The following is an 81,171-nucleotide window of genomic DNA, read 5'->3' as shown; positions in this document are numbered from 1 at the left end:
TCTGAATCGCCTCTAAGGCAATTTTCTCACTGCTTACTCCTTCTTTTTCTAGGTGATGACTTTTCACTTCACCCTCTAGAATATGCTCTGCGGTAATCGCTTTTTCTGCTATTTTGGAACTTGTTACCGAATGCTCCTCTAGCTTTTCTGTTGATATCGAATGATTTTGGATATGCCTGCTCTGAATCGCATCTGGAGCTATTTTCTCACTAGTGACCCCTTCTGGTTCAAGATGATTGTTTTTTACTTCTCCCTTTTGAATATGAGTAGCGGAAATCGATTCAGGATGAATATGCTCCGATCGGATCGCTTGATCTGCAATTATTCTGCTCGTGATAGATTGGTCCATCAATTTTTCTGAGGAGATAGCTTGATCAGCTATTTTGTCTGTTGTAATCGCTTGGTCTGCTAGTTTCTTTTCTGTTAAACATCCATCCTGCACTTGTTCACTGCCAACGGCTCCTTGCGCTAGCTTGGCTGTTGTGACGATTCCATCTGATAAATGCTCAGTAATCAGAGATTTTGGTTCAAGATGTTCAGTTTTAATGGCATGTTTCTTCACTTTTTCACTGGTAATCGACTGATCTATGAATAGGTCTGTTGTAAGGGATTCTAGAGCTATTTTGGAGGCATCAACAGAACGCTCAGCTATTTTCTCATTGGTAATGGATGCTTCTTGGATATGAGAGCTCTTGATGGAATCTGGAGCTATTTTTTCACTGGATACAGCACCGTTTGCCAATTTCTCATTCGTCACACTGTGCTCTTCTAAATGCTCCGTCTTGACCTGCTCTACTTGAATATGATCAGAATGAATGGCGGCTTGAGCAATCTTTTGGCTCGTAATAGCCCCAGGACTAATGTGGTGGGGGGTGATGACGCTTTTTCCAATATGCTGCGGATAAATAGAGGAATCCATTAGATGATCCTTTGAAATAGATTCAGGAGCGATATGCATCGGTTTAATCGCAGCCTTCTTGATTTTCTCTGAACTGATGCCTTGATCTGCAATTTTCTCTGAGCTTACAGAGCCATCGGCAAGCTTTTCCATTGTAACACTTTCATCAGCGAGCTTTCCTGTGGTCACCGCTCCTTCTTGTAAACGATCGGTTGTAATAGCTTGTTTAGCAATTTTCACTGTATTTACAGCATAATCAGCTAATTTTTCTCCTGTTAGGGTTTCATTAAGAATATGCTTACCACCTATTGTATGAGGAGCTAGCTTATCTGAAGTTACACTTTGATCTGCTAGAACGGAATTTGTTACCGATTCCTTCGCTAGCTTTTCTGTCGTTACTGCTTGGTTTGCCAGTTTTCTCGTTGTAATGGACTGATCTACTAGTTTTTCCGTGGTGATGCCACGATCGATTAGATGGTCTGTTTGGATCGCCTGTTGTTGGATATGTCTAGCATGAATCTGCCCTCTGCCATTTTGTCTGTTGTAATAGAGCCAGGTGCTAAGTGGCGGTTATGAATGGCTTCTGTGGCAATGCGATCGGCATCTACACTTCGCTCCTCTAGCAGTTCTGTTTTTATTGCTCCTGGAGCTAGAAGCTCTGTTGTGATGGAACGTTTCGCCATTTTATCTGTTGTAATCGATTCGGAAGCAATGTGTTGATTTTCAATCGCTGCTGGTTTAATTTTTTTAGAGTCCACAGAATATTCCGCTATATTTTCTGCATGAACAGAGCCGCGTGCTAATTTCTCTGTTGTCACTGATTGATCCGCTATTTTATCTGTTGTGATAGAAGAGGGAGCTATATGCTCTTCGGTGATCGAGTGTTTTGCCATTTTAGCAGATGAAATGGAATGATTCGCCAATTGTTTTCCTGTAAGAGATTCATCCTGGATATGCTTATGGCTGAGTGATTTTAAAGCTACTTTTTCTGGTGTCACTCCTCCATTTAGGAGATGTTCAGTAGTAATCGCTCCATGCTGTATATGTTTTGAATGAATAAGCCCATCGGCTATTTTATCTGTCGTGATCGCTCCAGCTGCTAAATGCTGATTCTGTACAGCATCCTGTGCCAGCTTCTCTGAAGTCACACTTTGATCCGAGAGCTTATTCGTTGTAATGGAGCGATCGGCTATTTTAGATGTAGTAATATCTCCCTCCTTGATATGCCTCGTACTCACGACCTGATCCGCTATTTTTTCACTAGTGATCGCTGCATCTGAAAGCTTATTGGTTGAAATCGCTTCAGGGGCAATTTTTGAGGCTGTCACTGCGTGGTCAGATAAATGATGGGTAAGGATGATTTCTTGTTTTAAATGCATTTCGTCAATCGATTTCTCTTGAATATGTTTTGAAGCAATTGATCGCTCAGCCAGCTTTTCAGATGTTACAGCTTCTTTCATCAGCTTTGCCGAACTAATGATATTATTGGCTAGGTCATTAAGCTGAATGGAGCCATTACGAATTTTTTCTGATGTAATAGACTGATCTTCAATATGCTCGGTATGAATTAATAGCTCTTTAAAATGCTTAGCCTCTATCGCTCCTTCGGCAATTTTCATCGAATCGATGGTTCTGTCAACAATCTTGTCTGAAGTTATGCTATTGTCTTGGAGCTTCTCTCCAGAAATAGATCTGTTAATCAATTTATCTCCAGAAATCGAACGATCGGCTAGATGATTCTGATCGATTGAACGAGGAGCAATTTTCGTGCTGGTTACACTATTCTTAGCTAGCTTTGATTGAGTGATAATAAAGTCATTGAGGTGATCCGTATCGATGCTCCCTTTTTTTATTTTGGCTCCATCTACAGCTCCTTTGGCAATTTTTTCATTCGTAATGGCTTCATCAATCAGGTCATCAGTAAAAAGAATCGGATCTTTTGGATCACTTTGTTTTTCCTTTAACGTTTCAACAGGGGCTTGTGTCAAGGGTCTTTCAATGATGTCAACACGCTTTCGCTTTCTTTCTTCTTCCTTTACTTTAAGAGCTTCTACCCTTAACTTGGGTTCTTCTTCCTTTACTTTAGGTTCTTCTACCCTTAACTTAGGTGCTTCTTCCTTTAACTTAGGTGCTTCTTCAAAGAAGGGGAAATCATCTATTTCTTCTAAAATTAATAAATCATTATCAATCTCCTGTGGATCTGGTTCTTCATTATTTTGCCAAGAAGCATGATCCTCATATAAAGTGGGATTCTGGATTTTTCGTTTCATACTTACGCTTCTTTTTTTTCTGCTCATTGATCTTACCTACTCCTTTCTTTCTAATCTAATGTCTACTATCATGCTACTTGCAGAATATGCCCCTACATAGTCACTAGTCACAAGAAAGCTTAAATTAGGTTATAACACAAAACCCAATTAAAATTGACAGAATCTTTTCAAAAAACAATTGACAAATTCACACAATGAAACTATTATAAAAAATATAACATCATATGATGTTATATTTTTTGGAGGTGTAAAAATGAATCAAGAACATGTCAATCAAATTACAGAAGCAGTAAATGCCGTGAAAACAATGGAAGTGAAGAACGTTTATTTTGTTGCTTGCGGAGGATCAATGGCTGCACTTGCTACAGGAGATTATTTCTTTGATCGGGAAACTTCGATTCCAAGCAGAGTCTTTACCTCAAATGAATTTGTCCATTCTTCTCCACAAGGACTTGGTAAAAACAGTGTTGTTATTCTTCGTTCTCATTCTGGAACTACGCCTGAAACGGTTGAAGCAGCGAAATTAGCCAGAGAAAAAGGAGCCTTAACCATTGCCATCTCGATGGAGGTAGACTCTCCTCTGTGTCAAGCCGCAGAGTACACTGTTCACTACAACTACAAAGACGGCTCTCACGCGATAGAGGGTGAAGTCGGGATGTATTATCGCCTTATTTTTGGACTTCTACATGCTTTATTCCCTAACGAAAAATATGAACGAATCTTACGTCAGTTGATCCATTTGGAAGATCTCTTTGAAACAAACAAAAAACAAACTTTTGAAAAGGCTTTTAAGTTTGGCAGTGACCATAAAAGAGAAAAAATCATCTATACGATGGGAAGTGGCGCTTACTATCATCAAGCCTATTCATTTACAAGCTGTCTCTTAATGGAGATGCTCTGGATTCATTCCAATGCCATTCATTCGGGAGAGTTTTTCCATGGACCTTTTGAAATCACGGATTATGACGTTCCTTTCTTGATTATTAAGGGGGAAGGAGCAACTAGAGCTTTAGACGAAAGAGCCATTGATTTTGCTAAAAAGTTTAGTCAAAAAGTAGAGGTTGTGGATGTAGCACAGCTAGATTATACGGGTATTGATGATGATCTTAGAGAGTATTATGGACCTGCCATTGTTGGAGCTGTACTCAGACAATATGCTGATGGCTTAGCTGAGCATACTGGGCATCCTTTATCTGTTCGACGTTATATGTGGAAAATGGAATATTAAAATCCAATGAAAAAGGAGCGATCTCAATGAAAAGAACCCTTGCATTCATCGTAACGGTACTGTTTCTTTTTTCTACACTCGGCGCTTGTTCTTCCTCTGACTCTACTTCTTCTCCTGAAACCGATTCAGAAGGAATCGTGGAGATTAACTTCTTTCATAGATGGCCTAATGAGCCAAGAAAATCTTTTTATGAGCAAAAAGCAGCAGAATTTATGGAGGCAAATCCACATGTCAAGATCAACGTCGATGCTGTATTGAATGATTCCTACAAAGAAAAAATTAGAGTGCTCGTGTCCAATGATCATCTCCCAGATATTTTCACCTCTTGGTCAGACTCATTTGCTCTAAATCTCGTATCTTCCGAAAGAATTAAACCATTAAATGATATTCTAGAAGAAGACAAAGAGTGGTCTGGAAATATTATGGAGAGTCAGTTTGGTGGCTTTACCTTTGACGATGTGACCTACGGAGTTCCTTTTACGATTGATGGAAAAGTGTTCTTTTACAATAAGGATATTTTTGAAGAGAATCATATCCAAGTTCCTCAAACATATGACGAGTTTATTCGGGTACTAAATCAACTTCAAGCCGCGGGCTATGAAACGCCTTTAGTTGAAGGCTTGACAAATACATGGGCGATCTCACATTACATGGGAACGATTTTTCAAAGACTCTTAGATCCTAATGTGACCGCTCTAGACTATGATGTGAAAAGAAGTGAGTTTACGGACCCAGGGTATCTCAGAGGATTAGAGGTATTCAAAGAGCTAACAACTTATATGGGAGAGTTGTCCACAGCGATTGATCATGAAACTGCTAGAAATATGTTTGGTAAGGGTGAAATCCCGATTGTTTATATGCAGTTTGCAGAAATCAAATTAGTCGAGGATTTAGGAGGCGTACAATTTGGATTTTTCAACTTCCCTGCCTTTGCTGAGGGGAAAGGAGATCCTGATGCGCTAACGGGAGCACCAGAAGGTTGGATGCTAAGTAAGAATGCACCACCAGAAGCCATTGATTTCTTGAAGTTTTTGACTTCTGTTGAAACCGCTTACGAATTTACCAAAACAGATGGACAATTAAATGCCATAAAAGGAGCTGTTGATGAGAACAATACTTCACCGGCAAGTATGGAAGCTTATAAGCTGCTTCTAAATGCCTCTGCCCCCTCCCCATGGTTTGATAATGCCGTCAATATTAATATTGCAGACATTTTCATGAAAGGGGGACAATCCCTAGCCATAGGTCAAACCTCGCCTGAAGAGATCATGAGTGAGGTCCAAAAACGAGCAGAACGATTAAAGAATGAATAAAGATTATCTTCCCCTTTTTCTAAGGTTCAGAGGTGAGTATCTGAACCTTAGAAATCATAACTCTTGATTAATTCTATTAGAAAGGGGTGAACGCATGTCCACGTTCAGAAAGAATGCCATGTCCTTCTTGTTCTTGCTTCCCAGTCTTGTCATCTTAGCTGTCTTTGTTTTTTTGCCTCTCTTACAAAATTTTTATAACAGTTTCTATTCTTTCTCCGTCTTTTCACAAACCAAAACGTTTGTTGGCTGGGAAAATATCAGACTGTTTTGGCATGACAAGGTGATCGGAGTGGCTCTGACAAATAATATGAAGTATGCTGTGATTTCAGTTATTTTTCAGGTTGCCTTTGCCTTAGTCTTAGCTTATATTCTTGAAGATAAGGTATTTAGGAGAGTCGCTCCCTTTTTCAGAGTGGTTTATTTCATGCCTGTTATGATCTCTATCTCTGTAATCGCCTTGCTTTTCGGCTTTATTTATAACCCACAGATGGGACTTCTCAATAGCTTTCTTGCCTTGGTCGAACTCGAACAGCTGGCAAAGCCCTGGCTAGGAAGTTCTACTACTGCGATCTATGCAGTTATCGCTATGTCTCAATGGCAAAGTATCGGGTTTATCATGATCCTGTTTATCGTTTCAATTCAGAAAATTCCAAAAGAATTATATGAGGCAGCTGAAATGGACGGAGCCGGTAAAATAAGAAGATTCTTTAGCATCACAATCCCTCAAGTAAAAGAGAGTATTTTTGTCAACACCCTGATCACTATTACAGGCTCAATGCTTGTTTTTAATGAACCTTACATTCTAACAAACGGGGGACCTGGTTTTAGTTCCACCACCATGTCTGTTCATATGTATCAGGAAGGCTTTGTCAAAGACAATATGGGCTATGCCTCAGCATTAGCTGTGTTGATTTTTTTACTGACTGCTATCCTGGCTCTTATTCAACTCCGATTGTCTCGTACAGGAAAGGATGAATGAAAAATGAGAAATGCCATCACATCCTCAGCTGCACTAAGAAAATGGACTCTAGGTGAATTCATCACTTTGGTGGGCTTGATCATTGGAGCAATAATCATCCTCTATCCTCTGTTTTGGATGGTTGTGTCCTCTATGAAAAGCTACGATGAAATCTATCATGACGTTTGGGGACTGCCTAGCACTTGGCTTGTTCATAACTATGCAGAGGCATGGTCCAAGGGAATTTCGAGCTATTTTTTTAATAGTGTTATAGTCACAGTCATAACGGTTATAGCTGTCTTGCTTTTTGCCTCTATGGCTGCCTTTGCCTTAGCCAAGTACCGCTCACGCTTTATTGACTATGCGCTAATTTTTATCATGGCTGGAATGATGATCAATCCGCAAGTTGCCATGATTCCCCTGTTTGGTATCTTAACCTCATTAGAATTAATGAATACTCGTTGGGCGCTAATCTTACCTTATATCGCTTTTCGATTGCCTATTTCTATTCTCTTGCTTCGAGCTTATTTCTTAAGTATTCCCCGAGAACTAGAAGAATCGGCGATCATTGATGGCTGTAGTGAGTTTGGAATCTATTCGAAAATCTACCTCCCTATAGCTCGTCCTATTTTGATTACAACTGTTGTTTTAACCTCTTTTTTTGCCTGGAATGAATTTCTTTTTGCCACTGTTTTCATCGATTCAAATTCGTTGAAAACCATTCCTTCCGGGTTAATGAATTTTAGAGATGCACTTAGAACAGATTGGGGTGTCCTCTTAGCAGGAATGGTAATCTCCTCCCTCCCCATGATTGCTCTCCTCCTCGTTCTTCAAAAGCATTTAGTAAGAGGACTGTCAGAAGGATCAGTAAAAGGATAAAAGAAAGGAAGATACGATGAAGATCATAGCCATTGGTGACAACGTTGTTGACTGTTATTTAGACCAAGGGATGTATTATCCCGGCGGTAATTGTGTAAATGTTGCCGTGAATTGTAAGCGCTTAGGTTCTGTGGAGGTAGCCTATATTGGAGTTTTTGGAACAGATGATAAGGCAGCTCACCTTAAAGAAGTGTTAGCTAGAGAAGGCATTGATTCTCATCGCTCCAGAATCATGGAGGGTATTTCAGGACAGCCGCAAGTTAATCTTACAGCAAGCGGAGAACGTGTTTTTGTAGGAGGTCCAAGAGATACAGTCCAGCATTTGGTGAAATTAAAACTTACTCCTCAGGATTATGAGTATATTACGAGATTTGATCTTTGCCATTCTAGCTGTTACTCATCTCTGGAAGAAGAGCTTTCTACTCTAGCGAAGTATATTCCTATTTCATATGATTTTTCGGATAAAGTAGAAAAAGAGGATTTAGAGAAGGTATGTCCCTATATCTCATATGGCTTTTTTTCCGGCTCTGATTTGAGTGAAGATCAGTTGGAAAAATTGATACAGCAGGTCATGAAATACAATCTTGAGGTCATTGGCATTACAAGAGGGGGAGCGAATCCCGCTGTCTTTATCTACAAAGGAGAAAGATACTACCAGAAGCCCTTGGCTACTGAGGTTGTGGATACAATGGGAGCAGGAGATAGTTTCATTAGTGGATTCTTAACTTCGTTTCTTACTGATCAGGACATGAATAAGGCTTTGCAATTGGCAGCAGAACAAGCAAGCCGTACGTGTACCTTCTATGGAGGATTTGGCTATCCTAAAAAAATAGAGCGCTAGATTAGAGGGCGAAACAGTTCTCTGGCGATGGTACTTCTTGCAAAGTAAAATGGGGTATCCCCCTTTTCCTTTGTTACGAGGTCCTCTTTTTCTTTTGTCATAATGAATTAGCGTTTTTTATACCGCCTATCTAGGGTATAATAAAGGAGGTATTCATTCTTTTTTATCGAGGTACATTATGACAAAGAAAAAATCCGTAGGTTCAGATAATCCAGTCTTTCTATATGAACATGTGAAAATGAGAATAAAAGAAATGATCGCAAACGAGGAATTTGTCCCCAGTGAAAAGCTTCCTAATGAGAGCGAGCTTTGCCAGCTTTTTTCTACGAGTAGAATCACGATTCGAAGAGCTTTAAAGGAGCTAGCCAGTGAAGGAGTGATCGAAATCTTGCATGGCAAAGGGACATTTGTCAAGCAAACCAAGCAACAGATCCATATCCTCAATCTTAAGGGATTCACCGAGGGAATGAAGATTGGTCACAACAATATCACAAAAAAAGTTCTGAGCAGTGAAGTCGAAATGGCGGATCAGACGATCATGAAGATTTTCGAGCGATCAGAACCCTTTAAAGTCTTAAAATTGGTTCGATTAATCAAAGATTCAAATGATGTATTCAGCATTGACTATGCCTATTTGCCACTCGATATTTACCCGGGGATTGCAGAAAAAATTAAGGATGATGTTTCAACCTTTCAAATTATTCACCATGATTATCAGGTTCGTTTTAAGAAAGCAAGAAAAGAGATGGAAATTATCCAACCCTCGATGGAGATTCTTACTCTTCTCGAAGCCTCTAGATTGGAACCCGTCGTACAAATAAAAAAGGTGATTGCAGATGAAACAAATACCCCTGTTCATTATTCAACCTATTATCATCTTGCTCATAGAGTAAAGTTTCATATTGATATTGAGATGGATGACGAAGCCTAAAGAGAGTAGATTACTCTTCTTAGGCTTTTTCATTTCATTATTTTTCATCTCGAATTTGATATACATTTCTAAGTGGATAGCAGAAATATCTTTTCATAACACTCTTTGAGAAGTTCTGAGGATAAGTGATTCACTTTCTCATACTTTTCTCGATACATCTCTCTGATAATATCTCTTACCTTTTGTTCCGTTAATGGTGGCTGGTTCGTCTTGATTAAAAGATGTAGGGGAACGGCTTCTCCTTCAGGATGTAAAGGAGGCTGCACGTATTTAACACTACTAATATTTACATACTGATTCTTCTCAAAAAATAAGTTTCGTTTCGCACATTGAGCTCTTTCTTCCTCCGAATGGACAAACTCTTCCTTCTCTGTTTCTAGGATGATCCCATCTAGAGTAACAAAACCTGCTTGCTGTGCATCGTAAGTTAGTAGTTCCTCCACTTTTTCTAGGGTCTTCGATCCTACTCCTATCCCCCGAGCTAGCGGATTTGTCACAATATACACAATAAATCCAACGTTGACCTTAGATAAATAGTGCGCGGTAGCGAAGGAACATATTTTATTGTCATAAAATCCGACTACTAGCCTAAATGAATTGGGAAAACAACTCTTCTGGTATTGCAGACTCTGATAAAAAACTTCATGGGGTTCACGCACTTCATGCGGAAAAGCTTGATCATACATGTTTAGAATAGATTGAAGCAATTCTGTGTCTTGTAAGGTGATTTCTTGCCAAGTAATATTCATTTTAGCTCCTTTATATTAGATAGTGTGATTGAAAAGAGAAGGTTTTAATAATCCTAAAAACGACAAGAAAATTGTATCACAAAAAAACATTTTTTATTATTTTGGTATTTTAAAAATGATATATTTACCCAACATTAATCAATTCTAAATATTTCTATTGAACAAAAAAATGAAATTTTCCGAAAATACAAGAAAGAAGTTAAATGATTTCCGGTTTACTGAAAGTAACTCAACATGTGATTACTGGAAAAGATGAAATAAGGAGGTGACTGTATGCCTAAATGGAGAAACATCAAAATCTCTAAGCGAATGACGATTTTATTTTTACTCAATGCACTGGTCCCTGTTATTATTATTAGTTTAATTAGCTTTACTTACTCATCCAGAGCATTAGAGTCAGCAGTTAATAACCAATTGCTTTCAATTGCTCAAGTGAAAAAAGGAAATATTGAGAATTTCTTTAATGAGAAACAGAATGATATTCGAGTATTATCCACGATTTCGGATGTCAAAGAAAGCCTGCCTTTATTTACAGAAGCCTTTAAAGCAGAAGGTCACAAGGGTGAAAATTATAAGAGGATCGAACATAGATATCAGTCCATCTTTGATAATTACATCACTCTATATGATTATTATGACCTATTCTTAATCGATCTAGAAGGGAATATTGTATATACCGTTGTAAAAGAAGCTGATCTGGGCACCAATTTAAATCATGGTCCATATAAATCTACTGGTTTAGCAGAAGCGTTTCGTCAGGGGCTTACTAAGTATACCATCGCAGACTATGAATATTATGAACCCTCTAATGAACCAGCAGCCTTTATGGGATACCCTGTCGTAAATGAACATAATGTTAAAATTGGGGTTGTTGCTTTACAAATTTCAGATGGAGCGATTAATTCGATTATGAAAAATGTAGCTGGTCTTGGAGAATCAGGTGAAACCTATCTCGTGGGACCTAATCAATTAATGAGATCGGATTCTCGTTTTGTCGAAGAAAGCACGATTGGAAAGCTTAAGATAGATACCATAGCTACTCGAGAGGCATTGGCTGGTATCTCTGATACGAAAACTATAGATGATTATCGTGGAGTACCCGTATTAAGTTCCTACGCGCCGCTTCAAATTGAAGGTTTACAGTGGGCGATTATGGCTGAAATGGACGAGGCAGAAGCTTTCCAAAGTGTTTATGCTCAACAGATAACAATAGCTGGTGTTGTTATTATTGCCATTATTCTGGTGATTATTGCTTCTATCCTTTTTGCAAAGAATCTTGTTAGACCGATCAACTTGCTAAGGAGAGAACTCAATGAATTGGCTGAACGTGGCGGAGATTTAACCAAAGAGATTCAAATCGATACGAAGGATGAAATTGGTGAGCTTGCTGCAGCAACAAATAAGTTCCTAGGGAATGTTCGCTCCATCATTACAGATGTGATGCAAAGTGCGAAACAACTAAGTGCCTCTTCAGAGGAATTAACGGAAGGTGCTCAAGAAACAAGCATGGCGACAAATGTAATCAGAGAATCCATTCAAGATATTGCTAACGGAGTAGAGATCCAAGCAAAGAGTACAGAAGAAAGCGCTAGAGCTATGGAAGAAATGACTCTGGGAATCCAAAGAGTAGCTGAAACTTCATCCAGCATTAATGAGTCTTCCGTAGCGTTACAAGAAAAGGCTCAGGATGGAAGTGAGATTGTAACTACCGCGGTAACTCAAATAAACAAAATACAAGAAGAAACCATTAATACAACTCACATTGTAGAGCTGTTAAAGAAAGATTCGGAAGAAATCGAAGAAATTGTTCAAATTATTTCTGGCATATCTGCCCAAACCAACTTACTAGCTCTTAATGCAGCTATTGAAGCGGCAAGAGCAGGAGAAGCAGGGAAAGGCTTTGCTGTTGTAGCAGATGAAATTCGTAAGCTAGCTGATCAAACATCTCAATCCACTACGAAAATCAATGATTTAATTAAAGAGATGCAGAACAATACGCAAAGTGTGGTTACATCTATCAATACTGGAAAAGCGGAAGTGGATGAAGGAATTACAAGCATTAGGGAAGTAGGAAACGTGTTTCAAGTTATGTTAACGTCGATTAAAGAAATTAGCGGGCAAATCGAAGAAATGTCAGCTATCGCTGAAGAAATGTCAGCAACCTCTGAGCAAGTAACGGCATCATTTGAGGAAATAGCGAGTACAGCACAAGAATCCTCTCAAAATGCACAAAGTGTTGCTTCATCATCAGAAGAGCAGATGGCCATTGTGGAAGAAATTACAGCTTCTGCAGAATCCTTAGCCCAAATGGCCTCTGAGCTAGAGCGAAGTGTGAACAGATTTAAGGTGTAATGGATTACCAGTTAAATTGATTATAAGTAAAACCCCAACGATTGATGAACTCTCTCTACAGAGGGTAAATGCAAACGTTTTGGGGTTTTTCTATGTTATTCTATCTTACTAAGCTATCTTATATATCCACCTGATGGTTAAGCGCCCTTTAGCCCAAGCAAATATTTTGGTATTTTAAAAATGACATACTTCCCTGTCCACATTTCACTCTCAACAATGATTACTGAATTGCCTTTTTCAAAAAAATACCCTGAACCTTGTTGTTCCTTAAAAATCCAGCCTCTATCCATCATTAGCTTTTTTATATGTTCATATGCTTGACCCTGATTCATTTTCGAAATATACCATTCATAGTTTTTTTCATCTGTTAGTTTAACTATACTATCTGCTGATTCGCTAATCTTGTTAAGAGTGGCTCTTTTGGAAATAGAGTCTACTGGTAATGGAGGATAATAAAACTTAGTATAAGCGGATATTAAAAATAAACCAATGAACGACAATAAAACAAAGATGATGAATCGTTTCTTTTTCATAGTACACTCCCTCTTAACTATAAGATGTCGTCAAGGATTTTTGGATAAGCTCATACAAACATGCAGTAAAAATAGCACTACTGCTAGTTATAGTTTACTCGACAAAGTCAATAGACTCTGCGATTTTAAACATTTCTTCTTGACTAAGCATTTCTGAAAAAATAGCAAATCCATAATCTTCAGTAATAATGTATAGTGATTTTTTTCCGCTTTCATACTCATGATAAATCGCTGGATGATTTGAAATCTCTAATTCTTTGAGAGTTCCTTCCGTAAAGAAGTTGTTTACAATGTTTTTATAGACTTCGCCTTGTGGTTTAACTAGTTTTTCTTGGGCATACTTATACACTTTGTCTTCAGTCCACATCACAATGTCAACTATCTGTCCTGAGTGTGGAGCATCCAAGACTCTGGAACTAAAAGACTCAGCATTAGCAGTATAATTAGGTAATTGAATTTGGAAGTCATTTTTTAAATCGACTTGGACATTTTGATAAATCTCTTTATTCAATTGATTGCTATTATCTTTATCCATAGCCACTTCATTAGCTTCATTAGTACTATTGCTCTCATTAGTTGCTTCTACATTTAAACTCCCCTTCTCACTCTCAGAAGCTAAAGCCATCCCAACTGAACAAAGGCTAATGAATAGTAATACAAGAAAAACCCTGATTTTTTTATTCATCTCTAATTTCTCCTAACTTTCTTAACATTATCGTATATCATATTTACCCTAACAAAAATTCATATTTTTGGGCATGGGTAAAATTAACTGTTTTTACCATGATTTTTTATAAACTTTTGCACTACTAACTAATTGGCATTTTATGCTCCTCAAAACCTTTATATGATGAAGTAAAGTTAAAGGGAAAAGTAAATAATTTCTATTTCCAATCAGTCTTTTTCATGGTAAAATATAAATAAACAGAATATTATAAAAATTTTAACCAGAGTACTGAGTAAGGGTTATTCTTTCGGAAGAGTTATGCATCAAGTCGTTCACTCCAAACTAGAGAAGCCTTCTTTATTAGTACTCTTTTTTTCACCCTATTGATAGGATGGTATGAGGCAATCCAGTTCTTCAGAATACCAAAGGAGGGATTCTTATGAGTCTAATGGACAAGCTTTCAAAGTATCGTGCTGAAGAGGGAAGGTTGAAGTGGGAAGGGACATTTTTGGACTATCTAGAGCTCGTTAAACAGAATCCACTCATTGCTCAACATGCTCATGCCAGAATCTATCATATGATTCAGCAAGCAGGATTTGAAAAACAAGGAGCTAGTAAGAAATATACCTTTTTCTCAGAGGAACTATATGGTTTAGAGGAATCGACTCAGAAGCTGGTTGAGGAGTACTTCCTGCCCGCTGCCAAGCGCTTGGACGTTCGTAAAAGGTTGCTACTCTTAATGGGACCTGTTAGTGGGGGAAAATCGACTCTCGTTACTCTCTTGAAAAAAGGATTAGAAAGATATTCTCGAACAGATCAAGGAGCATTGTACGGAATTAAGGGATGCCCGATGCATGAAGAACCCATGCACCTGATACCAGAGGTTCTGCGTCCAGAATTTGAAAAAGAATATGGTGTCACGATTGAAGGAAACCTCTGCCCTGTCTGTCGCCTCAGACTGGAGGAAGAATACCAAGGCGAAATTGAAAAAATGCCTGTCGAAAGAATTGTACTCTCCGAAGAAAGCCGAGTGGGAATCGGAACCTTTGCTCCTTCTGATCCAAAATCTCAGGATATTGCTGACTTAACGGGAAGCATTGACTTCTCCACCATTTCTCAGTTCGGCTCCGAATCCGACCCGCGTGCCTATCGCTTTGATGGAGAACTAAATAAAGCCAATCGAGGGCTCATGGAGTTTCAAGAAATGCTTAAATGTGATGAAAAATTCTTGTGGAACCTCCTCTCTCTCACTCAGGAAGGTAATTTTAAAGCAGGAAGATTTGCCTTAATCTCTGCCGATGAACTAATCGTGGCACATACCAACGAAACAGAGTATCGCAATTTTATCAGCAATAAAAAGAACGAAGCTCTTCACTCCAGAATCATCGTCATGAAAGTCCCCTATAATCTAAAGGTAAGCGAAGAAGAAAAAATCTACTCAAAACTAATTTCCAGAAGTGACATGCAGCATATCCACATCGCGCCAAATGCCCTACAAACCGCAGCTATTTTCTCCATTCTCACTAGGTTAGAGCCTTCTAAGAAAAATGGCATCGACTTATTGAAAAAAATGTATCTCTATGATGGACAAAATGTTGAGGGCTACATGGATAAAGATGTGCAAGAATTAAAAGAAGAAGCCTTCAACGAGGGAATGTTCGGGATCGATCCACGTTATGTCATCAACCGAATCTCAAGTGCTCTCATCAATGAAGAGAAAACCTGCATCAATGCCCTCGATATTCTAAAATCCTTGAAGGAAGGTCTTGGACAGCATGCCTCTATTACGAAGGATGAGAAAGAAAGAATGCTTGGCTTCATCACAACCGCTCGACAAGAATATGACACCCTAGCAAAAAATGAAGTGCAGAGAGCCTTCGTCTATTCTTTCGAGGAATCCGCTAAAGCCCTTCTGGACAACTACCTAGACAATGTAGAGGCTTACTGTCATGGACACCGGATGAAGGACCCTATTACGGGAGAGGAAATGGACCCAGATGAGAGATTAATGCGCTCGATTGAAGAGCAAATTGGGATAACTGAAAACTCTAAACGCGCTTTCAGAGAAGAGATTCTGATTCGTATCTCCCTCTATGCGAGAAAAGGGAAAAAGTTCGAGTATCATACACATGAGCGCCTAAAAGAAGCCATTGAGAAAAAACTTTTTACAGACTTAAAGGATGTGGTCAAGATCACCACAACCTCCAAATTACCTGATGAGAATCAATTAAAGCGAAGCAATGAAGTCATCAAACGCTTAGTCGAAAATCATGGTTATTGCTCAGTATGTTCCAATGAGTTGCTCAAGTATGTTGGTAGCCTGCTAAATCGATAGGAGTGATTCATATGCAATATCCACTTTTTGTACTTTCAAGAGAGGACTGGTCCTTACATCGTAAGGGCCAGAGGGATCAAGAGCGTCATCAGGAAAAGGTAAAAGAAGCCATCAAGGATCATCTAGCAGAGATCGTCAGTGAAGAAGCCATTATCATGTCGGATGGCAGAGAAAAGATCAAGGTTCCTATTCGTTCGATCCAACAATATAAATTCCGCTATTCATACAATAATCAGGAGCAAGTGGGACAAGGAGCTGGCGATTCACAAGTGGGGGACATTCTGGGTCAGGGACAAGGACAACCAGCAGGACCAGGGCAAGGACAGCAGGCAGGAGATCAGCCAGGGGAAGATTATTATGAGGCAGAGATTAGCATCGACGAGCTAGCGGAGATCATCTTTGAAGATCTTCAGCTTCCAAACTTAAAAAACAAGCAGAAACAAGAAATGACGAATACAGAAGTACAATTTAACAACCTTCGCAAAAAAGGCATTATGGGTAATATCGATAAACGCCGTACCATTCTTGAAAGCATGAAACGCCAAGCCAGAAGTTTGTCGCCTATGGCAGGCTTGCACATTGCGGATGAAGATCTGCGGTTTAAAACGTGGGATGAGATTGAAAAGCCTACAACAAATGCGGTTATTCTAGCTATGATGGATACCTCTGGATCGATGGGCTCCTTCGAAAAATATATTGCTCGCAGCTTCTACTTTTGGATGGTACGCTTCCTCAGAACTTGTTATCAGAATGTAGACATTCGTTTTCTCGCTCATGATACACAGGCGAAAGAAGTATCGGAGGAGCATTTTTTCACCAAGGGCGAAAGTGGAGGAACCATGTGTTCCTCCGTCTATAAGCTAGCTCTTCAGTTGATAGAAGAAAGCTATCCTCCAGACCATTATAATATCTATGCTTTTCATTTCTCAGACGGAGATAACTATTCCAGTGATAACCAGCAAACCGTTCAATTCGTGAATGAACTTCTAGAGAAATGCAATCGAGTCGGATATGGTGAAATTAATCGCTACTCCCGTTCCACTACTTTAATGGCGGCAATGAACCAAATCAATCATCCCCACTTTGTCTATCATGTGATGAAACAAGAAACCGATGTCTACCAAGCACTCCAAGCCTTCTTTCAAGAACAATGGGAAGCCCTACAGTAAGTCTAAGCTATAGGAGTGAAGCCAATGAGAGAACATGAATATGTACAGTTAGAAGAAAGCATTGCAGAACTCACCCAACGAGCGCAGGATATGGGTCTTGATTTCTTTCAGATGAGATATGAAATATGCCCTGCTGATATTCTCTATTCGATAGGAGCGTATGGGATGCCCACTCGCTTCTCTCACTGGAGCTTCGGGAAAGCCTTTCATCGTATGAAAATGGACTATGATTTTAATTTAAGTAAAATCTATGAGCTTGTGATTAATTCTGATCCATGCTATGCCTATCTTCTAGAAAATAATTCTCTCTTGCAGAACAAATTAATTGTGGCACATGTGTTAGGGCATAGCGATTTTTTCAAAAACAATGCCTACTTTGGAACCACCAATCGGAAAATGATCGATAGCATGTACGTTCATGCCACCCAAATTCGAGAAATAGAATATGAGCATGGTCAAGCTAAGGTAGAAGCTTTTGTCGACTCCGTTCTAGCTATTCAAGAGCATATTGATCCGCGCCATCACGTTAGAAACAAAGAAGAGAACAAAGACCTCCTGCTCTTTATCGCTCAGCATAGCCGCCACTTAGAGCCTTGGCAACAGCATATTCTCTACATGATGCGTGATGAAATGCTTTATTTCTGGCCTCAAATCGAAACCAAAATCATGAATGAGGGCTGGGCTACCTATTGGCATCTCAGACTAATGAGAGAGCTTGATTTAACAGAAGCAGAAACCCTGGACTTTGCCAAAATGCATGCAGGAGTTATCCAGCCCTCTCGAACAGGAGTCAACCCATATCTCTTAGGGCTCTATATGTTTGAAGCTTTGGATAAAAAGTATGGACAAGAATTTATCTTCGAAGTCAGAGAAATGGAGAATGATATCTCCTTTCTGCGCAACTACCTGACCAAGGAGCTGGTCCAAGAAATGGATTTCTATTTGTACGGAAAGAAAGGGGAAGCCTATCTCATTACGAATAAAGAGTGGGAAGAAATTAAGGACAAGATGATACAAAGCAAAACAAATGGAGGCTTCCCTTACCTCATCATCAAGGACGGTGATTACAATCGGAATGGAGAACTATATCTTCAGCATCAATTTGATGGACTAGAGCTAGACCAAAAATATGTCCAAAAGACCTTACCCCATGTTTCCTCCCTCTGGGGACGCCCTGTTCATCTGGAAACCAGAGTTCAAGGAAAAGAAAAACTCTATTCCTGTCACAATGGAAAGGATGTAAAGTACCAGTAAAATAAGGATCATGTGAGGTCATCACGTGATCCTTTTTTGTGAATATGATAGACTCGCTCCGGTCTTCCTACTACGCCATAGGAAAGATCAGCAAATACTTCCCCTGTCGACACTAAGTACTCTAGATATCTTCTCGCGGTCGAACGGCTTGCTCCGATCTCCTGTCCTATCGCTTCAGCGCTCAAGCCCTCCTGCGAGTCGTGCAGAACCACATAAACCTTCTCTAAGGTAAGACGATCGATCCCCTTGGGCAAGTGATTGGAACGAATGGGTCCAGACTCTCCCTTCACTGATCCGCGTAGAATTTCATCTACATCGCTTTGGTTTACCTGCTCCTTTTCCAAACTCTGTAGCCGCTCATGAACAAGCTGGTATTGAAGGAGGGTTTCTTTGAAGCGATCAAAAACGACTGGCTTGACGATAAAATCAAAAACACCTCCATGTAACGCTTCCTTCAATGTTCTCACTTCTTTAGCTGCCGTAATCATAATCACATCGATATCGCTATACTCCTGTCGTATATAACGAAGCAGTTCTAATCCGTTTGTATCAGGAAAATAAACATCAAGCAAGACCAAATGTGGACGAAGGAGCTCCAGATGCTCTTTCGCTTCCTGTTCATCTAAGGCGATGCCTAACACTTGAAAACCAGGTACTTTTTCCACGAATCTGCGATTGATCTCTGCAATTCTGCTATCATCTTCAATGATCAACACGTCGATCATAACGCCTTCCCTACCTTTTCTCCTATTTTTTTCGGAATATCAACAGTAAATACGGTTCCTCCGCCTTCATGGCTAGAAAAGGTAATATGACCGTGTAATTGTTGAACGGCTTGCTGCACTAAGCCTAAGCCATACCCTCGATGCTGAGAAGCCTTTGTCGAGTAACCGATGCGAAAGATCCGCTCTCTTTCCTCCTCCGCAATCCCTGTTCCAGTATCTTCCACTTCAATAATCAGATCTTCCCCCAAGTCAGTGAAAAAAATCTTTACCTTTTTATCTGTCGCACTTGGATCTAGGACAGCTTCCATCGCATTATCTAGTAAATTACCAATGATCGTCACCAGTAGACTACGATCAATGGAGGCTGGCACATCACGAAAGGAGCTTTCTCGATCAATGTCTAGTTCTACCTTCCATTCACTTGCTTGATTAAACTTCCCTATAAGCAGACCGCCAATCATGGGATCAGGAATTTCTTTCATAATGAAGTGAATTAGATTTTGTTGAACATTAGACTCTAAAGCAATCATCTCTAAGGCTTCCTGATAAGATTCTAGCTGTAGAAGCCCAGATATCGCATATAATTTATTGGAAAACTCATGAGTCTGAGCCTCAATGCCTCAGCATAGCGCTTTACTTCCGAAAGCTCCTCTGTAATACGCGAGAGCTCTGATTTATTTCGGAAGCTTGATACCGCCCCAATAACCTCCTGATTTTTATTCATTATAGGAATCCGATTGGCAATGACCACATGCTCGCCAATCATCACTTCTTGATCATATTCCGCTTCACCTGAGTGAACAATGTCCATCAGCCGCGAATATGGGAGAACTTCTAGTAAGTTTTTTCTTAAGACCTGCTCCTCTTTCGTCAGACCTAGCATCTTTAGCGCTACTTGATTGACCATCGTAATAACTCCATGACGATCCACAGCAATAATCCCTTCTCTAATCGTTTCTAGAATCACTCTTTTTTCTTCATACAGACTTGAAATCTCCTGAGGTTCAAGTCCGAAAATAACCCGTTTCACTTCCTTGGCAATCAACAATGCCCCGGCAATTCCAATAGAGAGAACAACCAAGGTAAGGAGGATCACCTCAAAGGCATGTTCTTTCGTGATTCGATTCACGTCTTCAAGCAGAAAACCTACCGAAACAATCCCGACCACCTTATTCTCATGATCATAGATCAGGGTCTTTCCTCGAAGAGAAGGACCTAAGCTGCCGATCGCCTCAGAAATAATCGATCCTTCTTCAATCACTCGAATATTATCTCCACCTACCATATACTGACCAATTCGATCTGGAATAGGGTGGGAATAGCGAATGCCATTCAGGTTCCCGACAACAATAAATTCAGCACCCGTCCTTCTTCTTGCTTCTTCGGCAATGGGTTGAATAATTGTTGAGGTTCAGGATGAGAGAAAGCGGCACGAATTTCATGATCAGCTGCCATGGCTTTGGCTAGAATCAAAGCTTTTTCACCCATTTGTTCCTTCAATGTCGCCGTCATCAATTGTTGAAATAAATAGCCTACTAGAAATAGAATCAAAATCAGTAAGGAACTAATTAATAAGATCAGCTTCGATTGTAGCCTCATGACGTGCAACCCCTTCTCCTCATACTGCCTTCGCCTATCCTCTGTCATCTGCTTTCTTAATCTCTTTCCTTTGCCCTCCTCAGCTTCCTATCTTATGGCAGGTCTTTTTAGCACTTTCGACAGCAAGGGAGATGTCAAGGCTAAAAGAGCAAGAATGAGAAGGAAAAGCGAAATCGGTTTATGAATAAAAATGCTCCAATCTCCATTCGAAATGGTTAGAGCTTGACGCATGGCTTGTTCCATCATTCCTCCTAAAATAAAGGCTAGGATCATTGGCGCAACTGGAAACCCATTCTGTCTCATAATATACCCCAACAGCCCAAAGCCGATCAACATGAACAAATCAAACACGCTAAAGCTCACACCATATACACCAATGAAACAAAAAACAATAATCAAACTGATCAGCAAAGCTCGGGGAACCTCTAAAATCTTAGCGAAATACGGAATCAAGGGTAAATTAAGAAGCAGCAAAAAGATATTGCCAATATACATACTGCTTACAAAACCCCAAAACACATCGGGACGCTCCTGAAACATAAGAGGACCAGGCTGAACACCAAGTATTAATAAGGCTCCCATTAGAACTGCTGTTGAACCACTTCCCGGTATTCCTAAGGTTAACAACGGTACAAATGACCCTCCGCACGCAGCATTATTCGCCGCTTCCGGTGCGGCTACCCCTTCCTCTGCTCCCTTACCAAAGTTCTTTTTATTTTTATTAATCTTCCTTTCCATTGTATAACTTAATAGACTGGCAATGGTAGCCCCTGCTCCCGGTAATACTCCTACAAAAAAACCTAAAATAGATCCTCTCGCAATAGGAGGCGCAATTCTTTTTGCCTCATCCTTGCTTAATCTTAATGTCCCAATGGCTCCATGCTGTTGTTTCGCATTACTCACCCTTTGAGCAATCACCGCTAGGATCTCCGCCATCGCAAATATTCCTAATGTAATCACTAAAAAGTCGATGCCATCCATTAATTTTCCACTACCAAAGGTAAATCTAGACGTCCCTGTTTGAGCATCGATTCCAATGGTCGCTACCATGAGTCCTAACAAAGTTGAAATAAGAGCCTTCACCATTGACTTATCTGCTAAGCTTGTCACAGCGGAAAGCCCTAGCACCATAAGAGCAAAATATTCAGCCGGTCCAAAGCTTATTGCAAACTGGGCTAGTAGTGGGGCGATTAGCATCAGAGCAATGACGCTCACTGTTCCTCCAATAAACGAAGCATAGGCAGCAATCGCTAGCGCCTTCCCCGCTTTCCCTTGCCGAGCCATGGGGTAGCCATCAAAGGAGGTGGCTACAGTCCCTGCCACACCTGGAGCATTTAATAGAATACTAGAGGTAGAGCCCCCAAATATCGCACCGTAATAGACACCCGCCATTAAGATTAACGCACTGGCTGGGTTCATGCCAAATGTCAGCGGAATCATGAGCGCCAAGGCACTGATGGGTCCTAACCCAGGCAGCATACCAATAATGGTTCCGGCGAGTACACCCAGAAACACAAATACTATATTTTCCAACGAAAGGGCGACCTGAAAACCATAGAGCATATTTGTTAAAGTATCCATGACAGCACCCCTTTCGGTAAATTCATCTGTAATCCTTGGGTAAAAATATAAAACATCCCTAGCGAGAAGATAATCGCTACCATTCCATTAATCAAATGACGCCGATAACCTAAATAACGAGAAACACCAAATAAAAATACCATCGTGACAACGACAAAACCTAAAATTTCAATGAGTCCAGCATAAAGCATCATGGCGACCAAGATGACCCAAAATTGGGTGCGTGGTCTTGCCAGAACGTCTTTTCTTCTTTATTTATGGTTTCAGTTATTGGCTGTGCTGTTTCTTCAGTTTGCACAGAGTCGGCTTGCTTTGTCCTCTTGCCTTGCCAAAACAAAAGAAGGGACAGGATGAACAACAAAGTACCTAACAAGGTAGGAAATACATCGGAGTCAATCGGTACTGGAAATGGGTAGCTGGGTATTTGATACGCATGAAAAAGATACAAGCTACTAAAAATAAAGAGCCCGATAGCAAACTTCTGATCCTTACTCATAATTTATTCACCTCTTTCTTATGCCCCCCTAGTACGATACAAAGGTGTGATATGATCACACCTTTGGCACAACCTGCGTATTAATTTGCGAGTCCAACTCGCTTCATAATTTCATAAATCTCTTCATATTGTTGATCTAAAAACTCTCCAAATTGCTGACCTGTCAAGAAGTTATCATGCCATCCAAGGTTTTCTCTTGCTTCAATCCATTTTGGATTCTCGCTCATTTCTTTAAAGGCATTCTCATAATATTGCACCGCATCTGGCTCATGTCCTTATGTCCCATCACCCCACGCCAGATGGTAAATTCAAAATCAATCCCTTGTTCTTTGACAGTAGGGAAATCTGCCGCATCTCCAGCTAGACGTTCTGGAGAAGTAATAGCAAGGACACGTACATTTCCGGCACGATATTGTTCAATCGCATCCCCTACATCACTGGATAATACTGTGACATGCCCTCCTAATAATTGAGCCATTCCCTCAGCTCCTTGGAAGCTGACATAGCGTACCTTAGCTACATCCACACCGTATTTATCCGCAGTAAGAAGGAATTGCATATGATCCATTGAACCTGGTGAACTTGTACCTGCCACACTTACTTTATCTGGGCTTGATTTTAATTCATTCATTAGATCCTCCAATGTTTGATACGGAGAATCTGCCCTCACAATAAAAGCAGCGTAATCAGCGGTTAAAGCAGCAATTGGTGTGAAATCCTGATGATTCAAATCGGATTGCCCATTCAACGGAACGAAGATAATCGGTGGAGAAGTGACGAATAACGTATGGTTGACATCCTCGCCCTTTTTATCGTCTACATACTTCCAACCGATAGCTCCTCCTCCACCTGGTTTATTCACAACGGCTAAAGATTGACCTATAATTTTATCTTCCTCTAATACTTTGGCTGTTGTACGTGCTGTCGTATCCCAGCCTCCACCTGCCCCAGCAGGAGCAATGTACTCAATCGCTTTTGTTGGCTTCCATGCCTCTGCTGCCACCGTCGGTTCGGATGATGGTGTTGAAGCCGGATCACTTGTTTGTGTCTGTGCTCCACAGGCTGTTAGAAATAACGTCGCCGCTAAAGTAATGGATGCAGCCTTGGTCAATAATGTACGCATATTCATTTCCCCCTCATGGATCTTTTTTTTTCTATTTCATGACTTGTTAAAAATTTAACACAGAATATTCAAAATGATAACGTTTTCATTCATAAGGGATATAAGTTGCTTTAACTTCATTTTGTTCATTTTGTTCATTTGAGATAAAGTAAGTGGAGTCCTTCATAAATAAAAGAGCACTTCAATCATTCGATCGGAATGAAGTGCTCTTTTTACTTTTACTTATTTTTCGTTGTTCTTAATTTAAAACGGGTAACTCTTTTTTATGTTGCAAACGAAAGAAAAGATAGGTTCCGATCATCATCATGCCTATATAGATACTGAGAACCGCTACATTGCTCCACATAAAGGCGAGATCTCCACCCGAAATGACCTCCTTAAAGCCAAAAACAGAATAGGTCATCGGTAACCAGTGGTTAAATACTTGCAATGAGGAAGGTAACAGCTCTAGAGGAAATGTTCCTGCACTGGTTGTTAGCTGTAGGATCAAAATGACGATGGCAATGAATCGCCCTGGATCTCCTAACGTGGTGACTAAAAACTGAATAAGAGCCATAAATGTGATGCTTGTGATAACCGCAAAGAGGAAGAAGTAAGGCACATTCACTACCTCGATGCCCAAGCCGTAGAGTAACGCAACGCAAGCAATGAGCGCCTGCCCTGTTCCAATCAAGGCAATCGTTACAAATTTTCCTATAAACCAATGTAAGGCTGAAGCTGGTTTGACTGCTGGTTCTCTAAGAGGAAAGACAATGGATAGGAGTAAGGCACCTACAAATAACCCTAGCGAAAGAAAATAAGGGGCAAAACCTGTGCCGTAATTAGGAACATCTGCTCGTTTTTCATGCTTAATCTCGATAGGAGAGGCAAACATCGAATAGTTTTCTGGTCCGCTATGAAGGGTAGACGTTTCTTCCGCTCCTTCTGCCAGCTTCGAATATAACTCCTCAGTACCATCGACCAGCGGTCCATCGCTTCCGCTAATGTACCCGTTCCTTGATCTAAGGAATGAGCCCCCATAGAAAATTGAGTCATTCCTTCTTTTAGCTGACTTAGTCCTGTTTTTAGTTCCTGACTTCCATTGAGCAGCTTCTCTTCTCCCTGTTGTAACAAACCGATATGAGTGATAAGGGAACCCCATCCATGGGAAAATTCCTCTAAGCCCGCTTGAAGCTGAGAGCTTCCATGAACCAGCGCACGACTTCCATTCGTCGCTTTTTCCACTCCTACACCGTAGGTTTTCATTCCTGACAATAATTCTTCCTGTCCTTGCTTGATTTGAGAGGCGGCTGTAGATAAGCTTTTCTGCCCCTCTGTTAATTGTTTAACTCCACTTTGAAGTCCTTCTGCGTAGAGCATCATTTCTTGAAAATCTAGATCATTGAGCGCTTGAGGATGAGCTTCCGTATATTGCTTCATTCGTTTTTCTAGCGCTGCTGCCGCTTGTTTGGTCTGCTCAAATCCCTCCAGAGAGTTCTGAAGCCCCTTATCCAATTGACCTAGGGCTTGATTCGATTTAGACGTTCCCGTTACTAACGGATTAAATCCTTCATTTAATTGCTCAAGACCATGATTCAGCTCCTGTACTCCCTGCTCAAGCAGCATCGAGCCTTGAGTTAATTTGTTCACTTGCGGTGCTTTCTCTTCCAGACCAGCTAATAATTGATTGGTTCCTCCATGAAGCTCAAATAATCCTTTATATAGCTGGGTCATTCCCATCTCCGCTTGGGTGGTCCCTTTTTTTAGTTGAATGGAGCTAGTAGAAAGCTTGCCCAGATTTTCATGAACTGTGACGATTCCTTCCTCTACTTTTTTGGTTCCATCGGATACTTTTTCTGCACCCTCACTTGCTGATTGCAGTCCCTCTGAGAGAGTGGATACATTCTCAAATACAATCTCTGTATACTTCTCTGTGAGTGTAGTAGATATTTTTTCTTTTAATTTTTCTACTGCGGTTTCTCCAATTTGAGCAGAAAGAAAATTATAGCTTTCATTGGGGATATAAATCAATTCTAATGGTTCGGGCTGATCATCCATGACTGTTGTTGCATTTTTAGAAAAATCATGAGGAATGAGGATCGCCATATAATAATGCCGTTGTGCTAATCCTTCTTCTGCCTGTTCTAGATTAACAAATTCCCACTTAAATTGATCATTTTCCTTGAGCTTATCTATTAACTCTTCGCCCATATTGATCGATTCTTCCTTGAACATATCTCCTTCATCCATATTGACAATCGCCACTGGCAATTCACCTAGCTTTTCATAGGGGTCCCAAAAAGCCCATAAAAACATCGCACTATACAATAAGGGAATCATCATCACTGCTAAGACAGCCACCCGTAGCTTGCGGTTCGTCATAATATTTTCAAATTCTTTTTTTATCATCATTCTCTCTTTCCTCCCTACCTACATAAGACAATATGACCATATCGTTCATTTAGTCATTTATAGTAAAATAAAGAGATTAGTCTAAGGCTAATCCTTTTAGTAAATAAAGCTTGAACATTTCAGCTATTTTTTCCTCTGATAATGCCTCATGATTCCTTTCCCAATCAAAGACCAGAGCGATATATAGCTTCAACATCACAAATGCGGTCAGCTCTGGATCACATTCTTTGATTTTTCCTTTTTGAAGTAAGACCTCAATATAATGTCTAATGTATGAAAGAATCGTTTCTTCTACTTTTTTCAACGCCTGAACGGCTTCGTGGGTTCCTAGCTCCATCACTTCTTGAGATAATTTAATCGTGAGCTGGTGCTCCTTACGAAAGGCAAGAACCCCATAGAGAACCGAGTGCAAGTTAGCAAAAAGGGATGCATTTGAATCAATTGCTTTGTCAGCCACCTGCTTCATTTCATCTAATAGACGTTGTAAAATCTCATCAAATAACTCTTCCTTATTGGTAAAATACGTATAGATGGTTCCCTTTCCTACATTCGCAATTTTAGATACCTGATCCATGGTTGTCGCTTTGTAGCCAAACATAGAAAACGAATTGGTGGCAGCCTCAATAATTTTCTTCTTCCGGTCTAAACTCAACAAATTTCACCTCCCTTAATCACAAAATGACCAATTGAACGATTTGGTCATTTTGTTCATGTGTGAATAATATCACACTTTTGGATTGATGACAATCCTTATTCTTTTGTCTTTAATAACCGAAGACTGTTTAAGGTTACCAGCAGTGTAGCTCCCATATCAGCGAAGATCGCCATCCATAGAGTTAACCAGCCTGGTACAATAAGTAAGAGCGCTAAAATCTTAATTCCTAGAGAAAATGTGATATTTTGCTTAATTATTTGCAGGGTTCGTCGACTTAAGCGAATCGTAAATGGAAGCTTATGCAGATCATCTGCCATGAGCGCAATATCTGCTGTTTCTAAGGCGGTATCGGTCCCTGCACCCCCCATAGCTATTCCTACTGTAGAAGCCGCTAGAGCAGGAGCATCATTCACCCCATCACCGACCATCGCCACATGACTGCCATCTTTTCTCAGACTCTTAATATACTCTAATTTATTTTGTGGCAGAAGCTCTGATTTAATTTCTTTTATTCCAAGAGATTCTCCAATCGCTTGAGCGGTGGCGTGATTATCTCCTGTCAGCATGATGGTTTTCTTAATCCCGATCTTATGCAGCTCTTGAAGAACAGCCTTACTGCTCTTTCTTACTTCATCTGCTACGGCAATCAATAAGAGGAGCTGAGAGGTGGTTCCCAAGACCATAACGGTCTTGCCTTGCTTTTGCCATTTGTCAATTTGACTTTCGATCTCCTGATTCATTTCGAGCGGTAGAAGCTCCTTCAGATAAGAAGGACTGCCAATGAAAAACTCTTCCCCTTGAACCTTGGCTCGAATTCCTTTCCCGATCACCGAAGTGAAATCATCTACTTGAATCTGCTTATAGTCTATTCCTTCTTGTTCTACTTTTCGCAGGATGGAGGAGGCAAGTGGGTGCTGAGAGCCTTTTTCAAGAGCGGCTGCTATTCGCAATACTTCTTCTTGATTCTGTTCATGAAGAACAAGATAATCGGTCACTTCGGGAACCCCTCTGGTTAATGTCCCTGTTTTGTCAAAAGCGATGACCGATAAAGCTCCCGCCTGCTCTAGATGGATACCTCCCTTGATCAGGACTCCCTTTCGAGCGGCACTACCGATCGCTGTTACGATAGAGATAGGCGTTGAAATGACTAAGGCACATGGACATCCGACAACCAAGAGCGCTAATCCACGGTAAATCCATTCACTCCACTCTCCTTGAAAAAAGAGAGGGGGTACAACCACAATACATAAAGCAAGAAGCATGATGGCAGGTGTGTAATATTTAGCAAAACGATCCACGAAGGCTTGAGAAGGAGCTTTTTCTGCTTGAGCTTCCTCCACGAGGTAAATGATTTTGGCAAGGGTCGTATCCTCTACTGTTCTGGTAACCCTGACTTCAAGCAAGCCCTCTTCATTTAGAGTTCCGGCGAAAACCTCATCGTTAACCGACTTTGTGACAGGGACTGATTCTCCAGTAATTGCGGATTGGTTGATAGCTGAAGTACCCTTAATGACTACACCATCCATAGCTAGCTTTTGCCCCGGTTTGACAATCATCACATCTCCAATTTGAATCTCTTCTACCGGAACCAGCGTTTCTTCTTGTCCTCTTCTTATCAAGCTTCACGAGGAGCAATATCCATTAAGGCTCGAATCGATTGCCGTGCCTTTTCCATGGAGTAGGTTTCGAGTGCTTCGCTAATCGCAAAGAGAATCACTACGACTGCCCCCTCACCCCATTCACCGATCGCCGCAGCTCCAAGAACAGCTACCGTCATCAGTGTCTTCATATCAAATTGTAAGCGGAATAAATTCATAAATCCCGCTCTAAATAAGCGATAACCACCAATGAGAATGGAGGAAACATAGAAAATAACCGCGATGTTCTCCTCTCCCCAGCCATGACCAGTGATCCAACCTGTTAATAAAAGAAGAGCCGAAACAAAAATTCTCCAGTTACGTTGCAGAAATGGTTCTTTTTTCACCTCCAGAAGCTGCTTTTCTGGAGTCAGCTTTAGATTCTCAAAGGAACCTGCTTTTTCTAATTCAGCGATGGATATATCTCCATAGACTGTTAGCTTAGAAGCTCCAAAGTTCACCTTTGCCTCTTGGACTCCAGCCAACTCCTTCACATTCTTTTCAAACTTAGCGGCACACCCTGAACAAGTAAATCCTTGGACACGAAATTGTCTTTTCTCACTATTTTGGTTCATTGGCTTCGAACACCTCCTTACTATGAATGAAGGCAAGTTCAATAAGCTGTTTCACGTGATCATCGTCTAATGAATAGAAGACCAACTTCCCTTCTTTTCTATACTTAGCCAGTCCCATATTGCGTAATAGACGCAGGTGGTGAGAGGCTGTCGCCATCGTACTCCCCACAATATTCGCTACATCACAGACACACAGCTCATCTTCCTGTGACAAGGCATAAGCAATCTTGACTCGTGTATCATCTGCTAGCGCTTTGAATATTTTTGCTACAGACATGGTATCTTGAAGATGTAGCTTTTCTTTTCCTCTATCTACCTTCTCTTCATCAAAGCAAAATATCTCACAAACATCATCGTGATTCTTCTTCATATTAATCACCTCATATTCAAACTATCATTTGATTATTAGTATATGCTCTTTTGTTTCAATAGTCAAACGAATATTTGATTATTCAATACACAGACCTCCCCTATGCTTCGATCAGTCATACATCATGATGTAATTATTAGCTCATTTTGTTGCTTGCTGGTTTTTGTTATCTGTCCGTTTCTGTTAAGATGTAATTACATATGCTTGGCACTATGGAGTGGTGACAAAAATAGTGGGACCACCTATTTTGAAAAAAAAACTAAAAAATTTGAAGAGAAAAGAGGGATCAATGATGGGCGAATGTAACCTGGATCATTCACTAGAGGATGTCTTAAAAAAGCTAGAGGATCAAAAGGCGTATTTACCTGCTGACCTAGCGGAAGCCATGCAGGCTTTTCTTCAACAGCAAAGTGTCGATCAAGCAACACTAAATCATGCTTTTCATCTACTTAAGAAATATGATTTAGCCACAAAAGAGGAGCAGGATGAAAGAAATGAGTCGATAAAAAAGATGCTTAAGCTCTAGGCTAAGCATCTTTTTTAGATTGATTATAATTTCCTGAGAAATGATTAGTAATAGTAAGGATGGAAAATTGGAGTTTCTGTCACTTCTGCTCTCTTCTGAAGGTAACGGTAGAATACAGTTGCAGCTTCAGCTCGAGTCATTGCCTTCTCCGGCAAGAATTGCTCATTTTGGGCAGACATAATGCCAAGATGAGTGACGATCGCCACATGCCCCTTGTTTTGAATATCCTTCACATCTTTTACATCGAGATTAAACATATCACTATATTTAGCAATCTTGTTATAGCCTAGCGCTTTGGCAACAAGAACTGCCATCTCTTCACGCGTTAATATTTCGTCAGGATTAAAGTTAGAGCTAGACTTACGATCTAAAAGATTCATATCTACAGCGGCTTCAACGTATTGGAAATACTCTGATTTATGTCCTACATCCGCAAATGATGCTGAACGTTCTTTGCCATAATATCCATAGAAACGCCCTTGATTCACAGCCAAAATTAACATCTTGATCATTTCTCCACGTTTGATTTTGGCATTTGGCTCAAGCTTTCCATTCTCATCTGTGTCGATAGCTCTGTAATTATACATTAACATTAAAGCATCTTTCGCCCAATGCTTCTCAATATCCGTTGGGGCAACACGATCTAATCTGATCATTTCTCCACTGTGTTGAGAATGCCACTCACCTGTTTTGGCATTTAAGAATACAGGCTCTTGATAGGCTGGTGGACGTAATTGATAGACAAGCTTTGCAGCAACTGTGCTATTTTCTGTCTTAGGTTTATCGTAGAAATACTCAGGATACACCGCTTGATATTGAAGAACCACTTGATACTGACTGAAGATCTTTTCTAAGGCATCTTCTTTTGAAATCACGTTATCTGTTGATGGATATTTCTTGTTGGAATTTGTATATTGGTAGAATCCGACAATGTCTCCCGTTTCTCTGTCAATCACAATGGAAGCGTTAAAGCTCGTATCAATCACACCGTTGACTAGACGAGTAAAAGAGAAATAAGCTACTTTGCTGTTTTCAATATAGTGCATAGGCTCCATGGTTTTAATCATCACAGCTTCATGAGCCGTATTAGGACTAAACTTTTTAAATCCTTCTTTTGCTTTCTTCACTAGCTCCTCATTCGTAAAAGAGCTTTTCACTTCTTTTTCGCTTCTTTCGTAATATCTATAATCTTCATTGGAGAACTCCGTAAATTGACCTGTTAACGCATCAATATTAACATGCAGCCTTCTATATTCTCCCTCTTTATTTACCTTAGGAGCATAAGAAAAACTCCATGAATTACGTCCATCCTCCCCAGAATAAAAACTAGAATGTTCAAGGACAAAGTCATCTGCTTTTAGCCCTGTGATTTTCCATAAATGCTCTTGGGCTTCTTTCTCCGTTAATTCTGTGCTTCGGTTCTTGAAATGAGGATCTAGCTTCGTTTCAGAAACTTTATCAAATTCAGTTTTGGAAGAAGTCACTTCCTCCAAACTATAATTTAATAGCTTTCCACTAATCGCATCAACAAAGGCAGCCCCATTGCTAACATAATGATTCCATTGGTAAGCAAGAAACATTTCTTCGTGTAAGCTATTCCAAGGATTAATGTACTCTAGATTGATTTGGTTCTTTCCGATCTCCCTAAAGCTATCTGTTGCTTCCTGGAAGGAAACCTGTACCTTCTCCTTCGGGAAAACCACATTCTCACTCCAGTTTAGATGGAAACTAGAAACTTTTCCTTCTGTCGTCACCTCGACATAGATTCCATTATTAGCAAAGGGAATTCCATTATGAGAACGAACGAAATGGAAGTAATAATTCTGTCTTGAATCAATAATCGGTAGCTCTGATTCTGCTATTGTTGGATCAAGCATCACATGCTTTGCCTTTTCTGATGCCATCTTCTCTATAAAAGCTTGAGCGATCTTTTGAGCATCTTCCTTCGCTACTTTTGGAGGAAACTCAGGCTCTTTCTCACTGTAATCATAGGATGAGTATTGCATCAACTCTCCTGTCTTGGCATTAATCGTATAGCTAGTGGTGCCAAGCCACTCCTGTCCTTCTTTCTTCACATACTCAAGACGCCAGCTTCCTAGCGGCTCCCAATACGTTGACTTGCTATAGTAGACGCTTTCTAATTTGTACCCTTTTGGCACTGGTATCAAAGATTCAGCTAGCTTAATCGCTTCTTCTTTTTGCAACGCGCCTTCTTCAACAGGTACTTCTTCTTCTATCGGTTTTGGCATAGGCACAGGTTCTGCCACTACGGAATTAGCCAAAGCAAAAGGAGAAGAAAGGAATAATAGTAATAAAGATAGAGTACTAGCGACCAATCTTCTAGTAAAATGTCCTTGCATCAAGATTTCCCCTCTCAATATTATACATATTTTTTGTTACTATTTACTTAGACGAGGAAATGTTTGCCTAAGTTGCAGTCAATTATACCACATTACAAACTTTTATTTCGTCAAAAAACGACAAAAACAGGGTATTTCGACCTACTATCCTGCTTTCATAGCTTTCTTCTAGTACGAGGCGCTATACTGTTTCTCAATCTGGTATATACTTCCTTTTACTTTTCCCTCAATAACACCCGTATAGCCAAGAGCTTTCATCACCCCAGGTAAAAACCATAAACGAAATTCTGTCTGGATATTTGCCTTGATATAGGTGGGGATCTGAGATAAATCTTTGCCTGTGTCATACTCTGTCAATGCTTGCATACGTGAAAGCGTATGAGTATGTTGATGTAATAGTAACACAATTCGTAAATGATCGATGCTATCCATCTGCATGCTAGGAAGATATTTAGAAGCTTCCACCGCCTGTCCTGCTTTTAACCTTTCGATCTGTTCTGCCGTCTTTTCGCTCCCTGTTGCCATGACACATTCGTATACAGTGAGTGGTTCTTCCTCTGGCAAGCAAAGCGTTACAGCATCCATCATATTCACCGCTAAGCGCAGCATAGCTATTTTAGATAACGCCGCCTTCTGATTCTCCTCTGACCGCTCTAAACCATACATAATGTATTCAGGAACTGAAAATCGCTCTAATAGATATTCGTTAACTAGAATTTGATCTCGTTCCGTTTCCAAACGTTCAGCCACACTTAAGAATAGTAGACTCATCTTTTGCAAGGCTTCTACTGTCATGTCGAAAGGATGAGGATTCCACTCTAGAGGTGCAATCGGCTGGTGACTTAGGGAGTTTAGCTGCTGATACTTTTTCGCTGTTTTTTCTATTTCTTTAAAAGGCAGAGGTTGATCTTTCCAAGGCTGATCGAAGGTTTCCAAAGCCTGACCTATTTTGCGAAACCCAAGCGTTATAGCTTGTTCAAATTGCCTTTGTTTCTGTTTCTTTCCGTGACTCGTCATACCGCTATTTAACTGGTCTAGCTGTTCCTCCAGCAACGCCAGGCTCTGCTCCAAAAAACTCATAATATACCCATGATTTTCTTCCGCAAAGCCGTCCCCTGTTCTAGCTCCATCCATTAGACTTTCTTCTTCAGCTTGCCATGCTAGAATCATGGCTTTCTGCTGATCCAATCGCTCTTCAAGCAAGGAAAAGAAACGATCTTCAAGAATCTTTTGCTCCCAATTTTGCAGCATGCTGCGAATCGCTTCCCTGTCCTCTATTGGAACAGTATGTGGAGAAGCATGGGGGAAAACAACGGAAGCAACATCAGCCACATCGTTCTCAAATTGAACTTTTAGCTTCTGTTGCTCCTGTTGTCCTTGCCGAAGGTGCTCAGCCATCAAGCTATTTTCTCTCTTCGCCTGCACAAACATCTGCCTCACGTATTCCATCATGGACAGCGTTTCTTCTAGACTATGTTCTGCTATGTATGTCCCTTCCGAAAGGAACCGTTGTTGAGCCTGTTCCATCCGTTGATAAATGTATTGTACTTTCTCTTCTCCTCTTTCTAGATAAGCTTCGCGCTGCAAGAAATGTGGTTTGATCTCTGATATCGCCTCAATGGCTATGCTTGTTTCCCTTGTTGCTTGACTAATAGGTTCTAGTCGTTCGACTACCCCAAGGGTATACTCAATGGGTGCTCGATATTTCATCTCTTCAAGTATCTGCTGCTTGTATACCTCATGCTTTCCTAAAAAATGATCCGCTTTCACTAAAATAGAAGAGGAATCAAGCTGTTGATCTACTAAACGAAACGTTTCTGGCAGCAGGAGCAAATTCTGCTCGACGACATGATGAAAAATAGCTTCCGTTTCAGCCCCTGCTATGCTAAGTCCAAAAATTCCGTACTCTGCTTGAAGATCGTGATCGTAAGAGGAAAGAACCGATCTTACCCCTGTTTTAAGTGCAGTATCTGCCTGCTTATTCGCCGCCATAATCCGGGCATAATCAATCAATACGGCATGAAAAAGAAAAATAGCTAGGACGATAATCAGTAGAAAGATAGAAACAGAACCACGTTCAGATTGGTATAAATTCTTCACAAAGGCCTCCAACCGAGCATTTTTCTATATTATACCAATCTCCCTCTACTGATTTTGTCGAAATAACAGAGAAACTCTTCTTTTTTTAGCGAATGGTTAAACAAATATGTTCCCCGTTATTTAAACACTTAATGGTGGAGCCGTAGGAGAAGCCAGGGTAGTTTTTCATGACATACTGGATAGAAGATTCAATGCTGTCCGCCTGAAAAATAAGTCCCATATTTGCTAACCTCTCATTCTTTAGTTCAAAGCTTAATTTAGTATCAATCATTTGTCATCTTCCTTTCTTTTCTTTTACTTTCTTGTTAAAAAGGGATTATTTTCATCAACTGTATATATATTTATTATCGTAATCAAGGAATCAAATGTTTATACCTTTTAACACAATATTTAACTTTTTTTCTTAGATTCCACTCGAATAGAAAAAAGCCTAGAATCGTGATCTCACCTTCTAGGCTCTGCTCTACCTAGCCATCGTAATAATAAATTGAATAATAGCGGGTCCCAACAAGACGATGAATAGACTAGGAAAAATGAAGAGAACCAATGGGAACAACATCTTAATCGGTGCCTTCATGGCCTCTTCTTCTGCTCGTTGCTTACGTTGCTCACGTACTTCCTGCGACTGCACACGCATGACCTGAACCATCCCAATACCCAGCTTTTCCGCTTGAAGGATGCTGCTAATAAGAACTTTGATTTCATCAACAACGAGGCGATCCTTCACTCCTGTTAAGGCTTCTCGGCGTGTTTTCCCCAGCCTTATCTCTTCTAGACAGCGATGAAATTCAGAGGCGAGAATCCCTTCTTTTTTCGAGATCAACTTACTAAGAGCCGAATCAAATCCTAGCCCAGCCTCTAAGCTGACCGTCAGCAGGTCCAATACATCTGGCAGCTCACGTAGAGCCAGTCTGCTCCTCTGCTGAATCTTCTTCTTAATGTAAAAAGGAGGAATAAAAACAGCCGCTCCAATCCCCACCAAACCAGCTAAAATAATGACAGGGAGTCCCCCTTTTAACAGGATGGCATAGCTTCCAAAAAGAAGAGGGAGGAGAAGAAATAGTGCGATTTGAAAGAGACGATATTCGACTGGAGTCATTCCGAAGGGAGAACCTGCCTGAAGCAAGAGCATCTCAATTTTCGCCACTTTCTCCCCCGGCATCCTCCGCTTAAAGCTTCGTTTAAATTCCTTCCAGACAGGGGCAAATAAGCGTTGAAAAACATTGCCCTCCGTTACACTGACTGTAACCGTTTCAGTCCCTTCTTCCTGATCAATAAAAGTAGACATCCTTCTTCTAATATGTTTCTTACGATCTTCTTGAAAGGCAAATAATGAATAAATCGTCAGAGTCACCGCACAAAAGAAAGAAATATATATCATCTGCTACACCTCAATTGTTGTCATCTTACGAATCGCTATAAAACCAATAATCCCGAAAAAGGTCCCTAAGATCATCATTCCAATGCCTAATGGATGGGTAAAAAGAGTCCCGATATAATTCGGTTCAATGAGGTAGAGAACAAGGCATAATACAACAGGAAGTGCTCCAATTACGATTCCAGAAAGACGCCCTTGAGCCGTAAGGGTCAAAACCTGACGTTGAATCTTATTGCGATCTCGAATGGTACTTACAATGGTGTCTAGGATCGTGGCTAGATTTCCTCCTACTTGTTTTTGAATCAGGATGGCTTGAATCATCAGATCAAGATCCTCACTCGGCATTCGCAGCTTCAATTCCTCTAAAGCATCATCTAAGGTCGCTCCGTATTGCATTTCTTTTAAGACCCATTCAATCTCTTCTTTCACAGGGGAATCCGCTTCCTCTGCCACCGTTTTCAATGCTTGCGGAAAACTGAAACCAGCCCGCAACGAGCCCACAATGGTTGTGATCATATCAGGGAGAAAGTCATTGAATTTAAGAATACGATCCTTTTTCTTTTTGACTAACCACCATTTTGGCAGCATATAGCCTATAAAGATACCCAGGATAGCAAAGACTATATTCCCGGTAAAAAAGAAGAATAACCCTCCACCAATCATGGTAGACATCCAGCGAAACATCACAAATTCCTCTGACTTCAAGGGAACCCCTGATTGATTGAGCAACCTTTCCAGCTTATTATCCCTGCTGTTTTTTTGCAGATTATGCCTCAGCTTCTGCTTATAGAGCTGAAGTTGTACAAATATATTAAAAGAACGACGATCAAAGGTTTTCTCCGTCGTATCTAGATAGCGTTTCATCCTCTTTTCCATTCGTTTATTGGAGAAGAAAACCATTTGGAGAATCGAGATAAAAAAGAGAAAGGAAGTGAATAAGACCATGAGTATAAGATACCATTTCATCAGCTCCAATCCTCCTCATCGACAAAGACTGAAGCGGGAATGTGGATACCTGAAGATTCCAGTCTGTCATAGAATTTTGGGCGCACCCCTGTAGGCAGCAAACGACCGATCATTTTCCCTTGGGTGTCAATTCCCTCCTGCTTGAAAACAAAGATATCCTGTAATACAATCACATCTCCTTCTAATCCCTGAACCTCCGTAATATTTATGATTTTTCGGCTTCCGTCCTTGAGCCTAGACTGTTGGATTATCACATCAACTGCTCCAGCAATCTGTTCCCGAATCGCTCTGACAGGCAGTTCAATTCCAGCCATTAAGACCATCGTTTCTAAGCGAGAGATCATATCTCGTGGACTATTCGAGTGACCTGTTGCAAGTGAACCGTCATGTCCTGTGTTCATCGCTTGAAGCATGTCTAAGGCTTCTCCGCCACGAACCTCTCCGATAACAATTCGTTCTGGCCTCATCCGTAAAGAATTTCGAACTAGATCGCGAATACTAATGCCACCCTTTCCCTCAATATTGGGTGGTCGTGTTTCTAAGGAAACGACATGCTCTTGTCCTAATTGAAGTTCCGCAGCATCTTCAATTGTAATAATCCGCTCATCATCAGGAATGAAGGAGGAGAGTACATTCAGGGTCGTTGTTTTTCCTGAACCCGTTCCACCACTGACAAATATATTCAACTTCGCCTTAACACAGGCTTCTAAGAAAGTCGCCATTTCTCTGGTCATTGTCCCAAATTGAAGGAGATTATCTACGGTAAAAGGGTCTTTCGAAAACTTTCGAATCGTGATCGTCGGACCATTTAATGCAAGTGGCGGAATAATAGCATTAACACGCGAACCATCTGGTAGACGCGCATCGACCATGGGACTGCTTTCATCAATTCGCCTTCCAATAGGAGCGACTATCTTCTCAATTACATTCATCACATGCTCATCGTCCCGAAATTGAACATAGCTGAGCTCGATTTTCCCCTTTTTCTCAACATAGACCTGTCGGGGTCCATTAACCATAACCTCTGTGACTTCAGGATCTAATAGCAGGGGATTAATGGGACCAAATCCCGTTAAATCATTTACGATTTCCTCTACGACCTTTTTCCGATCAATACTCCCTCGAAATGCCTCATCTTCCTTGATAATTTCAATAGCCATTGCATCAAGCTTAGGAATGATATTCTCAATTTCTTCATCCTTCATTTCATTCATAATCTGCTTATGAAGTCGATTCTTCAATTCTTGATGCTTGGTCACATGGGCAGGTGGAGCTTTGGGAGAAGCATCCGGACGTTTTCCTTCTCGAAACGAAGAGAACAAATCCTTTTTGGCTGCTTTCGGTTGAGGAATCAGATCCACGCTCTCTGTTTCTGAAGAGATAGGACCCTCTGGTTGTCTTTCTTGAGCTTTGGCTTGAATCCTATTAAGTAGACTCACTCTGATCTCTCCTTTACCCGAGTGGTTTTCGTAAATAATTTTTGGAGCAATGATGGCTCTTTCGTCTTAATAAAGCTGATCTCTCTTCTGGATGAAATTTGTTCAGCCATTTTAAAAATCGCTTTTGCCACTTCCGTTTTCCCATGCTTGAGTACGAAAGGAATCCCGATATTCAGAGATTGAGAAACAAGCTGGAAATCATTAGGGATAAAAATAGGCGTTTCTTCATCCAAGATCTCCGGTACATCAGCCGCTTGAATCACACTTTCCATGGTTGAACGATTGATCACCACCTGCACCTTGTTTTTCAGTCCTAGTACCTCCAGCGTTTCTAACATTAATTTCGTGTTTTTGAGGGTTGCCATTTCTAAGTTGGTTACAATCAGAATTTGATCTGCCTTCTCTACAAACTGTAGGGAGTTATCATGGAAGCCAACTCCTGTATCGACAACCACATAATCATTTTGCTTTAACAATAGATTGATCACCTTTTCCGTCACAGCAGGGGTAACTAAATCGGCATATTCTGGACGATCTGGTGCACTTAAGACCTTCACTCCACTTTCATGCCTGCTTAGGTAGCTAGCCATGCTATATTCATCTAAGGTATCTAAGCCTTCAACGATATCCTTGATGGTGAAGGTGGAATGTAAATCCATAGCAAGAGTCACATCCCCAAATTGATAATCGCCATCTAACACGCTGACCTGAATGTTTTTCTTAGACAATGCCACAGCTAAATTGACACTTAAGACTGTTTTGCCCACTCCTCCTTTGGCACTACAGACAACAATCATTTCCCCACGATGATGTTTTTTGTTTTCCTCTGGATTAGTTTGTTGTCTTGTCATGGGCTGCTGCCTCCCCAGATTCAATCACTCGCTGATACAAGGTTAATTGAATCGTTCCTTTTTCTGCTGCATTCACCAGCCTCACAGCATCCGTAGCCGTTAGCTCCAAGGTAACGGAACTATATTCGACATACTCCTCATCCTCTTGTGGCTCCAGCATTTTTCTCCCCACTGCCAGAACTCTTACTCTCGGTAAAAGAAGCTGCGTCAGCACTTCCTTCTGGTCTCCGCTGCCCTTGACCTCTGTCGCAATCACATCCACATCATCCTCTGGCTCAATAAGCGTGGAAACCGATTGAACAAAATTCACTCCAACAGATACAGCCCGATAGCCCTCTTTCACCTTGCGAGAGACATAGAGATTCTCTTCCATCTCACTTTTTACCCGATGCTGTAACAGAGGTTCTCCCGCTTCAATCGCTGCCGTCGTATATTTCCCCACCACCTCATGCAATTCACGAATGGTTTGTTCATGCAGAGCGGCTTCTGGGACCTCCTTTAATTCAAGCATCTCTGAGGTGACTCGTTGATTTCCCTTGATGCTTTGTTTTGCTACAACTACATTGACCATACTCTCATTCTTGATTGTTTCGACATCAAATTGCTTCAAATAGTGATAGAATAAATAGGTTGTCACTAAGCCCATGACGATGGCTAATGTAAGTAATAGCTTTGTCTTCATTTCATCACCTACTCCGTTAGTCTAATACTATATGCGCCTTTATCTACCAAGCTTGGGTCCACAAACCCAACTCCTGCACGTTGAATGAACATTCCCTTAATTGTCTTGTCGTTTCCATTCATAGGGTCTAGGATATAGAAATACGCAAATCCCTTCACCTTAATTTCCTTCATTTGATTTTGATTATGATTATGCGGCTGATAAACCGGGATCAGAATCACTCTCGGACAATCTCGATAATGCGTTTCCCCCTTAAGGTAAGGACAGGCTGTAATCCGCGCATTGACTCCTACTCTTGTTTTTCCTGCAATATTTCCTGTCTGTGTCGGGATAATGTCGTTAACCTTCACCTCATTTTGGTAGCCATGAATCAAATTATCTTCATAGGTTTTAGCTCCCCCACCTCCGAGTGCCAACACCCCAAAATTACCCGTGTCTACACCTGTTTCATCTACTTTTAGTTCATAGTTTTTGTAAAACTCAAGCTGAATCGACTCATCTATCCCTAGGGGTGCCGCTCCATGAGCTCGTCCCATTGTCCCTATCTCAGCTGTGGCTGAAACCCTGACAGGTGTAGAGGACCAGCCAAAAATACTCATAAACGTCAACGGTATTTCTTTTTCTAAGCGAACATTCACCCGATTGCGCATGGTGATATTTACTTCACGTAAGCTCTCTTGCTCCCTGTGGTCATTAACGATTCGTTGCACCACATTTCTGACAGCCGTTTCGCTATTGGTCAGCTCCTGTGCACCTGAAAGAGCCGCAGCATTGGCTGTCTTCTGTAAATGGCTCTTCATCATATACAAGCTTCCTCCATCAATCGCCAGTCCGGCAATCGCTAGTAAACCAAGCATGGAAAGGATGGTGAGCAGCGTCGCACTTCCTCTTTGTTCATAGACAAGATGTTTCTTCGTCCTGCAATCTGGCTTCCACACTCTAGCTCCTCCTTACTCAACTCGAATCGTCGAATCTGTTTTTATCATAAGAGGGGAAGGAAGAATCCGTGAAAGCATTGGTGTTACATAATTCACGGGATATTCAAGCGTAACGGTGACATACCCCCCTGATCTTCTTGTACTGTCTGAAGGAGAAACCGTTACCTTTAATTGATTCGAATTTCCGAGATGGTTCAGTTGCCGAGCAAAGGCAGTCATCTCAGCATCTGTTCTTCCCAATCCACCTAGTCGAACCGTTTCTTGAGCTGTAATATGCAAATGCATGTAAGAATAAATGATTCTGCCAAAGTCAAAGATTCCAACTAGTAAAAGCAAAAGCAGGGGCAGAACCAAAGCAAATTCAATTAGGGATTGACCCTTTTCCTCTTTTACCATAGGACATTCATCCCTTCTAAAAATAAGCTCATGATCGCCCCTCCTGCAATTGCTACTCCATACGGATAGGTAGCAGAAAGCTTGCCTTGGCGAAAGCTAGTCATTGGCAGCTTGATTCCATGTCTCATACCATAGCAGAAGTATACAAGCTCTTTCACTCGTCGAATCACCTGAGGATGGAAAAGCAGAATCACCACAGCCATCAAAGCCCCGATCAATGCCATATAAAATGCGGTTTCCAAAACAAAGTGACTCCCCTTCAACGCTCCAATTAAAGCGAGGAGCTTCACATCACCAGCTCCCATTCCTCCTAATAAATAAGGAATCAATAGGATGCCGAGCCCGATCATAAACCCAACCATCGCTGTACCTAACCCAGCCCAGCCGTGTAGTAGTACTTGAGAAAAAAGAGCAATGAGAAGTCCGGGAAAAATCACTTTATTGTAGATTTTTCTGCTTTTTAAATCCGTGATAACACAAATGACTAAAATCGTTACTAGTACAACATCAAACCACATAACGATTCCCTCACTTCCTTGTTTTTGAAAAGAGCCCTACTTAACGTAGGACTCTTTTCCTGTTTTTCATTTTAGATTAAAAAGATATATAAGGGCAGAATGTAAGGGGTCTATTAGCTAGGGCGACCCGTTACAAGTGTTACAACATCCTCGAACATTTCAATGATCTGTGCTCTCAGTGCAACCATCGCTGCTACGGCAGCTACGGCAATAATTCCTAGAACCAAACCATACTCAGTCATCCCTTGTCCTTGCTCTTCTACTACTAATCCTTTTAATTTGTTTAACATTGAAATCGCTCCTTTTTCATGTTTGTTTTTGTCAATGGTCATGCTGTGCTTATCGCCTATTCTTTTACGAATAGAAGTTCATCTTCAACCTCTAAACCATAATGTTGTATACTTCCTGCTGTCAGCTCTACTACCGAAATAGCTTCTGGGCACTGCTTACCAAACTTCCGTGGTGCAACATGTTCTTCAGTGTATACAATTCTCCATTGTTCATTTAGATAGAGTACATCAATGCTGTAGTTCATGAAAAATGTGTGAATCGAACGGCAGGGTGTAAGATGAAGGGCATGGCCTTGAGGTAATTCTCTGGTAAACATCAGCCCCTTTAGTCTTTTGAAAAACGTTTGAGCTATGCTTACCTGTTGTGCAATTACTTGGCCTGTCCCTACATGAATGAGCTTCAACAATGTCACCTCCTGTACGTGAAATAACCCTGCCTTTACCGAAAGGAGGGTATAGAAAAAACGCCTCATATCTTTCGGTAACTGGCTGGCTTAGTGTCCCGTTTTGAGAACACCTTAGCCCCTGTAGCTTTGCGTCACTAACTTTCGTTAGTTTTGCCTTTATCGAGATTCTGCAACGTTTGTTGTCCGAATCTGATTTGATAGTCTTAGTATAAGATTATTCGACAAAAAATGACACTGACCGATCGAACCATTTATTTTCAGAAAATTCCGCATGAATATAGTCCTATTTTTTTCTTCACTCCATTACAAAAGTATCTTCTTCTGATCAAATTTTTTGAAAAATTGTTACTATCTAAGTAAATAGACCCATGAATGACCTTTTTTTTAAAAAAATGAATCATTTTTTGACCGTGTCTTATTTCCTTTTTATCAGAGAACATGTACAATAGGTGAGAGAAGTTCTCAGTATGTCTTTTTAAGGGTGATGTCTATGAGTATCATTTTATCATGTATTGCTGCCTTTTCAGCCGGTCTATCCATTTTCTACAGTGCTAAAACAAGGCAGTATCGAAAACAAAGAAATTATAACGTCATGAAATTTTATAGTGCCAAGGTGAATATCTCAATGGGAACCATGCTTCTGGCTCTTGGGTCCATACAGCTTTTCACCTTCGGCATAGAGCTTTCAGGCTGGAGAATCTTTGTCGGTCTTCTCTTTCTAGGGCTTGGATTGTTTAACCTCTTGATGGGTATTCGAAATTACAAGGCTTCTTTGCCACACTTATCAGAGAAGTAACCAATACACCAAGGATACGGTCAAAGAAATTGAAAACTTAGAACATAAAAAAGCAAGAATAACAGGAAGTAAGTTCGTCACCTGTTACTTTTGCTTTTTTTGCTTGATCCTATTTCTATTCACTTTTGTATTCTCGCTTCTAACTATGACCGGTCAATCAACTGAGCACTCATCATTCCCTTGGCTACTAGCTGCCCTTCATGAAACACCTCTATATCAAGCTTTCCAAACTTTCGACTTAATTCAATAACATGGGGTCTAATTTCAATTTCCGTTTCAATCTGGACAGGCTTAAGATAATAGATCGAAAGATTCTCTGCTACTAGATCTCCCTTTTTCTGACGACGCAAGGCTCGATTGCCGGCTTCTTGAAGCAATGTGGTTAGGATTCCGCTTGACAGAGTTCCTAAATGATTGGTCATCTGTGGTGAGATAAAGCCTTTGAAGATCAGATTCTTTCCATCTACAATTTCTTCAAAAGAGGAAGTAATTAAATCCTCAAATGTTTCACCAATCTGAGGTTGATTCTGAATATATTGCATCGCCTTCAATACATCCTGACGACTAATAATCCCCAGAAGCCTTCGATGTGAATCAACGACTGGCAGCAGTTCAATGCCTTCCCAGACCATAATATGAGCGGCTGAAGCCACAGATGTTTTCGGTGATACGACAATCGGTTGTTTGGTCATGACCCTCTCTAGACTGGTATTCGGAGGATTGCCAATAATATCTTTGGCTGTCACAATTCCTTGTACCTTCAGGTGTTCATCCACAACAGGATAACGCCCGTGTCTCGTTTCTTCACTCATCTTATACCACGCTTCGATGGGATCAGAGGTCATCAAATAATGGGTTAGCTCAAGAGGTGTTAAGATATCCTCAATCAGCATAATTTCCTTCTTGATCAGTCGATCATAAATGGCTCTGTTAATCATCGAAGCGACCGTAAATGTGTCATAGGATGAAGAAATAATCGGTAACTCAAGCTGATCAGCTAAGTTCTTCACTTCTTCTGTCGTATCGAAGCCACCTGTAATGAGAACGGCAGCTCCTTGCTCAATAGAAAGCTTATGAGACTTGCGACGGTTCCCCACAATTAATAAGCTTCCTGCATTGATGTACTTCATCATAGCTTCAAGCTCCATGGCACCGATCACAAATTTACTTAGGGTTTTATGAAGACCTTCTTTCCCACCAATAACGGTTCCATCTACAATATTTACAATTTCAGCAAAAGTCAGCTTTTCAATGTTTTGCTTTTTCTTTTTTTCAATCCTTATCGTTCCCACTCTACCGATCGTACTGACATAGCCTTGAGTTTCTGCATCCTTGATCGCACGATATGCCGTTCCTTCACTTACATCTAAGTCCTTCGCAATTTGCCTAACGGATATTTTACTTCCAACCTCTAAGGATTGGATATGATGAATAATCTGTTCATGTTTTGTTGTCATAAGGCTGCACCTTGCTTTCCACGGTCTCTACTTCTTCTGTATTACTTGTTTTCGATCATCTGTACTATTCCTGTTTACCTTGTATTATACAGAGTTTCATAGAGGGAAAGCAACTGTTCATCCTTAACTTGTCTTATTTTTATTCATTATTTTTCATCTTTCTTCATGGTTATTATCTGGAGGGTACTCTCCTTCTCTTGTAGCGTTGAATCCTTCTCATCGCTTCACGCTGTTCCTTAGATAACGCTGGTTTATCTACAACCTCTCCACGTCCCAATCTCAACAGAGCATGAAGATTCGCTCCAATCACCAGCAAGCAAAAAGCTAACCAAAGAATACTGAAGCCAAATTCAACCTTGCTCCCATAGACAGGCAATCGCGGAATCGCAACCCACAATAAAGCCAGAGCCACTACCAGAGAAATAAATAGTCTACTTCTTACTTTCATCCTGTTTTCCCCCACTCTCTCCTAGATTGCTACATTATATGTACAAGTTCCCCCAGACATACATACAGTTTCTTAAGAGTATGATAGTATTAGATGAAACGTATTAGAAAAAAGACCACAGGCTGATGCTAACAGCTGTGGTCCTGTACAGTAGCTCCCCAGCAAAAGGGGTTGACCCAGGTTATAGTTTTTGAAATAGACCGCGGAGTTGTCAGCTCAAGGCGGTCTATTTTTTTACTTTAAAAGCAAACGTTATTCAGAGGCACTCTTAATTACCTTTATTTCTATCGCTTCAAGGAATTCATCAGCTACAATAACTTTGAATTCTACTGCACTACCTATTTCAACATCTGTAGGGACAATTTCCGAATCATTTTCATCGTAGATTTTTGTATTGTCTGTGATGTCTATGATCCTTTCAATGGTATTTTGATGCTTTCTATTGAATTCATCGAATTCTTCACCCTCTGGATAAAAATTATGAAGAGAAAGCGCATATCTCGATTTACTTTTGTTCGGTAGAACATACCCATCTTGCGGTACTATACCAAAGACTTCCCCTGAAAAATGATGTAGTTCATCTTCTTCATATGGGATGCTGGTGTTGGTGCAGCCAACATTCAATAGAATAAGGAGAATTAAAAAGATATAAGTTGGTTTCATCCCCTCCCTCCTTTCTATATCTTAAGAATTATTGCTTGCTTTTATCCCGCTTGAAAAGAACAATGATCACCTTTTTACTTTATTCAGTAGCTTTCTCAATTACCTTTATTTCTATCGCTTCAAGGTGATACTCATCCACGATAACAAATTTGAATTCTACTGTACTTCCTGTTTCTAATTCTGTAGGAGTAATTTCGGTTCCATCTTCATTGTAAATCTTCGTGTTGTCTGTAATTTCTATTGCTCTTTCAATTACAGAACTGAATTTCCCATTATATGCATCGAATTCTTCTCCCTCTGGTCTAAATCCATGTAGAGAAAGTGTAAATCTAGTTCTGCTTTTATTTTCTAGAACATAACCATCTTGTGGAGTTACAGAAATGATTTCTCCTGAATATAGATAAAGTTCATCTTCTTCATATGTGATGTTGGTGTTGGTGCATCCAACATTCAAAAGAATAAGGAGAACTAAAAAGATATATGTTGGCTTCATTCCCTTCCCCCCTTTCTCTATCTAAAGAAACATTGCTAGCTGTTATCCCGCTTGAAAATGAACAATGATCACCTTTTTACTTTATTCAGCAGCTTTCTCAATTACCTTTATTTCTATCGCTTCAAGGAATTCATCAGCTACAATAACTTTAAATTCTACTGTACTTCCTATTTCAATATCTGTTGTAGCAATTTCCGAATCATTTTCATCGTAGATTTTTGTATTATCCGTGATGTCTATCCCTCTCCCAACTACATTTCTAAATCTTCTATTATATTCATCAAAATCTTCACCCTCTGGATAAAATTTATGTAAGGAAAGTGTATATCTAGATTTACTTTTGTTCGGTAGAACATACCCATCTTGTGGAGTTACACCAAAAACTTCTCCTGAAAATAGATAGAGTTCATCTTCTTCATATGTGATGTTGGTGTTGGTGTTGGTGTTGGTGTTGGTGTTGGTGTTGGTGCATCCAATGATTAAAAATACTAATAGAAGGATTAACATATATTTATGTTTCGGCATTTTTTTCCTCCGTTTCTAATTCTACACAAAATCTATAATTAGAAGCTTTCTAATGCCGTATTATTGTCACACAAATTGGATGAAAAACAATGAAAAATATTAGCTAGATTCCTTCTTCCCCCTTTTGAAAAATGGAACGATCAAATGAAAAATGCTTAAGGCGAAATGAAACCTTCACTACGATTGCTACGACGGCAAAATAATTTTGAGATTGAAAAATCAAATGCAAAAGTAAAAAAACAACAAAGTAAATACAGCTATACAGAGCTTTAGTGAACTTAGGATTTATAAAATCCATGAGCCAACCTGTGCAATAATTTATAATGATATACGCTAGAAATAAAATAATTAACACTAGAATAAGACTATCGGAGATCCAGTATGAAACACTCTTAAAATAATCGATCGCTCCTTGCAAAAATAAATTCACCTCTCCTGCAAATGAGTATGTATGGAAATCAGATCCATATAATCAGACTGATCTTCTGTAGGAAATGTTTCAGTTTTATTCATGTTACTGCTTATTGCAAAATAGACAAGTTACCTTCATCATTCATATCAACTGCAATTATGCTAACTGAAATAAAATAAAGAAAATTGACTTCGCTAATTTCTGAAGTCAATTTTTTTGTTTTATTTTTTTACTTTCCAACATCGTTCTTGTTTCTATCTTTCACTTTATTTTGCTGTTTTCGCGATTACATCTACACACTGATCACATAGATAAGAATCCTCTATCTGTTTTAATCCTTCACAACTATTGCAGACAACACAGCTTGGATTAGAAGGTTTAGATTTTGTTAGAATCAGCTTCTTTCCATCCGTAAATATCTCTAAATCATCTCCAATTAAAATTTGGTTATTCATTCTTATAGATTTAGGGATAACAACCCTTCCTAAACGATCTATCTTGCGAACTTCTCCGTACATAATAAGCCTCCTCATTCTAATAAATAATAAAATCAATCACGGGTACTTTGAAAATGAATGATCATATTATCGAGGCTCACGATGTCCATCATTTAATGTCATACTTGAATGCTTCCCAGACTTTTTCATTATCCTATTTTGAGCTTCGACAATATATCTATCTAGTTGCTGACTTAATTCCACAACTTCACTTGAAAAAAAACCTTTTCTTTTAACTAACTCTACTAATGCTTCCCTCATCCTCTCTATCTCTTCCAATAAATCTGACTCACTCTGCTGAACGGTTCCCTTTTCTTTTAAGTCAACTGTACTCTTTGTGTGAGCTCTTTTTACTTCTAAAGGAGATCCTGCATCTCGATTGCAAAGAAGAACGTAGGTATGCATTGATCTTCTCGTTACCAAATCGATAATGTGCCCCTCCTTTTCTAAAAATAATTCCTGTTGTTTATTACTATAAACTACTATCCAAAATATCCAAAAATGCCAAAAACAGAATATTAAAAAACACCCCTTTTGGGATGTTTTTTAAGTAAATTATATGACTTTTTTAGATAGAACAATTTTTACACAGCGAATCAGTCAGATATTTGTGTTCCTCGTTCTATCGAATTCAATAAAGATGCCGCACATTTCTTAAAGCTCTTATATTCTTTTAACTTCTCTGATATATATAGACAGCGAATCGTTTCATTAATTCCTTCTGTAAGTTTGCCTCGTCTAAACAAATAGATCGCCAATTGATTTCGAAATTGATTATGACTACTTATATTAATAACTTTTTCATTTTTTTCAAATTGCTTGATGTCATCAGAAAAAATATTGAGAACCCCATCTATATTAAAATCATGTTTATTAGCAGCCTCTACAATGTTTAACAAACCTGGTAAAACTTCATTAGGATATTTCTTTAAAAATTCTACATACTTTTGGAGTATTTCAAATTTACCCATCAGTAAATGAAAAGCATATAAATTCGCTTCACCCCAATAGCGAAACTTCTCCACTTCCTGTTTTCCCAAGTTATCTAATATTTCAAACCAACTCAGGTCGATATATTTTTGCACGTACTGAATCGCTTCCTCATATTGTTCTTGTTTAGACAAAGCTAACCCTTTCATCAAATAACCTTGTCCATAATAGACAATCAAATGGCGCTCTGTTCTTAGAGGTTGTATAGCCTTTCCTTTCTTTTTGTGATGTAACTGATTATTATAAACGATCGTCGCCAGTTCTTGTAGCTCATCGGCATAGTTTACTATATGTTCACATTTGCTTATTGAATAACATACATTGGCTAATTGTAAAAGAGCATCCAACTGATAATCTTCAGGCAACCTCTTACGATAAGGAGCAAAACGAATAGCAGCTTGCCAATTTTCTTCTAAGTTCGTTCCTAATTTTATCCGAAATACTCGATAGTGCTGATCACAAAATGATCAGAATAACTATCCTTTTCATTATCTATTATGACTTCATAAAATGGCAGTGCTTTTCTTTTTTTTCCGCTTTCAAATAATTGTTCAGCTACCGAAAAAAGAATGACTAGATTTTTTGGATTTTCTAAGAGATGTGAACTAACCATCTCAATACAGTCCTGCCTGTCTAATTCGGCACAGCGAACCAAATAGGGGATCAAGCGCGGGCGTGAAATCTTACCCTCCGATACACATTCTTCTGGATACAATTCATACAGCCAGCCTTGTTCGTAACCAAATACCTGAGCCAAGGTATCTAACTGACGGATTGTAATGGCACGTGGTGGATTACCGTTCAAGATACCACTCAAATTGCCAGGATTCATCCCTGCTAATTCCGCTGTTTTGCTAATGGTATATCCCCGTTCTTTCATGTTTTTCTCTATTTCAGAACGCAATGTTCGATGCAAAGTTTTTTGCACCTCCAAATATAAATCTTTCAATCAAGATGTTCTGTAATAACGTACCAATTTCTAACTTTGCTTCCTTCGTTCACCCTTACTATATTTTCTCTAACGTTTCCAATAGTGACTCTGCACATGTTTTGAAGTTTTTATATTCTCTTCCTTTGTCTGACAACTGAAGACATTTCAGCGTTTCCTGTATACCTTCTGTGACTTTACCACGCTTTAAAAAATAAAGTGCCAGTTCCTTTCGAAATCGAATATGTCTGCCCATATCTATAAAATCACTATTTGTTGATTCTTTTATATTTTTAGAAAAATGATCAAGAACCCAATCTACATCATAACCATGTTGATTAGCTATTCTTAGGATGGTCAACAAACCGGGGAAAATTTCTTCAGGATGATTCTCTAGAAATTCAACATATTGACTAAGTGATTTTTCCTTACCTATCATTAAATTAGTTGAATATAAATTAAGTTGACCCCAATATCGAAACTTTTCTACCTCTTGTTTTCCCAAGTCATCCAATATTTCAAAAAATCCAAGATCCATGTATTTATGAATATAGGGTATGGATTCCTCATATTGTCCCTGTGTTGACAAAGCTAGTCCTTTCATCAAATAACCTTGTCCATAATAGACAACCAAATGGTGTTCTGTTCTTAAAGGGGAGATTGTCCTGCCTTTTTTCTTCCGGTCTATTTGATCATTATAGATAAGCGTTGCCAATTCTTGTAGCTCATCTGCATATTTTTCTGTATCTCTAAACTTTTGCAATGAATAGCTGGCTTTTGTTAATTGCAAAAGGGAATCTAACTGATGGTTTTCAGGCAATCGCTTACGATAGGGTGCGAAACGAGTAGTAGCTTGGAGATTCTCTTCTGAATTGGTTCCCAATTTTATCCTAAATACCCGATAATGACTAATCACAAAATGATCAGAATAACTATCCTTCTCATTATCTATTATGACTTCATAAAATGGCAGTGCTTCTCTTTTTTTTCCGCTTTCAAATAATTGTTCAGCTACGGAAAAGAGGATGACTAGATTTTTAGGATTTTCTAAGAGGTATGAACTAACAATCTCTATACAATCCTGCCTGCCAATTTCAGCACAGCGAACCAAATAAGGAATCAAGCGTGGGCGTGAAACCTTCCCTTCTGATATACATTCTTCTGGATACAGTTCATACAACCAGCCCTGTTCGTAACCAAATACCTTAGCCAAAACATCTAATTGACGGATCGTGATGGCACGTGGTGGATTACCGTTCAAGATACCACTCAAATTGCCAGGGTTCATCCCTGATAATTCCGCTGTTTTACTAATGGTATATCCGCGTTCTTTCATGTTTCTTTCTAGTTCAGAACGTAATGTTCGATGCAAAAGGATTTGCATCCCCATAGAATGTCTCCTTTCTTTCCTTAATTAAATATTCCTTTTATATCAGGTTGACTCTAAAAAAAGCACCCCTTTTGGGATGTTTTTCTGCTTATAATATCTTATTTCTATCGTTTAATATACTTTTTTCATTTCAATATGTAATAACTTATTATTCTGTCTTTTTATCTATTGACTCTAGTAAATATTCCGCGCATTTCTTAAAATTCATATATTCTTTTGTTTTTTCAGATAAGTCTAGACAGCGGATCGTTTCGTTAATTCCTTCTGTAAGTTTACCTCGTCTAAACAAATAGATTGCCAATTGATTTCGAAAATAATTTTGTTGACTCATGTTTACAACAGTTCGATTTTCTTCGAATTGCTTTATATTTTCCGAAAAAGAATTGAGTACCCAATCTACATTAAAATCATGTTTATTGGCAGCTTCTACTATCCCCAGCAAACCTGGTAAAATTTCTTTAGGATGCCTCGTTAGAAATTCAACATACTCTTCAAGTATCTCTATCTTACCCATTAATAAATTTAACCCATATATATTCCCTTCACCCCAGTAGCGAAACTTCTCGACCTCCTGTTTCCCTAAGTCATCGAGTATTTCAAACCAGCTCAGATCAATATATTTTTCAACGCATTTTATTGCTTCTTCATATCGTTCTTTTCGTGCTAAAGCTACTCCCTTCAGTAGATGACCTTTTCCATAGTAAGAAACTAAAGGATGTTCTATTCTTAGAAGAGGTACTCTCTTTTCTTTCTTTTTTTGACGTAATTGCTCGCAATAGACGGTCGTCGCTAATTCTTGTAGCTTATCTGCAAATTCGCCCAAATGATCCCATTTTCTGATTGAATAAAATACTCTTGTTAATTGATAAAGAGCATCTAACTGATAATCTTCAGGCAACCTCTGACAATATGGAGCAAAACTAACAGCAGCCTGCCAATTTTTTTCTAAATTTTCTCCTAACTTTATACGGAATACTCTATAATGACTAATCACAAATTGATCAGAATAACTATCCTTTTCATTATCTATAATAACTTCATAGAAAGGTAGCGCCTCTCTTTTCTTTCCGCTTTCAAATAATTGTTCAGCTACAGAATAGAGGATGACTAGATTTTTAGGATTTTCTAAGAGATGTGAAACAACAATCTCTATACAGTCCTGCCTGCCGATTTCCGCACAGCGAACTAAATAAGGAATCAAGCGTGGGCGTGAAACCTTCCCCTCTGATATACATTCTTCTGGATACAGTTCATACAACCAGCCCTGTTCATAGCCAAATACCTTAGCCAAGGCATCTAACTGACGGATTGTGATGGCACGTGGTGGATTACCGTTCAAAATACCACTCAAATTACCAGGGTTCATCCCTGATAATTCAGCTGTTTTACTAATGCTATATCCCCGTTCTTTTATGTTTCTTTCTATTTCAGAACGTAATGTTCGGTGCAATTTAGCTTGCAACTTAAGTAAAGAAGCTCCCCCTATCAATATTACCACTCCCTATACCAAGTACTTTTATCACTTTGCTTTCAGAGAGTTAAAGGTATTTTCATCCAGTGTAACAAAGAACTCCTGAATGTTATTTACTCCAGGAGATCACTTATCTATTTACTATTTCGTATTTCAGTATTTTTTTTCTCATTTGGTTTTGTGCTTTAACAATATACTTGTCTAAGCGTTGACTTAATTCTACAACTTCACTTGATGAAAAACCCTTTTTAACCACTAGCTCTGTAAGTTCTTCCCTCATTCTTTCTATCTTTTCAAATAAGTCCTGTTCCGCATGTTGATGCTTTTCCCTTTTTACTAGTAAGCGGATTACATAGTTACTATAGTTCTTTTCTTCTGAAGGAGAACTGACATCTCGAAAGCAAAGAGGATTATTCTTATGTATTGATTTTCTCTGAACTAAACCGATTTGACTCCCCTCCTTTTCACGATGATTAGGCTAATAATAACTATAATCCAATATACAGGAAATTTGGGATTTAAAAAATCTGCATAAAAAAACATCCCTTTGGGGATGTTGATGTACTATAAATCAAATATTATTAAAGCTGAGCTCTTTCTTAAGGGGAAGATCATTATGAAACCACATGATAAATTAAAATGCTGATCAAATATAACTTTTCTAGAAAAATTCCAACTACCTTTACTTCTAAAAATATCTCTAACCAGTCGATCCATGCTCATTATAAAGCATTATAACAGTATTAATATTTTTTTCAGTTTCTAAAATATTATCAGGTTGTCCAACACCACAAAATAAGCTAAAACTTAAAATCAGTGCCAGCAAAGATTTCATTACTCATCCTCCCTTTCTAGGATCATTTGATAACGTTTTCTTTGTTCATTTGATGCGTGAGTAAAAAATTTCCAAAATAGTGTAACACATCTTTTAAACCCTTTATGGTTATGTATTATAAGGGATAAATCCAGACAGTGCAACAGTTCGTCTATCCCCTGTGATATCCTCCCTTTTCTAAAGTCATATTCATACTTTTGTTCCCGAAGTCGAAATATTTTGCTGAGATCAATGGCATGCTTGTAATCTTCAACACGTACCATATACTCAGAAAAACCGTCTAATATCCCATCTACATTGAGATCATATTTATTAGCCGCTTTCATAATAGTCAACAGACCAGTCATAATTTCATGAGGATTCTTTTCTAAAAATTGAACATAATCAGTTAAAGTTTCTAGATTCCCCATCGTTATGTTCAACGCATATAGATTCGCTTTTCCCCAATAATGAAATTTATTAACTTCTTCTACTCCTAACTCATCCAAATCTTCAAACCAACTAAGGTTGGCATATGCCGCAACATATTTCTTTGCTTCTTCATATTTTTCTCTCATTATTAGTGCTACACCTTTTAGTAGAAATCCTTGTCCATAATACACTACTAAATGACGCTCCGTTTTGAAGAATTCGTTCTCCCTATTTTTTTTTCTTCTGCGTAGATTGTCCTTATAAACCAATAAAGACAATTCTCGTAATTCGTCGGCAAATTTTTCAACAAAACTCCATTTATGAAGAGCATAATATACCCTCGCCACCTGTAGCAACGCATCCAACTGATAATTCTCAGGCAATCTCTTCCTATAAATCTCAAACCGTATCACCGCTTTCCAATTCTCATCCGAATTAGTCCCTATACTCAAGCGAAATAAGCGATACTGACTTATAATAAATTGGTCTGAAAAACTATCTTTCTCATTTTCTACAACGTATTCATAGAAAGGTCGAGCTTCTTTATGCTTTCCCTCCTCATATAATCGTTCTGCCACATTATATAAAATAGAAAGATGTTTTGGATTCTCTAATAGCTGGGAAACTGCCAGCTCCAAACAATCTTGACATCCGACTTCTGCACATCGAATCAAATAGGGAATTAAGCGTGGACGTGATATTTTCCCCTCTGCTAGACATTCTTCTGGATACAAATCATATAACCATCCTTCGGGTTGACCAAATGCTCTTGCCAAAGAGTCTAAATGATGGATGGTTATGGCTCGTGGAGGATTACTATTTAAAATATCACTTAAAGTACCTGGGTTAATGCCTGAAATCTCAGCTGTCTTACTAATTGTATAACCGTTCTCTCTCATATTTCTCTCTATTTCTGAACGTAATGACCGATGCAACGTTTCTTGCATCTGCATAGGAAGACGCCCCTTTCCTTCTAGTAACGAAACTTTTACTATATTTTACATTTTAATGCATAGAATTTCAAGGGATAATTCCCCATTCATTTAGCTCATCGAAAGAAAAATATAAATTATTTGTTCCTATACTAATATGAAACAACTAAATAATAGAAAATGTTAGAAAATAATAGAAATAATAATTTACAAAATATTGAACGGTCGATATAATATGGAATATATAGGAGAGGAAGGAGGTGATCCTTAATGACAAAAAACAGAATACTTGCATTCTTTTTAATTATTACATTACTAGTTTCAATGCTTCCGATGCCAGCTTTTGCTACTGATACGACATGTAAGACAGTAACAGAATGGAAGCTACAAGCCATTGGTCTTAAAAAACCGCCAGTGACGATTGAATATAGTGATGCCGAAGGGTATCGAGGTACCTTAACTTACACGGGTAATTATAGAACGCATCCTGCTAAATTTCTTAGGTATAGGGAGTTTAGAGGAGAAGTATGCAAACAAAATTAAACAAAAAGCTACCACTGATTATCATATTAGATAATATCAACGTGGTAGCTTTTTGATTTTTTGACTGTGAGTAGAGTAGAAAACTGAAACTTTCTAGGCGACCCTTGTAACTGTGTACAATAGCTTTCATACATTTCCTTCCTCTACTACTGAATCATCATTATAAATAACAGGCATTTTCCCTTTCCATTTCTCCCACAATTCTTCATTTATAATCAATTCTGACATAAAATGAGCCACATTAATCCTACTCGTTTTTCCTGGATTAAAAATGGCACTTCTGATAGGTGAAGGAAATATAGAATACTTAGTTACTTCATCTAAATTTAATAAACTATCAGGTCTAACAGCAGTCCATTCTATTTCTAGATTGTCTTGACCAATTTCAGTTCGTAAATAATCAGCTGCTTTTTCATTATCTCTGTGTGGAGGCACGAGCAATCTAATAATCCCCAGAACACATTTTTCGGCCAAAGACACTGTTTCTCTATGGTTTTTATTACTATTCCCTGTCGTGTTCATAAGAATATACTTAATTTTTCTTTGGGGCTTATTTTCTTTAATAGCATGACAAATGAGTTTAGTTACATCCGTTACTAATTTAAAAGGGGGTCCAAATATTCCACTTAGGGTTAGGTTATGTCCAAGACAGGAGATCACAGTCTTACAATCTTTAACATATTCTCTCATCTCATGCTTGTTTATGTGTAAAACATTACTAACAGTAATAACAGATATATTTGGGTGAGATAGAATTGTTTCTGATAATTTATCTGGGAAACGAACAATGACTCTTACTTTCTCTCCACAATCTAGTAGTTGTTTGACGACTAATTGTCCTGTTTTACCAGTTGCCCCCACTACAAGAATTATCATAGTGTGCCCCCTTTTTGTTTTATAATAATATCCTAAAGAAGTTTCCTTTATAATAGTATATAAAGTTATATCACATACTTATAGATACTTAAGTACTTGTTTATTGCAAAATACAGTACTAATAAAGGTACTATTTAAATCCTCTTCATAGGAAATAAGGAAAATTCTTCGATGTAATAAAACAAGGCACCTATTTAGCCCCTTTTTGAACTTGGACAAATCGCTTAACGTTGGTTAGTGAATAAGGAAGTTTTTTAATTTAAAGATAAGCAATGTAGTATTATATTGCTTATCTTTATCTTTAGAGAGGAGTTTATTATGAGAATATACATTTCAAGACTACTATTAATCTCTTTATTACTTGTTGGAATCACTTCTATTTATAGCTTTTCCGTTACTCATTATTTAGGTAATATATATGAGTATAGTTTTGGTCTTCCTTTAAGCTATTGGAGTATTTATTCAGATAGCAATTCCAGATGGATTTTTACAAACCTCTTTACAGGAAATGAAATGGTACGAATTAATATACTTGCATTAGCAGTTAACATTGCAATATTCTATTACCTTATCAAATTTATCAAATTTCTTTTTAAAAAACTTAGACAAAATAATTAACACAATTATTCTGTCAGCCATCTATTCTCTAATTCCGAAAAGAATTTGTCTGGATCTTTTTTAAAGCGCCGATGCTTTGCTTGCTTTTTTAACGCTAACAAAACCTAAGATTGTATGGATAATCCTTTGTTGCGCCGTTAATTCTGTCTAAGAGAAAAAAAAAGAGTGACCTCCACGGGTCACATCTATATATAGGGGGTTTTTACTTACCCTTAGTATATCTACTTTATGTTACAACAAGATTACAGCAAGGTGACATCTTGGTGACAAAATCCTTTACAATTGAAGTGTAGCTCCCACTGAAAGGACTTCTGCTTCCATCCCCTTTGCATGGAGGTCTCTGATGAATTGCTCACCATCTTGAGCAATAAGTGGGAAGGTGTTGAAGTGAATAGGAATAACTTTCTCTGCCTTAAGCCATTCTGCTGCAATGAGGGCATCCTCAGGTCCCATGGTGAAATTGTCTCCGATGGGCAGAAAAGCGAGATCAATCTGATTCAGCTCTCCGATCATTTTCATATCACTAAATAAGCCAGTATCTCCCGCATGATAGATCGTTTTTCCTTCAATGGTTAAAAGAATTCCAGCCGGCATTCCTAGATAGGTGATGCGTTGGTCTTCCTCCTCCATATAGGCAGAGCATGAAAGGCTTGAGTAAATTTAACTTTACCGAAATCAAAGGTATAAGAACCACCAATGTGCATGGGATGGCTCTTACAGCCCTTCCAGCCAACATAGACCCCTAGTTCATTCGGAGCAATGATGGTCGCATCATTTTTCTTGGCGATTTCAATGGCATCTCCAAAATGGTCATTGTGACCATGAGTGAGTAGGATATAGTCTACTTTTACATCCTCTGGTTTGATCTTGGCGATTGGATTCCCTGTTAAAAAAGTCGATGATCAGTGAATGTGTCTGTGTTTCTACCTGAATACAACTATGCCCATGAAAAGTAATCTGCATTTCACTTCCTCCTGAGAATTGTATTAGATTGATTTAGACAGCTAGATGTTCAATGAGCACTTCTATATTATAGTCTTTTTTCTAGCTCTTCTTTTTCTTTTTCAAATCCTGGTTTGCCTAATAACGCAAACATATTTTTCTTGTAGGCTTCTACACCTGGTTGGTCAAATGGATTTACCCCTAGTAGGTATCCGCTGATTCCACATGCTTTTTCAAAGAAATAGACCATATGTCCAAAGGTATGTGGCGTTAATTCAGGGACGGTAACAACTAGGTTCGGAACTCCACCATCAGTATGAGCAAGAAGGGTTCCTTCAAATGCTTTCTTATTGACGAAATCCATGGTTTTTCCTACTAAGAAGTTAAGACCATCTAAATTTTGTTTTTCTTCTTCAATGATGATTTCTTCTTGTGATTTTTCCACTTGAATGACAGTTTCGAATAGGATACGCAGTCCATCCTGTACGTATTGGCCCATGGAGTGTAAGTCCGTAGAGAAATCTACTGCCGCAGGGAATATTCCTTTTTGGTCTTTTCCTTCACTCTCGCCAAAGAGTTGCTTCCACCACTCAGAGAAGAAATGAAGAGAAGGCTCGTAATTCACCATCAGTTCAATTGTTTTGCCTTTTTTGTATAAAGCATTACGGACAGCCGCATATTGGTAGCAGCTATTCTCTTCTAAGCTAGGGTTAGCATACTTCTCTTGTGCTTCGAGGGCTCCAGCCATCATCTCTTCGATGTTGATCCCAGCTACAGCGATCGGTAGAAGACCTACTGCTGTTAAGACAGAATAACGTCCTCCGACATCATCTGGAACAACAAAGGTTTCATAGCCTTTTTCAGTGGCAAGCTGCTTTAATGCTCCTTTTTGAGCATCTGTTGTTGCATAGATTCTTGATTTTGCTCCTTCTTCTCCGTATTTCTTCTCTAATAAATCCCGGAAAATACGGAAAGCAATCGCCGGTTCTGTTGTCGTACCTGATTTAGAAATGACGTTTACTGAGAAATCCTTGTTCTCTAAAACATCAAGAAGGTGCTTTAGATAAGTTGAGCTGATATTCTGCCCAACAAAATAGATCTCAGGGGTCTTTCTTTGCTCCTTCGGCAACTGGTTATAGAAGGTATGTGTCAGCATGTCGATGGCTGCTTTCGCTCCTAAATAAGAGCCTCCAATACCAACGACAACTAAAGCCTCCGATTGCTCTGTGATTCGAGCAGCCGCTTGTTGAATGCGGGCAAATTCTTCACGATCGTAGTTCTGTGGTAGATCAACCCACCCTAGATAATCGCTTCCTGGACCTGTTTTGTTATGTAACATTTCATGCGCTGCACGTACTAAATCCTTTTGATAGGATAGCTCTTCTTGTTGAATAAATGAAAGTGCCTTACTATAATCAAATTTCAAAGTCATAGTTACTCTCCTTTTCTTCTCCACGATATTTTTTCTCTCTTCCTATACTTTATCTAAAAAGGCATCAGAACGCAATTGAAGATAGGCTTGATCTCATTAAAAAAGATGACAATTGAGAACTTTTTGTGCCATCTTTTTTTACGTGCTATGTTCTTTTTGAATCAGCCATCTCTGGATCAGGAAGCCGATAGTCAATCCGATTGCAATAGAGATCAGCGGTTGAAAAACAGGACCAAACGTAATATGAAAGATCCCTAGATCGGAATAAATCAATCCAATTGTGGATAGATACGCCGAAAGGACAAAGGGAAGGAATTGATAGGAAGAAACATTCTGATTGCTTAGAATGAGAGCATCACGATAGCCATCCCACATGGCAAATAAATACACACAGGGATAGAACATCAGCCATTGATAGTCTGCTACAGAAATAGCTTTATCAATCTGCCCTTGAAAGCTATACACAATACTAAGGTTTAATTTTGCCTGAATGTTGATCAGAAATTCAAGGAGAACAAAAATAACTCCCTTGATATACTTTCGATTAATAAATTGTCCAAAGCCTGGAAGGGCAATACTCCAGCATAATATCTCGATTGGGTAGCTACCGACGAATCATGATCGCTTTCCTCCTTTCCTTAATTTCGTTCTTATCATTTACAAGTTCTTACAATTACATACCCTTACAACCTAGAATATAAGTTGTATTTTTTTCGACAAAAAGGACTATACTCGCATGTGTTCATCATTCAAAAATGACACGTAACGTGGAGTATAGCCCCTATTATACTTAGCTCTTTTTTAGATTTTTTTGCTTTTCTTTTTGCTTTTCTTTTTGCTTTTTCTTTTTGCTTTTTCTTTTTGCTTTTTGCTTTTGCTTTATCTTACAATACTTTACTTAAAAAAGCCTTGGTTCTTTCATTTTGCGGATTGCCAAACAATTCGTTAGGTTCGTTTTCTTCTACTATATATCCACCATCCATGAAGATAACTCGATCTCCCACTTCACGGGCAAAGCCCATTTCATGTGTCACAACAATCATCGTCATTCCTTCTTTGGCTAATTGCTTCATGACCTCTAATACTTCCCCTACCATCTCGGGATCAAGAGCAGAGGTAGGTTCATCAAATAGCATGATTTGAGGCTCCATGGCAAGCGCTCGGGCGATGGCAACCCTTTGTTTCTGCCCCCCTGATAATGAATCAGGATACACATTCGCTTTTTCTACCAATCCTACTTTGCGAAGAAGCTCCAGGCCTTTTTTCTCTGCATCCTCTTTGCTCCATTTGCGTACCTTCATTGGCGCCATTGTGATGTTTTCTAGTACGCTTTTATGTGGAAAGAGGTTGAAGGATTGAAACACCATCCCTACTTCCTCCCTGACCTTATTAATATTTGTTTTTTTATCTGCTAAATCAACACCATTGATATAAATATGCCCACCTGTAATGGTTTCCAAGAGGTTTAGGCAACGTAAAAAAGTGGATTTCCCTGAACCTGAAGGACCGATCACTACGACCACTTCTTTTTCTTTGACCTCTGCGTTGATATCCTTGAGTACTTCTAAATCTCCAAATGATTTCTTTAGATTCTGAACAGTGATCATTCTGTTTTTAATCTCCTCTCAATGTAATTTAATAGATACGTAAGTGAAAGGGTCAGAATGAGATAGATCATGGCAACTGCCAAGTAAGGCTCCCATACCTTAAAGTATTGCGAGGCGGCTGCTCGTCCCCAGTACATAAGCTCTGGTGCAGCAATAACAGCTCCTAGAGAAGAATCCTTGAGTAAAATAATAAATTCGTTTCCTAGCGGCGGAATCATTCTCTTGAACGCTTGAGGTAGAATAACATAGCGGTACGCTTGGAACTTCGTCATTCCCAGTGAACGCGCTGCTTCCATCTGTCCACGGTCAATAGATTGAATTCCTGCGCGAAAGATCTCTGCCATATAAGCAGCGGCATTTAAGGATAAGGTCACAACTAAGGAGGCTAACGCACTTGGTGGTGAAATAAATAAAGGCATGACTCCAAAGTGAATTAATAATAGCTGAACGAATAAAGGAGTTCCTCGAAAGAAGTTAATATACCAAACAAAGGGAAAGCGAACCATCGCGAGGGGCGACATCTTTCCAAACCCTATAAATAGACCAAGAACGGCTCCGATTCCAATTCCTGCTAGAGATACCGCCACTGTCATCATGGCTCCTTTTAGGAAAAAGGGCAGATAGTCTATGACAATATCTAGTCTAAAGTTAAACATAGCAAAAAAGTTAGTGAGCGCTTCCATATTTTAACCCCTTTATTCAAAAGTAAAGTCTACTTGGTTTAGACATTAAAATTGCGTAACGGACGTACGTTACGCAATTTTAACTTTTTCTACTTGAGAAAATTACTTTGCATTTAATAAAGCATCGATATCTGGAGTTGTTCCAAACCATTTTTCATAGATTTCAGCATACGTTCCATTTTCAATCACGGTCTTGATCGCAGCACTGATTTTTTCTTGATGCTCTGAACCCTTAGGGAACATTAAACCATAGTATTCCGCTTCGAATGTTTCCGTATCTGATACTCCAATCAGGTTATCGTCAGGGTTATTTTTGATATACTCGTTTACTACTGTATTATCTGTCACGACTACCTCTACATCTCCATTTTTCAGAGCCATAATCGCAACTACATTATTTTCATATTTAGCAATATTCGGATGATTTACACCAATAAGCTTTTCTACAGCAGACTGACCTGTTGTTCCATTTTGGACACCGATCTTCATGTCTACAATATCTTGAGCACCTTTCACATCTACGCCTTCTTTAAAAAGAATCATGTGTGTTGATTCAAAATATGGATGTGAAAAATCATATGTTTGTTTACGAACATCATTGATTGTGATTCCAGAGATGGCTAAGTCAATCTCCTTGCTTTGTAAAGCAGCAAATAGAGGGTCCCACCCAATGTTCCTTAATTCGTAATCAATTCCAGCTTCCTTCATCACTGCTTCAAGAAAATCAACGTCAAATCCTACAATCTTTCCTTTGTCTAGGTATTCAAATGGTGGGAATGCCGCATCTGTTCCAACAACAAGTTTCTTTCCATCCCCTGCTGTTTCCTTCGAACCGCATCCAACCAATGCAAGCGCAAGTAAAGAAATAATGGCTATGAAGACTAAACCCTTTCTCAATTTCATGCTTCCAAAAACCCCTCTCATTTAAAATATATTTTCTTTTTCTCTCTGTTTCCAAGCATTCATTTTGCATAACTATGAAATATGACAGATTTTCTGACAACCTATTGCTTGGACACATACAATTATACAGATATCTTCTCCTTTTTGTAAATGTAAAATATTCCAACAATTCAATCGATGGTATGAATATTCTCCTATAGGAATTATAATTCAAAAAAGCTACACATAAATCCCTTTAATTAGGGAATGTGTAGCTTTTCTGTGTGATAATTATTCATTTTAAAAAATCAGATTTTTTAGAAATTAGCAAACTGGACCTCTTGCATAATAAGCTCCAACGATGACTAATAAAATGAACAACACAACAATTAACGTAAATCCACCACCGTACATTTATTCAACCTCCTTTATTTTTATTGTTGATTCGTACAATATATAACATATTCATTTTCTATGAAAATGTATGGACTCTTACCCATTTTTAATAAGTTTGTTTCCTTCTTCTTATTTCGATATAATAAGACCATTATGGCTTAGATTGAGAGGTCCGTTCATGAAAGTTGTTGTAAGTACATTAAATGCGAAATACATCCATACGTGCCTAGCTCTGCGTTATTTAAAAAGCTTTGCCGAACCTGAATATTCAGTAGAAATGGCAGAATACACCATTAAAGATCCGAGCATGCATGTGGTTTCGGACTTATATAGTAAGAATCCTGATGTGGTGGGATTTAGCTGTTATATCTGGAATATTGAAGAAACCATTCCTATTATTCAAATGCTGAAAAAAGTAAAGCCAGAATTGAAGATTGTCTTAGGGGGACCTGAGGTTTCTTATGACATCGAGTATTGGTTAGATCGAATACCAGAAGTCGATTTCATTGTCGTTGGAGAAGGGGAAGAAACATTTAAGCATTTATTACAGGAAATCGAGGGAGAGAAGAAGTACCATCTTGTTTTCGGTCTTGCCTATCGTATAGAAGGCAAAGCGATTGTAAATCCTCCACGCCCTAAATTAATTCTGAATGATATTCCCTCTCCTTTTTACTTCGAAGAGGATCGGGCTCACTTAAGTAAAAGAGTGGTTTATGTAGAAACGAGTCGAGGGTGTCCCTACAGTTGTCAATTCTGTCTTTCTTCTATTGAAGTAGGTGTGCGTTATTTTGATATAGAGAGGACGAAAAAAGATCTTCTTTTCTTAATCGAGCAAGGGGCAAAGCTCATCAAATTTGTCGATCGTACCTTTAATATTAAGCGGGATTATGCACTTGAAATGTTTCAATTCCTGATAGACAACCATCAAGGCTGTGTGTTCCAGTTCGAAATTACAGCCGATATCATGAGGCCTGAGGTCATTCAATTTCTGAATGATCATGCTCCTCCCGGTGTTTTTCGTTTTGAAATTGGCGTTCAATCCACCAATGATGCCACCAATGAATTGGTACAGCGAAAGCAGAATTTCGAGAAGCTCTCCCGTACGGTGAGTATGGTCAAAGCAGGTGGAAAAATCGATCAGCACCTTGATCTTATTGCTGGCTTACCGGACGAGGATTATGCCTCTTTTCGAAAAACATTTAATGATGTATTTGCCCTAGGGCCGGAAGAATTGCAGCTTGGCTTTTTGAAGATGCTTCGAGGGACAGGTGTGCGCTTACGTGCTGAGGATCATCATTATATTTATATGGAGCATGCCCCTTACGAGATTCTGGGTAACAATGTGTTGTCTTTTGATGAAATCATTCGTATGAAAAGAGTAGAGGATGTTCTTGAGAAATATTGGAATGACCACCGAATGGATCACACCCTTATGTATCTCATCAGAACGGAGTTTGCTTCCCCATTCGATTTCTTTCAAGAGTTTGGAGATTTTTGGGACAAGCAGGGCTGGTCCAGAATTGGACATCAATTGGAGGATTTATTTCTTCGATTGCACCTCTTTCTTTCATCAAGGTCAACGAAACAGCTGACCCTTATTGAAGGCTTGATGAAATATGATTACTTTATCCATCATAAAAACAAGCCACGCAAAACCTGGTGGGATTTTTCACTAACTAAACAGCAACAATCTGAATATTTGCGAACTGTGGCTGAGCGCCCTAGTGTATTGTCAGAGGAATTTGCTGCTCTTGAGCTAAACGAAACCGCTCTGCACAAACACACGATGATTGAGATTCTCCCGTTTGATCCAAGACACTATATCCAAACAGGAGAAATGAAGAAAGAAAAGTCTTTACTTCTGGTCTACTTTAACCCGAGAGAGCAGCGTGTCATTCCGTTTAGCACACCTCTTTCTAACATAACAAAACTCCCAACCTCATAAAATAGACTTCCATCAGCTGAAGAGGTGGGTAGTCAGTAGAAAAATGGGAGAGATTATTATTAAAAGCAAAAGGGAACGTGGTTATTTCACCATGTTCCCCATTCTTTTGGCTACTTCAATGATCATAGGAGCATATTCCTTCATTTTTCTAGGGTCAAGCGACCTGAGGGACCGGATACAGAGAGTGCAGCAACCAGCTTACCGGACTGATTCTTAATCGGTGCAGCAATGGCAGCGGTGCCTACCTCCCTTTCCTCCATACTCGTAGCATAGCCTAACTGTTGAATTTGTAAGAGCTGTAACATATAGGTTTCCTTATCTATATTTGTTGGCCATTGAGGCTCATTTAGAATCATTTTTTGTGTTTCTGGATCCGCATAGGCAACAAGAATTTTACTTGAAGCCCCAACAGATAATGGAAGCCTTACTCCAATAGGAGCTACTCTGCGGATGGTTTGTTTACTTTCTACTGCTTGAATCCGCACGCGTTCCTTTCCGTCCCGTACATATAAACTAATGGTTTCATCCAAAGCATCGCGCAAGCGCTCCATCTCGGGCAAAAGCATCACAGCAGGATCGTCGATATGAGTGAGATTAGACGATAGCTCCCATAAGCGATAGCCTAACCTATATTTTTCATTGTCCTGATTTCTCATGACAAAGCCCTTCTTCTCAAGGGAAGCAAGAAGTCTAAAAACAGTGCTTTTATTTAACCCCACATGGGTCGAAATTTCTGTTAAACTAAGTTCTAGTTTATCTGTAAAGCAAAGCAAAATATCCAGAGCACGTTCAACAGCTCTCACTGTCATTTTTTCTTCCACTTTGAACACCTTCCTTATCACCAGGCGAAACACCTTGTTTCGTTTGACGAAACTTAGTTTTTTTATTTTTAATTATACATAATATTTTTAAAAAGGTAAATGATTATTTTAGGTCATTAAAGTGATACCTATAGAGCTTATTCTGAAACTTTTTCAAAAATTCATGTACGCAATGGCTATTTTACGTTATAATAAAACCAAGAAAAGAAACATAGTTTCAAACAGTGAAACTAGAGTTTTAACTTTTTTATGAAATGGGAGGTTTCATGCATGGCAAACAAAGATGCTTTTAACGTCAAGTCCTCTCTTCAAGTTGGTGAGAAAAGCTATACCTATTACTCCTTGCCTAAGCTTGAGGAAAGTGGCTACAGCTCAATTTCTAAACTGCCGTTTTCAATTAGAGTGTTATTAGAAGCGGCGATTCGTCAATTTGATGGTAGAGCAATCACAAACGATCATGTCAATTTAATCGCTAACTGGACAGAAGGACAGGATAAGAATAAGGAAATTCCTTTTAAACCAGCACGTATCGTCCTTCAAGATTTTACAGGCGTTCCTTGTGTCGTTGACCTAGCTGCAATGAGAGCCACAATGGAAAGAATGGGTGGAGATCCTAATAAAATCAACCCTCTTGTTCCTGTTGATCTTGTTATCGACCACTCTGTTATGATCGATGCCTTTGGTACCCCAGACGCATTGCAAAAAAATATGGATTTAGAATTTGAACGGAATGAGGAAAGATATAAGTTCCTTCGTTGGGCACAAACAGCGTTCAACAATTTCAGAGCTGTTCCTCCAGCTACAGGAATTGTACACCAGGTAAACCTTGAGTATCTTGCCACTGTCGCGGCAACTCAAGAAATCGATGGTGAAACCGTAGTTTACCCAGATTCTCTAGTGGGAACGGACTCACATACAACAATGATCAACGGAATTGGAATTGTTGGCTGGGGTGTAGGTGGAATTGAAGCTGAAGCAGGAATGCTTGGTCAACCTCTTTATTTCGTGACACCTGAAGTCGTTGGTTTCAAACTTACTGGAACACTGGCAGAAGGAGCAACCGCAACAGACTTAGCTCTGACTGTAACAAACATTCTACGTAAAAAAGGTGTAGTAGGTAAATTTGTTGAGTTCTTTGGTCCTGGAGTAAGTGCCATGAGTCTGGCAGACCGTGCAACGGTAGCGAACATGGCTCCTGAATATGGGGCAACCATCGGATTCTTCCCTGTAGATAGCGAAGCCCTTAATTACATGCGTTTAACAGGCAGAAGCGAAGAGCAGATCGAGCTTGTTGAAGCCTACTATAAAGCACAAAATATGTTCCGTACAGATGATATGGCGGATCCTGTGTTTACAGAGGTAATGGAATTAGACCTTTCCACAGTCGTCCCTTCTCTTGCAGGTCCAAAACGTCCTCAGGATCGTGTCGAGCTTACAGCTATGAAGCAAACCTTTAATGATGCTGTACAAAAACCAGTCGCTGAAGGTGGATTTGGAATTACAGATCCAGATAAGAAGGTTCCACTTACTCATCCAAATGGAGAAAAATCGAAACTTTCTCATGGAGACGTGGTCATTGCGGCAATTACAAGCTGTACCAATACGTCCAATCCAAGCGTACTTATTGGAGCTGGTCTTGTAGCTCAGAAAGCCGTAGAAAAAGGCTTAACCAAGCCTCCTTACGTCAAGAGCAGTTTAGCTCCTGGTTCACGTGTGGTAACAGATTATCTAGTAGAAGCCAACTTATTAGAGCCTCTTGAAGCATTAGGCTTCCATGTAGCTGGATATGGCTGTACGACCTGTATCGGTAACTCAGGTCCATTACCAGATGAAGTAGGGCAAGGAATTTCAGATGGAGACCTTACCGTTTCTGCCGTTCTTTCAGGAAACCGTAACTTTGAAGGACGTGTACACGCCCAAGTCAAAGCCAATTACTTAGCTTCTCCTCCTCTTGTCATTGCTTATGCCCTAGCTGGAACGGTAAATATTGATTTAACAAAAGATGCTTTAGGAACAGACAAAGATGGAAATCCTGTGTACCTAAAAGACATCTGGCCTACTTCTCAAGAAGTTCAAGATGCTATGAAGAAGGCTGTACGTCCTGAGTTATTTAAAGCTCAATATGCAAACGTGTTTAATGCCAACGAAGTATGGAACAAAATCGAAATTCCTGAAGGAAAGATTTACGAGTGGGATCAAGAATCCACCTATATTGCAGAACCTCCATTCTTTACAAACCTAGGTCTTGAAGTAGGTGACATTCAAGAAGTGAAGGGAGCAAGAACCTTATTAATGCTTGGTGATTCCATTACCACAGACCATATTTCACCAGCAGGTAATATCAAAGCAGATTCTCCAGCAGGCTTATACCTTCAAGATAAAGGAGTAAAGCCAGTTGACTTTAACTCTTATGGTTCTCGTCGTGGACATCATGAAGTCATGATGCGCGGAACATTTGCTAACATTCGTATTCGTAACCAAGTGGCTCCAGGAACAGAGGGAGGTTACACAACCTACTTCCCAACAAATGAAGTGATGAGCGTGTATGATGCCTCGATGAAGTATCAAGCTTCTGGTACTCCTCTTGTTGTCCTAGCTGGGAAAGAATACGGTACAGGAAGCTCTCGTGACTGGGCAGCTAAGGGAACCTATTTACTAGGCGTTAAAGCGGTTATCGCTGAAAGCTTCGAGCGTATTCACCGTAGTAACCTAGTAGGTATGGGTGTTCTTCCTCTTCAGTTTGCCAATGGAGCGAGCTGGCAATCATTAGGACTAACTGGAAAAGAAACCTTCGACATTCTTGGACTTTCTAACGATGTGAAGCCTGGTCAAAACATTAAGGTAACAGCTACTCGTGAAGATGGCTCTAGCTTTGAATTCGATTGTATCGTTCGTCTAGATAGTGCAGTGGATGTAGATTACTACCGTAATGGTGGAATTCTTCAAACTGTTCTTCGTCAATTGGCTCAATAGTCAATAGATCATGAATAAACAAAATCCCTATTGCTGAACCCATGTTGATGGGCGAGGCAATAGGGATTTTCTTTTCTTTACTATTTTGTTTTTAGAATCATTAGAGCTATTTATTCCTGAGTAGGCGTCCACTGTTCAAATGTTTGCAGAACGGTTTTCGTTAGAATTTCAATTCCCACTAATAGTGCCTCTCGATCAAATGTCATCTCAGGATGGTGAAGTCCAGGGTATAAGTCACAGCCTAAGCCGAGCATCGTTGCCTTTAACTCAGGACGTTTCTGTATATAGAAATGAAAATCCTCTCCTCCAGATGTAACCACAGGTGGAATCAGATTAGCTTTACCCAAGGCTTCTACAATTGATTTAGACATGATTTTCTTCGCTTCATCATTAACCTCCGCAGCAACTAAGCGAAAACCGTATTCTAAAGCAATCTCAACACTATATAGCTCCGCAATCACTTTGACAACCTTCTCTACCTTCTGAAATAAGGCTTCCATTTGTTGATTCGTTTGGGCACGTAAATCTAGGGTAAACTGAGCATAACCGGGAATAATATTGCCGCTTTCCCCTCCAGCTTGAAATCGTGTCATTTTCACAGAATAAGGAATCATGGGATCAACATGAATTTTGCCTAGAGCGTTCACTACAGAAGCTCCTACCTCAATAGCATTAATCCCTAAATGCGGCTTAGCTCCATGAGCTTCTTGCCCAATAATTTCGCCAGTGATCTTCTGACTAGCACCATGAATAATAGCAGGAGCCGCTTTTCTGTTTTCAACTTCTTGAGAAGGACGCAGATGGACACCATAGAGGTAATCGACATCATCGATCAATCCTTTTTCAATCATCCTTAAAGCACCCGCTCCTTTTTCCTCTGCCGGCTGAAAAATTAATTTCAGCTTCCCTTTAGGTGCAAATGACATTTCCTTAAGCAGCAGGATGGTCCCTAAAACCATGGTCATATGAGCATCATGACCGCAGGAATGATTCGCTTGAAAAGAACCATTGACGGATTGCCATAAAGCGTCCATATCTGCTCGTAAAGCAATGGTAGGAGAGCCTGATCCCCACTCCCCAACGACCCCGGTGCAATCAGAAAAAGTCCGTACCTGACAGCCATTGTTTTGCAAGAATTGGGCAATGTATTCCGTTGTTTTGTATTCCTTCCAACTAATTTCAGGATGACGATGTAAATGGTGAAAAATTTGCATCACTTGAGGTTTTAGTTTTTTGAGCATCTTTTTCATCGTACTCACAACTTTCTTCAATTTGTTATATATAGTATCGGCGAATCGTACACTTTTTTTATGATCAAAGTGGTATGAGCAGGATATATGCTTCTTTTGTCGAATAATATTAAAGTCGAAATTTATTCTATACACATGAATCCCTCTAACCACCGTTATTCCCGCTATTTTTTTCGTTCATATATTTTTATTTGTCCATCAGATATATGTTAAATAGGGAGTGTTATTGCTATGTCATTAAAAACAACTTCGTATCATCTCATTGATCATATGCTGTCGAAAGATATTTTTTCGGATAACGGTCTTTTATTATTGAGCCAAGGAACTAAGCTTGATGCAGCGGATATTACCATGCTTTTAAACCGCCAAATTGTTGAGATTGAGGTTTATGATGAGGTCCATTCTGTATCAAAGAAAGTAACTACACAGATAAAAGATTTATGGGCACATAATGATTATGAACTGAAAGATCATTATTTGTATTGTCTTGATACAATTAAAGGCTTATTTCAACAATCTGTAAATGATAAAATATGTCCCTTAAGCGACTTTATGGAAACTTACTCACCTTTATTAGAAAGAACATTAGAATATAGCTTCTTGTTCCATCCTCTTCATAAAATCAAGGGGCATGATGAATACACCTATAGGCATAGCATTAATGTCGGGCTATTATCAGGGGTCATCGGAAAAATCCTCGGCTTATCTAAAAATGAACAATATTTATTGGGACAAATGGGTTTATTACACGATATAGGAAAACTAAGAGTACATGATGACATCTTAAATAAACCAGGCAATCTATCCCAAGAAGAATTTGATGCCATTAAGCTTCATACTGTTTATGGGTACGAAATACTCAAGAAGATGGAAGGTGTATCAGAGCTAATCTATGAAGGAGCACTCTATCACCATGAGCGATTAGATGGAAGCGGATATCCCTATCGTCTAAAAGAAGGAGAAATTCCTTTCATGATCCAGATTCTATCTGTGGCAGATACGTATGATGCGATTTGTTCGGATCGAATCTACAAATTGAAGTCTTCTCCATATTATGCAGCAAATGAGCTGATGCAGGGAATTTACAAAGGAAATTTCAATCCTGAAATCGTTGTTCCCTTTGTTCGCTATTTAGCCAATAGCTCAGTAGGTGATCAAGCCCTGCTAGACAATGGAAAATCAGGTGAGATAGTTTATATTTTTCCTGAAGAGCCTCATCGCCCACTCATCAAAGTGGAGAATGAATATCTTGATCTACGAGTTGAACGTCATATTCAGATAGTCGATATTGCTTCCTCTAACTAATGGGGGCAGGAAGTAAGATCAAAGGGGATCATTCTTCGATCCCCTTTTTGTATGTGCCCCTTATATGCTTTCTCGCCTACTGTACTCCTCAAGCACTCCGTTCCAGAGCTCAATTCTCTTCTGTAAGGATTCAATAGCCACTTGTTCTGCCTGCTCTATCTTTTCCTGTTCTCCAGCACACAACGATTGTAATAGCTTCTCAGCCAATGGGCCATGTTCATCACCATCTAGCTCAATATGACGATGCAAATAATAGTTTAATTTCTTTGCACTTTTATTCTCTCTCTCCGTTTCCTGAACCAAATGGCTGAACATCTTCGGAATAATATCCTCTCGCCCAAAGAAGAAGGAAGCCGCTACTTCATGAATCTCTCCTTCATAAGCAGTATGTAATGTATGGTGGACAAACTGTTGTACACTCTCTGGAATGTCATCGGCTTTTAGAGCATCAAAAGGATTCATATTCTGCTGCAAGCGCTCCAAATATCCCTCTATTGGTTTGGTGTTGGCTCCAACCTCTTTCATCGCCTGAAGGTATAATTCAAAATGGCTGATATATCCCCCTTCTCCATCCTCATCTGTTTCTTCTCCAAGCACAATTTCATTAATAAATCGCGCATATTGGGCATGCTTTTCTGGCATCCAAGGAAGAGATAAACAAGTTAAGGACTGTTGTAGTCTTTTTAACAGGTTCATAAAATCCCAGACCGCAAACACATGGTATTCCATAAATAGTTTAATCCGTTCTGGTGTGTTGGTTTGGGTGTACACCTCATGACTCAATAATTGATCCCTAACTTCAGTTAGCTTTTGTACATCTACTGTTTTCATCTCGGTCTGTCCTTTCTGTCTTATGATTCGATCTGAATAACAAACGGAAAAGCATACACCTTCCCTTGGAATTGGAACTCGGCAAAAATCTTATAAAAACCTGTATTTGGGAAACTGGTGTCAAAAATAGTGCTATTCTTAGAGGATGGATGAACATGAAGAAACTCTTCTAGTGATTCATTCACAATGACCACATGCCCTAAAGCTCCTAAGTAAGGCTCTGGAGTCCCTCCCTCAATCACAAATTCTAATTTGATTGGCTCCCCTTTTTTCATGGAAAAAGGAAGCAATGACACCTTATACCCTTCTATTTGTTGAATAAGTTCCCGACCAGTAACGAGCTGTGGTTCTTGCTTACCGTGATCATGCCCTACTACCAGAGGAATACCCTCTACTTCATATTTATAACCTACAGGGAGAATATCGGCAAATAATTTATAGCTTCCTGTAGCCAGTTCTACTTCGACTTGGAATGTGCCATCCCCTACAGCGGTAGGATGAAGATGGAGATACTCTTCTAAGTCATCACTGATAAGGATGAGATGTACTAGCCTTTCATGGTTCATTTTCAGCTCTGTGACGAGCTGACCTTCAAGATTTTGAAAGAAAATGCTTAGCTTCTGACCATCATAATTAAGCTTAGGGATTACCTCACTTGCCCCACTGGCATGAGTAGCATGGTCGCTATGACTCTCCTCCTGACCATGATCATGCCCTCCCTGTTCATCGCCTCCTTCATCCTGCTCTGGATGATGATCCATATTTTCAGTTTCTTCATGCGATACATGACCCGAACGATCCATGACCAAATAGGCGTAGGTATAGTATCCAACGATAATCAGGGATACATACACAAGCCCATTATGATCCATTTTTTCTTTTGATTCATCCTCAATGTCCTCCAATCTTAACACTCTTTCTTTTGAACCTCTTGCTTTCCTCTCATTATAATATACCCTCCATGGGTATGCAAACATAGCTCAAATTCCCCATTCTCACCTACTTATTTATCCAATTGAATAATTCTCACTTATTAGGCATACACTATACTAGATTCAGAGAAAGGAAATGGGTTACTTATGAAATCATTCAAACTCAACCACACTCTTACTCCTCCTTCGAATGGACACATGAAAGGAAGATCATTACTCTCTATTATGGAGTTCATCCAAGGAAACCAAACAGAGCAACAACTTCGTCAAAAACTAACATACATAGAACAAAAAAAACAACAGCTCAATCGTTAAGAAGAGCTGTTGTTTTTCTTTCTATATTCCACCCAATCCCCTGAATGGATTGTAGTGCAAGCATTCTTTTATGGGTTCTTATTCTCCTATGATAGAATATTCTTGTCATCATGAGAAGAGCAAATCAATAGAAGGAGGCTTTCAATCCATGAATATGTTATTTTCACCCCTTACAATACGAAATGTCACACTCAAAAACCGAATCGTTATGTCGCCTATGTGTATGTATTCCGCTCAGCAGGAGGATGGCAGCCTAACAGAATGGCATGTCCAGCATTATGTCAGCCGAGCTGTAGGTCAGGTTGGGTTAATTATGATTGAAGCAACGGCTGTTACTCCTCAAGGACGGATTTCTTCTCTCGATCTAGGAATCTGGGATGACCGACATATAAAAGACTTCTCACGTTTGGTCGATTTGATCCAACAGCAAGGATCAAAGACGGCTATTCAATTGGCTCATGCAGGTCGAAAAGCGACTGTAGAAGGACCTATTATTGCCCCATCTGCGATCCCTTTTGACGAGAAGCTGAAAACTCCTCAACAAATGTCCCTGAAAGAAGTGAAGGAAACGATCAGCGCCTTTAAAGAAGCAGCAAGGAGAGCTAAAACCGCAGGATTTGACATCATTGAAGTGCATGCAGCGCATGGCTATTTAATCAATCAGTTTCTCTCTCCCTTAACCAATCACAGACAGGATGAGTACGGAAGGGATGCACAAGGAAGGTTTCGTTTTCTAAAAGAAATAATAGAAGAGATTAGAGAGATTTGGAGTGGTCCCTTGTTTGTCCGTGTTTCTGCTAGTGATTATCATCCGAACGGATTAGCGGTAGAGGACTATGTTCGCATGGCACAGCAATTGAAAGAAGAGGGTGTCGATCTTATTGATTGTAGCTCAGGAGCCGTTGTTCCTGTTCCCATCTCTGTTTTTCCAGGATACCAGGTTCCTTTTGCTGATCAGATCAAGAATCAAGCGCAAATCAGTACAGGTGCGGTGGGTTTGATTACGAGCGGACTTCAAGCCGAAGAAATATTGCAGAATCATCGAGCTGATCTCATCTTTGTGGCAAGAGAGCTATTAAGAGATCCTTATTGGCCTCTTAGAGCAGCCAAAGAGTTGGGATATTCCTTACCTGCACCCAAGCAGTATGGTCGTGCTTGGTAGAAAAAAAGGCAGACTTGATATGATGATTCATATCAGATCTGCCTTTGTTCATAGTAGGTGAGCAGCCACGCTTTCGACCCACTCTCTATAGAGAAACGATACACAAGGTTAATGATAACATTTGCTTTTTTTAATTTCGTCAATTCTTCTATTCGCTTCCTCTAAATCCATCTCCAGATAAGTAAGCATCCCTAGAGCACCACTCTTTTGTGCTTGGCGTCTCATCAGCATATAGACGACTGGCTTACGATGCTTTAGGATGGTCATGATTTCAATAGAAGGAAGATTGCAATTTGCCTTTGTTTTTATACGAAGAAAATAACGGAGAAAATGGTTGAAAGCATGAACCGATTTTGAATCATCTGGGTGCTTCTCTAACAAGCTTTCGAAATCCTTAATTGCTTTGATTAACTCATTCATGGTACGATCTCCTCCCGGCATCTGGCTGGCTTGGCATAAGTGCTGTAGCCCTATAGTTTTGCGTCCTTATTTTTCAATAAGTTTGCCCTGTTACGGTTCTCTGTATGACAATTATACCATTTTCCTGCTGCTGTTTCATGCTCCATGCTCCTTTTTTTAGTGGGAAATGATTCCTTGAAAACAATTATTAGCTAAATATGATGAGCAGAACTACTGTTTTGGTATCAAAAGTGTTATAATAACAGAAATGACTTACTTGTATCTGTCATACAGTAAGGAACAATTACAAGTTTGGAGGAGATAGTAATGGAAGGAAGAGCGTTATTGTTCGTAGGTCCAGATGGATCAGGCCGCCACACGTTAGCTGAAGCAATCGGCATCACCTTACAAATACCAAGAGTGGTTTCTTATACTACTCGTCCAAAACGAGAAAAGGAAACGGAAGGAAAAGAGTATTTTTTTATTAGTACCGAAGCCTTCAAGGCAATGGAAGAGAATGGCGAATTCATCGAGATTTTTACCTCTGATGGCATCCACTATGGAATTAAAAAAACAGATTGTGAGCGTTTACTAAAAGATTACGGCAGCTTTTTTGCAATCCTTAGTCCTGAAGGCTGTGAAATGTTTAAAAAGCTTTTTGACAAAACATTAACGATTTTTATTTATGCAGATCGAGACACAGTAACCCAGAGACAGTTCGCTCGTGGGGATGACCAACAATCAGTGGATCGACACCTTAGCCATTATGACGAAATTATGGGCTATCAATCCGAATGTGATATTGCTATTCCAAACTATGATTTGGCAAGCTCGGCTCAGGAATTAACCAGTCGTATTGAAACGTTCTTAGGAATCTCACATCATCCAGATAGTAAATATTAATATGTAATGATAGGATAATCGAAAAAGAGGGGGCAGCACCCTTCTTTTTTTTGTCTACATTTTTTTGACAGATTATTCGTTTTTTTTTATAAAAATACATCACAAAAAAAGGAGTTTTGGATTTTTGTGTTGAATAGGTTTCTTGATTGTATATTTGTCATAATGTGGGGAGGGGTTTGATTGTTACAATTGGATATGGTGCAACAGCTTACTAGTAAAATGGAAACGTGTTCTAGTTTGGAAGAAATCTTGCAGGTTTCCTTTCACCACCTATCACAGGTTCTCGGGAATCAGAATATTGCCGTTCATATGAAAATGAATAAACATACTGACTTTCAACCTGCTGTCATGCATAAGCGAAGCGTCTTCGATGAAGATACATGGAAATCTAGACATCGCCAAATTAGGTTGGATTATGAAAATGATCTTTTATTTCAAGAAGCTATCCAAGGTAAACAATCGATCCTAGTCCCCGATGTTGAATTAGATCATCGTCCTGTCACAATGCTTGTCGTCAATTTGGTGTGGAGAGTATGCTGATGCTTCCTCTTTTCGTTGAAGATTTCGCCATCGGAGTGATCATCGTGGTAGGAATTGGATCAAAGTTTCTCTATACCTCTGATCAAATTGAACAAGCTCAAACGATTGCCAATACGACAGCTACATGCTTACTAAAACATGTAAGATAAAGGAGGAGTTCAAATGAAATCCGTTCGAGCTGTACTTGACTATTTATCCCAAGGAGGAGTTCAATATCTATTTGGAATTCCTGCTGGGTCGGTCAATGCCTTGTTTGATGAATTATATGAAATACCTCATATCACCCCTATCATCACCAAGCATGAAGGAGCCGCCTCCTATATGGCAGCTGCCTATGCCAAGTACACCCAACATCTAGGAGTTTGTATTGGCTGTAGTGGTCCAGGAAGTACAAATCTGCTTAGTGGAGCCGCACATGCTATGAGAGAACAACTGCCTGTCCTCTTTCTAACTGGAGCTGTTCCTGTACGTACAATGGGATTAAATGCTTCTCAAGAGCTTTCGGCAGTCCCCCTTTTTCAGCCTGTGACCAAATACAGTATTTCCGTTGAGAAGAGCGAAGATTTACTACCAGAGGTCAGGAAAGCGGTTGATATTGCCTTTTCTAACATTCCTGGTCCTGTTCATATTGAAATGCCGATTGATATTCAGCTTAGTGAAATAGAACCTCAGGAGATCCCTTCCTTTCCACTCAGACAGCCCTTGACAGCTCCCACTACCACCATTGAAACACTAGCACAAGCATTAACCAAACATGAGTTAGGCATTATTTTTATTGGACAAGGGGCAAAACAAGCAATAGCAGAAGCCATTCATTTGGCTGAATTATTGAATTGGCCCATCCTTACTACTCCACAAGCAAAAGGGTTTGTCCCTGATTCACATCCTTTGCATTATGGTGTTTTCGGCTTCGCTGGACATGAATCTGCCACGAGGATTATCCAGAATCCCAATGCAACTGCTCTTGTCATCATCGGCTCAAGTCTAGGAGAAACAGCCACCAGTAATTGGAATCCAGAATTAACCAAGGATCGTTTTGTTGTCCAAATCGATATGGACTCCTCCGTATTTCAACGTAAGTATGAGATCGATTTCCCTGTTCATGCCAGTGCAGAAGAAACCTTGAAAGCATTATGCAACCAACTGAATCAACTTGGGCTTGCTAAAAAAGATAATTTCTCCAGTGTACATGAACCTTCGATGTCTCGAGAGCCTTGGGAGTACAATACTCAAACCCTATTGCAGGCTTTACAAGATTACCTACCAGATCATACCCGTTACACCGTCGATATTGGGGAGTTTATGTCCTATGTCATTCATTATATGGCTGTAAAAGAGGTTGACTCCTTTGAAATTAATGTTCATTTTGGACCTATGGGCTATGGTATTAGCTCGGCAATTGGAATATATCTCGCAGACCCTAGCAGACCTATTGTATCTATCACAGGGGACGGTTGCTTTTTTATGCATGGAATGGAGATTCTAACAGCAAAAGAGTACCAGCTTCCTATTTTATTTGTTGTTATGAATAATGCGCGCTTAGGAATGGTTTATCATGGTCATAACCTGCAATATCAGCGCAGTCATCCACGCTTTGAACAGAGTCCAATTCATATTAGCAACCTAGCTAAGGAATTAGGAATCCCATCCTATCGAATCGATAAACTGGAAGATTTAAAGGAAGAAGAGATTACACGACTCATCACTTTAGATGGACCTGCTATTTTAGAAGTTGCCTTGGTTGATAACAACACTCCTCCAATGGGAGATCGTGTAAAATTCCTTTCTTCCTTCCAAAAATAGAAGTGAAATTATAATATATTCCATTTAAATAGAAAATAGTAAAAGGATTTAACGTAGAACTGTCGAACTTACTTATCATGAAAACATCCTGTTTCATCCTTACCAATTTCTATATAAAGAAGGGGAAAAACCATAATGCCAGAACATACTCGATATGCACGTCTTGCTAATATTACTCAATTGATCAACTCCAACCTTGATCTTAAGGTAACATTAGAATACGTTGTTACAGCCATTTCCGAGGAAGTCGTTCGGTGTGACTCTGTAGGAATCTATCTACCGCAAGCAGATGGAACCTTCAGAGGGTATGTTAGTAAACCATCCTATATTGACAACAAGACCATCGATCAAATGATCATTGACCCCGAAAAAGATCTACTTGCCAGAGAGATTATTAAAACCATGGTGAGCATCTATATTCCTGATACCTCAGTTGATCCTAGACCTGATCCATCCCCCATTCATGTATTTAAGATCAAGTCCTTACTAGGGTTGCCGATCTGCTATGGGTCAGAGCTCTATGTTTAGTCTTTTTATTTGATTATGGTAAACCTATGAACCTAACCTCCTCAGAAATCGAAGCCATTGAAGCTTATGTCAATATGGCTGCTGTTGCTATTCGAAACTCAAATCAATTCAACCACATCCAATCTCTGCTAGCTGAAAAGCAAAAACTGTTAGATGTCACCAAAAAACTTTCCTTACTTACTTCCGTAGAAGAAGTTCTGCAAACCTGTTTTCTGTACGTCGGTCAGGTACTCAACAATAGAAACATAGGTGTCCATTTATCCGACTCCATTGATACCAATTTTCGCCCTGTCAAGCTATGCAGGGAAAGCGAATGGTCAGAAGAAAAGTGGAAGCACATCCTTGAGAGGCATCGAACGGATTACAGGGCCGATCCGGTTTTCCAAGAGGTAGTGTCCTCTAAGAAGCTACTCTATATCCCTGATATCGAACTCGATTCACGTCCTGATAAGAATCTTTGCTCACTCTTCGGTATAAAAGGGATCATCACCTTCCCCCTTGTCGCTACTGGTGAAGTACTGGGGACCATCTCTGTTGTCACCTTTGAGAAAGAAGAATACGCGCAACAGGATCTCCACCTTGCTCAATCCATCATTGATGCGACAGCAACAGCTCTTGCCAATGTCATCCGAATGGAACATCTAGAAATCATTATCAATGCAAGAACAACAGAGCTTTATGAAAAAAATCAAAAGCTAGAGCAAGCATTAATTGAAAATCAACGTCTAAGTCACCAAAAGGAACTGATTCTAAACTCTGCCGGAGAAGGAATATATGGGCTGGATTTAGAAGGAACCATCACATTCTGTAATCCTGTCGCCGCAGCCACTCTAGGGTATACAGTAGAAGAGCTTATCGGACAAAAACAAGAACGATTTGTTTCCGCAGAAAATGAGCATCACTACAAGAGAAAAAATAACACCTATTTTCCAGTTGAATACCTTACTACTCCCATATTCGAAAATCAAAAAAGAGTTGGAACGGTCGTAACGTTTAAAGATATCACTGAGAGAAAGAAAACGGAAGATCTCCTCCGTAAAGCAGACAAGCTCACTGTATTAGGTGAATTAGCTGCGGGAGTGGCACATGAAATCCGAAATCCCCTCACTTCATTGAAGGGGTTTCTACAGCTCTTACAATCCACGCCGCAACAAGAATGCAATGAATATTTTCAGATCATGCTTTCAGAATTAGATCGCATTAATGCCATTGCTAGTGAGTTTCTATTTCTATCTAAACCTCAGGTCATCCACTATGAAAAGAAGGATTTGTTTGATATCCTACATAATGTTCTCACTTTACTTCAATCACAGGCAATTGTACAAAATGTAGATATCATGATTGAATCTCAATCGGATTCCATCCTCATTTACTGTGTAGAAAATCAACTGAAACAGGCATTCATTAATATTTTAAAAAATGCTATTGAAGCCATGCCTCAAGGGGGTAGAGTCAAGATTAAAGTAGCTCAACAAGCCCTACATCATGTGTCTATTCGTTTTATCGATCAGGGCTTTGGTATTCCAGAAGAGAGAATGGCACAGCTTGGTGAACCCTTCTATACGACGAAAGAAAAAGGTTCTGGATTAGGTTTAATGGTTAGTTTTAAGATTATTAAGGACCATCAGGGGGAAATCTCTTTTAAGAGCAGAAAAAACAGAGGGACTAAAGTCGAAGTGACCCTCCCTCTTCGTCAAAGCTTCACTCATATCAACGAGATCTAATTTCTCCTAACTAAAAAGAAGAAACTGGAATGGCTAAAATGTCCCTTGGAATCGGTACATTTTAGGACGTCCAGTTTCTTTTTTGTATCGAACGACTTTGTCTTTTTTTCATAGAATATACCATACGGAGGTGTTAATATGCCAAGTTGGGAAACGATTTTTAAAACACTTATACTGTTTGGCGGCGCCCTTGCTTCTTTTCTTTTTGGAAGTTGGACAGGTTTATTAACGACCCTTCTTGCTATGGTTATCATAGATTATTTGACAGGCATTCTTGCCTCATTCATTGAAGGTAATCTTTCAAGTGCCCATGGCTTTAAAGGAATTGCCAAAAAGGTCCTTATTTTTGCCATCGTCGCCGTGGCACACCTCATCGATGTGATCCTGGGTCAAACAATGATGATTCGTGATATGACGATCTATTTCTATATTGCTAATGAAATGTTAAGCATTATTGAAAATGCCGGTCGTGCGGGTATCCCTGTTCCCCAGCGATTAAAAAAAGCCATAGTCGTGCTTCGAAACAAAAAGTAGCTTTACTAGGTTTTTAACACCTTAGAAAGGTAGACTGAACTATAGACAAAAGAATAAATCAGTCCTATTGCAGGTAAAGCAACAATCAAAAACGAACCTTCCAGCCATAAAATAGGAAGATACATGATCACAGACTGTACAAATAACAAAAGTCCGTTCAACCATTGAAAATCCTTCTTTAATTGAGTTTGGGGCAGAGGGAACAATCGAAACCAAAATTGATGTTGATGGTGTAGGAATAACGCCTTGATCTGTATGCTCATCATAAATAGAAACAAGGTATACGCAATCACCTTCCCGTAAAGGTCAGGAATCCAGTATACGACCACTGCCCCAATGATTGTTAAGCGTATATAGATCCCCAGATATTCATTGGCTCTAACAAACGTTTTTAGATATAAATACTTATAGGCAGAGGCAGAGGTGAACGGAAAGAAACGAGTGACAAAAGCTAGCCACTGTCTATTTCGCACATTACTTTGTAGGTGCGGAACATCCACAAACAAACTGGCAAATCGATAAAATCTACCTTCAAGCCTCTTCTCCATTTCAATCAAATGGAGCCAATGAAAACCATTTTGACTCTGAGACTGCCAAGC

General features: G+C 39.5%; 82 protein-coding genes, 4 pseudogenes and 2 riboswitches. Of the genes and pseudogenes, 25 read left to right on the top strand and 61 right to left on the bottom strand.

What is annotated here, in order from left to right:
• Nucleotides 1–1,138 (bottom strand): annotated as a pseudogene (locus tag JCM10596_RS27845) (hypothetical protein); the annotation flags it as partial.
• 230 nt (nucleotides 1,139–1,368) lie between these two features.
• Nucleotides 1,369–3,195 (bottom strand): hypothetical protein, encoded by a 1,827-nt coding sequence (locus tag JCM10596_RS12320; protein ID WP_025027388.1) that lies wholly within the window; start codon nucleotides 3,193–3,195, stop codon nucleotides 1,369–1,371.
• 226 nt (nucleotides 3,196–3,421) lie between these two features.
• Here JCM10596_RS12320 and JCM10596_RS12315 point away from each other — a divergent pair, with 226 nt between their 5' ends.
• The 6 genes from JCM10596_RS12315 to JCM10596_RS12290 all read left to right on the top strand — a co-directional run bounded on the left by JCM10596_RS12315 (nucleotide 3,422) and on the right by JCM10596_RS12290 (nucleotide 9,318).
• A complete protein-coding gene (locus JCM10596_RS12315) occupies nucleotides 3,422–4,396 on the top strand; it encodes an SIS domain-containing protein (RefSeq protein ID WP_025027387.1) in 975 nt (324 codons plus the stop codon).
• Between the two features lie 26 nt (nucleotides 4,397–4,422).
• The gene (locus tag JCM10596_RS12310) at nucleotides 4,423–5,709 is read left to right on the top strand and encodes an ABC transporter substrate-binding protein (protein WP_025027386.1); all 1,287 of its coding nucleotides are present in this window, start codon (nucleotides 4,423–4,425) and stop codon (nucleotides 5,707–5,709) included.
• A 94-nt stretch (nucleotides 5,710–5,803) separates the two neighbouring features.
• Nucleotides 5,804–6,688, top strand: coding sequence for a carbohydrate ABC transporter permease (locus tag JCM10596_RS12305; protein ID WP_025027385.1), 885 nt, complete (start codon nucleotides 5,804–5,806; stop codon nucleotides 6,686–6,688).
• A gap of 3 nt (nucleotides 6,689–6,691) precedes the next feature.
• Nucleotides 6,692–7,546, top strand: coding sequence for a carbohydrate ABC transporter permease (locus tag JCM10596_RS12300; protein WP_025027384.1), 855 nt, complete (start codon nucleotides 6,692–6,694; stop codon nucleotides 7,544–7,546).
• A 16-nt stretch (nucleotides 7,547–7,562) separates the two neighbouring features.
• Nucleotides 7,563–8,387 (top strand): PfkB family carbohydrate kinase, encoded by an 825-nt coding sequence (locus JCM10596_RS12295; RefSeq protein WP_025027383.1) that lies wholly within the window; start codon nucleotides 7,563–7,565, stop codon nucleotides 8,385–8,387.
• A 178-nt stretch (nucleotides 8,388–8,565) separates the two neighbouring features.
• Nucleotides 8,566–9,318 (top strand): GntR family transcriptional regulator, encoded by a 753-nt coding sequence (locus JCM10596_RS12290; protein ID WP_025027382.1) that lies wholly within the window; start codon nucleotides 8,566–8,568, stop codon nucleotides 9,316–9,318.
• A gap of 68 nt (nucleotides 9,319–9,386) precedes the next feature.
• Here JCM10596_RS12290 and JCM10596_RS12285 read toward each other — a convergent pair whose 3' ends face one another.
• Nucleotides 9,387–10,067 carry a GNAT family N-acetyltransferase gene (locus JCM10596_RS12285; RefSeq protein WP_025027381.1) on the bottom strand — a complete coding sequence of 227 codons (681 nt, stop codon included), beginning with the start codon at nucleotides 10,065–10,067 and terminating at the stop codon, nucleotides 9,387–9,389.
• Nucleotides 10,068–10,340: 273 nt separating this feature from the next.
• Here JCM10596_RS12285 and JCM10596_RS12280 point away from each other — a divergent pair, with 273 nt between their 5' ends.
• The gene (locus JCM10596_RS12280; protein ID WP_025027380.1) at nucleotides 10,341–12,419 is read left to right on the top strand and encodes a methyl-accepting chemotaxis protein; all 2,079 of its coding nucleotides are present in this window, start codon (nucleotides 10,341–10,343) and stop codon (nucleotides 12,417–12,419) included.
• A 137-nt stretch (nucleotides 12,420–12,556) separates the two neighbouring features.
• Here JCM10596_RS12280 and JCM10596_RS12275 read toward each other — a convergent pair whose 3' ends face one another.
• Together JCM10596_RS12275 and JCM10596_RS12270 are read right to left on the bottom strand one after the other, a co-directional pair.
• Nucleotides 12,557–12,952, bottom strand: coding sequence for a hypothetical protein (locus JCM10596_RS12275; protein ID WP_025027379.1), 396 nt, complete (start codon nucleotides 12,950–12,952; stop codon nucleotides 12,557–12,559).
• A gap of 94 nt (nucleotides 12,953–13,046) precedes the next feature.
• Nucleotides 13,047–13,637: a DUF4367 domain-containing protein gene (locus tag JCM10596_RS12270; protein WP_025027378.1), complete on the bottom strand. Its 591-nt coding sequence runs from the start codon at nucleotides 13,635–13,637 to the stop codon at nucleotides 13,047–13,049.
• A gap of 421 nt (nucleotides 13,638–14,058) precedes the next feature.
• Here JCM10596_RS12270 and JCM10596_RS12265 point away from each other — a divergent pair, with 421 nt between their 5' ends.
• The 3 genes from JCM10596_RS12265 to JCM10596_RS12255 are packed head-to-tail and all read left to right on the top strand — an operon-like array spanning nucleotide 14,059 to nucleotide 18,377.
• Entirely contained in the window at nucleotides 14,059–15,954 is a 1,896-nt protein-coding gene (locus JCM10596_RS12265; protein WP_025027377.1) for a PrkA family serine protein kinase, read from the top strand.
• 11 nt (nucleotides 15,955–15,965) lie between these two features.
• Nucleotides 15,966–17,123: a sporulation protein YhbH gene (gene yhbH / locus JCM10596_RS25305; RefSeq protein WP_034681253.1), complete on the top strand. Its 1,158-nt coding sequence runs from the start codon at nucleotides 15,966–15,968 to the stop codon at nucleotides 17,121–17,123.
• A gap of 24 nt (nucleotides 17,124–17,147) precedes the next feature.
• Nucleotides 17,148–18,377, top strand: a complete 1,230-nt coding sequence (locus JCM10596_RS12255; RefSeq protein WP_025027376.1) for a SpoVR family protein — start codon at nucleotides 17,148–17,150, stop codon at nucleotides 18,375–18,377.
• A gap of 8 nt (nucleotides 18,378–18,385) precedes the next feature.
• Here JCM10596_RS12255 and JCM10596_RS12250 read toward each other — a convergent pair whose 3' ends face one another.
• The 14 genes and pseudogenes from JCM10596_RS12250 to JCM10596_RS12205 form a co-directional block, all read right to left on the bottom strand.
• The gene (locus JCM10596_RS12250) at nucleotides 18,386–19,102 is read right to left on the bottom strand and encodes a response regulator (protein WP_025027375.1); all 717 of its coding nucleotides are present in this window, start codon (nucleotides 19,100–19,102) and stop codon (nucleotides 18,386–18,388) included.
• Nucleotides 19,099–19,632 carry a sensor histidine kinase gene (locus JCM10596_RS31675; RefSeq protein WP_439644836.1) on the bottom strand — a complete coding sequence of 178 codons (534 nt, stop codon included), beginning with the start codon at nucleotides 19,630–19,632 and terminating at the stop codon, nucleotides 19,099–19,101. The genes JCM10596_RS12250 and JCM10596_RS31675 overlap by 4 nt, the downstream gene beginning before the upstream one ends.
• Before the next feature lie 23 nt (nucleotides 19,633–19,655).
• Complete coding sequence (locus JCM10596_RS31670; RefSeq protein ID WP_439644837.1) at nucleotides 19,656–20,453, bottom strand: PAS domain-containing protein; 798 nt, start codon at nucleotides 20,451–20,453, stop codon at nucleotides 19,656–19,658.
• Nucleotides 20,435–20,701: a hypothetical protein gene (locus JCM10596_RS31665; protein ID WP_439644835.1), complete on the bottom strand. Its 267-nt coding sequence runs from the start codon at nucleotides 20,699–20,701 to the stop codon at nucleotides 20,435–20,437. The genes JCM10596_RS31670 and JCM10596_RS31665 overlap by 19 nt, the downstream gene beginning before the upstream one ends.
• A gap of 87 nt (nucleotides 20,702–20,788) precedes the next feature.
• Nucleotides 20,789–22,282 (bottom strand): tripartite tricarboxylate transporter permease, encoded by a 1,494-nt coding sequence (locus tag JCM10596_RS12240; protein ID WP_025027374.1) that lies wholly within the window; start codon nucleotides 22,280–22,282, stop codon nucleotides 20,789–20,791.
• Complete coding sequence (locus tag JCM10596_RS12235; protein WP_034681251.1) at nucleotides 22,270–22,476, bottom strand: tripartite tricarboxylate transporter TctB family protein; 207 nt, start codon at nucleotides 22,474–22,476, stop codon at nucleotides 22,270–22,272. Before JCM10596_RS12235 ends, JCM10596_RS12240 begins: the two co-directional genes overlap by 13 nt.
• Nucleotides 22,473–22,778: a hypothetical protein gene (locus tag JCM10596_RS12230; RefSeq protein ID WP_025027372.1), complete on the bottom strand. Its 306-nt coding sequence runs from the start codon at nucleotides 22,776–22,778 to the stop codon at nucleotides 22,473–22,475. Before JCM10596_RS12230 ends, JCM10596_RS12235 begins: the two co-directional genes overlap by 4 nt.
• 80 nt (nucleotides 22,779–22,858) lie before the next feature.
• A complete protein-coding gene (locus JCM10596_RS29555; protein WP_159102355.1) occupies nucleotides 22,859–23,005 on the bottom strand; it encodes a hypothetical protein in 147 nt (48 codons plus the stop codon).
• Nucleotides 23,002–23,901: a tripartite tricarboxylate transporter substrate binding protein gene (locus JCM10596_RS25295; protein ID WP_051541286.1), complete on the bottom strand. Its 900-nt coding sequence runs from the start codon at nucleotides 23,899–23,901 to the stop codon at nucleotides 23,002–23,004. The genes JCM10596_RS29555 and JCM10596_RS25295 overlap by 4 nt, the downstream gene beginning before the upstream one ends.
• A 238-nt stretch (nucleotides 23,902–24,139) precedes the next feature.
• Nucleotides 24,140–24,775, bottom strand: a complete 636-nt coding sequence (locus JCM10596_RS28715) for a YhgE/Pip family protein (RefSeq protein ID WP_159102354.1) — start codon at nucleotides 24,773–24,775, stop codon at nucleotides 24,140–24,142.
• Nucleotides 24,685–26,292, bottom strand: coding sequence for a YhgE/Pip domain-containing protein (locus JCM10596_RS25290; protein ID WP_081792020.1), 1,608 nt, complete (start codon nucleotides 26,290–26,292; stop codon nucleotides 24,685–24,687). The genes JCM10596_RS28715 and JCM10596_RS25290 overlap by 91 nt, the downstream gene beginning before the upstream one ends.
• A 76-nt stretch (nucleotides 26,293–26,368) precedes the next feature.
• The gene (locus tag JCM10596_RS12215) at nucleotides 26,369–26,944 is read right to left on the bottom strand and encodes a TetR/AcrR family transcriptional regulator (protein WP_025027371.1); all 576 of its coding nucleotides are present in this window, start codon (nucleotides 26,942–26,944) and stop codon (nucleotides 26,369–26,371) included.
• Between the two features lie 98 nt (nucleotides 26,945–27,042).
• Nucleotides 27,043–29,159: pseudogene (locus JCM10596_RS25285) on the bottom strand (heavy metal translocating P-type ATPase).
• The gene (locus JCM10596_RS12205; protein ID WP_025027370.1) at nucleotides 29,146–29,529 is read right to left on the bottom strand and encodes an ArsR/SmtB family transcription factor; all 384 of its coding nucleotides are present in this window, start codon (nucleotides 29,527–29,529) and stop codon (nucleotides 29,146–29,148) included. The pseudogene JCM10596_RS25285 and the gene JCM10596_RS12205 overlap by 14 nt, the downstream one beginning before the upstream one ends.
• Before the next feature lie 292 nt (nucleotides 29,530–29,821).
• Between JCM10596_RS12205 and JCM10596_RS12200 the strand changes: the two genes are divergently transcribed.
• The gene (locus tag JCM10596_RS12200; protein ID WP_025027369.1) at nucleotides 29,822–30,055 is read left to right on the top strand and encodes a hypothetical protein; all 234 of its coding nucleotides are present in this window, start codon (nucleotides 29,822–29,824) and stop codon (nucleotides 30,053–30,055) included.
• Nucleotides 30,056–30,099: 44 nt separating this feature from the next.
• Here JCM10596_RS12200 and JCM10596_RS12195 read toward each other — a convergent pair whose 3' ends face one another.
• The 13 genes from JCM10596_RS12195 to JCM10596_RS12135 form a co-directional block, all read right to left on the bottom strand.
• Nucleotides 30,100–32,415, bottom strand: coding sequence for an S-layer homology domain-containing protein (locus tag JCM10596_RS12195; protein WP_025027368.1), 2,316 nt, complete (start codon nucleotides 32,413–32,415; stop codon nucleotides 30,100–30,102).
• 168 nt (nucleotides 32,416–32,583) lie between these two features.
• On the bottom strand, nucleotides 32,584–34,515 hold the full coding sequence (locus JCM10596_RS12190) for a TadE/TadG family type IV pilus assembly protein (protein WP_025027367.1): 1,932 nt from the start codon (nucleotides 34,513–34,515) through the stop codon (nucleotides 32,584–32,586).
• A gap of 85 nt (nucleotides 34,516–34,600) precedes the next feature.
• On the bottom strand, nucleotides 34,601–34,786 hold the full coding sequence (locus JCM10596_RS12185; protein WP_025027366.1) for a hypothetical protein: 186 nt from the start codon (nucleotides 34,784–34,786) through the stop codon (nucleotides 34,601–34,603).
• Between the two features lie 192 nt (nucleotides 34,787–34,978).
• Nucleotides 34,979–35,896, bottom strand: a complete 918-nt coding sequence (locus tag JCM10596_RS12180; protein ID WP_025027365.1) for a type II secretion system F family protein — start codon at nucleotides 35,894–35,896, stop codon at nucleotides 34,979–34,981.
• A gap of 3 nt (nucleotides 35,897–35,899) precedes the next feature.
• The gene (locus JCM10596_RS12175) at nucleotides 35,900–36,859 is read right to left on the bottom strand and encodes a type II secretion system F family protein (RefSeq protein WP_025027364.1); all 960 of its coding nucleotides are present in this window, start codon (nucleotides 36,857–36,859) and stop codon (nucleotides 35,900–35,902) included.
• Entirely contained in the window at nucleotides 36,859–38,298 is a 1,440-nt protein-coding gene (locus JCM10596_RS12170) for a TadA family conjugal transfer-associated ATPase (protein ID WP_025027363.1), read from the bottom strand. The genes JCM10596_RS12175 and JCM10596_RS12170 overlap by 1 nt, the downstream gene beginning before the upstream one ends.
• A complete protein-coding gene (locus tag JCM10596_RS12165) occupies nucleotides 38,295–39,149 on the bottom strand; it encodes a CpaE/TadZ family protein (protein WP_025027362.1) in 855 nt (284 codons plus the stop codon). Before JCM10596_RS12165 ends, JCM10596_RS12170 begins: the two co-directional genes overlap by 4 nt.
• The gene (gene cpaB, locus JCM10596_RS12160) at nucleotides 39,130–39,831 is read right to left on the bottom strand and encodes a Flp pilus assembly protein CpaB (RefSeq protein ID WP_025027361.1); all 702 of its coding nucleotides are present in this window, start codon (nucleotides 39,829–39,831) and stop codon (nucleotides 39,130–39,132) included. The genes JCM10596_RS12165 and cpaB overlap by 20 nt, the downstream gene beginning before the upstream one ends.
• Before the next feature lie 8 nt (nucleotides 39,832–39,839).
• Nucleotides 39,840–40,769 carry a pilus assembly protein TadG-related protein gene (locus JCM10596_RS12155; RefSeq protein WP_025027360.1) on the bottom strand — a complete coding sequence of 310 codons (930 nt, stop codon included), beginning with the start codon at nucleotides 40,767–40,769 and terminating at the stop codon, nucleotides 39,840–39,842.
• Nucleotides 40,770–40,781: 12 nt separating this feature from the next.
• Entirely contained in the window at nucleotides 40,782–41,165 is a 384-nt protein-coding gene (locus tag JCM10596_RS12150) for a TadE/TadG family type IV pilus assembly protein (RefSeq protein ID WP_025027359.1), read from the bottom strand.
• Nucleotides 41,159–41,683: an A24 family peptidase gene (locus JCM10596_RS12145; protein ID WP_025027358.1), complete on the bottom strand. Its 525-nt coding sequence runs from the start codon at nucleotides 41,681–41,683 to the stop codon at nucleotides 41,159–41,161. Before JCM10596_RS12145 ends, JCM10596_RS12150 begins: the two co-directional genes overlap by 7 nt.
• 113 nt (nucleotides 41,684–41,796) lie before the next feature.
• Complete coding sequence (locus JCM10596_RS12140; protein WP_025027357.1) at nucleotides 41,797–41,973, bottom strand: Flp family type IVb pilin; 177 nt, start codon at nucleotides 41,971–41,973, stop codon at nucleotides 41,797–41,799.
• Between the two features lie 56 nt (nucleotides 41,974–42,029).
• A complete protein-coding gene (locus JCM10596_RS12135) occupies nucleotides 42,030–42,377 on the bottom strand; it encodes a DUF192 domain-containing protein (RefSeq protein ID WP_025027356.1) in 348 nt (115 codons plus the stop codon).
• Nucleotides 42,378–42,450: 73 nt separating this feature from the next.
• A riboswitch (cyclic di-GMP riboswitch) is annotated at nucleotides 42,451–42,545 on the bottom strand.
• A gap of 325 nt (nucleotides 42,546–42,870) precedes the next feature.
• Between JCM10596_RS12135 and JCM10596_RS12130 the strand changes: the two genes are divergently transcribed.
• Entirely contained in the window at nucleotides 42,871–43,176 is a 306-nt protein-coding gene (locus tag JCM10596_RS12130; protein ID WP_025027355.1) for a YtpI family protein, read from the top strand.
• A 143-nt stretch (nucleotides 43,177–43,319) separates the two neighbouring features.
• Here JCM10596_RS12130 and JCM10596_RS12125 read toward each other — a convergent pair whose 3' ends face one another.
• The 15 genes from JCM10596_RS12125 to JCM10596_RS12060 form a co-directional block, all read right to left on the bottom strand.
• On the bottom strand, nucleotides 43,320–44,633 hold the full coding sequence (locus JCM10596_RS12125) for a DRTGG domain-containing protein (RefSeq protein WP_025027354.1): 1,314 nt from the start codon (nucleotides 44,631–44,633) through the stop codon (nucleotides 43,320–43,322).
• Between the two features lie 172 nt (nucleotides 44,634–44,805).
• On the bottom strand, nucleotides 44,806–45,081 hold the full coding sequence (locus JCM10596_RS12120; protein WP_025027353.1) for a hypothetical protein: 276 nt from the start codon (nucleotides 45,079–45,081) through the stop codon (nucleotides 44,806–44,808).
• 252 nt (nucleotides 45,082–45,333) lie between these two features.
• Nucleotides 45,334–45,744 (bottom strand): hypothetical protein, encoded by a 411-nt coding sequence (locus tag JCM10596_RS12115; protein WP_025027352.1) that lies wholly within the window; start codon nucleotides 45,742–45,744, stop codon nucleotides 45,334–45,336.
• Between the two features lie 79 nt (nucleotides 45,745–45,823).
• Entirely contained in the window at nucleotides 45,824–46,237 is a 414-nt protein-coding gene (locus JCM10596_RS12110; protein WP_025027351.1) for a hypothetical protein, read from the bottom strand.
• Nucleotides 46,238–46,318: 81 nt separating this feature from the next.
• The gene (locus tag JCM10596_RS12105) at nucleotides 46,319–46,762 is read right to left on the bottom strand and encodes a hypothetical protein (protein ID WP_025027350.1); all 444 of its coding nucleotides are present in this window, start codon (nucleotides 46,760–46,762) and stop codon (nucleotides 46,319–46,321) included.
• A gap of 103 nt (nucleotides 46,763–46,865) precedes the next feature.
• Nucleotides 46,866–47,192, bottom strand: coding sequence for a hypothetical protein (locus JCM10596_RS12100; protein ID WP_148302588.1), 327 nt, complete (start codon nucleotides 47,190–47,192; stop codon nucleotides 46,866–46,868).
• A gap of 248 nt (nucleotides 47,193–47,440) precedes the next feature.
• Nucleotides 47,441–47,692 (bottom strand): AbrB/MazE/SpoVT family DNA-binding domain-containing protein, encoded by a 252-nt coding sequence (locus tag JCM10596_RS12095; protein WP_025027348.1) that lies wholly within the window; start codon nucleotides 47,690–47,692, stop codon nucleotides 47,441–47,443.
• A gap of 66 nt (nucleotides 47,693–47,758) precedes the next feature.
• Nucleotides 47,759–48,094, bottom strand: coding sequence for an aspartyl-phosphate phosphatase Spo0E family protein (locus JCM10596_RS28710; RefSeq protein WP_234410491.1), 336 nt, complete (start codon nucleotides 48,092–48,094; stop codon nucleotides 47,759–47,761).
• A gap of 173 nt (nucleotides 48,095–48,267) precedes the next feature.
• On the bottom strand, nucleotides 48,268–49,026 hold the full coding sequence (locus tag JCM10596_RS27840; protein WP_051541285.1) for a hypothetical protein: 759 nt from the start codon (nucleotides 49,024–49,026) through the stop codon (nucleotides 48,268–48,270).
• Nucleotides 49,027–49,091: 65 nt separating this feature from the next.
• Nucleotides 49,092–49,577, bottom strand: a complete 486-nt coding sequence (locus tag JCM10596_RS27835) for a helix-turn-helix domain-containing protein (protein WP_051541284.1) — start codon at nucleotides 49,575–49,577, stop codon at nucleotides 49,092–49,094.
• Between the two features lie 91 nt (nucleotides 49,578–49,668).
• Nucleotides 49,669–50,979, bottom strand: a complete 1,311-nt coding sequence (locus JCM10596_RS12080; protein WP_025027346.1) for a helix-turn-helix domain-containing protein — start codon at nucleotides 50,977–50,979, stop codon at nucleotides 49,669–49,671.
• 148 nt (nucleotides 50,980–51,127) lie between these two features.
• On the bottom strand, nucleotides 51,128–52,468 hold the full coding sequence (locus tag JCM10596_RS12075; protein WP_025027345.1) for a helix-turn-helix domain-containing protein: 1,341 nt from the start codon (nucleotides 52,466–52,468) through the stop codon (nucleotides 51,128–51,130).
• Between the two features lie 112 nt (nucleotides 52,469–52,580).
• Nucleotides 52,581–52,739 carry an aspartyl-phosphate phosphatase Spo0E family protein gene (locus tag JCM10596_RS28705; protein ID WP_267879699.1) on the bottom strand — a complete coding sequence of 53 codons (159 nt, stop codon included), beginning with the start codon at nucleotides 52,737–52,739 and terminating at the stop codon, nucleotides 52,581–52,583.
• A 411-nt stretch (nucleotides 52,740–53,150) separates the two neighbouring features.
• Nucleotides 53,151–53,285: a hypothetical protein gene (locus JCM10596_RS30840; RefSeq protein ID WP_267879698.1), complete on the bottom strand. Its 135-nt coding sequence runs from the start codon at nucleotides 53,283–53,285 to the stop codon at nucleotides 53,151–53,153.
• Nucleotides 53,285–54,649 carry a helix-turn-helix domain-containing protein gene (locus JCM10596_RS12060; protein ID WP_025027344.1) on the bottom strand — a complete coding sequence of 455 codons (1,365 nt, stop codon included), beginning with the start codon at nucleotides 54,647–54,649 and terminating at the stop codon, nucleotides 53,285–53,287. The genes JCM10596_RS30840 and JCM10596_RS12060 overlap by 1 nt, the downstream gene beginning before the upstream one ends.
• A gap of 249 nt (nucleotides 54,650–54,898) precedes the next feature.
• Between JCM10596_RS12060 and JCM10596_RS12055 the strand changes: the two genes are divergently transcribed.
• Nucleotides 54,899–55,171, top strand: a complete 273-nt coding sequence (locus JCM10596_RS12055) for a hypothetical protein (protein WP_025027343.1) — start codon at nucleotides 54,899–54,901, stop codon at nucleotides 55,169–55,171.
• Between the two features lie 126 nt (nucleotides 55,172–55,297).
• Here the strand turns inward: JCM10596_RS12055 and JCM10596_RS12050 are convergent, their stop codons facing one another.
• The 8 genes and pseudogenes from JCM10596_RS12050 to JCM10596_RS28700 all read right to left on the bottom strand — a co-directional run bounded on the left by JCM10596_RS12050 (nucleotide 55,298) and on the right by JCM10596_RS28700 (nucleotide 62,625).
• Entirely contained in the window at nucleotides 55,298–56,047 is a 750-nt protein-coding gene (locus JCM10596_RS12050; protein ID WP_025027342.1) for an NAD(P)-dependent oxidoreductase, read from the bottom strand.
• 894 nt (nucleotides 56,048–56,941) lie between these two features.
• Nucleotides 56,942–57,628: pseudogene (locus JCM10596_RS25265) on the bottom strand (metal-dependent hydrolase).
• Between the two features lie 67 nt (nucleotides 57,629–57,695).
• On the bottom strand, nucleotides 57,696–59,039 hold the full coding sequence (locus JCM10596_RS12035) for a glucose-6-phosphate isomerase (protein ID WP_025027340.1): 1,344 nt from the start codon (nucleotides 59,037–59,039) through the stop codon (nucleotides 57,696–57,698).
• A 138-nt stretch (nucleotides 59,040–59,177) separates the two neighbouring features.
• Nucleotides 59,178–59,444 (bottom strand): hypothetical protein, encoded by a 267-nt coding sequence (locus JCM10596_RS31350; protein WP_369345630.1) that lies wholly within the window; start codon nucleotides 59,442–59,444, stop codon nucleotides 59,178–59,180.
• A gap of 479 nt (nucleotides 59,445–59,923) precedes the next feature.
• Nucleotides 59,924–60,646 carry an amino acid ABC transporter ATP-binding protein gene (locus JCM10596_RS12025; RefSeq protein WP_025027338.1) on the bottom strand — a complete coding sequence of 241 codons (723 nt, stop codon included), beginning with the start codon at nucleotides 60,644–60,646 and terminating at the stop codon, nucleotides 59,924–59,926.
• Nucleotides 60,643–61,302: an amino acid ABC transporter permease gene (locus JCM10596_RS12020; RefSeq protein WP_025027337.1), complete on the bottom strand. Its 660-nt coding sequence runs from the start codon at nucleotides 61,300–61,302 to the stop codon at nucleotides 60,643–60,645. The genes JCM10596_RS12025 and JCM10596_RS12020 overlap by 4 nt, the downstream gene beginning before the upstream one ends.
• A 129-nt stretch (nucleotides 61,303–61,431) precedes the next feature.
• Complete coding sequence (locus JCM10596_RS12015) at nucleotides 61,432–62,232, bottom strand: basic amino acid ABC transporter substrate-binding protein (protein WP_025027336.1); 801 nt, start codon at nucleotides 62,230–62,232, stop codon at nucleotides 61,432–61,434.
• 303 nt (nucleotides 62,233–62,535) lie between these two features.
• Nucleotides 62,536–62,625, bottom strand: a complete 90-nt coding sequence (locus JCM10596_RS28700) for a YjcZ family sporulation protein (RefSeq protein ID WP_081792017.1) — start codon at nucleotides 62,623–62,625, stop codon at nucleotides 62,536–62,538.
• Between the two features lie 160 nt (nucleotides 62,626–62,785).
• Here JCM10596_RS28700 and JCM10596_RS12005 point away from each other — a divergent pair, with 160 nt between their 5' ends.
• Nucleotides 62,786–64,552: a B12-binding domain-containing radical SAM protein gene (locus tag JCM10596_RS12005; protein WP_025027335.1), complete on the top strand. Its 1,767-nt coding sequence runs from the start codon at nucleotides 62,786–62,788 to the stop codon at nucleotides 64,550–64,552.
• Between the two features lie 81 nt (nucleotides 64,553–64,633).
• On the opposite strand, the pseudogene JCM10596_RS25255 reads toward JCM10596_RS12005, so the two are convergent.
• Nucleotides 64,634–65,361, bottom strand: a pseudogene (locus tag JCM10596_RS25255) (IclR family transcriptional regulator).
• 282 nt (nucleotides 65,362–65,643) lie between these two features.
• Between JCM10596_RS25255 and acnA the strand changes: the two are divergent.
• Complete coding sequence (gene acnA / locus JCM10596_RS11995) at nucleotides 65,644–68,346, top strand: aconitate hydratase AcnA (protein ID WP_025027334.1); 2,703 nt, start codon at nucleotides 65,644–65,646, stop codon at nucleotides 68,344–68,346.
• A 110-nt stretch (nucleotides 68,347–68,456) separates the two neighbouring features.
• Here acnA and JCM10596_RS11990 read toward each other — a convergent pair whose 3' ends face one another.
• Nucleotides 68,457–69,596 (bottom strand): M20 peptidase aminoacylase family protein, encoded by a 1,140-nt coding sequence (locus JCM10596_RS11990; RefSeq protein ID WP_025027333.1) that lies wholly within the window; start codon nucleotides 69,594–69,596, stop codon nucleotides 68,457–68,459.
• 231 nt (nucleotides 69,597–69,827) lie between these two features.
• Between JCM10596_RS11990 and JCM10596_RS11985 the strand changes: the two genes are divergently transcribed.
• Nucleotides 69,828–70,901, top strand: coding sequence for an HD-GYP domain-containing protein (locus JCM10596_RS11985; RefSeq protein ID WP_025027332.1), 1,074 nt, complete (start codon nucleotides 69,828–69,830; stop codon nucleotides 70,899–70,901).
• Nucleotides 70,902–70,961: 60 nt separating this feature from the next.
• On the opposite strand, the gene JCM10596_RS11980 is transcribed toward JCM10596_RS11985, so the two are convergent.
• On the bottom strand, nucleotides 70,962–71,732 hold the full coding sequence (locus JCM10596_RS11980) for a DUF3050 domain-containing protein (RefSeq protein WP_025027331.1): 771 nt from the start codon (nucleotides 71,730–71,732) through the stop codon (nucleotides 70,962–70,964).
• A gap of 20 nt (nucleotides 71,733–71,752) precedes the next feature.
• Entirely contained in the window at nucleotides 71,753–72,637 is an 885-nt protein-coding gene (locus JCM10596_RS25250) for a DUF8832 domain-containing protein (RefSeq protein WP_148302586.1), read from the bottom strand.
• A gap of 174 nt (nucleotides 72,638–72,811) precedes the next feature.
• Between JCM10596_RS25250 and JCM10596_RS29550 the strand changes: the two genes are divergently transcribed.
• Nucleotides 72,812–72,979 carry a hypothetical protein gene (locus JCM10596_RS29550; RefSeq protein ID WP_159102353.1) on the top strand — a complete coding sequence of 56 codons (168 nt, stop codon included), beginning with the start codon at nucleotides 72,812–72,814 and terminating at the stop codon, nucleotides 72,977–72,979.
• Nucleotides 72,980–73,133: 154 nt separating this feature from the next.
• Nucleotides 73,134–74,141, top strand: coding sequence for an NADPH dehydrogenase NamA (namA, locus tag JCM10596_RS11965; protein WP_034681255.1), 1,008 nt, complete (start codon nucleotides 73,134–73,136; stop codon nucleotides 74,139–74,141).
• A gap of 108 nt (nucleotides 74,142–74,249) precedes the next feature.
• On the opposite strand, the gene JCM10596_RS11960 is transcribed toward namA, so the two are convergent.
• A complete protein-coding gene (locus tag JCM10596_RS11960) occupies nucleotides 74,250–74,561 on the bottom strand; it encodes a hypothetical protein (RefSeq protein ID WP_025027328.1) in 312 nt (103 codons plus the stop codon).
• A 13-nt stretch (nucleotides 74,562–74,574) separates the two neighbouring features.
• A riboswitch (cyclic di-GMP riboswitch) is annotated at nucleotides 74,575–74,658 on the bottom strand.
• Nucleotides 74,659–74,867: 209 nt separating this feature from the next.
• Between JCM10596_RS11960 and JCM10596_RS11955 the strand changes: the two genes are divergently transcribed.
• The 7 genes from JCM10596_RS11955 to JCM10596_RS11930 all read left to right on the top strand — a co-directional run bounded on the left by JCM10596_RS11955 (nucleotide 74,868) and on the right by JCM10596_RS11930 (nucleotide 80,572).
• Nucleotides 74,868–75,443, top strand: a complete 576-nt coding sequence (locus tag JCM10596_RS11955; RefSeq protein ID WP_034681245.1) for a guanylate kinase — start codon at nucleotides 74,868–74,870, stop codon at nucleotides 75,441–75,443.
• Nucleotides 75,444–75,623: 180 nt separating this feature from the next.
• Complete coding sequence (locus JCM10596_RS11950) at nucleotides 75,624–75,983, top strand: hypothetical protein (RefSeq protein ID WP_025027326.1); 360 nt, start codon at nucleotides 75,624–75,626, stop codon at nucleotides 75,981–75,983.
• Nucleotides 75,983–76,132, top strand: a complete 150-nt coding sequence (locus JCM10596_RS29185) for a hypothetical protein (RefSeq protein ID WP_159102352.1) — start codon at nucleotides 75,983–75,985, stop codon at nucleotides 76,130–76,132. Before JCM10596_RS11950 ends, JCM10596_RS29185 begins: the two co-directional genes overlap by 1 nt.
• 13 nt (nucleotides 76,133–76,145) lie before the next feature.
• Nucleotides 76,146–77,786 carry a thiamine pyrophosphate-binding protein gene (locus JCM10596_RS11940; RefSeq protein WP_025027325.1) on the top strand — a complete coding sequence of 547 codons (1,641 nt, stop codon included), beginning with the start codon at nucleotides 76,146–76,148 and terminating at the stop codon, nucleotides 77,784–77,786.
• 135 nt (nucleotides 77,787–77,921) lie between these two features.
• The gene (locus tag JCM10596_RS27830; protein ID WP_051541283.1) at nucleotides 77,922–78,314 is read left to right on the top strand and encodes a GAF domain-containing protein; all 393 of its coding nucleotides are present in this window, start codon (nucleotides 77,922–77,924) and stop codon (nucleotides 78,312–78,314) included.
• A gap of 26 nt (nucleotides 78,315–78,340) precedes the next feature.
• The gene (locus JCM10596_RS27825; protein WP_051541282.1) at nucleotides 78,341–80,038 is read left to right on the top strand and encodes an ATP-binding protein; all 1,698 of its coding nucleotides are present in this window, start codon (nucleotides 78,341–78,343) and stop codon (nucleotides 80,036–80,038) included.
• Nucleotides 80,039–80,176: 138 nt separating this feature from the next.
• The gene (locus JCM10596_RS11930) at nucleotides 80,177–80,572 is read left to right on the top strand and encodes a phage holin family protein (RefSeq protein ID WP_025027324.1); all 396 of its coding nucleotides are present in this window, start codon (nucleotides 80,177–80,179) and stop codon (nucleotides 80,570–80,572) included.
• Nucleotides 80,573–80,577: 5 nt separating this feature from the next.
• Here JCM10596_RS11930 and JCM10596_RS11925 read toward each other — a convergent pair.
• The coding region (locus JCM10596_RS11925) for an ABC transporter permease (RefSeq protein WP_025027323.1) at nucleotides 80,578–81,171 on the bottom strand (594 nt) is incomplete at its 5' end.

Origin of the sequence: Caldalkalibacillus mannanilyticus JCM 10596 (assembly GCF_000615945.1) — a bacterium.
Classification (GTDB): Bacteria; Bacillota; Bacilli; order Caldalkalibacillales; family JCM-10596; genus Bacillus_AT; species Bacillus_AT mannanilyticus.
This window is presented reverse-complemented; position numbering and strand designations above follow the sequence as displayed.

What these genes read in the sequence shown, in the direction of transcription:
- JCM10596_RS12125 (WP_025027354.1), bottom strand. Translation starts at nt 44,633, where the DNA reads ATGACAACAAAACATGAACAGATTATTCATCATATCCAATCCTTAGAG.
- JCM10596_RS12130 (WP_025027355.1), top strand. Translation starts at nt 42,871, where the DNA reads ATGAGTATCATTTTATCATGTATTGCTGCCTTTTCAGCCGGTCTATCC.
- JCM10596_RS12250 (WP_025027375.1), bottom strand. Translation starts at nt 19,102, where the DNA reads ATGATCGACGTGTTGATCATTGAAGATGATAGCAGAATTGCAGAGATC.
- JCM10596_RS30840 (WP_267879698.1), bottom strand. Translation starts at nt 53,285, where the DNA reads ATGAAATCTTTGCTGGCACTGATTTTAAGTTTTAGCTTATTTTGTGGT.
- JCM10596_RS12255 (WP_025027376.1), top strand. Translation starts at nt 17,148, where the DNA reads ATGAGAGAACATGAATATGTACAGTTAGAAGAAAGCATTGCAGAACTC.
- JCM10596_RS12175 (WP_025027364.1), bottom strand. Translation starts at nt 36,859, where the DNA reads ATGAAATGGTATCTTATACTCATGGTCTTATTCACTTCCTTTCTCTTT.
- JCM10596_RS25290 (WP_081792020.1), bottom strand. Translation starts at nt 26,292, where the DNA reads ATGATGATAAAAAAAGAATTTGAAAATATTATGACGAACCGCAAGCTA.
- JCM10596_RS12235 (WP_034681251.1), bottom strand. Translation starts at nt 22,476, where the DNA reads ATGATGCTTTATGCTGGACTCATTGAAATTTTAGGTTTTGTCGTTGTC.
- yhbH (WP_034681253.1), top strand. Translation starts at nt 15,966, where the DNA reads ATGCAATATCCACTTTTTGTACTTTCAAGAGAGGACTGGTCCTTACAT.
- JCM10596_RS12285 (WP_025027381.1), bottom strand. Translation starts at nt 10,067, where the DNA reads ATGAATATTACTTGGCAAGAAATCACCTTACAAGACACAGAATTGCTT.
- JCM10596_RS31665 (WP_439644835.1), bottom strand. Translation starts at nt 20,701, where the DNA reads ATGAGGCTACAATCGAAGCTGATCTTATTAATTAGTTCCTTACTGATT.
- JCM10596_RS12200 (WP_025027369.1), top strand. Translation starts at nt 29,822, where the DNA reads ATGGGCGAATGTAACCTGGATCATTCACTAGAGGATGTCTTAAAAAAG.
- JCM10596_RS12305 (WP_025027385.1), top strand. Translation starts at nt 5,804, where the DNA reads ATGTCCACGTTCAGAAAGAATGCCATGTCCTTCTTGTTCTTGCTTCCC.
- JCM10596_RS12050 (WP_025027342.1), bottom strand. Translation starts at nt 56,047, where the DNA reads ATGATAATTCTTGTAGTGGGGGCAACTGGTAAAACAGGACAATTAGTC.
- JCM10596_RS11955 (WP_034681245.1), top strand. Translation starts at nt 74,868, where the DNA reads ATGGAAGGAAGAGCGTTATTGTTCGTAGGTCCAGATGGATCAGGCCGC.
- JCM10596_RS12035 (WP_025027340.1), bottom strand. Translation starts at nt 59,039, where the DNA reads ATGACTTTGAAATTTGATTATAGTAAGGCACTTTCATTTATTCAACAA.
- JCM10596_RS12185 (WP_025027366.1), bottom strand. Translation starts at nt 34,786, where the DNA reads ATGATTGATACTAAATTAAGCTTTGAACTAAAGAATGAGAGGTTAGCA.
- JCM10596_RS29555 (WP_159102355.1), bottom strand. Translation starts at nt 23,005, where the DNA reads ATGAGCGAGAATCCAAAATGGATTGAAGCAAGAGAAAACCTTGGATGG.
- JCM10596_RS11990 (WP_025027333.1), bottom strand. Translation starts at nt 69,596, where the DNA reads ATGAAAAAGATGCTCAAAAAACTAAAACCTCAAGTGATGCAAATTTTT.
- acnA (WP_025027334.1), top strand. Translation starts at nt 65,644, where the DNA reads ATGGCAAACAAAGATGCTTTTAACGTCAAGTCCTCTCTTCAAGTTGGT.
- JCM10596_RS11930 (WP_025027324.1), top strand. Translation starts at nt 80,177, where the DNA reads ATGCCAAGTTGGGAAACGATTTTTAAAACACTTATACTGTTTGGCGGC.
- JCM10596_RS12060 (WP_025027344.1), bottom strand. Translation starts at nt 54,649, where the DNA reads ATGCAGATGCAAGAAACGTTGCATCGGTCATTACGTTCAGAAATAGAG.
- JCM10596_RS12150 (WP_025027359.1), bottom strand. Translation starts at nt 41,165, where the DNA reads ATGGTAAAAGAGGAAAAGGGTCAATCCCTAATTGAATTTGCTTTGGTT.
- JCM10596_RS31350 (WP_369345630.1), bottom strand. Translation starts at nt 59,444, where the DNA reads ATGTTCTATCCCTGTGTGTATTTATTTGCCATGTGGGATGGCTATCGT.
- JCM10596_RS12270 (WP_025027378.1), bottom strand. Translation starts at nt 13,637, where the DNA reads ATGAATAAAAAAATCAGGGTTTTTCTTGTATTACTATTCATTAGCCTT.
- JCM10596_RS12005 (WP_025027335.1), top strand. Translation starts at nt 62,786, where the DNA reads ATGAAAGTTGTTGTAAGTACATTAAATGCGAAATACATCCATACGTGC.
- JCM10596_RS12280 (WP_025027380.1), top strand. Translation starts at nt 10,341, where the DNA reads ATGCCTAAATGGAGAAACATCAAAATCTCTAAGCGAATGACGATTTTA.
- JCM10596_RS12115 (WP_025027352.1), bottom strand. Translation starts at nt 45,744, where the DNA reads ATGAAACCAACTTATATCTTTTTAATTCTCCTTATTCTATTGAATGTT.
- JCM10596_RS12265 (WP_025027377.1), top strand. Translation starts at nt 14,059, where the DNA reads ATGAGTCTAATGGACAAGCTTTCAAAGTATCGTGCTGAAGAGGGAAGG.
- JCM10596_RS12205 (WP_025027370.1), bottom strand. Translation starts at nt 29,529, where the DNA reads ATGAAGAAGAATCACGATGATGTTTGTGAGATATTTTGCTTTGATGAA.
- JCM10596_RS12310 (WP_025027386.1), top strand. Translation starts at nt 4,423, where the DNA reads ATGAAAAGAACCCTTGCATTCATCGTAACGGTACTGTTTCTTTTTTCT.
- JCM10596_RS12290 (WP_025027382.1), top strand. Translation starts at nt 8,566, where the DNA reads ATGACAAAGAAAAAATCCGTAGGTTCAGATAATCCAGTCTTTCTATAT.
- JCM10596_RS12080 (WP_025027346.1), bottom strand. Translation starts at nt 50,979, where the DNA reads ATGGGGATGCAAATCCTTTTGCATCGAACATTACGTTCTGAACTAGAA.
- JCM10596_RS11940 (WP_025027325.1), top strand. Translation starts at nt 76,146, where the DNA reads ATGAAATCCGTTCGAGCTGTACTTGACTATTTATCCCAAGGAGGAGTT.
- JCM10596_RS29550 (WP_159102353.1), top strand. Translation starts at nt 72,812, where the DNA reads ATGAAATCATTCAAACTCAACCACACTCTTACTCCTCCTTCGAATGGA.
- JCM10596_RS28700 (WP_081792017.1), bottom strand. Translation starts at nt 62,625, where the DNA reads ATGTACGGTGGTGGATTTACGTTAATTGTTGTGTTGTTCATTTTATTA.
- JCM10596_RS12295 (WP_025027383.1), top strand. Translation starts at nt 7,563, where the DNA reads ATGAAGATCATAGCCATTGGTGACAACGTTGTTGACTGTTATTTAGAC.
- JCM10596_RS12315 (WP_025027387.1), top strand. Translation starts at nt 3,422, where the DNA reads ATGAATCAAGAACATGTCAATCAAATTACAGAAGCAGTAAATGCCGTG.
- namA (WP_034681255.1), top strand. Translation starts at nt 73,134, where the DNA reads ATGTTATTTTCACCCCTTACAATACGAAATGTCACACTCAAAAACCGA.
- JCM10596_RS12300 (WP_025027384.1), top strand. Translation starts at nt 6,692, where the DNA reads ATGAGAAATGCCATCACATCCTCAGCTGCACTAAGAAAATGGACTCTA.
- JCM10596_RS12120 (WP_025027353.1), bottom strand. Translation starts at nt 45,081, where the DNA reads ATGAAAGTAAGAAGTAGACTATTTATTTCTCTGGTAGTGGCTCTGGCT.
- JCM10596_RS12240 (WP_025027374.1), bottom strand. Translation starts at nt 22,282, where the DNA reads ATGGATACTTTAACAAATATGCTCTATGGTTTTCAGGTCGCCCTTTCG.
- JCM10596_RS12095 (WP_025027348.1), bottom strand. Translation starts at nt 47,692, where the DNA reads ATGTACGGAGAAGTTCGCAAGATAGATCGTTTAGGAAGGGTTGTTATC.
- JCM10596_RS12230 (WP_025027372.1), bottom strand. Translation starts at nt 22,778, where the DNA reads ATGAGTAAGGATCAGAAGTTTGCTATCGGGCTCTTTATTTTTAGTAGC.
- JCM10596_RS12025 (WP_025027338.1), bottom strand. Translation starts at nt 60,646, where the DNA reads ATGATCACTGTTCAGAATCTAAAGAAATCATTTGGAGATTTAGAAGTA.
- JCM10596_RS11960 (WP_025027328.1), bottom strand. Translation starts at nt 74,561, where the DNA reads ATGAATGAGTTAATCAAAGCAATTAAGGATTTCGAAAGCTTGTTAGAG.
- JCM10596_RS11980 (WP_025027331.1), bottom strand. Translation starts at nt 71,732, where the DNA reads ATGAAAACAGTAGATGTACAAAAGCTAACTGAAGTTAGGGATCAATTA.
- JCM10596_RS31675 (WP_439644836.1), bottom strand. Translation starts at nt 19,632, where the DNA reads ATGATTGCTTTAGAGTCTAATGTTCAACAAAATCTAATTCACTTCATT.
- JCM10596_RS12015 (WP_025027336.1), bottom strand. Translation starts at nt 62,232, where the DNA reads ATGAAATTGAGAAAGGGTTTAGTCTTCATAGCCATTATTTCTTTACTT.
- JCM10596_RS27825 (WP_051541282.1), top strand. Translation starts at nt 78,341, where the DNA reads ATGAACCTAACCTCCTCAGAAATCGAAGCCATTGAAGCTTATGTCAAT.
- JCM10596_RS12165 (WP_025027362.1), bottom strand. Translation starts at nt 39,149, where the DNA reads ATGACAAGACAACAAACTAATCCAGAGGAAAACAAAAAACATCATCGT.
- JCM10596_RS12195 (WP_025027368.1), bottom strand. Translation starts at nt 32,415, where the DNA reads ATGCAAGGACATTTTACTAGAAGATTGGTCGCTAGTACTCTATCTTTA.
- JCM10596_RS12180 (WP_025027365.1), bottom strand. Translation starts at nt 35,896, where the DNA reads ATGATATATATTTCTTTCTTTTGTGCGGTGACTCTGACGATTTATTCA.
- JCM10596_RS11985 (WP_025027332.1), top strand. Translation starts at nt 69,828, where the DNA reads ATGTCATTAAAAACAACTTCGTATCATCTCATTGATCATATGCTGTCG.
- JCM10596_RS12020 (WP_025027337.1), bottom strand. Translation starts at nt 61,302, where the DNA reads ATGTTTAACTTTAGACTAGATATTGTCATAGACTATCTGCCCTTTTTC.
- JCM10596_RS29185 (WP_159102352.1), top strand. Translation starts at nt 75,983, where the DNA reads ATGCTTCCTCTTTTCGTTGAAGATTTCGCCATCGGAGTGATCATCGTG.
- JCM10596_RS12055 (WP_025027343.1), top strand. Translation starts at nt 54,899, where the DNA reads ATGACAAAAAACAGAATACTTGCATTCTTTTTAATTATTACATTACTA.
- cpaB (WP_025027361.1), bottom strand. Translation starts at nt 39,831, where the DNA reads ATGAAGACAAAGCTATTACTTACATTAGCCATCGTCATGGGCTTAGTG.
- JCM10596_RS27830 (WP_051541283.1), top strand. Translation starts at nt 77,922, where the DNA reads ATGCCAGAACATACTCGATATGCACGTCTTGCTAATATTACTCAATTG.
- JCM10596_RS12110 (WP_025027351.1), bottom strand. Translation starts at nt 46,237, where the DNA reads ATGAAGCCAACATATATCTTTTTAGTTCTCCTTATTCTTTTGAATGTT.
- JCM10596_RS12275 (WP_025027379.1), bottom strand. Translation starts at nt 12,952, where the DNA reads ATGAAAAAGAAACGATTCATCATCTTTGTTTTATTGTCGTTCATTGGT.
- JCM10596_RS25295 (WP_051541286.1), bottom strand. Translation starts at nt 23,901, where the DNA reads ATGCGTACATTATTGACCAAGGCTGCATCCATTACTTTAGCGGCGACG.
- JCM10596_RS12145 (WP_025027358.1), bottom strand. Translation starts at nt 41,683, where the DNA reads ATGTGGTTTGATGTTGTACTAGTAACGATTTTAGTCATTTGTGTTATC.
- JCM10596_RS12320 (WP_025027388.1), bottom strand. Translation starts at nt 3,195, where the DNA reads ATGAGCAGAAAAAAAAGAAGCGTAAGTATGAAACGAAAAATCCAGAAT.
- JCM10596_RS12105 (WP_025027350.1), bottom strand. Translation starts at nt 46,762, where the DNA reads ATGCCGAAACATAAATATATGTTAATCCTTCTATTAGTATTTTTAATC.
- JCM10596_RS12140 (WP_025027357.1), bottom strand. Translation starts at nt 41,973, where the DNA reads ATGTTAAACAAATTAAAAGGATTAGTAGTAGAAGAGCAAGGACAAGGG.
- JCM10596_RS28715 (WP_159102354.1), bottom strand. Translation starts at nt 24,775, where the DNA reads ATGTTTGCCTCTCCTATCGAGATTAAGCATGAAAAACGAGCAGATGTT.